General features: G+C 36.1%; 117 protein-coding genes, 2 tRNA genes, 12 pseudogenes and 1 riboswitch (2 of these 132 only partly in view). Of the genes and pseudogenes, 63 read left to right on the forward strand and 68 right to left on the reverse strand.

Annotated features, from left to right (window positions below; genetic code table 11):
- The 10 genes from lepA to pgsA all read right to left on the reverse strand — a co-directional run.
- Positions 1-924, reverse strand: the 5' portion of a protein-coding gene (gene lepA / locus AAGD84_RS03970; protein ID WP_265037975.1) for a translation elongation factor 4. 873 nt of this gene lie to the left of the window's left edge; only the first 924 of its 1,797 coding nucleotides appear in the window; it begins with the start codon at positions 922-924; its stop codon lies off the left edge, out of view.
- Positions 925-999: 75 nt separating this feature from the next.
- On the reverse strand, positions 1,000-2,403 hold the full coding sequence (locus AAGD84_RS03975; RefSeq protein WP_015588958.1) for a malonyl-CoA decarboxylase: 1,404 nt from the start codon (positions 2,401-2,403) through the stop codon (positions 1,000-1,002).
- 1,189 nt (positions 2,404-3,592) lie between these two features.
- Positions 3,593-4,285, reverse strand: a complete 693-nt coding sequence (locus AAGD84_RS03980; RefSeq protein WP_010962623.1) for a thiamine diphosphokinase — start codon at positions 4,283-4,285, stop codon at positions 3,593-3,595.
- The gene (locus tag AAGD84_RS03985) at positions 4,266-4,541 is read right to left on the reverse strand and encodes a SemiSWEET family sugar transporter (protein WP_006280002.1); all 276 of its coding nucleotides are present in this window, start codon (positions 4,539-4,541) and stop codon (positions 4,266-4,268) included. Before AAGD84_RS03985 ends, AAGD84_RS03980 begins: the two co-directional genes overlap by 20 nt.
- Positions 4,530-4,632: riboswitch (TPP riboswitch) on the reverse strand. It overlaps the preceding gene by 12 nt.
- A gap of 76 nt (positions 4,633-4,708) precedes the next feature.
- Positions 4,709-5,554, reverse strand: a complete 846-nt coding sequence (locus AAGD84_RS03990) for an SPFH domain-containing protein (protein ID WP_341818165.1) — start codon at positions 5,552-5,554, stop codon at positions 4,709-4,711.
- 7 nt (positions 5,555-5,561) lie between these two features.
- On the reverse strand, positions 5,562-6,458 hold the full coding sequence (locus AAGD84_RS03995) for a M23 family metallopeptidase (protein ID WP_265037976.1): 897 nt from the start codon (positions 6,456-6,458) through the stop codon (positions 5,562-5,564).
- 3 nt (positions 6,459-6,461) lie between these two features.
- The gene (locus tag AAGD84_RS04000; RefSeq protein WP_341817833.1) at positions 6,462-7,202 is read right to left on the reverse strand and encodes a YebC/PmpR family DNA-binding transcriptional regulator; all 741 of its coding nucleotides are present in this window, start codon (positions 7,200-7,202) and stop codon (positions 6,462-6,464) included.
- A gap of 59 nt (positions 7,203-7,261) precedes the next feature.
- Positions 7,262-7,969, reverse strand: a complete 708-nt coding sequence (locus AAGD84_RS04005; RefSeq protein WP_264723456.1) for an outer membrane protein assembly factor BamD — start codon at positions 7,967-7,969, stop codon at positions 7,262-7,264.
- Positions 7,970-8,029: 60 nt separating this feature from the next.
- Positions 8,030-8,971: a hypothetical protein gene (locus tag AAGD84_RS04010; protein ID WP_265037977.1), complete on the reverse strand. Its 942-nt coding sequence runs from the start codon at positions 8,969-8,971 to the stop codon at positions 8,030-8,032.
- Between the two features lie 111 nt (positions 8,972-9,082).
- A complete protein-coding gene (gene pgsA / locus AAGD84_RS04015) occupies positions 9,083-9,625 on the reverse strand; it encodes a CDP-diacylglycerol--glycerol-3-phosphate 3-phosphatidyltransferase (protein WP_264723385.1) in 543 nt (180 codons plus the stop codon).
- Between the two features lie 134 nt (positions 9,626-9,759).
- Between pgsA and AAGD84_RS04020 the strand changes: the two genes are divergently transcribed.
- Positions 9,760-11,082 (forward strand): malic enzyme-like NAD(P)-binding protein, encoded by a 1,323-nt coding sequence (locus tag AAGD84_RS04020; protein ID WP_264723455.1) that lies wholly within the window; start codon positions 9,760-9,762, stop codon positions 11,080-11,082.
- A gap of 14 nt (positions 11,083-11,096) precedes the next feature.
- On the opposite strand, the gene AAGD84_RS04025 is transcribed toward AAGD84_RS04020, so the two are convergent.
- Entirely contained in the window at positions 11,097-12,008 is a 912-nt protein-coding gene (locus AAGD84_RS04025; RefSeq protein ID WP_341817834.1) for a P44/Msp2 family outer membrane protein, read from the reverse strand.
- Between the two features lie 126 nt (positions 12,009-12,134).
- Between AAGD84_RS04025 and AAGD84_RS04030 the strand changes: the two genes are divergently transcribed.
- The 6 genes and pseudogenes from AAGD84_RS04030 to AAGD84_RS04055 form a co-directional block, all read left to right on the forward strand.
- On the forward strand, positions 12,135-12,353 hold the full coding sequence (locus AAGD84_RS04030; protein WP_006280012.1) for a BolA/IbaG family iron-sulfur metabolism protein: 219 nt from the start codon (positions 12,135-12,137) through the stop codon (positions 12,351-12,353).
- Between the two features lie 15 nt (positions 12,354-12,368).
- The gene (grxD, locus tag AAGD84_RS04035) at positions 12,369-12,692 is read left to right on the forward strand and encodes a Grx4 family monothiol glutaredoxin (RefSeq protein ID WP_006280013.1); all 324 of its coding nucleotides are present in this window, start codon (positions 12,369-12,371) and stop codon (positions 12,690-12,692) included.
- Positions 12,693-12,854: 162 nt separating this feature from the next.
- Positions 12,855-13,367 carry a hypothetical protein gene (locus AAGD84_RS04040; protein WP_245611107.1) on the forward strand — a complete coding sequence of 171 codons (513 nt, stop codon included), beginning with the start codon at positions 12,855-12,857 and terminating at the stop codon, positions 13,365-13,367.
- Positions 13,352-14,653, forward strand: a complete 1,302-nt coding sequence (gene ltrA, locus AAGD84_RS04045; RefSeq protein ID WP_338476458.1) for a group II intron reverse transcriptase/maturase — start codon at positions 13,352-13,354, stop codon at positions 14,651-14,653. Before AAGD84_RS04040 ends, ltrA (AAGD84_RS04045) begins: the two co-directional genes overlap by 16 nt.
- Positions 14,654-14,664: 11 nt before the next feature.
- Positions 14,665-14,838 (forward strand): hypothetical protein, encoded by a 174-nt coding sequence (locus AAGD84_RS04050; protein WP_264722855.1) that lies wholly within the window; start codon positions 14,665-14,667, stop codon positions 14,836-14,838.
- Between the two features lie 64 nt (positions 14,839-14,902).
- Positions 14,903-15,286: pseudogene (locus AAGD84_RS04055) on the forward strand (DUF6444 domain-containing protein); the annotation flags it as partial.
- 28 nt (positions 15,287-15,314) lie between these two features.
- Here AAGD84_RS04055 and AAGD84_RS04060 read toward each other — a convergent pair.
- Positions 15,315-16,173, reverse strand: a pseudogene (locus AAGD84_RS04060) (IS630 family transposase).
- A gap of 65 nt (positions 16,174-16,238) precedes the next feature.
- On the opposite strand from AAGD84_RS04060, the pseudogene AAGD84_RS04065 reads away from it, so the two are divergent.
- Both AAGD84_RS04065 and AAGD84_RS04070 read left to right on the forward strand, forming a co-directional pair.
- Positions 16,239-16,466 (forward strand): annotated as a pseudogene (locus AAGD84_RS04065) (IS66 family transposase); the annotation flags it as partial.
- 54 nt (positions 16,467-16,520) lie between these two features.
- Positions 16,521-17,212: pseudogene (locus AAGD84_RS04070) on the forward strand (transposase DNA-binding-containing protein); the annotation flags it as partial.
- Here the strand turns inward: AAGD84_RS04070 and AAGD84_RS04075 are convergent.
- Genes AAGD84_RS04075 through AAGD84_RS04085 form a run of 3 tightly spaced genes read right to left on the reverse strand, consistent with a single transcriptional unit; the run spans position 17,204 to position 19,136 of the window.
- On the reverse strand, positions 17,204-17,326 hold the full coding sequence (locus AAGD84_RS04075) for a hypothetical protein (RefSeq protein ID WP_341817836.1): 123 nt from the start codon (positions 17,324-17,326) through the stop codon (positions 17,204-17,206). The pseudogene AAGD84_RS04070 and the gene AAGD84_RS04075 sit on opposite strands and share 9 nt — an antisense overlap.
- A gap of 11 nt (positions 17,327-17,337) precedes the next feature.
- A complete protein-coding gene (gene ltrA, locus AAGD84_RS04080; protein ID WP_338476458.1) occupies positions 17,338-18,639 on the reverse strand; it encodes a group II intron reverse transcriptase/maturase in 1,302 nt (433 codons plus the stop codon).
- Positions 18,624-19,136 carry a hypothetical protein gene (locus AAGD84_RS04085; RefSeq protein WP_245611107.1) on the reverse strand — a complete coding sequence of 171 codons (513 nt, stop codon included), beginning with the start codon at positions 19,134-19,136 and terminating at the stop codon, positions 18,624-18,626. Before AAGD84_RS04085 ends, ltrA (AAGD84_RS04080) begins: the two co-directional genes overlap by 16 nt.
- Before the next feature lie 9 nt (positions 19,137-19,145).
- Between AAGD84_RS04085 and AAGD84_RS04090 the strand changes: the two are divergent.
- Positions 19,146-19,821, forward strand: a pseudogene (locus AAGD84_RS04090) (IS4 family transposase); the annotation flags it as partial.
- A gap of 7 nt (positions 19,822-19,828) precedes the next feature.
- Here the strand turns inward: AAGD84_RS04090 and AAGD84_RS04095 are convergent.
- Positions 19,829-20,414, reverse strand: a pseudogene (locus AAGD84_RS04095) (DUF6444 domain-containing protein); the annotation flags it as partial.
- An 87-nt stretch (positions 20,415-20,501) separates the two neighbouring features.
- Here AAGD84_RS04095 and AAGD84_RS04100 point away from each other — a divergent pair.
- Positions 20,502-20,633 (forward strand): annotated as a pseudogene (locus AAGD84_RS04100) (transposase); the annotation flags it as partial.
- Here AAGD84_RS04100 and fumC read toward each other — a convergent pair.
- A complete protein-coding gene (gene fumC / locus AAGD84_RS04105) occupies positions 20,624-22,018 on the reverse strand; it encodes a class II fumarate hydratase (RefSeq protein WP_265037835.1) in 1,395 nt (464 codons plus the stop codon). The pseudogene AAGD84_RS04100 and the gene fumC sit on opposite strands and share 10 nt — an antisense overlap.
- Positions 22,019-22,145: 127 nt before the next feature.
- Here fumC and AAGD84_RS04110 point away from each other — a divergent pair, with 127 nt between their 5' ends.
- Positions 22,146-22,286 carry a hypothetical protein gene (locus AAGD84_RS04110; protein ID WP_153296801.1) on the forward strand — a complete coding sequence of 47 codons (141 nt, stop codon included), beginning with the start codon at positions 22,146-22,148 and terminating at the stop codon, positions 22,284-22,286.
- Positions 22,287-22,493: 207 nt separating this feature from the next.
- Here AAGD84_RS04110 and cgtA read toward each other — a convergent pair whose 3' ends face one another.
- From cgtA to murC, 3 genes are read right to left on the reverse strand one after another with little or no spacing between them, the layout of a single operon-like run.
- The gene (gene cgtA, locus AAGD84_RS04115) at positions 22,494-23,516 is read right to left on the reverse strand and encodes an Obg family GTPase CgtA (protein ID WP_174515741.1); all 1,023 of its coding nucleotides are present in this window, start codon (positions 23,514-23,516) and stop codon (positions 22,494-22,496) included.
- On the reverse strand, positions 23,504-24,778 hold the full coding sequence (gene eno / locus AAGD84_RS04120; RefSeq protein WP_341817837.1) for a phosphopyruvate hydratase: 1,275 nt from the start codon (positions 24,776-24,778) through the stop codon (positions 23,504-23,506). The genes cgtA and eno overlap by 13 nt, the downstream gene beginning before the upstream one ends.
- Before the next feature lie 4 nt (positions 24,779-24,782).
- A complete protein-coding gene (gene murC / locus AAGD84_RS04125; protein WP_264723398.1) occupies positions 24,783-26,279 on the reverse strand; it encodes a UDP-N-acetylmuramate--L-alanine ligase in 1,497 nt (498 codons plus the stop codon).
- 26 nt (positions 26,280-26,305) lie between these two features.
- Here murC and AAGD84_RS04130 point away from each other — a divergent pair, with 26 nt between their 5' ends.
- The 3 genes from AAGD84_RS04130 to AAGD84_RS04140 all read left to right on the forward strand — a co-directional run bounded on the left by AAGD84_RS04130 (position 26,306) and on the right by AAGD84_RS04140 (position 30,836).
- Positions 26,306-26,980: a septal ring lytic transglycosylase RlpA family protein gene (locus tag AAGD84_RS04130; RefSeq protein ID WP_319803565.1), complete on the forward strand. Its 675-nt coding sequence runs from the start codon at positions 26,306-26,308 to the stop codon at positions 26,978-26,980.
- A gap of 869 nt (positions 26,981-27,849) precedes the next feature.
- Complete coding sequence (locus AAGD84_RS04135; protein WP_264723400.1) at positions 27,850-29,214, forward strand: ankyrin repeat domain-containing protein; 1,365 nt, start codon at positions 27,850-27,852, stop codon at positions 29,212-29,214.
- A 134-nt stretch (positions 29,215-29,348) separates the two neighbouring features.
- Complete coding sequence (locus AAGD84_RS04140; protein ID WP_341817839.1) at positions 29,349-30,836, forward strand: secretion system protein; 1,488 nt, start codon at positions 29,349-29,351, stop codon at positions 30,834-30,836.
- Between the two features lie 7 nt (positions 30,837-30,843).
- Here the strand turns inward: AAGD84_RS04140 and AAGD84_RS04145 are convergent, their stop codons facing one another.
- Entirely contained in the window at positions 30,844-31,755 is a 912-nt protein-coding gene (locus tag AAGD84_RS04145) for an outer membrane protein (protein WP_264723401.1), read from the reverse strand.
- A gap of 66 nt (positions 31,756-31,821) precedes the next feature.
- Complete coding sequence (mtaB, locus tag AAGD84_RS04150; protein WP_010082135.1) at positions 31,822-33,048, reverse strand: tRNA (N(6)-L-threonylcarbamoyladenosine(37)-C(2))-methylthiotransferase MtaB; 1,227 nt, start codon at positions 33,046-33,048, stop codon at positions 31,822-31,824.
- 396 nt (positions 33,049-33,444) lie between these two features.
- Here mtaB and gatA point away from each other — a divergent pair, with 396 nt between their 5' ends.
- On the forward strand, positions 33,445-34,914 hold the full coding sequence (gatA, locus tag AAGD84_RS04155; RefSeq protein ID WP_264723307.1) for an Asp-tRNA(Asn)/Glu-tRNA(Gln) amidotransferase subunit GatA: 1,470 nt from the start codon (positions 33,445-33,447) through the stop codon (positions 34,912-34,914).
- A gap of 180 nt (positions 34,915-35,094) precedes the next feature.
- Here gatA and AAGD84_RS04160 read toward each other — a convergent pair whose 3' ends face one another.
- On the reverse strand, positions 35,095-35,688 hold the full coding sequence (locus AAGD84_RS04160; RefSeq protein WP_264723306.1) for a hypothetical protein: 594 nt from the start codon (positions 35,686-35,688) through the stop codon (positions 35,095-35,097).
- Positions 35,689-35,773: 85 nt separating this feature from the next.
- Here AAGD84_RS04160 and AAGD84_RS04165 point away from each other — a divergent pair, with 85 nt between their 5' ends.
- The 4 genes from AAGD84_RS04165 (at position 35,774) to AAGD84_RS07530 (ending at position 36,832) form a co-directional block, all read left to right on the forward strand.
- A complete protein-coding gene (locus tag AAGD84_RS04165) occupies positions 35,774-36,058 on the forward strand; it encodes a transposase (protein WP_341817840.1) in 285 nt (94 codons plus the stop codon).
- A gap of 147 nt (positions 36,059-36,205) precedes the next feature.
- Complete coding sequence (locus tag AAGD84_RS04170) at positions 36,206-36,514, forward strand: IS3 family transposase (RefSeq protein WP_238514268.1); 309 nt, start codon at positions 36,206-36,208, stop codon at positions 36,512-36,514.
- The gene (locus tag AAGD84_RS04175; protein WP_156768648.1) at positions 36,514-36,678 is read left to right on the forward strand and encodes a DDE-type integrase/transposase/recombinase; all 165 of its coding nucleotides are present in this window, start codon (positions 36,514-36,516) and stop codon (positions 36,676-36,678) included. Before AAGD84_RS04170 ends, AAGD84_RS04175 begins: the two co-directional genes overlap by 1 nt.
- Positions 36,668-36,832: an IS3 family transposase gene (locus tag AAGD84_RS07530; protein WP_080717620.1), complete on the forward strand. Its 165-nt coding sequence runs from the start codon at positions 36,668-36,670 to the stop codon at positions 36,830-36,832. The genes AAGD84_RS04175 and AAGD84_RS07530 overlap by 11 nt, the downstream gene beginning before the upstream one ends.
- 67 nt (positions 36,833-36,899) lie before the next feature.
- On the opposite strand, the pseudogene AAGD84_RS04180 reads toward AAGD84_RS07530, so the two are convergent.
- The 3 genes and pseudogenes from AAGD84_RS04180 to AAGD84_RS04190 all read right to left on the reverse strand — a co-directional run.
- Positions 36,900-37,107 (reverse strand): annotated as a pseudogene (locus AAGD84_RS04180) (IS4 family transposase); the annotation flags it as partial.
- A 221-nt stretch (positions 37,108-37,328) separates the two neighbouring features.
- Positions 37,329-38,192 carry a gamma-glutamyl-gamma-aminobutyrate hydrolase family protein gene (locus AAGD84_RS04185; RefSeq protein WP_082246099.1) on the reverse strand — a complete coding sequence of 288 codons (864 nt, stop codon included), beginning with the start codon at positions 38,190-38,192 and terminating at the stop codon, positions 37,329-37,331.
- Between the two features lie 218 nt (positions 38,193-38,410).
- Positions 38,411-38,483, reverse strand: a tRNA-Phe gene (locus tag AAGD84_RS04190).
- 79 nt (positions 38,484-38,562) lie between these two features.
- On the opposite strand from AAGD84_RS04190, the gene coaD reads away from it, so the two are divergent.
- Complete coding sequence (gene coaD / locus AAGD84_RS04195; RefSeq protein ID WP_006279325.1) at positions 38,563-39,069, forward strand: pantetheine-phosphate adenylyltransferase; 507 nt, start codon at positions 38,563-38,565, stop codon at positions 39,067-39,069.
- Positions 39,070-39,137: 68 nt separating this feature from the next.
- A complete protein-coding gene (locus AAGD84_RS04200; RefSeq protein WP_006279326.1) occupies positions 39,138-39,329 on the forward strand; it encodes a zinc-finger domain-containing protein in 192 nt (63 codons plus the stop codon).
- A gap of 16 nt (positions 39,330-39,345) precedes the next feature.
- On the opposite strand, the gene AAGD84_RS04205 is transcribed toward AAGD84_RS04200, so the two are convergent.
- The 7 genes from AAGD84_RS04205 to rpsB are packed head-to-tail and all read right to left on the reverse strand — an operon-like array spanning position 39,346 to position 43,941.
- Positions 39,346-39,972 carry a phosphatidate cytidylyltransferase gene (locus AAGD84_RS04205; protein WP_077188153.1) on the reverse strand — a complete coding sequence of 209 codons (627 nt, stop codon included), beginning with the start codon at positions 39,970-39,972 and terminating at the stop codon, positions 39,346-39,348.
- Positions 39,962-40,657, reverse strand: coding sequence for a polyprenyl diphosphate synthase (gene uppS, locus AAGD84_RS04210; protein ID WP_006279327.1), 696 nt, complete (start codon positions 40,655-40,657; stop codon positions 39,962-39,964). Before uppS ends, AAGD84_RS04205 begins: the two co-directional genes overlap by 11 nt.
- 6 nt (positions 40,658-40,663) lie before the next feature.
- On the reverse strand, positions 40,664-40,927 hold the full coding sequence (locus AAGD84_RS07535; protein ID WP_010962657.1) for a hypothetical protein: 264 nt from the start codon (positions 40,925-40,927) through the stop codon (positions 40,664-40,666).
- 5 nt (positions 40,928-40,932) lie between these two features.
- Positions 40,933-41,490, reverse strand: a complete 558-nt coding sequence (frr, locus tag AAGD84_RS04220; RefSeq protein ID WP_341817841.1) for a ribosome recycling factor — start codon at positions 41,488-41,490, stop codon at positions 40,933-40,935.
- 7 nt (positions 41,491-41,497) lie between these two features.
- Complete coding sequence (pyrH, locus tag AAGD84_RS04225) at positions 41,498-42,235, reverse strand: UMP kinase (RefSeq protein ID WP_405196809.1); 738 nt, start codon at positions 42,233-42,235, stop codon at positions 41,498-41,500.
- Positions 42,236-42,251: 16 nt separating this feature from the next.
- The gene (gene tsf / locus AAGD84_RS04230) at positions 42,252-43,112 is read right to left on the reverse strand and encodes a translation elongation factor Ts (RefSeq protein ID WP_341817842.1); all 861 of its coding nucleotides are present in this window, start codon (positions 43,110-43,112) and stop codon (positions 42,252-42,254) included.
- Complete coding sequence (rpsB, locus tag AAGD84_RS04235) at positions 43,093-43,941, reverse strand: 30S ribosomal protein S2 (protein ID WP_010962661.1); 849 nt, start codon at positions 43,939-43,941, stop codon at positions 43,093-43,095. Before rpsB ends, tsf begins: the two co-directional genes overlap by 20 nt.
- 191 nt (positions 43,942-44,132) lie before the next feature.
- Between rpsB and AAGD84_RS04240 the strand changes: the two genes are divergently transcribed.
- From AAGD84_RS04240 to AAGD84_RS04255, 4 genes are all read left to right on the forward strand, one after another.
- A tRNA-Asp gene (locus AAGD84_RS04240) sits at positions 44,133-44,209 on the forward strand.
- 137 nt (positions 44,210-44,346) lie between these two features.
- Positions 44,347-44,718: a preprotein translocase subunit YajC gene (gene yajC / locus AAGD84_RS04245; RefSeq protein WP_015589055.1), complete on the forward strand. Its 372-nt coding sequence runs from the start codon at positions 44,347-44,349 to the stop codon at positions 44,716-44,718.
- An 80-nt stretch (positions 44,719-44,798) separates the two neighbouring features.
- Positions 44,799-46,619 carry a glutamine--fructose-6-phosphate transaminase (isomerizing) gene (gene glmS, locus AAGD84_RS04250; protein ID WP_264723449.1) on the forward strand — a complete coding sequence of 607 codons (1,821 nt, stop codon included), beginning with the start codon at positions 44,799-44,801 and terminating at the stop codon, positions 46,617-46,619.
- Between the two features lie 266 nt (positions 46,620-46,885).
- Positions 46,886-47,818 (forward strand): Rpn family recombination-promoting nuclease/putative transposase, encoded by a 933-nt coding sequence (locus tag AAGD84_RS04255; protein ID WP_015589057.1) that lies wholly within the window; start codon positions 46,886-46,888, stop codon positions 47,816-47,818.
- 114 nt (positions 47,819-47,932) lie between these two features.
- Here the strand turns inward: AAGD84_RS04255 and AAGD84_RS04260 are convergent, their stop codons facing one another.
- The 3 genes from AAGD84_RS04260 to hemC form a co-directional block, all read right to left on the reverse strand.
- Positions 47,933-48,124, reverse strand: coding sequence for a hypothetical protein (locus tag AAGD84_RS04260; RefSeq protein ID WP_070356842.1), 192 nt, complete (start codon positions 48,122-48,124; stop codon positions 47,933-47,935).
- A gap of 96 nt (positions 48,125-48,220) precedes the next feature.
- Complete coding sequence (murB, locus tag AAGD84_RS04265) at positions 48,221-49,108, reverse strand: UDP-N-acetylmuramate dehydrogenase (RefSeq protein WP_253303484.1); 888 nt, start codon at positions 49,106-49,108, stop codon at positions 48,221-48,223.
- Positions 49,099-49,977, reverse strand: a complete 879-nt coding sequence (gene hemC / locus AAGD84_RS04270; RefSeq protein WP_264723448.1) for a hydroxymethylbilane synthase — start codon at positions 49,975-49,977, stop codon at positions 49,099-49,101. Before hemC ends, murB begins: the two co-directional genes overlap by 10 nt.
- An 884-nt stretch (positions 49,978-50,861) precedes the next feature.
- Here hemC and odhB point away from each other — a divergent pair.
- Positions 50,862-52,034 carry a 2-oxoglutarate dehydrogenase complex dihydrolipoyllysine-residue succinyltransferase gene (odhB, locus tag AAGD84_RS04275; RefSeq protein WP_265037777.1) on the forward strand — a complete coding sequence of 391 codons (1,173 nt, stop codon included), beginning with the start codon at positions 50,862-50,864 and terminating at the stop codon, positions 52,032-52,034.
- A 75-nt stretch (positions 52,035-52,109) separates the two neighbouring features.
- Here odhB and AAGD84_RS04280 read toward each other — a convergent pair whose 3' ends face one another.
- On the reverse strand, positions 52,110-52,754 hold the full coding sequence (locus AAGD84_RS04280; protein WP_341817843.1) for a tetratricopeptide repeat protein: 645 nt from the start codon (positions 52,752-52,754) through the stop codon (positions 52,110-52,112).
- Positions 52,741-53,022, reverse strand: a complete 282-nt coding sequence (locus AAGD84_RS04285) for a tetratricopeptide repeat protein (protein WP_341817844.1) — start codon at positions 53,020-53,022, stop codon at positions 52,741-52,743. The genes AAGD84_RS04280 and AAGD84_RS04285 overlap by 14 nt, the downstream gene beginning before the upstream one ends.
- Here AAGD84_RS04285 and AAGD84_RS04290 point away from each other — a divergent pair.
- From AAGD84_RS04290 to AAGD84_RS04300, 3 genes are read left to right on the forward strand one after another with little or no spacing between them, the layout of a single operon-like run.
- Positions 52,999-53,523: a hypothetical protein gene (locus tag AAGD84_RS04290; RefSeq protein WP_341817846.1), complete on the forward strand. Its 525-nt coding sequence runs from the start codon at positions 52,999-53,001 to the stop codon at positions 53,521-53,523. The genes AAGD84_RS04285 and AAGD84_RS04290 overlap by 24 nt on opposite strands.
- Positions 53,508-54,809 (forward strand): group II intron reverse transcriptase/maturase, encoded by a 1,302-nt coding sequence (gene ltrA / locus AAGD84_RS04295; protein ID WP_341817847.1) that lies wholly within the window; start codon positions 53,508-53,510, stop codon positions 54,807-54,809. Before AAGD84_RS04290 ends, ltrA (AAGD84_RS04295) begins: the two co-directional genes overlap by 16 nt.
- Positions 54,810-54,820: 11 nt before the next feature.
- Positions 54,821-54,985 carry a hypothetical protein gene (locus tag AAGD84_RS04300; protein WP_265038441.1) on the forward strand — a complete coding sequence of 55 codons (165 nt, stop codon included), beginning with the start codon at positions 54,821-54,823 and terminating at the stop codon, positions 54,983-54,985.
- Positions 54,986-55,018: 33 nt separating this feature from the next.
- Here AAGD84_RS04300 and pyrF read toward each other — a convergent pair whose 3' ends face one another.
- The 3 genes from pyrF to AAGD84_RS04315 form a co-directional block, all read right to left on the reverse strand.
- Positions 55,019-55,693, reverse strand: a complete 675-nt coding sequence (pyrF, locus tag AAGD84_RS04305; protein ID WP_006280567.1) for an orotidine-5'-phosphate decarboxylase — start codon at positions 55,691-55,693, stop codon at positions 55,019-55,021.
- 30 nt (positions 55,694-55,723) lie between these two features.
- On the reverse strand, positions 55,724-57,199 hold the full coding sequence (locus AAGD84_RS04310; RefSeq protein ID WP_410541706.1) for an AAA family ATPase: 1,476 nt from the start codon (positions 57,197-57,199) through the stop codon (positions 55,724-55,726).
- Between the two features lie 72 nt (positions 57,200-57,271).
- The gene (locus AAGD84_RS04315) at positions 57,272-59,932 is read right to left on the reverse strand and encodes a valine--tRNA ligase (protein WP_341817849.1); all 2,661 of its coding nucleotides are present in this window, start codon (positions 59,930-59,932) and stop codon (positions 57,272-57,274) included.
- Between the two features lie 259 nt (positions 59,933-60,191).
- Between AAGD84_RS04315 and AAGD84_RS04320 the strand changes: the two genes are divergently transcribed.
- The gene (locus AAGD84_RS04320) at positions 60,192-61,067 is read left to right on the forward strand and encodes a hypothetical protein (protein WP_341817851.1); all 876 of its coding nucleotides are present in this window, start codon (positions 60,192-60,194) and stop codon (positions 61,065-61,067) included.
- A gap of 101 nt (positions 61,068-61,168) precedes the next feature.
- Here AAGD84_RS04320 and AAGD84_RS04325 read toward each other — a convergent pair whose 3' ends face one another.
- Positions 61,169-61,684, reverse strand: coding sequence for a gamma carbonic anhydrase family protein (locus tag AAGD84_RS04325; RefSeq protein WP_264723319.1), 516 nt, complete (start codon positions 61,682-61,684; stop codon positions 61,169-61,171).
- A 144-nt stretch (positions 61,685-61,828) separates the two neighbouring features.
- Between AAGD84_RS04325 and secG the strand changes: the two genes are divergently transcribed.
- Genes secG through AAGD84_RS04340 form a run of 3 tightly spaced genes read left to right on the forward strand, consistent with a single transcriptional unit; the run spans position 61,829 to position 64,186 of the window.
- Positions 61,829-62,149: a preprotein translocase subunit SecG gene (gene secG / locus AAGD84_RS04330; RefSeq protein ID WP_264723320.1), complete on the forward strand. Its 321-nt coding sequence runs from the start codon at positions 61,829-61,831 to the stop codon at positions 62,147-62,149.
- Positions 62,149-63,753 (forward strand): CTP synthase, encoded by a 1,605-nt coding sequence (locus AAGD84_RS04335; RefSeq protein WP_264723321.1) that lies wholly within the window; start codon positions 62,149-62,151, stop codon positions 63,751-63,753. Before secG ends, AAGD84_RS04335 begins: the two co-directional genes overlap by 1 nt.
- Positions 63,754-63,778: 25 nt before the next feature.
- Positions 63,779-64,186 carry a nucleoside deaminase gene (locus tag AAGD84_RS04340; protein ID WP_264719318.1) on the forward strand — a complete coding sequence of 136 codons (408 nt, stop codon included), beginning with the start codon at positions 63,779-63,781 and terminating at the stop codon, positions 64,184-64,186.
- Positions 64,187-64,257: 71 nt separating this feature from the next.
- Here the strand turns inward: AAGD84_RS04340 and AAGD84_RS04345 are convergent, their stop codons facing one another.
- Both AAGD84_RS04345 and AAGD84_RS04350 read right to left on the reverse strand, forming a co-directional pair.
- Positions 64,258-64,998, reverse strand: a complete 741-nt coding sequence (locus AAGD84_RS04345; RefSeq protein ID WP_341817853.1) for a hypothetical protein — start codon at positions 64,996-64,998, stop codon at positions 64,258-64,260.
- Between the two features lie 62 nt (positions 64,999-65,060).
- Entirely contained in the window at positions 65,061-65,924 is an 864-nt protein-coding gene (locus tag AAGD84_RS04350; RefSeq protein ID WP_341817854.1) for a hypothetical protein, read from the reverse strand.
- Between AAGD84_RS04350 and AAGD84_RS04355 the strand changes: the two genes are divergently transcribed.
- The 3 genes from AAGD84_RS04355 to AAGD84_RS04365 are packed head-to-tail and all read left to right on the forward strand — an operon-like array spanning position 65,913 to position 67,857.
- Positions 65,913-66,425 carry a hypothetical protein gene (locus AAGD84_RS04355; protein ID WP_245611107.1) on the forward strand — a complete coding sequence of 171 codons (513 nt, stop codon included), beginning with the start codon at positions 65,913-65,915 and terminating at the stop codon, positions 66,423-66,425. The two genes, AAGD84_RS04350 and AAGD84_RS04355, sit on opposite strands and share 12 nt — an antisense overlap.
- Positions 66,410-67,711 (forward strand): group II intron reverse transcriptase/maturase, encoded by a 1,302-nt coding sequence (gene ltrA / locus AAGD84_RS04360; protein ID WP_341817847.1) that lies wholly within the window; start codon positions 66,410-66,412, stop codon positions 67,709-67,711. Before AAGD84_RS04355 ends, ltrA (AAGD84_RS04360) begins: the two co-directional genes overlap by 16 nt.
- Before the next feature lie 11 nt (positions 67,712-67,722).
- On the forward strand, positions 67,723-67,857 hold the full coding sequence (locus AAGD84_RS04365) for a hypothetical protein (protein ID WP_265037924.1): 135 nt from the start codon (positions 67,723-67,725) through the stop codon (positions 67,855-67,857).
- On the opposite strand, the gene AAGD84_RS04370 is transcribed toward AAGD84_RS04365, so the two are convergent.
- Complete coding sequence (locus AAGD84_RS04370) at positions 67,828-71,133, reverse strand: tetratricopeptide repeat protein (protein ID WP_341817855.1); 3,306 nt, start codon at positions 71,131-71,133, stop codon at positions 67,828-67,830. The two genes, AAGD84_RS04365 and AAGD84_RS04370, sit on opposite strands and share 30 nt — an antisense overlap.
- A 249-nt stretch (positions 71,134-71,382) precedes the next feature.
- On the opposite strand from AAGD84_RS04370, the gene secA reads away from it, so the two are divergent.
- Positions 71,383-74,043 (forward strand): preprotein translocase subunit SecA, encoded by a 2,661-nt coding sequence (gene secA, locus AAGD84_RS04375; protein WP_006280033.1) that lies wholly within the window; start codon positions 71,383-71,385, stop codon positions 74,041-74,043.
- A gap of 3 nt (positions 74,044-74,046) precedes the next feature.
- Here secA and AAGD84_RS04380 read toward each other — a convergent pair whose 3' ends face one another.
- Both AAGD84_RS04380 and fsa read right to left on the reverse strand, forming a co-directional pair.
- On the reverse strand, positions 74,047-74,976 hold the full coding sequence (locus AAGD84_RS04380) for an ankyrin repeat domain-containing protein (protein ID WP_341817856.1): 930 nt from the start codon (positions 74,974-74,976) through the stop codon (positions 74,047-74,049).
- A 336-nt stretch (positions 74,977-75,312) separates the two neighbouring features.
- Positions 75,313-75,954 carry a fructose-6-phosphate aldolase gene (gene fsa, locus AAGD84_RS04385; RefSeq protein WP_341817857.1) on the reverse strand — a complete coding sequence of 214 codons (642 nt, stop codon included), beginning with the start codon at positions 75,952-75,954 and terminating at the stop codon, positions 75,313-75,315.
- Between the two features lie 651 nt (positions 75,955-76,605).
- On the opposite strand from fsa, the gene AAGD84_RS04390 reads away from it, so the two are divergent.
- From AAGD84_RS04390 to AAGD84_RS07540, 4 genes are all read left to right on the forward strand, one after another.
- On the forward strand, positions 76,606-76,908 hold the full coding sequence (locus AAGD84_RS04390) for a transposase (RefSeq protein WP_151807816.1): 303 nt from the start codon (positions 76,606-76,608) through the stop codon (positions 76,906-76,908).
- A 122-nt stretch (positions 76,909-77,030) separates the two neighbouring features.
- A complete protein-coding gene (locus AAGD84_RS04395) occupies positions 77,031-77,327 on the forward strand; it encodes an IS3 family transposase (RefSeq protein WP_094189604.1) in 297 nt (98 codons plus the stop codon).
- A 3-nt stretch (positions 77,328-77,330) separates the two neighbouring features.
- Positions 77,331-77,495, forward strand: coding sequence for a hypothetical protein (locus tag AAGD84_RS04400; protein ID WP_153296803.1), 165 nt, complete (start codon positions 77,331-77,333; stop codon positions 77,493-77,495).
- A complete protein-coding gene (locus tag AAGD84_RS07540; RefSeq protein ID WP_151807939.1) occupies positions 77,485-77,649 on the forward strand; it encodes an IS3 family transposase in 165 nt (54 codons plus the stop codon). Before AAGD84_RS04400 ends, AAGD84_RS07540 begins: the two co-directional genes overlap by 11 nt.
- A 163-nt stretch (positions 77,650-77,812) precedes the next feature.
- Here AAGD84_RS07540 and AAGD84_RS04405 read toward each other — a convergent pair.
- From AAGD84_RS04405 to AAGD84_RS04430, 6 genes and pseudogenes are all read right to left on the reverse strand, one after another.
- Positions 77,813-78,671: pseudogene (locus AAGD84_RS04405) on the reverse strand (IS630 family transposase).
- A 452-nt stretch (positions 78,672-79,123) separates the two neighbouring features.
- On the reverse strand, positions 79,124-80,002 hold the full coding sequence (folD, locus tag AAGD84_RS04410; RefSeq protein WP_264723294.1) for a bifunctional methylenetetrahydrofolate dehydrogenase/methenyltetrahydrofolate cyclohydrolase FolD: 879 nt from the start codon (positions 80,000-80,002) through the stop codon (positions 79,124-79,126).
- Positions 79,986-80,561, reverse strand: a complete 576-nt coding sequence (locus tag AAGD84_RS04415; protein WP_341817858.1) for a UbiX family flavin prenyltransferase — start codon at positions 80,559-80,561, stop codon at positions 79,986-79,988. The genes folD and AAGD84_RS04415 overlap by 17 nt, the downstream gene beginning before the upstream one ends.
- Positions 80,554-80,820, reverse strand: a complete 267-nt coding sequence (locus tag AAGD84_RS04420) for a DUF2312 domain-containing protein (protein ID WP_010082293.1) — start codon at positions 80,818-80,820, stop codon at positions 80,554-80,556. The genes AAGD84_RS04415 and AAGD84_RS04420 overlap by 8 nt, the downstream gene beginning before the upstream one ends.
- Positions 80,821-80,833: 13 nt before the next feature.
- A complete protein-coding gene (locus tag AAGD84_RS04425) occupies positions 80,834-82,117 on the reverse strand; it encodes an HlyC/CorC family transporter (protein WP_007549013.1) in 1,284 nt (427 codons plus the stop codon).
- An 88-nt stretch (positions 82,118-82,205) separates the two neighbouring features.
- Positions 82,206-83,384 (reverse strand): aspartate aminotransferase family protein, encoded by a 1,179-nt coding sequence (locus tag AAGD84_RS04430; RefSeq protein ID WP_264723293.1) that lies wholly within the window; start codon positions 83,382-83,384, stop codon positions 82,206-82,208.
- A 275-nt stretch (positions 83,385-83,659) separates the two neighbouring features.
- On the opposite strand from AAGD84_RS04430, the gene AAGD84_RS04435 reads away from it, so the two are divergent.
- Positions 83,660-84,832 (forward strand): NADH-quinone oxidoreductase subunit D, encoded by a 1,173-nt coding sequence (locus AAGD84_RS04435; RefSeq protein WP_010962676.1) that lies wholly within the window; start codon positions 83,660-83,662, stop codon positions 84,830-84,832.
- A 743-nt stretch (positions 84,833-85,575) separates the two neighbouring features.
- Positions 85,576-86,435, forward strand: a protein-coding gene (locus tag AAGD84_RS04440; protein ID WP_264705388.1) for an IS630 family transposase whose coding sequence is annotated in 2 segments (ribosomal slippage) — positions 85,576-85,900 and positions 85,900-86,435 — 861 coding nt in all. Because the reading frame shifts where the segments join, the coding sequence is not laid out codon by codon here.
- Positions 86,436-86,544: 109 nt separating this feature from the next.
- Here the strand turns inward: AAGD84_RS04440 and AAGD84_RS04445 are convergent.
- From AAGD84_RS04445 to rmuC, 3 genes and pseudogenes are all read right to left on the reverse strand, one after another.
- A pseudogene (locus AAGD84_RS04445) lies at positions 86,545-86,739 on the reverse strand (IS256 family transposase); the annotation flags it as partial.
- Between the two features lie 80 nt (positions 86,740-86,819).
- Positions 86,820-88,145, reverse strand: coding sequence for an IS4 family transposase (locus AAGD84_RS04450; protein ID WP_341817859.1), 1,326 nt, complete (start codon positions 88,143-88,145; stop codon positions 86,820-86,822).
- 118 nt (positions 88,146-88,263) lie between these two features.
- Positions 88,264-89,595 (reverse strand): DNA recombination protein RmuC, encoded by a 1,332-nt coding sequence (gene rmuC / locus AAGD84_RS04455; protein ID WP_341817860.1) that lies wholly within the window; start codon positions 89,593-89,595, stop codon positions 88,264-88,266.
- A 366-nt stretch (positions 89,596-89,961) separates the two neighbouring features.
- Here rmuC and AAGD84_RS04460 point away from each other — a divergent pair, with 366 nt between their 5' ends.
- Genes AAGD84_RS04460 through AAGD84_RS04470 form a run of 3 tightly spaced genes read left to right on the forward strand, consistent with a single transcriptional unit; the run spans position 89,962 to position 91,960 of the window.
- The gene (locus tag AAGD84_RS04460; RefSeq protein ID WP_245611107.1) at positions 89,962-90,474 is read left to right on the forward strand and encodes a hypothetical protein; all 513 of its coding nucleotides are present in this window, start codon (positions 89,962-89,964) and stop codon (positions 90,472-90,474) included.
- Positions 90,459-91,760 (forward strand): group II intron reverse transcriptase/maturase, encoded by a 1,302-nt coding sequence (gene ltrA / locus AAGD84_RS04465; protein ID WP_338476458.1) that lies wholly within the window; start codon positions 90,459-90,461, stop codon positions 91,758-91,760. Before AAGD84_RS04460 ends, ltrA (AAGD84_RS04465) begins: the two co-directional genes overlap by 16 nt.
- An 11-nt stretch (positions 91,761-91,771) precedes the next feature.
- Positions 91,772-91,960: a hypothetical protein gene (locus tag AAGD84_RS04470; RefSeq protein WP_264723358.1), complete on the forward strand. Its 189-nt coding sequence runs from the start codon at positions 91,772-91,774 to the stop codon at positions 91,958-91,960.
- A gap of 238 nt (positions 91,961-92,198) precedes the next feature.
- Here AAGD84_RS04470 and AAGD84_RS04475 read toward each other — a convergent pair whose 3' ends face one another.
- The 4 genes from AAGD84_RS04475 to AAGD84_RS04490 all read right to left on the reverse strand — a co-directional run bounded on the left by AAGD84_RS04475 (position 92,199) and on the right by AAGD84_RS04490 (position 93,809).
- On the reverse strand, positions 92,199-92,345 hold the full coding sequence (locus AAGD84_RS04475) for an IS3 family transposase (RefSeq protein ID WP_080717648.1): 147 nt from the start codon (positions 92,343-92,345) through the stop codon (positions 92,199-92,201).
- 59 nt (positions 92,346-92,404) lie between these two features.
- On the reverse strand, positions 92,405-92,539 hold the full coding sequence (locus tag AAGD84_RS04480; RefSeq protein WP_341817861.1) for a hypothetical protein: 135 nt from the start codon (positions 92,537-92,539) through the stop codon (positions 92,405-92,407).
- The gene (locus AAGD84_RS04485) at positions 92,536-92,670 is read right to left on the reverse strand and encodes an IS3 family transposase (protein ID WP_007548354.1); all 135 of its coding nucleotides are present in this window, start codon (positions 92,668-92,670) and stop codon (positions 92,536-92,538) included. Before AAGD84_RS04485 ends, AAGD84_RS04480 begins: the two co-directional genes overlap by 4 nt.
- A gap of 209 nt (positions 92,671-92,879) precedes the next feature.
- Positions 92,880-93,809 carry an AEC family transporter gene (locus AAGD84_RS04490; RefSeq protein WP_213863126.1) on the reverse strand — a complete coding sequence of 310 codons (930 nt, stop codon included), beginning with the start codon at positions 93,807-93,809 and terminating at the stop codon, positions 92,880-92,882.
- A gap of 463 nt (positions 93,810-94,272) precedes the next feature.
- Between AAGD84_RS04490 and AAGD84_RS04495 the strand changes: the two genes are divergently transcribed.
- Complete coding sequence (locus AAGD84_RS04495) at positions 94,273-95,436, forward strand: multidrug effflux MFS transporter (protein ID WP_010962461.1); 1,164 nt, start codon at positions 94,273-94,275, stop codon at positions 95,434-95,436.
- Between the two features lie 27 nt (positions 95,437-95,463).
- On the opposite strand, the gene prfA is transcribed toward AAGD84_RS04495, so the two are convergent.
- A complete protein-coding gene (prfA, locus tag AAGD84_RS04500; protein ID WP_007548640.1) occupies positions 95,464-96,543 on the reverse strand; it encodes a peptide chain release factor 1 in 1,080 nt (359 codons plus the stop codon).
- A 98-nt stretch (positions 96,544-96,641) separates the two neighbouring features.
- Between prfA and yihA the strand changes: the two genes are divergently transcribed.
- The 4 genes from yihA to AAGD84_RS04525 all read left to right on the forward strand — a co-directional run bounded on the left by yihA (position 96,642) and on the right by AAGD84_RS04525 (position 99,701).
- A complete protein-coding gene (gene yihA / locus AAGD84_RS04505) occupies positions 96,642-97,235 on the forward strand; it encodes a ribosome biogenesis GTP-binding protein YihA/YsxC (RefSeq protein ID WP_151807719.1) in 594 nt (197 codons plus the stop codon).
- 4 nt (positions 97,236-97,239) lie between these two features.
- Entirely contained in the window at positions 97,240-98,151 is a 912-nt protein-coding gene (gene argB / locus AAGD84_RS04510; protein WP_264723356.1) for an acetylglutamate kinase, read from the forward strand.
- A 392-nt stretch (positions 98,152-98,543) separates the two neighbouring features.
- Positions 98,544-99,005, forward strand: coding sequence for a dUTP diphosphatase (dut, locus tag AAGD84_RS04520; RefSeq protein ID WP_006279458.1), 462 nt, complete (start codon positions 98,544-98,546; stop codon positions 99,003-99,005).
- A 78-nt stretch (positions 99,006-99,083) separates the two neighbouring features.
- Complete coding sequence (locus tag AAGD84_RS04525) at positions 99,084-99,701, forward strand: hypothetical protein (RefSeq protein WP_341817862.1); 618 nt, start codon at positions 99,084-99,086, stop codon at positions 99,699-99,701.
- Between the two features lie 389 nt (positions 99,702-100,090).
- Here the strand turns inward: AAGD84_RS04525 and AAGD84_RS04530 are convergent.
- Positions 100,091-100,297: pseudogene (locus AAGD84_RS04530) on the reverse strand (transposase); the annotation flags it as partial.
- 90 nt (positions 100,298-100,387) lie between these two features.
- On the opposite strand from AAGD84_RS04530, the gene AAGD84_RS04535 reads away from it, so the two are divergent.
- Together AAGD84_RS04535 and AAGD84_RS04540 are read left to right on the forward strand one after the other, a co-directional pair.
- Entirely contained in the window at positions 100,388-101,713 is a 1,326-nt protein-coding gene (locus AAGD84_RS04535) for an IS4 family transposase (protein WP_341817859.1), read from the forward strand.
- 80 nt (positions 101,714-101,793) lie between these two features.
- Positions 101,794-102,051: pseudogene (locus AAGD84_RS04540) on the forward strand (IS256 family transposase); the annotation flags it as partial.
- A gap of 54 nt (positions 102,052-102,105) precedes the next feature.
- Here the strand turns inward: AAGD84_RS04540 and recJ are convergent.
- Both recJ and AAGD84_RS04550 read right to left on the reverse strand, forming a co-directional pair.
- Positions 102,106-103,845, reverse strand: a complete 1,740-nt coding sequence (gene recJ, locus AAGD84_RS04545; protein WP_341817864.1) for a single-stranded-DNA-specific exonuclease RecJ — start codon at positions 103,843-103,845, stop codon at positions 102,106-102,108.
- A 60-nt stretch (positions 103,846-103,905) separates the two neighbouring features.
- On the reverse strand, positions 103,906-104,139 hold the full coding sequence (locus AAGD84_RS04550) for a hypothetical protein (RefSeq protein ID WP_010962507.1): 234 nt from the start codon (positions 104,137-104,139) through the stop codon (positions 103,906-103,908).
- Between the two features lie 576 nt (positions 104,140-104,715).
- Between AAGD84_RS04550 and AAGD84_RS04555 the strand changes: the two genes are divergently transcribed.
- Genes AAGD84_RS04555 through AAGD84_RS04565 form a run of 3 tightly spaced genes read left to right on the forward strand, consistent with a single transcriptional unit; the run spans position 104,716 to position 105,656 of the window.
- Positions 104,716-105,045, forward strand: coding sequence for a transposase (locus tag AAGD84_RS04555; RefSeq protein WP_007548762.1), 330 nt, complete (start codon positions 104,716-104,718; stop codon positions 105,043-105,045).
- Positions 105,029-105,229 carry a hypothetical protein gene (locus tag AAGD84_RS04560; protein WP_010082383.1) on the forward strand — a complete coding sequence of 67 codons (201 nt, stop codon included), beginning with the start codon at positions 105,029-105,031 and terminating at the stop codon, positions 105,227-105,229. The genes AAGD84_RS04555 and AAGD84_RS04560 overlap by 17 nt, the downstream gene beginning before the upstream one ends.
- A gap of 19 nt (positions 105,230-105,248) precedes the next feature.
- Positions 105,249-105,656: a transposase gene (locus AAGD84_RS04565; RefSeq protein ID WP_341814752.1), complete on the forward strand. Its 408-nt coding sequence runs from the start codon at positions 105,249-105,251 to the stop codon at positions 105,654-105,656.
- Positions 105,657-106,302: 646 nt separating this feature from the next.
- Here the strand turns inward: AAGD84_RS04565 and AAGD84_RS04570 are convergent.
- Both AAGD84_RS04570 and AAGD84_RS04575 read right to left on the reverse strand, forming a co-directional pair.
- Complete coding sequence (locus AAGD84_RS04570) at positions 106,303-107,562, reverse strand: cbb3-type cytochrome c oxidase subunit I (protein ID WP_264339574.1); 1,260 nt, start codon at positions 107,560-107,562, stop codon at positions 106,303-106,305.
- Between the two features lie 34 nt (positions 107,563-107,596).
- The gene (locus tag AAGD84_RS04575) at positions 107,597-108,892 is read right to left on the reverse strand and encodes a Na+/H+ antiporter NhaC family protein (protein ID WP_341817865.1); all 1,296 of its coding nucleotides are present in this window, start codon (positions 108,890-108,892) and stop codon (positions 107,597-107,599) included.
- 119 nt (positions 108,893-109,011) lie between these two features.
- Between AAGD84_RS04575 and AAGD84_RS04580 the strand changes: the two genes are divergently transcribed.
- Genes AAGD84_RS04580 through AAGD84_RS04595 form a run of 4 tightly spaced genes read left to right on the forward strand, consistent with a single transcriptional unit; the run spans position 109,012 to position 111,858 of the window.
- Positions 109,012-109,524, forward strand: a complete 513-nt coding sequence (locus tag AAGD84_RS04580) for a hypothetical protein (RefSeq protein WP_245611107.1) — start codon at positions 109,012-109,014, stop codon at positions 109,522-109,524.
- Positions 109,509-110,810 carry a group II intron reverse transcriptase/maturase gene (ltrA, locus tag AAGD84_RS04585; protein WP_338476458.1) on the forward strand — a complete coding sequence of 434 codons (1,302 nt, stop codon included), beginning with the start codon at positions 109,509-109,511 and terminating at the stop codon, positions 110,808-110,810. The genes AAGD84_RS04580 and ltrA (AAGD84_RS04585) overlap by 16 nt, the downstream gene beginning before the upstream one ends.
- An 11-nt stretch (positions 110,811-110,821) precedes the next feature.
- Positions 110,822-110,995 (forward strand): hypothetical protein, encoded by a 174-nt coding sequence (locus tag AAGD84_RS04590; RefSeq protein ID WP_264723325.1) that lies wholly within the window; start codon positions 110,822-110,824, stop codon positions 110,993-110,995.
- Positions 110,992-111,858, forward strand: a complete 867-nt coding sequence (locus AAGD84_RS04595; RefSeq protein ID WP_341818166.1) for an IS5 family transposase — start codon at positions 110,992-110,994, stop codon at positions 111,856-111,858. The genes AAGD84_RS04590 and AAGD84_RS04595 overlap by 4 nt, the downstream gene beginning before the upstream one ends.
- On the opposite strand, the gene AAGD84_RS04600 is transcribed toward AAGD84_RS04595, so the two are convergent.
- Positions 111,851-112,027 carry a hypothetical protein gene (locus AAGD84_RS04600; protein ID WP_341811107.1) on the reverse strand — a complete coding sequence of 59 codons (177 nt, stop codon included), beginning with the start codon at positions 112,025-112,027 and terminating at the stop codon, positions 111,851-111,853. The two genes, AAGD84_RS04595 and AAGD84_RS04600, sit on opposite strands and share 8 nt — an antisense overlap.
- Positions 112,024-112,452 carry a protoporphyrinogen oxidase HemJ gene (gene hemJ, locus AAGD84_RS04605; RefSeq protein WP_010082641.1) on the reverse strand — a complete coding sequence of 143 codons (429 nt, stop codon included), beginning with the start codon at positions 112,450-112,452 and terminating at the stop codon, positions 112,024-112,026. The genes AAGD84_RS04600 and hemJ overlap by 4 nt, the downstream gene beginning before the upstream one ends.
- 55 nt (positions 112,453-112,507) lie before the next feature.
- Between hemJ and pdhA the strand changes: the two genes are divergently transcribed.
- A complete protein-coding gene (gene pdhA / locus AAGD84_RS04610; RefSeq protein WP_006279887.1) occupies positions 112,508-113,488 on the forward strand; it encodes a pyruvate dehydrogenase (acetyl-transferring) E1 component subunit alpha in 981 nt (326 codons plus the stop codon).
- Positions 113,489-113,896: 408 nt separating this feature from the next.
- A protein-coding gene (locus AAGD84_RS04615) for an RluA family pseudouridine synthase (RefSeq protein WP_341817866.1) crosses the window boundary here: on the forward strand, positions 113,897-114,557 show its 5' portion. It continues 263 nt past the right edge of the window; the window shows 661 of its 924 coding nt (coding positions 1-661); it begins with the start codon at positions 113,897-113,899; its stop codon lies off the right edge, out of view.

Consider the following 114,557-nt stretch of genomic DNA (forward strand, 5'->3'; position numbering starts at 1 on the left):
TTTAAAATCATCCGTTTTGTGAGGGAAAATGCTACAAAATACCACAGGATGCACTTCTTTAAATCCAGGAAGTGCTTCACTACAAGGTCTCTTTTCCTCAGTGATAGTGTCCCCTACCTTGCAGTCTGCCACTTCCTTCATTGAAGCAGTTATAAAACCAACTTCACCCGCTGAAAGTTCACCCGTCATCACTTTTTTAGGGGTGAAAATACCAATATTGTCCACTTGATATGTAGCATTATTAGACATCATAACAATTCTCATGCCTTTTTTTAGCACTCCATTTTTAACTCGCACTAAAATTACTACTCCTAAGTAAGTGTCATACCAACTATCAACCAAAATTGCTTGCAATGGAGCATTTACATCACCTTGAGGAGCTGGAAGTTTTGCTACTATTGCTTCCAGTACATCTTTTATTCCAAGTCCAGTTTTTGCTGATATTAAAACTGACTCACTTGCATCAATACCGATTATTTCCTCAACCTGGAGTTTTACCCCTTCTGGATCTGCAGCAGGAAGATCAACTTTATTGAGCACAACTATTATTTCATGGTTGTTGTCAATAGCTTTATATACATTTGCAAGGGTTTGTGCTTCAACGCCCTGGCTACTATCTACCACTAAAAGTGAACCTTCGCACGCTGCTAAGCTTCGACTTACCTCGTAAGAAAAGTCAACGTGACCTGGGGTGTCCATGAGATTTAGGCAATATTGATTACCGTCGTTTGCCGTATAATTGAGTTTTACCGTCTGTGCCTTAATTGTAATCCCACGTTCGCGTTCTATATCCATTGAATCGAGTATTTGATTGGTCATTTCTCTTGCTTCAAGGCCGTTACATTCCTCTATTAAACGGTCAGCAAGCGTTGACTTACCGTGGTCTATATGCGCTATTATTGCAAAATTTCTTATGTTGTTCATTTATGGCTATTTTACTTAAGTAGAACCATTTTACATTTTAAGTGTTGTGAGGGCAATCCTTTATTAAGAGACTATTTACTCCTTCAACATAGACGACACTTTTTTCGAGCAGGAAATCACTTTATTAACCATATAGTTTTCATGATTATTATCTATTTTAGGCAACTCATATAGATAATTTACCATCATCCCGGCTGACTGACTAATACCCTTTTCAGAAGTATCCGCCATCCAGTTTAATTGTTTTATTGATGCGCCATTGCTTAAATGAAAATGCGCCACCGGGTCATAAGTATTTCCATTACTATTATTCACTTTTAGTAAATAATATGCACATAGTTTAAGCATGTATTGTTTAGTTTCATTTGTACATTCAACATTAGTTTTTAATTGCTCTGCACTTTCTAAAATTTCTGCACTAGATTGTTTTATATTTAGTTTGCCCAATAAAGTGACATCTTGGTTTAGATTGTTTTTTAGCCATTTCGTAAAGCCAGGTATTGGAGAAAGAGTTGCATATGTTTTTATACTTTTAAACTCCTGTGATAGCTTTTCTACAACCCTTTTGATCAAAAAATTACCAAGGCTGATTCCAGATAACCCTGCTTGAGTGTTTGATATTGAATAGAATATAGCAGTGCTTGCATTACTCGGATCATTTGAAGGTACTGACTCATCTAAAAGGTGTTGAATGCTATCTGCAATCTTATCCACCAATGCAACCTCTACAAAAATTAGAGGTTCGTTTGGTATCTTGTAATGAAAAAAAGCAAAACAGAGACGATCAGAATCTAGTCTGTTTTTTAGGTCGCCCCAAGAGGAAATTTTATGCACAGCTTCATATTTTATAAGTTTTTCTAGCAATGATGCAGGTGAATCCCAAGTGATTTGACGAAGATCGAGTAGATCAACATCAACCCAAGTATAGAGTATATTTTTTAATTCGCTCTCTAGTGGATTCAAGCTTCTATATTGGTTCTTTAGCTTAAGCACATCAGAACGCATATCAACAATAAACTTAAGGCCTTCTGGTAAAGAAATAAATTGCTTCAATATTTTAGAACGTGGTGATTCAAGAATTTTTATTAAATCCTGTTCAAATTTATAGTTTAACTCGGGATCTTGGTTTTTCTTATACTCTCTAATTTTCTCATCTATTTCCGCTTTATTCGGATTAAATTTTTCTGCCAGGGTTTGTAGAAATTTTATTTTACCTTTCTCTGATAAGCTTAAGTACAAGTTACCAAGAGATACAGCATTTTTACGTGCTGAAACCTCCCCTCCCTTTGGATTTAAGCACTCGTTCATCTTCAAGACTAAACTATCGATATCGCGACTGTTGCTTAAATCAGGACTGATGTTACCAATCCACGATCTTACAGCATCTGCCACTCCACCTAGTATTTTAAAAAAGCTTCTTACCGCCTTTTTGTCTTCAACTTTCACTATATCAGTTTTTACCAATGATTCTTTTGTCATAGATTCCCTTTATTATACATGGCTAATGCAAGTCAGGGTCATACCGCTGCGATATCTCTAGATCCCGCTAACAAGTAGCGGGATGACGAATTTGTCGTTTGTCAAATCGTCGGTAAACCCAAGTTATTTTAGCTACATATAGCTTAAGTTAAAGGAAAATTTTAGCTACATAGCAGGCACTATTACTAGATTATTAATAATTCAGTAATACAATAGACTTCTTGCACTACCTCCCAAGCCACAACTGTCATTCAGTAGAAACGAAAAAACTTGCTTGACAAACTCCGCCAGCCCACTTATCATGAAACTGAAGCTATTGTATTTGCTTTCGCCAATCTGCAGATTAAAAGGTAAGGATTACTTAATGTATCGGCGTCTTATGTTCAATTTTTTGCAGTATATAGATACTGTATGTCTTTACAAAACTTCATCTACATCTAGATTTTTATCTAAATAAGCTGAACGCGCTTATAAAGCGTTACAAGACATCAAAAAATGCCAATACTCGACAGAGATAGTAAAAGACTAGCTAACTCGGGGATTCTTTGTCTTTTTTTCTGCTTAGTAAATTTCTTAAACATTTGCAGCGTAGGTTAGTTGCAATTAAAAGCGGCTGAATCTCGCTTGTCAAGCGTTTAAAACATAAAAAACGCCAATATTTTAAAGCGGATAATAACCTCAGGGCTTCTTTTGCCTTTTTTTTCATTTAGTAAATTTCTTAATGTTTGTGGCTAAAAGAGTCCAAGAGAGGTGTCATGCCAGTGCTCCTTTTTTTGTCATCCAAGTAGCTGACACTGGGATCCAGCCTTTCACGCAATCCCATCAAGAACGTTGTATTTTACATAACACTTTTATGCTTACCAACTTAATAAAATTCCTGGATCCCAGTGTCTGGGCACTGGGATGACAGGCTAGCCTGACAACCGTCATTCCTGTAAAGATCAAGTATCCCACTACGTGTTAGCGGATGAGATACCGCCGCGGCGGTATGACGGTCTGCGGCGGTATGACGGTTAAGCAATTCGTCATCCCGCTGCTTGTTAGCGGCTAAGAGATACCGCGGCGGTATGACGTAGGACTGCTGTCATTCAAGTAGCTGAAACTGGAATGACACGTCATAAAGGAACCAGTGTCAGCTACTTGGATGATACCTTTTTTCTACTTAGTTTGGGTTATGCAAGAAGTCTATTTACTTCTTAACTTGACGCACATGATGTCTTGCAGCATCATCTACTGTCTCTAAATAAATCATTGCTAGACATATACCACTGTGTACTTCTACGGATACCTTATTGCCTAAACTTCGATTAAAGCAAGAATTTTTTCCCGGAAAAGCAAGATTACTAAGGTGCAGTTCCCATTTTAATCCTTTGGTTGATATTTGAGCTCTCGGTATACCAAGTAAAGATATTTTAGTATTTTTTGGCAAAGAAAAAAAATGGGTAATACCTTTTTGTAAAGTGTAACCTACCATGGGAGGTGAAGGTGTGTAAAAGATACTGCCCGTACTTAGAAAAATGTTAATATTCTGTAGTATGTGATCAATTGCTCCTCCAGTAATACCCGTTACTATTGATGGCAATAACTTTACTGTTTTTAAGTGAGCCATTGCTTTAGAAAAGTCGCAATAATCTTGATCAGGTAGATATATCGTATTCAAATTAGCACGTAAATCCAGATTTACGCTATCCAAATCTCCTACTACAAGATCAGGTTTTACGCCAATTGATAGAAGCTTGTTTGCTCCTCCATCTACAGCAATAATAGGTATATCTCGTTTAAAAAACGATGAGCTCGGTATTTTTCCATTTAGCACTACAATAGAACGATATTGTTGTTGTGTACTGCAGTGCAGCACATGATCATGGTGCAGGTTTTGCATCGTAGTAACATTTTTGAATAATTGATATTATGCTAATCACTAATCCAGCAATATTGCTAAGCACCACAAAAATTGAGCTCTGGTAAAGACCATAGCCAATCCAAGACAATGAACAAATAAGATAGTTTACTAACATTAACATCGATACATCACGAGTAACTTTAGTGATATATGCTTTATATACTTGAGGTGATAATCCAATTAGAGATGCAATTAACGCAATGAAGCCGAAGCATTCTTCAATATTTATATACATACATTTTCCTACGCTTGCTTTAACAATATCAGGTTCAAAGGGTTGTACTTTATGTACTCTCAGCTTTTCTAGAGCACCCCTAATGCGTGTAATTTATAACATCATTTAGTCTATTAATCAAGAAATTAATAGTGACTTGCATTTATGAAACCCAATCGGCTTCTATGCTAATTATTATCTAAACTAATCGTCGGTTGTGCATCTTGCTCAGAGATTAGGGAAACCAACAAATTATTTATCAATTGAACCTTTTGCTTGCCATCTAATTGTAAGCTTTTGTTTTTTTCAAAATGAGCTATTACTTCCTCGACAATTCCTATTGCATTTTGCACTATATGCCTTCTTGCCGAAGTGATAGCATGTGCTTGTTGACGCCTTAACATTGCTTGTGCAATCTCGGACGAATACGCCAAATGCGATATTCTTGCTTCTGTAATCTCAATTCCTGCAATATCTAATCTTTGTTGTAACATTGACTGCAATTCACTCGAAATTTTATCAGAATTTTTACGTAAAGACTCCTCATCGCTTTCGCTATCATACGGATAATTGCTTGCTAATTCTCTTATTACTGAGTCACTTTGTACAAAAACAAATTCGTGATAGTTGTTAACATTATAATACGCCTTTGCAGGACTGCTCACTCTCCAAACAATTACTGCAGAAATCTCTATTGGACTTCCATTTGCATCATTAACTTTTATTTTTTCTGTGTTAATATTCTGAAATTTTAGGGAAACTATATATTTGCTTGAAAAGGGAAGCGTTACACATATTCCAGACTTAAAATAAGTTCCAATATAATGACCAAAAAATTCTATCACTCTTGCTTCATTAGGGTCATTAATAAAAAATCCTTGAAGAAAAGTCAAAATTGAAACGGCAGCAACTCCAAGTGCAATTGTGCTGTCATATGCCAAAAAAAGCAGCGATAAAATTAATCCTAGCACTATTAGTACAGGAAAAGCCCGAATTTGACTCAAATTTCTATCGTTTATCGTATTCTTATCCATACTGTCTTTAAACTTCTTTTTCACTTGAACCCTCTCTGTTGATCGTTTTATTTATCTTATTTACAAATAGTTTAAACTCTCTTAATTCATGATCAGGCAATTTTACTTCAGTTTTATGCGCTATCGTAAGCGGATCGATGTGTTTGCTGTTATATATAACTTCGTAATGTAAATGGGGTCCTGTTGCAACACCAGTGCTACCAACATAAGCGATGACCTGCCCCTGCTTTACTTTAGAGCCTAACTTTATATCGCCACTAAATCTACTTATATGCGCGTAACAGGTTGAATATTCATTTTTGTGTTTTATTTTGATGTAATTTCCATAGCCACCATTCTTTCCTATATATTCTACCACACCCTCTGCAGCAGCGTATATGGGAGTGCCAAGTTTAGCTGCATAATCCACTCCTTTGTGAAAAGCAATTTTACCGCGAACAGGATGCTTTCTATTGCCAAATTTTGAGGATATGCGATAATCTCCATTTAAAGGATTTGCAAAAATTTCGCCATTTTTTAAGCTTATTCCTTCATTATTAAAATACCTTTCTTTGCCGTCTTGCGATTTATAATGATATAAACTAATAGCTTTCTTGTTTATTGTCAGTGAAGCATATAAAATTTTTTCTTCAGTCTTCTGATTATTAGGCAATCTCTCAAAAAGAACCTCCAATTTACTCTCTGGCACAATGTCTTTTTTAAAATCAACACCAAAATCTTTATATATGTTGATCAATTTCACCACTGTATTTGGCGCCAACCCTTGCTCAATTCCCGTGGCAAAAAAAGAAGATTTTATGGTGCTGGATATTAAAAAAGTCTCTTTACTGTTATCTGGAGTCTTAAGGGCGTGTATATTAAATATTGGTAAAATATAAAACAGTATAAATATAATCAGCTTCATCATTTAAACAGCATCAACAAAAGTAAAATTACCTTCCACATACTGTACATCGTCGTTATCTTCTAGTTCTTCAACCAATGCAGATAATTTATCAATTAACTCTTTATCGCTAATTTCAATCAGATCTTTTGGCTGCCATGAAAGACGAGCAAGTTCTGGTTCTCCGAATTTTGCATAAAAGGCATCGCGTACTTTACCAAAATCTTTTATTTCACAAGTTATAACGTGTAATCCTTTTTTGTCATTTTCCTCAACATTCAATACTTCTAATTCGATTCCATGACTGAATAAATCATCAAAATTCACACCCTCTGCTTTATAGACAATTAAACCTACATGATCAAAAAGGTAACTAACACTTCCTGTTTCTCCCAAGTTTCCACTCTTGCGAGAAAATATATAACGTACCTCAGAAGCAGTACGGTTGCGGTTATTAGTCAAGGCATGGACAATGAGTGCAGTACCAGAAGGCCCATGACCTTCATATTGGATTTCTTCGTAATTTTCTCCAGCAACGTTACCAGTTGCATTTTTTATTGCTGTTTCTATTTTATCTTTTGGTAGATTTTCCTTGCGTGCAGCAAATATAGCAAAGCGAAGGCGCGGGTTGAGTTCGGGATCGGGTAGCCCTTGCTTTGCAGCAACTGCTATTTCTCTGATCAGCTTCGTAAATTTTTGAGAGCGCTTTGCATCCTGAGCGCCTTTCCGATGTTTTATATTTGAAAATTGTGAATGACCAGCCATATTCAAATAGTTAAAAACCTAATTATATATCAAAGCATAGAAAAAGCTAAAGCAAATTTTCAAGCCTCTGGCTTGGCATCTTGCAGGTTTTCTGCTAATAACATACTTTCATACTGCTCAGCTTCTAAGTCAAGGCCAAGAGCTGAATGGGCTGCTATTAAATGGTTAATAGACTTAGAAAAATATTTAGAATCCTTATAGCTTGCCATATTCTGGAAACGCTTAATTGCTGCTAAATATTCACCACGCCTCAGGTAAAATTTACCGATAGAATACTCTTTTGTTGATATATGCTCTGTGATTAGGTTTGCTTTTTCCTTTATCTCGCCTACATATTCGCTGCCTGGAAAGAGATTAATGTACTCAGTGGCTAGCTCTAAAGTTTTATATGCAGTTTGCTGTCCAAGTTGCACTTTATTAATTTGCATGTAATAAGATAATACTCTTAAGTAGTATACATATGGTAAATCTTCACCATTTGAATAAACATATATATAATCATCCATATCACTTGCAGCACTGCTATAGTTACCCATATTATAGTGAGAAACCCCAGATAATAATTTCGCTTTCATTGCCCAATAAGAAAAAGGATACAAATCCTCTATCTTATGAAATGCCCTAATAGCTTGTTTATATTTTTTCTGGTCAAAAAGTTCAACTGCTTCTTCATATAGTTCAGTTTCAGTTTTTTCAAGATCATCCGCATACGATTGTGTAAAGGAGCAAATTAGGAAAATAAAGCACGTGATTAAAGTCTTATACATAAGATTTTTTTCGATCAAAATAAAGTATAGACCTAAATATTACTTAAATAAATAAATTTCTTAGGCAACAGCCGGTCCTTCTTCTTTATAACTACGGTCAGAACTACCTGCATTTCTTGATTCACCTCGTCCTTCCACTTTTGGATCTTTCAGCGTCTTACTGTAGGAATGTATAGTTAAGACCTGTACAGCCATAAAAATTGCAATACCTATCAAGCCTAAAGTAGGTCCAACAGCAGGATTTAAGGACGATGCTAATGCCATTAACATTATCCTTCTTATTAAAAATATAGAAGAACCAGCAAGCGCCAATCCGGCTACAGACATATTGCTAGTTTTCTTGCTAGATTTCTCATCAAGATCAGACTTTTCTGTTTCCTTTTTCTTATTTTTTTCATGCTTATCAATATAAGAAACAATAGTTGCAAGAAAAGCAATTGCATTGGCAAGAAATAAAATTGCATCCTCTGCTGCTTCAAGTGAAGATGTTTCACCCATTATCATACCTACAATAACCAGTGCAGTTGTTATAGCCTCAATATAGATCAAACACTGACCTATATCAGAAATATTGTGCTCTTTTTCCTTTACTTCCTTTCCATTTTCAATATTCTTCAACTCTCGTTCTTTTTGTGCTATTTTCCTATTATTGTAAATTAAATATAGTGTACAAATAAGAGATAGGACCATGAAAGGTAATATAGTGTGACTTAGCGCGCCACTTATCACGCCAAGTAATACCTGATCGCTACATATTTTTTCCAGTTCAATAGCCATAAATAATGCAAATGGAACCATTGTTACCAATGATGCACATTTTCTATATAGCTCTCTTTTTTTTAGTGCTAATAGTTCTTGTTCTAGCCTTTCTCTTTTGACTTCTTTATCAACTGTTGGCCAAAAATCCCAAAAAAACTCTTCTAATGGTTCAAAATCTCTTTTTTTCTTATTCTTTCCTGGAACCTTTTTAGTAGAAGAAAATTTGCCACTAGGTATTTTCATAATATTAACCTAATTAGTTGTAAGTTAATACAATTATACACCTTTTTGCTTTCTGAGTCAATATCACTAAGATATTAACTACTCTTGTCTATTAACTATTTCCTAGGAGATTTAACCAATCTGTTTGATGCCAGCTAGGATATAATTATAGCCTGACCACACAGTTATAATAGCTGCAACCCATAAACAAATCGCACCTGTATATTGAATCATATAATAATCGTTCATTATTAGCGCTACTACAGCAACCATCTGTAGAAATGTTTTAATTTTTCCAGCTTTGCTTACAGGTAGACTAACATTTGTAGCTATCAGAAACTCCCGTAAACCCGAAACTAATATCTCCCGACAGATGATGATAATCGACGGTACTATTGTAAAATCATTTATCTTATGCTTATAAACTAGCATAATTATCGTTGAAACCACTATTAATTTGTCAGCAATTGGATCAAATAGCTTGCCAAACTTTGATTGGACTTTCCACGCACGCGCCAGGTAACCATCAAAAAAATCCGTAATGCATGCAAATATAAAGATTGATATTGTTATCAGGCCTGCATATTTATTTTCTATATAAAAACTTAATATTATTGCTGGTATTGCAAGTGCACGAGAAATCGTAAGCAAATTAGGCAAGTTCTTCTTAAGCATGTAATACCATTTTACGTAGTAGGTAAACTTATACAGAAGTACAACAGAGTTCACAAGCTAATAGTTTACAATTGAACATTTATAAAAACTCCATATACTTAAAAAATACAAGCTTAAAATATAAGGATGTAATGATGAACGATGATTTAGATAGTACCACAAAACAAGAAGCACTTAAGTATCACAGTAGAGGTGGTAACCCTGGTAAAATTTCAATTATGCCAACAAAACCTTTATCTACCCAGTATGATTTGTCACTTGCTTATTCCCCTGGCGTTGCAGCTCCGTGTCTTGAAATAGCTAAAAATCCTGAGGTTGTTTATGATTATACGGCAAAAAGCAACTGTGTTGCTGTCATTTCAAATGGCACTGCAGTGCTTGGACTTGGTAATATCGGTCCTCTTGCTTCAAAACCGGTCATGGAAGGCAAAGCTGTTTTATTTAAGCGTTTTGCTGATATTGATGCAGTTGATATAGAAGTTGATACAGAAAATATAGAAGATTTTATCAATGCAGTAAGGTATCTTGGGCCAAGTTGGGGAGGAATAAATTTAGAAGATATAAGATCTCCTGATTGTTTTATAATAGAGAAACGCCTGAATGAACTGATGGATATTCCAGTGTTCCATGATGACCAGCATGGAACTGCGGTGGTTGTTGCAGCTGGCATAGAAAATGCTCTTGATATTGTCGGAAAGAAATTAGAGGACGTTAAGATCATTATGAATGGTGCTGGAGCAGCCGGTGTTGCATGTTTAGAAATACTAAAGTCCATGGGTGCTAAAAATATAGTGCTGTGTGATAAGCAAGGAGTAATATACAAAGGTAGAAACGAAGACATGAATGAGTGGAAGGAAAAGTATGCAATTGATACTTCCGAACGTTCTCTACTTGATACAATAAAAGGCGCTGATGTATTCATCGGACTATCTGCAAAAGATGTGTTAAATGAAGAGATGTTAAAGAGTATGGGCAAAGACCCGATTATTTTCGCTCTCGCCAACCCTGATCCAGAAGTAAGGCCTGAGTTTGCAAAATCTGTGAGGCCAGATGCAATAATCGCAACTGGTAGATCAGATTACAATAACCAAGTTAATAATGTCATGGGGTTTCCTTATATATTTAGAGGAGCACTTGATGTGCGTGCAACAACAATAAATGATGAAATGAAAATTGCAGCTGCAGATGCAATAGCAAAGCTTGCCCGTGAGCCAGTACCAGGTGAGATATCTGCAGTCTATGGCGGTCGTAAAATGGGCTATGGACGTGAATATATAATACCTACTCCATTTGACCCAAGATTAATTTCTATAGTAGCTCCTGCTGTTGCAAAAGCCGCAGTTGATTCAGGTGTTGCAAGAAAGGCAATACAAGATTGGAGTAAATATGAAAATCAATTAAAATCTCGTCTTTCTAATGTTCTCAGCACGCTGAATTTACTATCTTCACATATGTAATTTATTGGATAAAGTTAAAAGTGATAAACCAATCCAAACTCTAAGCCATATAAGCCAAACCTATTGGTAATGGTTGCAGTTGTTGATTCAACACGTGCAGTTTCATCAACTTTACTTCCTCCACCGGCAGGAATATATCCTTCACCAGCTAGTATCTTTATTCCTGGTACAATATCTTTAAATTGGTTATCAAGGATACCAAAATAGCGTAAACCAGCAAATGCTTGAGTTTGTGCTGTAAGTTGGTGATTGATACCAAGTTTTGCTTGGTAAGCCAAGGCATATCTGGTTTTTCCTAGAAATTTAACCCTAGTTACACCTGCACCAATACCAACATATGGGGTGAATGGCATTTTTGCTATATTAAAATCACGATATACATTGACCATTCCAGCTAAGTTATTAAAACCTTCATTTTTCATCTTAAATGCAGCTCTGAACTCTGCTTCAACACTACAATTTTCTTGAATGTGAATATCAACCTTTCCACTTCTCCAAGGTGAATTGCATTCCGCTCCAGTAGACGCATCATTGTGACGACGAAGTTCAATATATCTTGCTTTTTTCTTATCTGAATAATCTTCATCATATAAGTTAGTCTGAGAATATAAGCCTTCAAACTCAACTCTCATATTTTTGAATAAATACCCTATTGCAGCACTACCGGCAAACCCTGGAACATATTTAGGACTGTATCCAGCTTCAATTCGCTCCTTCTTATTAAAACTAAAAACCCCCTCTGTTATATTGTCACCTGCATCTTCTTTTCCTTCTAGAGAACCTATTGCATTGAAGAATGCTCCAAAATAGTTAGCTTTGATGTAAACATTCTCTAAGTTATTTATTTTATCATCGTAAGATAAGCACCTAAATGAAAAAGTTAGCAAAACCAATAGATATGTGAATTTAAATCTTTCGCCCACCACAAAGCCTCCCTGCATAACTTGTCATTCCATTATTATAGTATGCTTCTATTTTTTATGATAGCAACTTTTTATTGCGCTCAATCGTTTTAGATTTATAATGAAAGTATTGTAATTTAAAGCAAATCAATGACTATTGCAATTCACGAATTAGAGAGGATCATCAAACAATCGTTCCCCGACGCTGATATAAAGATTCATGATCTTGCTGGAGATGATGACCATTATCATTTAAAAATAAACTCCAAGTGTTTTCTTGGAAAGACAAAAATAGAACAGCATAAAATGGTATATAAAGCTCTGGAAGGTCAGTCTATACACGCCTTGCAACTGGAAACTAATACTTAAAAATAAGGTGAATTTATGAGCAATTTTGAACAAATAAAAAAAGATATAACAGAAAATGATGTGGTATTGTATATGAAAGGCACTTCTGATTTTCCTCAATGCGGATTCTCTGGACTCGTCGTGTCAATCCTAAAAAAATTGAACGTGAAGTTTAAGTATATTAACGTGTTGGAGAATGATGAAATACGTGAATCTATAAAAAAATTTTCTGATTGGCCAACAATTCCACAATTATATATAAAGGAAGAGTTTATTGGTGGTTGCGACATCACTCGCGAGATGTACGAAAAAGGCGAACTGCAAAGTTTATTGAAGGAAAAAAAAATTATTGCGGAATAAGTACCAAGAAACCAGTGCCCAGACGCTGGATAACGTAGTATAGCTATGAAAAAGGATCTTATGTCTTAAACCGTATCCGTTCAGCGGAGTGGTAGAATAAGGTAGACAAAGCAAGATAATAAAGATAATCATAGAGCAAAAGTGAGGGTGCGATCCGATGTCATGGTGCGCCAAGAAGTGCTTGGAGAACAGTTGGTGAAAATCCAACACAAACAAAGTCTAGCCAACAGTTTGGAACAGACCACTATGTTGCATGAGGTAACGAGTGTAATAGAGCTAGTGGGATGGACAATGCAGGGCACAACGGAAGTGAAGGAGTGGAGTCCCGAAATACCTGAAGACATAGAGGTCGACATGTTCATGGCCATGGAAGACAGCATGAAGGATAACGTAAAGGCAAGTTATCACTCACTCTATCGGGATCTGAGACCGTGCCATGTATTGAAATGGACTTCAAGTGAACTTGGGAGATCCCATGCATTCCTATTAAGGTACGTTGGAACAAGTCAACAAAGGCAAGAACTAGCGGAAGATGCAGGGGAAGTCGGACTGATTGATAGTACTCAGAATGTGGGAAAGCCACGTACAAGGGGAAGCGATCAGCAATATAGTAACTGGAATAGGGATTGCTATGCCAATACAACGGAGGTAGGAATAACATGCGATATAAACTAAACCAGATAGCAGTAAGAGCAAAGCAAGATAAGCGACTAAAATTCACATCGTTAGTCCATCTGATAAATACAGAGAATCTTGCGAGATGTTATAAAGAACTGAAGCGTAACAAGGCTTGTGGAGTAGACCAGATAACAGTGGAATCATACGGAGAAAATCTGAATGAGAAACTCGAAGTGCTAGTAGAAAGTATGAAGAGGAAGCAATATCAACCACAACCAGTAAAGAGGGTATATATACCGAAAGCTGGAAGTAAAGAGAAACGCGGACTCGGAATACCATCGACCGAGGATAAATTAGTGCAGATTATGCTGAAGAAGATATTAGAAAATATTTACGAGGCAAACTTTCTGGACAGCTCATATGGATTTCGACCAGGAAGAAACTGTCATCAAGCGGTAAATGCACTAGATAAAGCAGTTATGTACAAGCCAATAAACTACATTGTAGAAGTGGATATCAAGAAGTTCTACGATAATATACAGCATAAATGGCTAATGAGGTGTCTAAGGGAACGAATAACTGACCCAAATTTGCTGTGGTTAGTAAAGCGGTTTCTCAAGGCAGGGATAGTCGAAGCTGGAAATTATGAAGCAACAAAACAAGGTACACCACAAGGCGGTATAGTAAGTCCTGTATTAGCAAATATATACTTACATTATGTGTTGGATTTATGGATAGAAAAGAAATTTAAACCAAGATCCAGAGGATATATACAAGTAATAAGGTTTTGCGATGATTTTGTGGTTTGTTGCGAAAGTAAGGTAGACGCGGAAGAATTTCTGGAATTACTGAAACAAAGGCTAAATAAATTTGGGTTGGAAGTATCTGAAAACAAAACCAGAGTAGTAAAGTTTGGCAAGAGGGAGTGGCAACGAGCGATAAGAGAGAAACGAAGGACGGAAAGTTTCAATTTTCTGGGGTTTACGCACTATGGTGCAAAAAGTCGTCGTGGTAGATTAATGATGGGACATAAAACCTCTAAGTTAAATCTAGCCAGAAAACTAAAAGAAATCAAGGAGTGGTTGAAAATAGTCCGCGGAAGTATTCGACTTAAAGATTGGTGGCAAGTACTGAAGGCTAAATTAACAGGACACTATAACTACTTTGGTATTAGCGGAAATTATTGGTGTTTGAAACAATTTTACACATCAGTAAGAAAGCTAGCATTTAAATGGATAAATCGGCGTAGTCAGAAAAAGAGTATGACCTGGGAACAGTTTGTACACTACGTAGAAGTAAATCCATTACCAAAGCCAAAAATACATTTTTCTTTATATGCATAAGAGGGACGACTGTGAAAACTAATATTGATGAGCCGTGTGCGGGAAATCTGCAAGCACGGTTCTTTAGGGGGAGTTGTAGTAATAAAACTCAAACGAGAGGAGTAAAGCTACAGCTTCTACCGAACATTATTTACATAGGAGTGTGTATGACAAACACCAAGTTAGAGAGAAGCCGGATGTGGTGAAAGTCACAAGTCCGGTTTCGAAGTCGAGTGGGGAGAGGTGACTTTCCTCACTTAGATAACTAATGTGGTAAACCTTTTAGAACTTTGCAAAAATTTGCAGCAAAAAATAGAAAAACTGAAAGCAGAGATAGAAAACTTAAAAGCAGAAAATAAAGCTTTAAAGATAGAGAACGCTGAATTAAAGGAAAGGCTCGGTTTAAATTCAAAAAACTCATCCCTGCCCAGCTCAAAAGAGCTATACAAAATAAAAAAGGACAAGCCAAAAAGCGAAAGGAATGTTGGCGATCAGGTTGGGCATAAAGGAAATTTTCATGCCACAATGGAAGCGGATAAAGTAGTAAAAATAGAGTTGCCTAATATTTGCGAATGCGGAGGAGAGCTTGTAATATGCGAAAAACCTTATGTTCACCAAAAAGTTGATCTTCCGGAAATTAGGCCTTATGTAGTATAGCATTTCTCATAATAGTCCGAACAGGTCATAGGAAGGCAGAATCAACAGCACGACGAAAGGATTCGAATAGAGGAATTTTTTCCTGGCTCTGTTTTTTATAGCAAACCAATGATGCTCAATTTTGTTGAAATCTGGAGAATAAGGCGGCAGATACAAAATTTCTGCACCAACCCCTTTAGCAAGCTCGATAATCTTATCAGACTTATGAAAAGTAGCATTGTCAAGAATGACAGTCTGTCCAGGTTCCAAGATCGGTGTCAAAAATTGCTCAAACCATCCATTAAAAACATCCATATTACAGTGGCCTTCAAAGGTTAACGGAACAACTATCTTTCTTCCACTTAAGGCTGCAACCATACTGATTCGTTGAGTTTTCTTTCCAGATTTTAAGGCATAAAACCGCTGTCCTTTCTGGCAATATCCGTAGGGGTAGTCTTCGGTGTTATCAATGCCAGACTCATCTATATACACTAAGTTTTTAGGTTCTTTTGTCGCTATAATTTTCAAAAATTCAGCACGTTTTTCTTCGTTTCTTTCCTTGTATCCATATGTCTTTTTTTGCGCGTAAATCCAATTTTTTTAAGGGCTCGATAGATCGTTTGGATACTAACGTTGTTCCAAAGTTTAGCCATTTCCGATAGAGTCTTTCCTCCGTGTTCTCTGGCAAATTTGGCAAAGGTATCCCAGTCGGTAATTTTGTGATTGTAACCCCCATTTCCAAGTTTTTTTGATTGAAAGTCTCCTGTTTCTTTTCTTCTTTGCTGCCACTCCCATAAAGTAGTTCGTCCAATCTTAAATCTTGCTGCCACTGTTTCTCTGCTTTCTCCTTCGTCTAGCGCTTCCATTGCTTTTTTTCTTAAATCATAACTATATGCTGCTGGCATTCAACCTCCTTATCATCATCTACCCTTATCCTATCACATCCGGACTTTTATGGAAAGAGCTATAATTGGAACATGGTCGTTGTTGGAGATGCAGAAAAAGAAAAAGTAGCAAGTTACCAGAAGGTGTTACGCCAGATACATTTGGTCCAAGGGTTAAGTCTATAATTGCAGCACTCAGCGGATTTTACAAAAACTCAAAGCGTGAAGTGGCTAGTATCATAAATGACATTTTTAATTTGAACATAAGTGTTGGCAGCATATCAAATCTTACTATTACCCACAAATATAAATGTACTTATAAATAAAGTATTACAATATTAGAGTTTGCAAATATTGAGGGTATAAAAATGGCAAACGAGAGTAATGAATGGGCTAAAAATGAATTTGGAGATGCTGTACTTGGAGATAAAAGATTAACTGACCGATTAGTAAAGATTGCTGATAGTTTGATAAGTTTACCTGAAAGCTCAATTAATGAGGCATGCGGAAGTTGGTCAGAAGCAAAAGCAGCATAACGTTTTTTTCAAAATGAGAACGTAAAAGAAGTCGATATTCTAGCTTCACACATTGATAAAACAGTTGAGAGAACAAAAGCTCATAAAAGAATTCTTGTGATTCAAGATACAACTTATATTTCATACTCAAGCCATAAGCGGATTGGGAACTATTGCTGGAAAAGGAGCAGTAATGCATACAGCCCTTGCTGTTAGTACGGAAGCTGGGAATACTGGATCAAAAGATTTACTCGAGGCAACTCATTTCTGAAGAAGAAAAAAGACTAAAGAGCCATCGTAACAACGTTCATATTGAGGATAAAGAAAGTATGAAATGGCTAGAAAGTTTAAAGAAAACAAATAATATTATAGATCTGGCCCAAACCGAAGCTATAACTGTATGTGACAGAGAAGCAGATATGCATGATTTTTTTGAACTTGCACATAATCTTAACTCAGCAATTTTAGTAAGAGCTCGCCACAACAGAAATGTAAATAAAAAATTCATGCATACCAGGAACAAGCAAAAATTATGGTCATTTATCGTTCGGTAGAAGCTGTAGCTTTACTCCTCTCGTTTGAGTTTTATTACTACAACTCCCCCTAAAGAACCGTGCTTGCAGATTTCCCGCACACGGCTCATCAATATTAGTTTTCACAGTCGTCCCTCTTATGCATATAAAGAAAAATGTATTTTTGGCTTTGGTAATGGATTTACTTCTACGTAGTGTACAAACTGTTCCCAGGTCATACTCTTTTTCTGACTACGCCGATTTATCCATTTAAATGCTAGCTTTCTTACTGATGTGTAAAATTGTTTCAAACACCAATAATTTCCGCTAATACCAAAGTAGTTATAGTGTCCTGTTAATTTAGCCTTCAGTACTTGCCACCAATCTTTAAGTCGAATACTTCCGCGGACTATTTTCAACCACTCCTTGATTTCTTTTAGTTTTCTGGCTAGATTTAACTTAGAGGTTTTATGTCCCATCATTAATCTACCACGACGACTTTTTGCACCATAGTGCGTAAACCCCAGAAAATTGAAACTTTCCGTCCTTCGTTTCTCTCTTATCGCTCGTTGCCACTCCCTCTTGCCAAACTTTACTACTCTGGTTTTGTTTTCAGATACTTCCAACCCAAATTTATTTAGCCTTTGTTTCAGTAATTCCAGAAATTCTTCCGCGTCTACCTTACTTTCGCAACAAACCACAAAATCATCGCAAAACCTTATTACTTGTATATATCCTCTGGATCTTGGTTTAAATTTCTTTTCTATCCATAAATCCAACACATAATGTAAGTATATATTTGCTAATACAGGACTTACTATACCGCCTTGTGGTGTACCTTGTTTTGTTGCTTCATAATTTCCAGCTTCGACTATCCCTGCCTTGAGAAACCGCTTTACTAACCACAGCAAATTTGGGTCAGTTATTCGTTCCCTTAGACACCTCATTAGCCATTTATGCTGTATATTATCGTAGAACTTCTTGATATCCACTTCTACAATGTAGTTTATTGGCTTGTACATAACTGCTTTATCTAGTGCATTTACCGCTTGATGACAGTTTCTTCCTGGTCGAAATCCATATGAGCTGTCCAGAAAGTTTGCCTCGTAAATATTTTCTAATATCTTCTTCAGCATAATCTGTACTAATTTATCCTCGGTCGATGGTATTCCGAGTCCGCGTTTCTCTTTACTTCCAGCTTTCGGTATATATACCCTCTTTACTGGTTGTGGTTGATATTGCTTCCTCTTCATACTTTCTACTAGCACTTCGAGTTTCTCATTCAGATTTTCTCCGTATGATTCCACTGTTATCTGGTCTACTCCACAAGCCTTGTTACGCTTCAGTTCTTTATAACATCTCGCAAGATTCTCTGTATTTATCAGATGGACTAACGATGTGAATTTTAGTCGCTTATCTTGCTTTGCTCTTACTGCTATCTGGTTTAGTTTATATCGCATGTTATTCCTACCTCCGTTGTATTGGCATAGCAATCCCTATTCCAGTTACTATATTGCTGATCGCTTCCCCTTGTACGTGGCTTTCCCACATTCTGAGTACTATCAATCAGTCCGACTTCCCCTGCATCTTCCGCTAGTTCTTGCCTTTGTTGACTTGTTCCAACGTACCTTAATAGGAATGCATGGGATCTCCCAAGTTCACTTGAAGTCCATTTCAATACATGGCACGGTCTCAGATCCCGATAGAGTGAGTGATAACTTGCCTTTACGTTATCCTTCATGCTGTCTTCCATGGCCATGAACATGTCGACCTCTATGTCTTCAGGTATTTCGGGACTCCACTCCTTCACTTCCGTTGTGCCCTGCATTGTCCATCCCACTAGCTCTATTACACTCGTTACCTCATGCAACATAGTGGTCTGTTCCAAACTGTTGGCTAGACTTTGTTTGTGTTGGATTTTCACCAACTGTTCTCCAAGCACTTCTTGGCGCACCAAGGCCTCCCTTGCGCTGGAAAAGTAGAAGTTGAAATCCCTGCTAGAGATAACAAGCAAAAAAGGACAGCGTTTTTAGAAATTAGATTCGGAAAATTTATCACATGAAGGCCATATAAAATGTAAAGAAGGTCACATAAAATATAAACCGACAGAGTCTACAACTTCACGCAATTCATGTTGTTGAAAAAAACTCTCCTCCCGAAGCAAGTCCTCTAGAGTGGATGCTTTTTTCCGGTCAGTACTTTTGAAGAAGCTGTTGAAAAAGTTAGTTGGTATTGTTTGAGATGGAAAATATAGATATTGCATAAGATTTTAAAATCTGGTCTCAAAGTTGAGGAATGTAGACTTGGAACAGCAGAAAGATTAATGAGGTATTTAACAGTCATGAGCATTATTGCTTGGAGAATTTTCTTTATTACATCAATTGCAAGAACTAACCCAACATTACCATGTACTGCCTTATTAGCTGAGGAAGAATGGAAAGTTTTATATGTTAAAATACACAGGAAACCATGTCCAAATATAGCCCCTACTATAAAAGAAGCCGTTTCGTGAACTTGGAGGCCATTTAGCAAGAAAAAATGACCCAAAACCAGGACCAATTACTCTTTGGAAAGGATATAAACGTCTCTTTGATTTAGCAGAAGGATGGCGACTTGCTCACGAACCTCATATTTGTGGGTAATAGTAAGATTTGATATGCTGCCAACACTTATGTTCAAATTAAAAATGTCATTTATGATACTAGCCACTTCACGCTTTGAGTTTTTGTAAAATCCGCTGAGTGCTGCAATTATAGACTTAACCCTTGGACCAAATGTATCTGGCGTAACACCTTCTGGTAACTTGCTACTTTTTCTTTTTCTGCATCTCCAACAACGACCATGTTCCAATTACTACATAAGGCCTAATTTCCGGAAGATCAACTTTTTGGTGAACATAAGGTTTTTCGCATATTACAAGCTCTCCTCCGCATTCGCAAATATTAGGCAACTCTATTTTTACTACTTTATCCGCTTCCATTGTGGCATGAAAATTTCCTTTATGCCCAACCTGATCGCCAACATTCCTTTCGCTTTTTGGCTTGTCCTTTTTTATTTTGTATAGCTCTTTTGAGCTGGGCAGGGATGAGTTTTTTGAATTTAAACCGAGCCTTTCCTTTAATTCAGCGTTCTCTATCTTTAAAGCTTTATTTTCTGCTTTTAAGTTTTCTATCTCTGCTTTCAGTTTTTCTATTTTTTGCTGTAAATTTTTGCAAAGTTCTAAAAGGTTTACCACATTACCTCACTTTTGCTCTATGATTATCTTTATTATCTTGCTTTGTCTACCTTATTCTACCACTCCGCTGAACGGATACAAAAAATTGGTAAAGAGGAAGGGAAAATTGAAGTTACAAAAACAATGCTAGCTAATAATGTTGATGTTAACACTATTGTCAAGTTTACTGGCCTTTCTATTAGTGAGATTGAAGAATTAAGTGTGAGCGGTTACAAATAATTTACCATTTCTTCTGGTTTCACTATCCTTTCAAACTCTTCCTCAGTGAGCAGTTGAAGTTTTGCTGCTGCTTCTTTTAGAGTGATATTTTCTTTATAAGCAAGCTTCGCTATTTTTGCTGCATTGTCGTACCCTATATGCGTATTTAATATAGTGACCAACATCAACGACTGATTCAGTAAATCTTTTATCCTCTCTTCATTTGCTTTAATACCAATTACACATTTTTCTGTAAAATTTAAACTTGCGTCAGCTAAAAGTCTTATAGACTGCAAAACATTGTAAATTATCACTGGCTTAAACACATTCAATTCAAAATGACCGTTTGAACCACTAATGGTTACAGCAACATGATTTCCCATAACTTGAGTGCATACCATAGTCACCGCTTCACACTGAGTTGGATTCACTTTACCTGGCATAATTGAAGAACCAGGCTCATTTTCCGGTAACATTATTTCCCCAATTCCGCATCTTGGACCAGAACCAAGCAACCTTATATCATTTGCAATTTTCATTAAACTGACTGCTACTGTATTGAGTGTTCCACTGAGCTCAACTAAAGCATCATTTGCTGCTAGCGCTTCAAATTTATTGCCTGCTGAAGTAAATGGAAGGTTAGTAATTCCTGCAACTTGCTTTGCAAAATCTTCAGCAAAACCCTTTTTAGTATTGAGTCCCGTGCCAACCGCAGTGCCACCTTGTGCAAGCTCATATATATCACTTAAAGTTGATTTTACTCTCTCTATCCCCTTTTTAATCTGGACTGCATAGCCAGAGAACTCCTGTCCTAGTGTTAGGGGCGTTGCATCTTGCAGATGAGTACGTCCTACTTTTATTATATCTTTAAATTCCTGAACCTTATTATCCAGCACCTTATGCAATTTTTCAAGATTTGGAATAAGCAAGCGGTTTATCTGGTCTGCTGCTGCTATATGCATTGCTGTTGGAAAGGTGTCATTTGACGACTGACCATAATTCACATGATCATTTGGATGTATCGGAGATTTACTACCCAAATTACCACCTAAAATCTCTATTGCGCGATTGCTGATCACTTCATTCATATTCATATTAGTCTGCGTTCCGGATCCGGTTTGCCAAACAACAAGCGGAAATTCATTATTAAATTTGCCATCTATTACTTCCTTTGCGGCTGCGCAGATTGCGTCCCCTACCTTATTATCTATGCTACCCTGCTTCATGTTAACATGTGCTGCTGCAAGTTTTACTATTGCTAATGCTTTAATCAGAGGCTCTGGCATTTTTTCTGTGCCAATCTTAAAATTTTCTAAAGAACGCTGAGTCTGCGCTCCCCAGTAATGTTCACTTGGTACTTTTACTTCCCCTAAGCTGTCTGATTCTATTCTCGTCTTTCTATCCATATTTTCCTCCTGGTGTTATGCAAACTGGTTCACTACATAATTTTTTCATGCCTACTTCTTGGTTAATTAAATCATACTAGATCCAAGTAGTCAAGTGTACGAACATTGCAATTTTCAGGTAACTTGCATGGTAGATGTACAACTGTACGAACATTGTCTAGCAGGAGGGTGTCATCCCAGCGCCCCTATGATGTCATCCCAGTGCTTGACACTTGGATCCAGAAATTTTATTAAGTTGGTAAGCATAAAAGTAGCCGTTTTATGTTAAAATACAACGTTTTGATGATTATGAAAAGGCTGGATCCCAGTGTCTGGGCACTGGGATGACACCATCTGCCACGCAAATTGCCTGCAAATTGCAATGTTCGTACAGTTGTGTGGTAGATGCAAGTAGCTGACACTGGGATTTGTTGTGTTTAACAAAAACAAATGTTCGTACAAATATATTCTAGTTATATGATAAAATAAATGAAATTCACATCTTAAAAGGATCATATACATCGATTTCCTTAGAATTACTCTTTTTCAATTTTTCACTTAATAATCTTAAAATAGGCTGTAAATCACCATTAATTGATAAGCACAGCACTTCTTTATTGAGATAATTAGCTAGGTGATTCTTCTTTTCCAGAATTTCTGCTTCCCTCAATAAGTCGCATTTGTTTAATACTACAATCTCTTCTTTTTCAACAAGATCACTATTGTAAAGTTCCAATTCATTATGGATACAACTATAAGCCGAAACAACGTCATCGTGAGTTACATCGATTAAATGAAGTAAAATTTGACACCTTTCTATGTGCTTTAAAAATTTATGCCCGAGCCCAACTCCAAGGTGAGCATCAGTAATTATTCCAGGAATATCTGCTATTACAACTTCGCTATCATCCACTTTTACCATGCCTAAATGAGGTCTTACGGTGGTAAATGGATAATCGCCTACTTTTGTATCGGAATTTGAGCAGCGAGTCAAAAATTTTGATTTACCTGCGTTTGGCATGCCAATAATTCCAACATCTGATAAAACTTTTAGTTTTAATAATACATGTTTTTCTTCGCCAGGCTGACCGTAAGTAAAATGTCTTGGTGCCTTATTAGTAGAAGATTTAAAATTAGTATTTCCAAGTCCACCTTTTCCACCCTGTGCTACTTGAAATTCCATACCAGGCTTGTCAAGGTCTACTATTATCTCTTCACTTTCTTCATCAATTATTTGTGCACCGACTGGAACTTTAAGTATAACGTCTTTCCCTGCTGTGCCAGATCTATCCCTGCCTGCACCATTTTTTCCACTATCTGCTTTAATGTGTCTTCTATAACGAAAATGAAGCAAAGTGTTGAGATTAGCGTCGCTGATGAAAACTATGTTTCCACCCTTTCCTCCATTACCACCATTTGGACCACCAAATTCAACGAACTTTTCTCGACGAAAACTTGCACAGCCATCACCACCGTCACCAGCTTTTAAACACAATTTTACTTCGTCTATAAAACCCATGCTAACCCACGATAATATTTAGCATCCTTTCCTAATGCGCTTTCTATTCTGATTAGCTCGTTATACTTCGCGAGTCTATCAGAACGCGATAGCGACCCGGTTTTTATTTGCCCGCAATTTGATGCAACTGCTATGTGGGATATTGTTGTGTCTTCTGTTTCACCTGAGCGATGAGAAATAACAACTTTATAGCCATTTGATTTTGCCATTTCAATAGCAGCAAAAGTTTCTGTTAACGTCCCTATTTGATTTGGCTTGATCAGTACAGCATTTGCCATTTTTTCCTCTATTCCTTTGCATATCAGTTCACAATTTGTAACAAACAAATCATCCCCAACCAATTGAATTTTACTCCCCAATTTTGCAGTAAGTAATTTCCAACCTTCATAGTCGTCTTCACTCATTGCATCTTCTATAGAAATTATTGGATATCTTTCCACAAGATTACAATAATATTCAGTCAACTCTTCTGAAGTAAGATCTCTGTGTTCAAATTTGTAAATTCCATCTTCATAAAAAGTAGATGAAGCAACATCAAGGCCTAGTGCAAAATCACTTTGCGCTGAATAACCTGCTGATTCTATAGCGTATATGATCAAATCAAGTGCTTCTTCAGTACTTTCAATATTTGGTGCAAAACCACCTTCATCCCCTACATTTGTGCTATAACCTTTTTTCTTAAGAATGCTACGTAAGTTGTGGAATACCTCCGCAGATATTCTAATCGCTTCGCTGAAAGTCTCAGCACCGACCGGAAGAATCATGAATTCTTGGAAATCGAGCTTATTGTCTGCATGTACTCCACCATTAATTATGTTAATGAGTGGAACCGGCATAACACTCGTCTGCTTTCCTCCCAAATATCTATATAGCGGCATTTTGAAACTGTTTGCTGCTGCTTTTGCAACTGCAAGAGACACACCCAAAGTTGCATTTGCTCCAAGTTTTGATTTGTTTTTTGTTCCATCCAGTTCAATTAATGCTTTATCAATTGCATTTTGGTCCGCTGCATTCATTCCAATGATTTCATCTGCTATTATCCCATTTACAGCTTGAACAGCTTTCAGCACTCCCTTACCACAATACCTTTTCTCATCTTGGTCCCTGAGTTCCAAGGCTTCTAATTTACCGGTTGAAGCTCCAGAAGGTACAGATGCCCTGCCTATTGCACCATCACAGAGCTCAATTTCTACCTCAATAGTGGGGTAACCCCTGCTATCTAAAATTTCTCTTGCAAATACGTTATTGATTATCTTATTCATTACATTAAACCTTAACTTCCGCAATAAGTGCTGCAGTTTCCTTTGCCAATTTAGCTATATTACTACCAGCACCAATAAATAATACTATATCACTTGGACTTGTCGAATCACTAATAAAATGTGAAATGAGCAAAGCATCATTCATAATTTTTGTGTTATTAAATCCATTACTGATTAAAGCTTTTTGTATATCATCAATCCCACAACCAGGAATAGGCTTGTCTTCTGGGGGATGAACAGGAGTGAGGATGACATAATCAAACATCATGAAAATTCGTATGAATTCATCAAAAAAATTACGAATGCGGGCAAAACGAAGTGGTTCGATAATTCCTATTACTTTTCCTTTAGTAATCGAACGTGCAGCCGTTAAAGTTGCATATATTTCATTTGGATGATGGGCATAATCCTCAATTAACTTAACACCTTTAATATCGGCAATCAAAGAGAATCTTCTTGCTACTCCTTGAAATTCCAAAAGGCCTTTTTTAATATCTGCATCGCTAATTCCGAGCTTTATCGCAACTGATATTGCAGCTAGGGCGTTGCTTACTTTGTGAATTCCAATTGCATTTGATAGTACTATGTTTTTTAAAGGGCTGGATCCCAGTGTCACGCACTGGGATGACATCTCTGTACACTTTCCTTTTGTCATTCCAGCACGTAATGCTGGAATCCAGTTGTTCAACACATCAAATTCTATGCTGTTAGCATGCTGTTTAATGTTGCTGGCTCTTATGCTACCATTCTCAAACCCAAACGTTATAGAATTACCCGCATCATAATCGATGTCTACAGAATCAGGTAAAACTGCAGAACCTGCATTATTCACGAATTGGGAAAATGCATTTTTGATATTATCAAATGTGCCGTAATAATCTATGTGGTCATTGTTGATACTTGTTATGACAGCAATCTTTGCAGGGATTTTTAGCATAGTTCCATCAGACTCATCAGCCTCGATCAGAAAAGTGTCACTCCCTCCAAGTTTGAAGTTGCTCTTATAGGAATTTAATATCCCTCCTACAGTTACAGTCGCATCAATGCCAGAATGATCAAAAATGGAAGCAATCATAGCGGTTGTTGTTGTCTTTCCGCTTGAACCTGAAACCGCTATCACATATTTATCTCTTAAAAGTTCAGCAAGCATGTCTGATCTATGCAAAACGATTTTATTGTTATTTTTTGCCGCAATTAACTCCACATTATCAGATTCTATCGCAGAAGAATATACAACTATTTGAGCTTGGCTTATATTATCAGCATTGTGACCAATGTAAACTTCTATACCCAGCTTTTGTAATCTATCTACATTGTTGTTTGACTGCGCATCACTGCCTTGAACTTTGTAATTGGAATTGTGAAGAATTTCAGCAATGGCACTCATTCCGATTCCACCTATACCAATAATATGTATTATTCCTTCTTGAGTTTTGTTAATATTTAGCAGTAGATGTTTACTCATTACTAAATTTATTATAGTATAATTTAAAATCCTCATAGTATCGAACCCTCTTACCGAATACAATGATAAAAAACCTAACCTTTCTATGCCTAATATTTGTTTTGATAAGTAGCTGCAGTGTTAGCAACAGGTTTAACTGCACTGCAGGTCATTATAAAATTGGCAGCAGCTACACAATAAATGGTATAACTTATTATCCAAAAAACTGTAAACACTATGAAGAGATAGGGATAGCATCGTGGTATGGAATAGAAGATCATGGCACACTTACAGCAAATGGTGAAGCGTTTAACCGTCACTTGATCTCTGCAGCGCATAAGACTTTGCCCTTACCCTGCTTTGTTCTTGTCACTAATTTAGAAAATGGAAGAAAGCTTGTTACAAGGGTTAACGATAGAGGGCCTTTTATTGAAGGCAGAATAATAGACTTATCAGAAAAAGCAGCTCAAGTCTTAGGATTTCATAAATCTGGGCTTGCAAAAGTAAAAGTTCAATACCTAAGAAAGATGTCAGAACAATTGATACAAAATACTCCTCATTACAGAAAGCAATATGAAAAAGAAATGCAGAAACGTCATCCGAAACAAGACAGTGCAGAAAGTAAGGGATATGTTGCATTTTTTAAAAGTGCTCAGGCTGCTAAATCAGCTGCATCAAAGCTTCGCAATCAAGGAATAAAAAATGTTAGATTGCTTTTTAAGAACGATCAATATTGCGTGAAAGTGAGTTATAGGTAGTGGTGAGTGCAGAATTTGAAAGATTTGGTTAATGTAAGGAACGCTGGCTAACTATTGTAAGTTAAAAATGTGATATAAAAAAGATATCAACAATTTATAGCTATACCACCGCGATATCTCTTAGCCGCTAACACGTAGCGGAATGACGAGCTTATCGTCACGCCACCGCTAACCGTCATACCGCGATTTATTCGCGGTATCTCAGCCGCTAACAAGTAGCGAAATGACAGCAATCCTACGTCATGCCGCCGCTAACCGTCATACCGCGATTCATTCGCGGTATCTCAGCCGCTAACAAGTAGCGGGATGACGAGCTTATCGTCATGCCACCGCGAACCGTCATGCCGCGATTCATTCGCGGTATCTCAGCCGCTAACAAGTAGCGGGATACTTGACCTTTACAGGAATGACAGTTGTCGTTTAGCTATAAACATTAAGAAATTTACCAAATGAAAAAAAAGGCAAAGAAACCCTAGGGTAGCTAGTATTCAAATTCTCCCTTGTCTATTTGACGTCTTTTACTGTCTTAAACACTTTATAAACGCGTTTCGGCTTGTATAGGTAGAAACCTAAAAGTTTTATAAAGACATGAGGTGCACATAGTGCAAAAAATTAAGCATGATTTACGCCAAATACATTAAGTTTTTTGTCATTAATCCACTGCAGAGATTGCGAAGATAAATAAATAGCTTCAGTTTCATGATAAGAGGGCTGGCGGAGTTTGTCAAGTAAGTTTTTCGTTTCATCCAATGCGCTGCCAAAAGTTTGTTATGCAAGAATGCACTAGCCATTTCTCACAGATTCATTTAAACTTAATCAAGTAGGAGTATTATTAACGCGAAAAGAGTTTAATTAGAGATTTAAGTGATATGGCGCGTGAGGAAGATATAAACCAATTAGTAGAAAATGGATTTGATATTAACTCAAAAGATGCAAGTGGAATCACTCTCTTGCATAAGTTCACAAAAGAAGGCGATTTAGTTGGAGTAAAGTCATTACTAGAGCACGAAGCTGATTTCAATGTCGTAGACAACGAAAATAGAAACCCTCTGCATTACGCCATTATGCATGGACACAAGAAAGTTGCTAAACTTTTTGTTAACCAACTGACAATTAATTCCAAGGATAAAAATGGATTCACTCCACTGCACCTTGCTGCACTACAAGATGACACGGAATTAATAGATTTTTTGATAACAAAAGGCGCAAAAATTAATGAAAAAGATGTCAAAGAGGGCTATACTCCTCTTCATATAGCTTCACTATACGGTTCTAAAAAAAGTGTTCAAATTTTAATTGATAGCGGAGCAAATCTTGAATGTGAAGATAACAATTTTCGTACTCCTTTGTTTTTAACCATTTATCAATGCACCGCACATTATGACAGCAGAGCAGAAATTATAGAATATCTGATAAAGAAAGGTGCAAATATAGAAGCCAAAGATGCAGAAAATAACACTACACTTTTCCTAGCAGCGTATAACAACAAAATGCAAATAGTAAAGCTTATTGCAAAAAAACAGCAAGCAAGTAACGATAAAATTAAACTTAAAGAGTTTTTTTGCACAAAAAATAACCATGGTTTTGATGCATTAGATTGCGCTATTGAGCATAATAATAGAAAAATGGTAACATTTCTTGTATCAAAAGGAATAGATGCAAATGATCAAGATTTTAATGGCAACGCCAGGCTGCATAAAGCTAGCCATAATGGTAACACTAAAACAGTTAAGCTCTTATTGAGGCTTAAGGTAAACATTAATGCTGTTACTAAATGTAACAGAACTCCCTTGCTACTCGCAGTTAAAAAAGGCCATACACAAATTGTGAAAATGTTATTGGAAGTTAGAGCCAATATGAACATTTGTGAGCAACAAGGTTTTGCACCTCTACATCTTGCTGTTCAAAAGGATTATTTTGATATAGCTCAGTTGTTAACAGAAAAAGGTGCAGACCTTAACATTAAGTGCAATAACGGTCATACCGCAATAGATATGTTCATTAGCAAGGCTCATAGCAAAAAAAACATCGAAGAAAATTACAAAAAATTTTGTAGATTTTTGATGCTTTACCTGAAAGAGCTACATAGTAAACACAAAGCCTGTTGTATACTTTCAACCCTAGCTCTAAGCTTAACAATTATAGGCTTACCATTTATTTTCAAGCCTATTATTAAATACAGAGAAAGAAGTAAAATATATAAAAAAATTAGGGCTATGCTGGTCTACATTTAAGTACAAGAAGAGTATACAAAAAATACATAGCCAAAGCTAATACACGACAATTATCTGCTCGATGAAAATGAGATTAAATACATTTTTAATATTTTTATAGAAATCTATTAGTATAGATTTTGTATGCTGTTCTAATGGCTATTTTTAAATGCTTAATACTCCTCTTCATTATTTCTTGCACACATCTACCTACCAAGCAATATCCTATTAACATAGACAATTATAAGCACGATTATCCGTTGCAACAATATAACACCTCTTTGGAGATTAATGAACCGGCAATACCAGAAATTATGCCTTTACCAATAGAGTTTCCCGATCTCACAATCAGTAATCAGCTTATTTCTATTAATGTTAGTGAAGAAGTATCAGTAAAGGATTTGCTGATTGAGATAGGAAAACTTTCTGACGTTAACTTGGATATGGACCCAAAAATATCAGGTAATATTATTTTAAAGCTAAAAGATAAGGATATAAACGAAGTAATTCAGAGTATAGCAAATAGCGCCAAACTGCGTTACTCAACAAGTAATGGTGTAATTAGAATTGAGCAGGACTTGCCATACGCACAAAATTATTACGTAGACTTCATCAATATTCAACATTCTGCTCAAAGCAGTTTCGTTATTAATAACAATATTACTAACAGTGATGGAAGTAACGTTGATAGGGACTATAACAATGTTATGAAGTCTCAATACAGTAGTGACTTATGGAATTCATTAGAAAAAGGCTTAAATGCAATAATGGATGTTAACGGGGTGGATGATGGCGAATTCCTTTCATCCAACAGAGAAGCTGGTGTTATTATTTTGAATGCTAGAAAAGATGTCCACAAAGCTGTTGAAGAATATATTAATAAGGTTAAGAAGTTAGCGTCTTCTCAAGTAATGATAGAGGCAAAAATAGTTGAAGTTGTGCTAGATGACAAATACCTTTCTGGTATGAACTTAAATGACTTACAAGATGGAACTAAGTCTATAATAAATCAAGATAACTCCATTATTAACCTAGCAATGAACTTTGGTGCGAATGATCTAGGAGATTTAGTAAAAAATTTAGACAAATTTGGCACTTCAACTGTAATTTCAAGCCCCAGAGTACATGCTATAAATAATCAGCAAGCAATGATTTCATTTACTAAAAACCATATTTATTTTACCTCCGATATACAAAAAGATACTAGAAACTCTAATCAGACCTTAATTACCAAGATGAATAGCATCCCAATAGGTGTTGTGCTAATAATCCACCCAAGCATTAACATTGATACTAGTGAAATATTCATGGATATACATCCAACTTTATCAAGAATTAACGGCTACACTAAAGATCCAGATATAGAGTACGTCGCACAGCAGAGTAAAATGAAATTAAATAGCGACATTCCAATTGTTGAAATCAGAGAAATGAACTCTATGTTAAAAATTAAGAGCGGTGAAATTATGGTAATCGGCGGGCTTATAGAACATAGAGAAGATAAGCAAAGCTTATTGCATCAGAAATCAAAAAGGCTAGCGAATAATATTAGAACAGTAGAAACTGTCATTTTTTTAAAAGCAACAATCGTACCAACATTTGGTTTGTTAGATAGAAAAGATAAGAATTTATATATATATTAAATTATCACTAAAAATTAAATATCAAACCAACTTCAATATTGTGAGTAGATATGTCATCTGCAACAGGTATCGGAACGCTAAAGTAACGATAGCCGAGAAAGGTTTTGATTTTTGGGATTATTGAATAATCAACACCAAGTTTTATTTGATAAGCAAACCAAGGAACATTCAGTGGCATTGAATTTTGGGGTGACCCATTAATCCTTTTTAATCTAAAAACTGTTGGTCCTATACCAAGACCGATGTACGGAGCAAATTGTGTATCCTGAACGCTGGGATTATAATAGAAGTTTAACAAAAACGCAAATATACTTGCTGATTTATCAAATACCGGAGGAGAATTACTATCTTCAATATTGGCTATAGAATACGCGGCTTCAAAATCAATTTTACCATTTTCTCCAGCATAGTAACCTAAAGACATGCTGCTAAACCACTGGAAATCAATTTTACCATCAAATTGCTGTATACTTTTAATTTCATCTGCCACTATATTTTTTATTATAAAACCATAATGACTTTCAACTAAAGTTAGGACTCTCTCCCCTATTGCCTTTATACCCTTTACAAATATTTCTGAATTATCATGGTATACCTTACCACCGTTAGCGCTAACATAAAAATCAAGTTTTTTTGATTTTTCTTTTGTAGGCTCAGCTTGATCTGCAATACGTGACCACATATTTTTCTGATCAGCTACTTGGAAAACAGAAGGTGGACTACTTTCAAGTTCTTGATATTTTATTGGTATTTCTTTTGCAGTAACCTCCTCAGAACGTATCACACTTTTATTATTGTCTGTTTCTAATTTTAAGGGTTGTACTTGCTCAATGTGTGTATCATTACTAATATAAGTAATAAAAAAATAGACACATGAAATGAAAATCAAAAATAAAGTAATAGATATTCTAGTTATCATAAATGAATTCACAATTATCATTTACAGTATAATTACTATATCGTATATTTCTTCAATGTACAAAAATTAAGAAAAAATATTTCCAATTAGATAATTATTTTCCACTCCTTTAACATTAACTTTCACAATACTCTTGGCTTGAGCTTTTGATTCAAGCTTTATTAATGCAAAATTTTCTGCTCTACCGACATTATTTTGCTCAACCAGAACACTTTGCTTAGTGTTGATCAAGGATTGACAAAAACTGCTCATAATTTCTTTATTTACTTCTCTTAAATTTTTTACTCGTTCTTTACGCACATTCTCTGGTACTTGTGGCATTCGTGCAGCAGGTGTATTTTTCCGCTCTGAATATGGAAAAGCATGTAGGTAAACTATATTTGTTTTTTTCAGTAAATCAACTGTATCCTGAAACATTTCATCAGTTTCTGTTGGAAATCCAGCAATAATATCAGCGCCAAATGCTATATTAGGCCTCAAGCTCTTCATTTTATGACAAAATTCTATCACTTGTTCTCTGTTGTGACGACGCTTCATTCTCTTTAGTATTAAATTATTACCAGATTGTAGACTCAAATGTAAATGAGGCATAAGTCTTGACTCATTAGCTATTAAATCCATTAATTCGTCGTCAACTTCAGCAACATCGATAGAGGAAAGTCTTAGCCTCTTCAACTCTGGTATATCCTTTAAAACTCTCCTAATCATTGAACCAAGTGATGGCTTACCCAACAAATCTGTACCAAAGTCAGTAATATCAACCCCTGTAAACACTACTTCTTGATATCCATTTTCTACAAAGATCCTGATTTGCTCTATAATACTGTTTATTGGCACAGATCGATTATTCCCTCTTGCCTCAGTAATTGAACAAAATGTGCAGCTATGATTACAACCATTTTGAATTTCAATAAATGCCCTTGACTTATCTTCAAATCCATTAATTAGAACAGGTTCTACTTGGTTATCACTGACCAAGATTTTATCGTCATTTAGTAAGTAATTTTCAGCTTTTAGCTTATCTTGATTACCGAGCACTTTACTTACACCAGGAATGCTACTGTAAACTTCTGGATCCAACTGAACAGCACAACCAACTACGATAATTTCTTTATTTGGATCATTTTTGTAAATCTTACGTATCTTTTGCTTTACCTGACGTTCTGCTTCGTTTGTCACTGCACAGCTATGCACCACAACAACATTTTCTCTCTTTGCTTTTTTTAATGCTTCTTTGATTAACTCGCTCTCGTAAAAATTTAGACGACAACCAAATGTTATCACTTCATTCATGTTAGTATTTTTTGCTTTAATAGACCTAAATTATATCAAATATCCAAGCAAAGTCTCTTGCATGACTATTTTTTTGTAAATAAATGCTATGCAAGCAGCAGACACTTGTATCTGGGATCTCAACGATTTTCACTCAGACACAGTATCACTCCTTTGCTTATTATAGTCTTTTGACCTTTTTAAGATACAATCCGGATTGGATACTGAGTTGGTGAGTATAAAAGTATAGCTTCTACGTCATACCGCTGCGGTATCTCTTAGCCGCTAACAAGTAGCGGGATGACGATTGTCGGTGAATCTAAGTTACCTTAGCTACATTTCTAGCTGTAACTATAAATGTATGGATTTTTTATCGTGCCATGTTATAATTAACGTCTTGCTAAAAATTAAATATTGATGAATGAACTAAGAAAGTTAAGTATTACACAAATGCATGACGGGCTCAAAAAAAAGAGTTTTTCTGCCGTTGAACTCGTAGAGGCGCACATCAGTGCGGTTGAAAATGAGAAATTAAATGCATTTATAACAAAAACCCCAGAGATAGCAATGAAAGCTGCTAAAGCTGCAGATGAACATTTCTCTAGGCAAAAGGATGATTTAATCTCGCCGCTCATGGGTGTACCAGTTGGCATCAAAGATCTATTCTGTACAAAAGGAATAAAAACAACAGCATGCTCAAAAATGCTGGAAAATTTCGTTCCGACTTACGAATCTACGGTGTCTGACTTGCTTTTAAAAAGTGGAGCAGCCATGCTCGGTAAGCTTAATATGGATGAATTTGCTATGGGTTCTGCGAACACAAATAGCTATTTTGGCCCTGTTGAAAATGTGTGGATTAGAAAAAGCGATGGGGAAAAAGTTGTTCCTGGTGGATCATCTGGTGGATCTGCAGCATCGGTTGCTGAATTTTTATGCGCTGGAGCGTTAGGGAGCGACACCGGTGGATCTGTACGCCAACCAGCAGCTTATTGTGGAGTAGTTGGAATAAAGCCAACTTATGGAAGATGCTCGCGTTTTGGTATGATTGCATTTGCGAGTTCTCTGGATCAAGCAGGAGTCATTACTCGTTCTGTCTCTGATTCAGCATTAATGCTGGAAGCAATTTGTGGCTATGATACAAAAGATTCAATATCGAGCGAAAAGCCAGTGCCTAAATTTTCTAGCTTTATAAATGGTGATGTCAAGGGTAAGTGTATTGGTATACCAAAAGAATATAGGATGGATGGAATTTCAGAGGAAATAGTTCATAATTGGGAAAGAGTTGCTTCCTATTTAAAAGAAAATGGCGCTGAAGTTGTTGACATTACTCTGCCACATACTAAATATGCAATACCAGTCTATTATTTAATCTGTTCTGCTGAAACTTCATCCAATCTTGCTCGTTACGATGGTGTGCGTTATGGATTAAGGGTTGATGCTGATACCCTTGAAGAAATGTATTCACTAACAAGAGCAGAAGGTTTTGGTAAAGAGGTGAAAAGAAGAATTTTAATTGGCGCTTATGCGCTTTCTTCAGGTCATTATAATGAATATTACGAAAAAGCGCAGTGCATTAGGGCATTAATCAGAAATGATTTTATAAAAGCGTTTGAAAAAATAGATTACATACTTGTGCCATCTGCTCCAACAGAAGCTTTTGGCTTAAATGAAAAGCCAGATCCGCTAATTATGTGCATCAATGATGTGTTTACTGTGCCGGCAAGTCTGGCAGGATTGCCTGCTATTTCTGTTCCTGTTGGGCTCTCCAATGAGGGTTTACCACTTGCCTTGCAAGTGATTGGAAATTATTATGATGAAGCTGGAATATTAAATGTGGCAAGTGTGATAGAGCAAAATTGCGGCAGAATAATTAGACCTCTTGCATAATCTATTTTTTGATAGTAATTTTTGCATTAAAATTTGCTTACGCTCCTCAACGTACTCTATGGTTCCATTTTTAGATGAATAGCAAAAACAGGGTATATTAATCTGTTTACAAAATTTTCGTGTAACAGTTCACACTTAATTAAACAGACTGAATTCTGTAATTTTGGGATGTTGAAAAATTTACCTCACGTTGTCATTCCAGCGCATAACGCTGAAATCCAGATTTATAGAAACGAAAAAACTTGCTTGACACATTTTGCCAACCCCCTTATTATGATGTGTAGTACAATGATACAAATTAAGAATTCCCCCATCCTGTGCTGGTTCTTCGATCTGAAATCCTACTTCTACCTGATCACAACTAATGTTAATTTGTCCTATTAATGCTTTAATAATGCCGCGCTTAGTTTGCCAATCTAGCTGTTCCAGGTTCGATTTTACACTAGAATAAAAATTCTTTATGCTATTTATAATAAGACTTATTCCTTTTTCTACTGCCTTCTGATCAACTACCTTTTTTTTCTCTTCTTCTATCCCTTGTAAGCGTTCTTTCATTTTTCTCATTGTCTGTTTAAATTCTTCCTCGCTTATATATCCTTTCTCTCCTGCATTTTCTTGACTATAATAATCTTCCATTAATTTTTCGATACCTTCTTTTATTTGATTTTCTCTTCTTGCAAACTTTTTCTCTGATGATTCATCATTTTTATTTTCTAATACTCTACGTTGGTATTCCTTTTTTATCATCTCTGGGTTTTTTAGTACATCTTTCACCTTTTCCCATACTGACCTTACCCAGAAAAAGTGGAGAGAAAGAAAGGAGTTTTTTCGGGTAAAATAAAATTTTGGAGGATTAGAAATGGCAAGAGAATATACGGCAGAATTCAAATTGGAAGCTGTTAAGCTGGCAAATGAACAAAGAAAGGTAGGTCAACCAGTTGCAAAAGTAGCAAGAGATCTAGGAATAAGGGATAGTGTATTAGAAAAATGGATGAAGAAATATAACGAAAAAAAGTCAGCGGCAAATGCATTTCCAGATGTAGCACCTTATGACAAAGAGAGATTTGATTTACAGAAAGAGTTAGCAAAAGTAACAAGAGAAAGAGACATTTTAAAAAAAGCCCTGGCCAGTCAAAAAGAGTAAAATATTTTTTCATAAAAGAGCATAGTAAACACTATAAAGTGCAGGAATTATGTAGGGTTTTCTGCTAGTGGCTACTATAAGTGGACTACAAGGAAAATAAGCAGTAGAGAATCAGCAAATAAAGAGTTATTAGCAGATATTCAAAAAATATATCAAGCTTCTAAATGTAGATATGGAGCTCCTAAAATTCATGCTGAATTAAAGGCTTTGGGTAAAAGTTGCAACTTAAAAACAGTGCAAAGTATTATGCAGAAAAATGGTATTCAGGCTATATTGAGAAGAAAATTTAAAATTAAGAAACAACAAACGGACAGTAGAGTCGTAGCTCCCAATATATTAGACCAAAACTTTATTGTCGATCAACCAAATAAAGTATGGGATTACTTATATAAAAACCAAAGAAGGATGGCTATATTTGGCAACAATAATCGATCTATATTCACGCATGGTAGTTAATGAGCAGTTCAATAAATAAACAATTGGTTATGGACTCTTTATTAATGGCCGTTAACAAGCGTAAACCTGCCAAAAATCTACTATTACATAGTGATCAAGGTTCACAATATACTTCGCAAGGTTATCAATATCTCTTATCCATAAAAAACATAGATGAGTTATAAAGGTTGTTGTTACGACAATTCTGTTGTGGAAAGCTTCTTCAGTTCTCTAAAAAGGGAGTTACCAATAGACACCTCTCGGCACTCTAAACAGCATATCAAAACTGCTATATTTGAATATATAGAAATTTTTTATAACAAACAACGTCACTATTAACTATTGCATTCCTGAGCATTTTGATTCATCATTCTCTTTGTGAAAAACATTCCAAACTTTCTCTCCACTTTTTCTGGGTAAGGTCACATGTCAATGGCTCCATAAGTTCACATTCTATTCCCAAACTTTTTTTAACTAACTTTAAAATCATAGAAAATACTGTCGAAAAAGGAAGTTTTCTTGTTCGTGTAAAACTCAACACAATGGATTTTCTGAAAAGTTTTCGAGTATATTGCATTTTTAATTTGTAAGATAAGATCTTTTCCTTTTTGCATGCCTCACCTAAAAAAGACACATTTTAAACTTTTTTGTTGCAATAAAATAGAAACAAAAGTGCTGTCCCTTGCACTCTTTGGATAATTTAATGATAAAAAATTTGGAGAGAAATTTTATACACTATCGCTGATATTTTTCCTTAAGTTGACGCCATTGCCTGAACGGATACATGACAAATCTATCGTTTATCAAATCGTCGGTAAGCCTAAAGCTATAGCCATTAAGCACGATAAAGAAAATCATTCATAATCGCTATAGCAACTAGTGTAGACACTTGACGTTCCTTGTGATTTGATAAATAGAGGTTTTTATCTGACTTCACAACAAGGGCTTCTGGATGACTTTGAAAGTGAACATTACCATGCTTATCTTCAATAGCCTCTATTACCCCCTCACTGGAAAATGCTGCAACTTTATATCCAAGTGACTCCAATTTTCTTCTATTTTCTGGTGTATTACTTACTGCTCCTGAATGAGCATCTGGAAAATATGTTGAAAACCAGCCATTTTCATTAGGTATTAGGAATTTGGCTACTACTTCTGCTAAACGACTATTTGGAACGATCTTTATCTGCTGGAGAGGTACATCCTCTTTCTGTGGATTAGGTGCTGATTTTAAATGAGATCTTCGTTTCTCTTCATCACTCACAACACTCACTACTTCAATTCCCTTTGCATTCATTATGCCTTCACATATGCCAAGCAAATGAATTACAGGGTTATCATCCACTATTTTTACAATTGCTTCAGTAACAAGCTGGCGACAAGGAGTGGGTGCTGAGTGTAAATTATCCGGAATAAATATTCTATTTATTTTGTGCTCTTTAACAAACTTTGCAACTTCAACTTTTATTCGGTCTAATGTTAGCTTCTTTGCCAATGTTTCATCTTGTTTTGCAAAGATAAGCGACTTTTCTTGGATTTCTTTTAAGTTAATTATTTTATTGTAGTCAATGAGTACGGTTTTAACTCCAAAGTTATTAAACATCTCGTAGATATTTTGAGATAGCCCAAGCTCATGTGCTTCTTCCGTTTTCAACAAACCAACAACTATGTCATTATTTACTGTATTTTCTGCCGTCAAGACAGTTGACGCTGGTTCTTCTTTTCTGGTTACATGTTGAGATGCCGGTTTTTCACTAACGCCAGCATAAGTAATATTGCTTAATAATAGAACTATAATTAATAAGATATTAAATAGTTTATTATAATATTTATATACTATGACTTGCCTCCCTAATATTTATATTACGATATAGAGTATTTTATAACAAAAAGGCAAGTTTGCCAAGAAAGAGAAGGTGGCCTGAGCAGGAATCGAACCAGCGACACAAGGATTTTCAGTCCTTTGCTCTACCAACTGAGCTATCAGGCCAACTGTATACTTTTATTTTTAGATAAAAAATGTTATTATGTCTATCAAAAGTTTTTAAAGTAGTTTATAAAAATAAAGGATGAACATTAATGACAAAATAGGAATCTACCCTGGCACATTTGACCCTATAACTTTTGGGCATCTTGACATAATCAAAAGAGCGTGTAAACTAGTCGATAAATTAATAATAGGAGTTGCAGAAAACGTTAATAAGCATACTGCCTTTGACACAAAGCTACGCACAAGCATGGCTGAAAATGAAATCAAAGGGCTAGGAATTGATGCAGATGTTATATCTTTTAATGGGTTGCTAGTGAAGTTTGCCAAAGAGCAGAATGCTTCTGTTATTATTAGGGGATTAAGAGCAGTATCGGATTTTGATTACGAGTTTCAAATGAGCTGGGTAAATTATAAACTTCTTCCTGAAATCGAAACCATATTTCTTCCTGCTTCTGAAGATACTCAATTTATCTCATCAAGCTTTGTAAAGGAAATAGCAAGATTAGGAGAAGATGTTAGCAAATTTGTATCAAAAGGTGTTCAAAACGAATTGATTAACCTGAATAGGATAAAAAATGGAGAATAGTGCTTGTTGTTTTTTATTTCTGAATGGGTATATTCAATATATAAAATGTTATAAGCTAAAGGAGCAGCATGTCAAAAGTGAGGGTTAATAATAGAAAAGTTTGTTGTCATGGTGATGAGAATGATGAGGGTTCCGGCCATCCATTAATATATTTAGATATGGGAGAAGAAGAGGAAATAGCCTGCCCTTATTGTGAAAAGACGTTTGTCCATGACTGCACTGTAGAAGCGGTTGGGGAGCTGACTAGGGATGAACTCTAATGGCACTTCTGCAGACTTAGCTTATGTAAATAGCAATAAGAGGGGCAGTAAAAATGAAACTGTCCATACGGTCGAGCACTCCCCCATGGCCAGGTATCATATTTCCACTATCTTTAACACCGTAAGCTCTTTTAACAAGCGACTCAGTGAAATCGCCAAGTTGCGCTAGAATAGCAATTGCAAGGCCAATGATTGGAGAATAAAAAATTGAAAATAGACCAAAAAATATTGATCCAAAAATTGTGCACACTACTCCAGCTAAAATCGCACCAAGAAGTCCTGCCCAAGTTTTTCCAGGGCTAAGAATTGGGCAAATTTTAGCTCCACCAAAATTCTTACCAAATAGGTAGGCAGTAACGTCAATTCCCCAAATGGTTAAGACGAACCATACTAATGCGTATTTTCCTTGTGGTAGATTATATAAATATATTAATGAGGCGCTTGGTAGTGCAATCAATAATAATGCAAAAACGTATAAAATTTTATTTCCTTGGGTTAGATTATACCATTCAAAAGAAGATAAAACTGCTATTGAAAAAATCAATAGGTAAAACGATAAATCACTGAAATATGTAGCAAAGGAAAATATGAATAATATTACTATTGAGGACAACATTCTAATTATAAAATTATTATCTACCATATTTTTTCTCTCTTTTTGTATAATCTTCTAATGCTTTACTCAAATCTTGACAAGAAAAATCAGGCCATAAAGTATCACAAAAATACAATTCAGCATAAGCTGCTTGCCATAATAAAAAGTTGCTTAACCTTTTTTCGCCACCAGTGCGAATTAATAAATCCAATTTTGGCAAATCTTTAGTATATAGAAATTTTTCAAATTCCTCTTCTGATACATAAGCAATATTTTCTTTTATAATATTGCTTATAGCTTGTGTAATTTCTTGCTTTGCTCCGTAACTGACTGCCACAGTGAGTAATAAACCATCGTTCTTATGTGTCATTTCTTCTGCTTTTTTAATTTGATCCAATATTTTACTGGGTAACAGACTTAAATTGCCAATAAAATTCAACTTAATGTTACAATTGTAAATGAAATTGACTTTATCTTCATTAGTTAAAACGGAGTAAAATAAATCAAATAGACAGTCAGTTTCGTTTTTAGGTCTAAGCCAATTCTCCATAGAGAATGCATACAAAGTTAAGTAGGGTATAGTTAAGTCCGTACAATACTTGGCAATATCGTATGCAACTTCACTGCCCTTTTTATAACCATCAATTTTTACTCTTCCTTGATTGTTTGCCCATCTACCATTACCATCCATAATAATTGCTAAATGTTTCGGTAAAGATTCTTGATTCAACATTTAAATTTAACCTAATTTTGACTTGAGTGAAATTTTTTGGATTTCAATGGACACCTGGAAGGTGTCAGCTACTTGCATGACAGGAAGAGAGTTACTGTAGTGACACCAATAGTTGATACTTGAATGCAAAATTGGTGTCATCCCAGTGCTCCGACACTGGGATCCAGGAAATTTGATTTCAAACAAGTGCATCAGATAGTTGTATAGTAAAGACTGGATTCCAGTGTCAAACACTGGAATGACATCATTTGCTATGTAAGCTTTCTCCATATCATTTAGTGATTCAGTATATCCTTTTCTTTGATGGACAATTCACCATCAATCTTTTTTATATTATCATCAGTAATATTTTGTATTTCCTTCTTAGCACCATGAAAATCATCTTCTGAGATTTCTTTATTTTCCTTCATTTTTTCTGTTTCTTCCATAATATCTCTACGTATATTTCTAATGGCAATCCGTGCATTTTCAGCAAACTGATGCAATAATTTCACTAATTTTTCACGGGTTTCTTGTGTCAAGTCCGGAAGAGCTATACGTATGGTATTGCCCTCAACAACAGGATTTAAATTCAAGTTGGCATTTAATATAGCATTTTTCACTTCACCGACAACATTAATATCCCAAATTTTAATTGATAGAGTTTTGTTATCTATAACCGAAACACCTGCAACCTGATTTAACTTTTGATGTCCACCATAGATATTTACAACTATACCATCAAGCAACGATGCGCTAGCTCTACCAGTGCGTACGCCTTTAATATCATCATGAAAGGACTGAATAGTTTTTAGCATTCTTTCTTTTGTTTTAACTTTTATTTCATTTAACATAAATTACCTAATGTTTACAATCTGAAACTATAGTATAAGTACCTTGACCCTTAATAATATTGACTATTTTTTCTCCCTTCAAAGAAAAAACTATAATTGGAATAGAATTCTCACGAGCAAGTGAAATTGCTGATGCATCCATAACTTTTAAATCACGAGTCAATAAATCCGTGTAAGAAAGCCTATCATACATTACAGCATCCTCATTTTTTTTCGGATCAGCGGAGTATACACCATTTACTTGCGTACCCTTTAGAATAACATCACAATTCATTTCAACAGCACGTAAGGCTGCAGCTGTATCTGTAGTAAAAAATGGGTTGCCTGTGCCTGCTGCAAAAATTACCACTCTACCTTTTTCTAAATGACGAATAGCTTTCCTTCTGATGTAAGGTTCGCATACAGTGGCCATGGGTATTGCAGATAATACCCTAGAAGCTACTAAATTTTTTTCTAAAAAGTTTTGTAAAATTAAAGCATTGATTATAGTTGCAAGCATTCCAATATAATCACTGCTTGCTCTTTCACAACCACTTAAAGACGCAGATGTGCCACGAAAGATATTACCACCACCAACAACAATACATACCTGAACTCCAAGATTACAAACTTCAACTATGCCTTTAGATAACTCACCTATAGTCTCCATATCGTGACCAAATTGCTTTGATCCCATCAAAGCCTCACCAGAGATTTTAAATAACACCCTGGAATATTTTATTTCGCTTTTTTCATTTGTTGAAATAAACATTTTTTGCTATTTAATCTGCATCACCCAAAACAAGTAACTTGTAATTAGAGAGTTTAACAGCACTCAACTCGCTTGATTTTATAAAATCAGAAATCTTCATCTTATCATCCTTTATAAATTTTTGCTCCAGTAAAACAACTTCTTCATAGTACTTAGCCATTCGTCCATCTACTATTTTTTTTGCTACTTCTTCAGGTTTATTTAAGCTCCTCACTTGCTCTTCAATTATAGAACGTTCGTTGTTCAACTTCATTTGATCTAAATCATCTATAGACAAGGCTTCAGGCTTCATAGCAACTACATGCATAGCTATTTGTTTCCCAATCTCTTGTAGCTTCGCCTTATAACCAGATGATTGCAATGCAATTAAAGCACCAATCTTACCTAAGCCATGCGCATCACCATGTACGTAGCCAGCAATAACTCCATCCTTAGCTTCTAAGTAACAAAGCTTGCTTAACTCTAGCTTCTCACCAAGAACTGACGTACCATTCATAATAGCTTCCTGCACTGTGCCAATGCTTTCATACTTGGCATTTTTTAACTCATCAACGCTAGTACAGCGTTCTTGATGAGCAATTGATGCTAAATTTAAAACTAACTCTATAAATTTCTCATTCCTTGCGACAAAATCGGTTTCGCAATTGAGTTCAATCAATACACCACAATTTTCAGTCAAACACATAGCAACGAGCCCATCTGAAGCTACTCTATCAGATTTTTTGTCAGCTTTAGCAAGACCTATTGTACGTAACTTATCAACGGCTTTCTTAATGTCACCATCACATTCTTCTAATGCTTTTTTACAGTCACTTAAGCCAAGCCCTGTTCTATCACGTAATTCTCTTATATCATCTGGATTCATCTTCATTTGTTACTACCTCCCTTTCTTCTTCTTTGTAAACTTTACTACGTCTCCTTTTAGTTTGCACAATACCATCTTCTTTTTCTTGAATAAACTCATCACCCCTTATATCATCAATCTTAACTCCAGATTTTGCTAGACTAGACTCTATTCCAGCTAATATAGAGTCGGTAGCTAATTTACAATAGAGCTCTATTGATTTTCTTGAGTCATCATTTCCAGGTATTAGATAAGTAATACCATCTGGATCAGAATTAGTATCAAGTATTGCAACTATTGGAATTCCTAACTTCTTAGCCTCCTTAACCGCTATATGCTCTTTATTAGTATCAATGATGAATAAGATATCAGGAATTGCTCCCATTTCTCTAATACCGCCAAGCGCCTTATCAAGCTTTTGCTTTTTCTTTTCAATGTTTCCCAATTCTTTCTTTGTTAAAATGCTATCCTCGTCATTTAATATTTTCTCATATTGCATCAAGGTTTTTATCGAAGAAGAAACAGTGCCCCAATTAGTAAGCATACCACCAAGCCAACGATGATTCACATAATATTGACCACAACGAATCGCTTCACTTGCAATAATATCAAAAGCTTGAAACTTTGTACCAACAAATAGAATGCGACCACCTTGAAATGCAACGTCATATAAAGCCTTCATGGCCACCTGTAGCAATGGTAGTGTTTTTCGCAAATCAATTATATGTATACGATTTTCTTGATGCACTCCATATATGTATGGAGCCATTTTTGCGTTCCAGCGACTAATTTTGTGACCAAAATGTACACCAGATTCAGCTAAATCACGCACAGTGACTTTAGGCAAATTTGTCATATATCATTCCTCCAAATAGTTTATCTTCCATGGCATAACCCTAATGGGACTACTTGTACAAGCCATGTGTGAAATTAAATTATTTACATAGTAATAGAAAAGACAGCAAAGCGCAAACAAAAAATATTGACAAAGGGCAACATGTTTATTAGCTTTAAAGTTGAAGCCCGAAAACGCTAAAAAGAAATTAGGGGGGTGTAGCTCAGTTGGTTAGAGCGCATGCCTGTCACGCATGAGGTCGTGAGTTCAAGTCTCATCACTCCCGCCATATTAGTTTTAGCATAACTTAGAATTCGCAGTATTATTGCCGGTATTGAGAAACGCCTTCACCAAACTTGACATGGCATGGTATTGTAATTAATACTTAAATAGGTTTGTTTTTATCATTAACAATTAGGATTAAATATGCTCATTTCTGAAGTTTTTGCAGCAGATGCAACTAGCAATACATCAAGTATCGGCGCATCTTTTGCTAGTTTTACTCCATTGATTTTAATATTTGTGGTATTTTATTTTCTCATTATTCGCCCGCAACAAAAAAAACTAAAAGAACATAGAAAGATGATAGATCAAATAAAACGTGGTGATACAGTCATTACTTCTGGTGGAATAATAGGTGAAGTTAATAAAGTTGATGAGGCAAATGCACAATTTATAATAGAAATAGCACCAAAAGTTGAGATAAAAGTTCTAAAGTCCGCTATATCTGAGGTTTTAAGCAAAGAAACTCAAAAAGTAGCAGCTAAACCAATTAAAAAGGTAAAATCGAAAGAATGATAAAAAGAATATAAATCAACCAGTAATAAAGGCAAAAATGCTTAACATGTTTAGAAAAAAGTTTGTTTGGTGATCCATTTGTGTGCGGAATATTTGGTGTAGTAAGTAGCGGTGATTCAGTAATACCAACCTTACTAACTGGGTTACAAAAATTGGAATATAGGGGATATGATTCCTCAGGTATAGCAATCATAAATAACGAAGGTAAGATAGAAGTCAAAAAATCAGAAGGTAAAGTCGAAAGGTTATGTGAAGTTGTTGATGACAGCAAGATGTCTCACAGTACAGTTGGTATAGCACATACTCGCTGGGCTACACATGGAGTCCCAGGCCTTAAAAATGCTCACCCCATTCGTACAAATAACGTTGTTGTTGCTCATAACGGCATAATTGAGAATTACAATCTGCTAAAAAAGGGCCTAGAAGAAAGGGGCATGTCATTCCATACTGACACTGACACAGAGATCATACCAAACATGCTAACCTTATATCTTGATGAAGGATTGTCGCCAGTTGATTCTCTATTTAAGTGTTTAAACAACCTACACGGCTCATTTGCCTTGGTCTTATTATTTGCAGAATATCCAGACGCCTTATTTGTTGCGAAGAGAAATTTGCCTTTAGCAATAGGCTATAACTGTAACACAGTGTTTGCTGCATCTGACTCTAATGCTTTAAGTGCATTTGTGGAAAAAATATCGCATTTGGAAGATGATGACATTGCAGTGATAAAATCTAGTGGAGTTAGTATATACAACAATGGTACACAAGTTAAACGCAGTATAGAAAATAGTAGTCCAAGTGATTTTCTAATTAGCAAAAATGGTTACCCTAGCTTCATGTTAAAAGAGATTTTTGAGCAACCGCGTGCATTAAACAAAACAATAAATCAATTTTACAAGCAATATAAAGAGGTAATATTTGCTAACAAAAAATTGTTTTCTGAGCTGAGTTACATTACTATAGTTGGATGCGGGTCATCTTATTTTGCTGGGCTAATAGCAAAGTATTGGCTGGAAAATGTCGCTCAAGTTCGAGTATATCTAGAAATCTCATCAGAATTTAGGTATAGCAACGTCAAGCTGGAAGAAGGCAGCATTGGGTTATTTATCTCTCAATCTGGCGAAACTGCAGATACCATAGAAGCGCTGCGTTATGCGAAATCACAGAAGCAAACAATCATAAGTATAACTAATACATTTAGCAGCAGCATTGAAAAGATCTCAGATATTGTGTTACATACTCTTGCTGGGCAAGAAATTGGTGTTGCTTCAACAAAAACCTTTTCTGCGCAACTTGCAACTTTAGCATGCTTTGCCGTGGAGCTTGGAAAAATAAAAGGTATACTGGGTGGAGAGAGAATAAAACAGCTAAGCAACGCTATTAACTCTATTCCCAAGTATGTTGAGCATGTTTTAAATGTGATGAAAATACAACATATATCAGGCAGCATATTAGAACACAATAACGTTATTTTAATTGGCAGAGGAAGTTCATACGGAGTTGCAATGGAAGGTGCATTGAAGATAAAAGAGCTTTCATACATCAATACAATTGGTATTGCAGCGGGAGAAATGAAGCACGGTTCTATTGCTTTAATAGACTCTACTGTGCTTGTTATAGCAATTATCCCTTATGATGATTTATTCTTTAAAACGCTATCTAATATACAAGAGATTATTGCAAGAAAAGGCAAAGTAATTGCCTTCAGTGATAAACAAGGAGCGCCATTCCTAAGGGGAGTTTGCGCAGATGTGGTGCAACTTCCAGACACTGATAATTTTATCTCTCCAATCATCTACAGTGTTGCTATGCAATTCCTTGCTTACTTTACTGCAGCAAAAAAAGGGTTAGATGCAGATTGTCCAAGAAATTTAGCTAAGTCTGTCACGGTTGAGTAGTCCATTTAAAGTTAAAGCTAAACTTCTAATTAAGGTAACCAGACTGCATTCTGTGATTTTTAGCAAAACACGATACACAATCGTCATTCCGCTACTAATTAGCGGAATCTATGCCGAGATACCGCGAATGAATCGCGGTATGACGGTTAAGTAATTCGTCATTCCGCTACCTGTTAGCGCCGCGGCGGCATAGCTATCTTCAAAAATATGGTTGAATAATTGTTAATAATAGTGTATAATTATTAATATTTTTAAGCACTTTGGCTATGGCTTTATCTAAGTTTCTCGACCCTAAGCTGGATTTGACCTTCAAAAAAATATTTGGCACTGAAAAAAATAAGAATATTCTCATACATTTTTTGAATGATATTTTAGGGTTTACTGAGATAAATACTATACAAGAAGTGGAATTCCTCAGTACTATAATGGATCCTGAAATTGCATCTGATAAACAAAGTATAGTTGATGTTCTTTGCAGGGATTCTAGTGGGGCCAGGTATGTGATTGAAATGCAGCTTACTCGCGATAAAGGCTTCGAAAAACGAGCTCAATTATATGCTGCTAAGGCTTACTCAAGGCAAGCTGATAAATCTGGTAAGTACATTGATTTAAAGAAGGTTTTCTTTATTGCTATCTCTAATTGTAATTTATTTCCTGATAAGCTTGATTATATATCCAGCCACACTATAAGAGATGAGAAAACCAATGAGCATGACTTAAAAGATTTTCAATTTGTATTTATTGAACTACCTAAATTTCCTAAGAATAAGGAAGAACAGCTAGAAAGCATAGTGGATCGTTGGTTATTTTTCTTCAAATATGCAGATGAAACTACGGAAGAAGACTTAAGGAAAATAGCAGAAAAAGCACCAATAATAAAGTTAGCCTACGATGAATTAGACAGGTTTAGCTGGAATGAAAAAGATTTAGTAGCTTATGAAGAAAGAATAATGGATCTACGGAAAGAAGAAGCCATTCTTGAATACAGACTTGACCTTGCTACTGAAAAAGGCATCCAAATTGGCGAAGAAAGAGGCATCAAAATCGGTAAAGAGGAAGGGAAAATTGAAGGAAAAATCGAAGGAAAAATCGAAGTCGCAAAAGCAATGCTGGCTAACAATGTTGATGTCAACACTATTGTCAAATTTACTGGCCTTTCTATTAGTGAGATTGAAGAATTAAGTGTGAACGGTTACTAATTAAGAACTTTAATTATCAATCATAAATCACTGAATTTCGCTAGTAAATTTGTTGCCATTGTCCATATTGCACAATTGTATATAAGATATAGTATAACAATAGTGTCCGTTCAGCTAATACCAATTCCCACTGCACAATAAACGGATAGATAACAATGGAAAAAAAGCCATACTATTGCCTTTCTTTCTCACTCCACAATTAAATAACTCTACAATATCGCTTATTTGATTCACTAATAATGAGAATTGGTATAACTTTGCTATTTTTCTCTCTAGATTCTTGCAAAGTTCTACAAGATTAACCACATTACCTCACGGTTTCTCTATGATTATTTTTTTAGATTACTTGTTTACCTTATTTGCCGTTCTCCTGAACGAATATACATAAGCTATAAAAACTATCTAATAGCTACCCAAAACCCTTATTTCCCACTCAAGTTCAACATTAAATTTATCCTTTACTGCATCTTTTACTTTGTTGCCAAGGTTTTCCAAGTCAGATGCAGTTGCATTATCGTAATTGAGCAAGAAGTTACAATGTTTCTTAGAGATTCTAGCTCCACCAATATTTAACCCTAGGCAGCCAGATTTATCAATTAACTCCCATGCTCGGTAGTTTTTTGGATTTTTGAATATGCACCCAGCAGTTTTTCCTCTTATTGGCTGGCTTTTATTTTTCCTCTCAATAACTTCCTTTAACCTTTGCAGTATAAGCTCATACTCTGAGTTTACTCCTTTAAACTCAGCTTCAACAAAAATCCAATTTCCTTTTAGGCTATGTCCACGGTAAAAATACCCCATTTCTTCGCTGGAGAACTCATATAGGTTTCCATCCTCTAGATTCACTGCTTTTATGGATTGTACAACACTTGCGATATCACTACCATATGCACCTGCATTCATTTCTATTCCGCCACCAACTGTTCCTGGAATTCCAACTAGAAACTCCAACCCACTAATCTGCTGATTTCCCGCAAAGTGAGCAAGGTTGCTGAGCAGCACAGCTCCCCCAGCTACAATAGAGTTGTTACCCTTACTTTTAATATATGCAAACTCCTTACCTAATTTTACTGTTATTCCTCGAATGCCACTATCTCGCACTATTATGTTGGATGTTGCACCAATAACGCTAACTGGCAGTTCAGTATTTTTAATCAAGTATGTTAAATCTTCAATATCACATGGTTTAAATAATACATCAGCTCGTCCACCAACATTTAACCACGTCGCTTTAGACATTAAGACATCATAACGATAGATTCCACGTACTTTAGGTAAGCTTATAAGCATTTTGATTTCAACTCTAATCCTGCATCCATACCCATTTTCTCCGCATCTTCTATAAATGAAGTGCGCTCAGTGAAGTATATATTTTTTCCACTTGCTAACATACAACGAAGGTGTAGCATATTTTCGCTCACATATTCAGCCAAAGCTGCAAGTGGTGTAAAACATGAACCATTCACTGTCTTCATAAAACTGCGCTCTGATTTCACTCCTATAAAAGACATATTATTATTAATTTTCTCTAAAAGATCGATAATTTTTACATCATTCCTTCTACATTGAATACAAACCGCCCCCTGCCCCACTGCACTTAACATAACTTTTGGTGGCAATACCTCTGTAATCAAGTGATGTTTTTCTAATCTTATGAGTCCTGCTTCAGCTAGAATTATTCCATCAAAACTTTGATTTTGCAATCTGGTTGTTACATTTCCACGTAGCGATATTATATTTAGATCTGGTCTAACATTTAACAACTGAACTTTTCTTCTTATTGAAGAAGTGGCAATAGTAGCCTGCTGTGGCAAAGACTCAAGGCTATTGTGTTTATGAGAAATAAACGCATCGCATGAACTTAGCCTTTCTAAAACACAAGAAATTGTTAAACCCCCTGAGAAAAACGCAGGCACATCCTTTAGCGAGTGAACTGCCATGTCTATATTATTTTCGAGCAATTCAGTCTCAATTTCTTTAATGAATAATCCTTTACCTCCTATTTCAGCAAGATTTGCGTTTGCATACTTATCTCCAGAAGTTTTTATTTTAATAATTTCAATAGATAAGTTAGGAAAAGAATCCAGCAACTTTTGTTTTGCTTCCAAAGCCTGGGCAACTGCAAGCTTGCTTCCTCTGGTGCCTATTTTGACTAGCATGTGTACGATTGTTTGTCTGATGTCATTCAAGTAGCTAACTACTTGGATCCAGTTTATATAAACCTTTGCATTTATTGTACTTTAACTTAAAACCAAAAGCAACTTTGACTTTACAAAATAATAACCTTTTATATGCATAAATAAGCTTACTGGATTCTAGTACTTGCATGACAAGGTATAAACCTTATCGTCATACCACCGCGAACCGTCATACCGTCACGGTATCTCTAGATCCCGCTAACAAGCAGCGGGATGACGGTTGTCGTTTAGCTATAAATATTAAAAAATTTACCAAGCGAAAAAAAAGGCAAAAGAAGCCCCGTGGTGGTTGGCTATTTACTATGTACTAAAATATCGGCGTTTTTTTTATTCTAAAACGCTTGATTAAGAGCGATTTAGCTGCTTTTAACTTGCAACTAACCTACACCGCAAGTGTTTAAGAAATTTACTAAGCAGGAAAAAAGGCAAAGAAACCCCGTAGTAGCTAGCATTCAAATTCTCCCTTGTCAATTTGACGTTTTTTGCTGTCTTAAACGCTTTGTAAGCGCGTTTCGGCTTATATAGGTAAAAACCTAAAAATTTTTAAAGACATGCGATGCACGTAGTGCGAAAAATTAAACATGAGACGCCAAATACCCTAAGTTTTTTGTCATTAACCTGCACAGATTGCGAAGATAAATAAATAGCTTCAGTACCATGATAGGGGGGCTGACAAAGCTTGTCAAGGAATTTTTATGGCCTAGCGTCACGTGCTGGAATGACATTTGGGAATATGTTATCCGTTTGTCACTTCTAAATGATAAGAGCCTCAATGAATTTATTAGTTTATTACATGTCTCTTTTCATGTATAAATCTATAGAAAGTTTTATACGGAAGTTGTTTTATGAGCAAAATTATAGAAATCAGAGCACCAAAAACTCTTGGTGGTGAATCAGTTACAGAAGGTATAGTAAAAATAAAGAAGGGTATTGGAGAAGCAGTAAAAGTAGATGACTTGATCTTTGAAATTGAAACTGACAAAACAGCACTCGAATTAACTGCAGAAGCTTCAGGGCAAATAACTGAATTTCTTATAAAAGAAGATGATGTAATAAGTCCTGATCAATTGTTAGCGAAGCTTTCCATGGGAGAAGTAAAAGAGGAAGCGAGAAAAGAAGATAAAAGCGAAAGTGCTGCTAAAAAAGATGCTCCATCAGCTCGTAAAATTATGGAAGAAAATGCAATCAGTGCAGAAAGCGTCAAAGGAACTGGCATGGGAGGCAGAATAACAAAAGCAGATGTGATAGGCCATATGAACAAAGCTGAACAACCTGCAATAAAACAATATGAATTGCCAAAAAGTGTAGTAAATGGAGAGCAAAGAGAGGAACGAGTAAAAATGAGCAAAATAAGGCAAGTAATTGCCGCTCGTTTGAAAGCATCGCAAAATACTGCTGCAATACTGACCACGTTCAATGAAATTGACATGAAGAATGTCATGGATCTAAGAGCAAAATATAAGGACGCCTTTGAAAAAAAATATGGAATAAAACTTGGTTTTATGTCGTTTTTTATAAAGGCAGCGGTGCAAGCATTGAAAGAAATTGCTGAAATTAACGCTGAAATCTCAGGCGATGAAATCATATATAAACATTACTATGACGTAGGTGTTGCTGTTGGCACCGATAAAGGTCTTGTTGTACCAGTTATTCGGGGTGCCGATCAGATGTCATTTGCAGAAATTGAGTTGACTTTAGTTGCTCTTGGCAAAAAAGCTCGTGAGGGTAAATTACAAGTATCAGAAATGGAAGGTGCAACATTTACCATCTCAAACGGTGGAGTATACGGTTCACTTCTTTCCACTCCGATAATAAACCCTCCGCAATCTGGAATACTTGGAATGCATTCAATACAAAACAGGCCAGTTGCTGTTGGTAATGCAGTAGAAATCAGACCTATGATGTACATTGCTCTCTCTTACGACCACAGAATAGTTGACGGCAAAGGAGCAGTAACTTTCCTTGTTAAGGTAAAAAATTACATAGAAGATCCAAACAGATTAGTTTTGGAAGTGTAGCTCAAATGAGTTGTTGTTAGTCTAGTATTGCTCAAAACCTAAACTTTGTCTAATTCTGCCAGCAGTTTAGCAACTTCAGAAATGATTAGGACTCTGATGTTCCTTAAAGATAGATACAGCCCGTGCAAACGACTCCTGTTGTTTCTTGTGGTCACCTAAGGTACCATAAACTTCACATAAGTCTGCCAGTAGTTTGGCAACTTCCGGATGATCAGGGCCGTAATGTTCTTCAAAAATAGGAAAGGCCTGTTCAAGCAGCTCCTTTTTTTCCTTATGGTCACCTAAATCCCCATGAGTGCCACCGTGGCTTACCAGTAGCTTAGCAACTTGAATATGACCAGAACCATAGTGTTTCTCAAAAACAGGTGAAACCCGCTCAAACAACTCTTTAGCTTTCTGAGGATTACCTAAATCCCTGTAAACATTACCTAGATTTGCTAGTGTTCTAGCAACTTCAAAATGATCAGGCCCATAATGCTTCTTTTGAATCGCTAGAGCCCTTTCAAGCAGCTCTTTAGCTTTATGAGGGTTACATAAATCCTTGTAAGCGTTACCGAGACTCACCAGTACTCTAGCAACTTTAAAGTGATCAGGGCCATAATGTTTCTCAAAAATAGGTAAAGCTCGCTCAAGAAACTTTTGTGCCTTCTGGGGTTCGCCTAAAGCCCCATAAGCGTTGCCTAGAATTTCCCATAGTTCAACAACTTCAGAAGTAATCATGGCTATGATGTTTCTCAAGGATAAATGAAGCCTGTTCAAGCAACTCTTTTGCTTTCTTGTGATCACCTAAAGCCCCATAAGTGTTACCGAGGTTTGTCATTGCAATGGCGACTTGAAAATGATCAAGCCCATAGTGTTTCTCTTGAATTGCTAAAGCCCGTTCAAACAACTCCTTTTTTTTCTTATGATTACCTAAATCCCCATAAGTAATACCTAGGTTTGTCAGCGTTCTAGCAACTTCGAAATGGTCAGGGCCAAGGTGCGCCAAGAAGTGCTTGGAGAACAGTTGGTGAAAATCCAACACAAACAAAGTCTAGCCAACAGTTTGGAACAGACCACTATGTTGCATGAGGTAACGAGTGTAATAGAGCTAGTGGGATGGACAATGCAGGGCACAACGGAAGTGAAGGAGTGGAGTCCCGAAATACCTGAAGACATAGAGGTCGACATGTTCATGGCCATGGAAGACAGCATGAAGGATAACGTAAAGGCAAGTTATCACTCACTCTATCGGGATCTGAGACCGTGCCATGTATTGAAATGGACTTCAAGTGAACTTGGGAGATCCCATGCATTCCTATTAAGGTACGTTGGAACAAGTCAACAAAGGCAAGAACTAGCGGAAGATGCAGGGGAAGTCGGACTGATTGATAGTACTCAGAATGTGGGAAAGCCACGTACAAGGGGAAGCGATCAGCAATATAGTAACTGGAATAGGGATTGCTATGCCAATACAACGGAGGTAGGAATAACATGCGATATAAACTAAACCAGATAGCAGTAAGAGCAAAGCAAGATAAGCGACTAAAATTCACATCGTTAGTCCATCTGATAAATACAGAGAATCTTGCGAGATGTTATAAAGAACTGAAGCGTAACAAGGCTTGTGGAGTAGACCAGATAACAGTGGAATCATACGGAGAAAATCTGAATGAGAAACTCGAAGTGCTAGTAGAAAGTATGAAGAGGAAGCAATATCAACCACAACCAGTAAAGAGGGTATATATACCGAAAGCTGGAAGTAAAGAGAAACGCGGACTCGGAATACCATCGACCGAGGATAAATTAGTACAGATTATGCTGAAGAAGATATTAGAAAATATTTACGAGGCAAACTTTCTGGACAGCTCATATGGATTTCGACCAGGAAGAAACTGTCATCAAGCGGTAAATGCACTAGATAAAGCAGTTATGTACAAGCCAATAAACTACATTGTAGAAGTGGATATCAAGAAGTTCTACGATAATATACAGCATAAATGGCTAATGAGGTGTCTAAGGGAACGAATAACTGACCCAAATTTGCTGTGGTTAGTAAAGCGGTTTCTCAAGGCAGGGATAGTCGAAGCTGGAAATTATGAAGCAACAAAACAAGGTACACCACAAGGCGGTATAGTAAGTCCTGTATTAGCAAATATATACTTACATTATGTGTTGGATTTATGGATAGAAAAGAAATTTAAACCAAGATCCAGAGGATATATACAAGTAATAAGGTTTTGCGATGATTTTGTGGTTTGTTGCGAAAGTAAGGTAGACGCGGAAGAATTTCTGGAATTACTGAAACAAAGGCTAAATAAATTTGGGTTGGAAGTATCTGAAAACAAGACCGGAGTAGTAAAGTTTGGCAAGAGGGAGTGGCAACGAGCGATAAGAGAGAAACGAAGGACGGAAAGTTTCAATTTTCTGGGGTTTACGCACTATGGTGCAAAAAGTCGTCGTGGTAGATTAATGATGGGACATAAAACCTCTAAGTTAAATCTAGCCAGAAAACTAAAAGAAATCAAGGAGTGGTTGAAAATAGTCCGCGGAAGTATTCGACTTAAAGATTGGTGGCAAGTACTGAAGGCTAAATTAACAGGACACTATAACTACTTTGGTATTAGCGGAAATTATTGGTGTTTGAAACAATTTTACACATCAGTAAGAAAGCTAGCATTTAAATGGATAAATCGGCGTAGTCAGAAAAAGAGTATGACCTGGGAACAGTTTGTACACTACGTAGAAGTAAATCCATTACCAAAGCCAAAAATACATTTTTCTTTATATGCATAAGAGGGACGACTGTGAAAACTAATATTGATGAGCCGTGTGCGGGAAATCTGCAAGCACGGTTCTTTAGGGGGAGTTGTAGTAATAAAACTCAAACGAGAGGAGTAAAGCTACAGCTTCTACCGAACATTACTTCGCGTATTATTCTATTGATATTACTCATGCTTATTCCTAATTAATATGTTAGTATTTTTATAAATTAAGTTATTATATTAAAATTCTTTCATGGATTTCAATATTAGCTCCGCACTACTTGTAGTTTTTGTAATGGGTCTGCCAATGACGATATAATCAGCTCCTGAATTTATTGCTTCTTTTGGTGTTGCTGTTCTTTTTTGGTCGTCATGACCTGGATCTATACGAATTCCTGGAGTAATAATTTTAAAGTCTTCACCGCATTCTCGGCGCACTTCTTGAGCTTCTAGTGCAGAACAGACTACTCCATGGAGTCCAATCTTTTTTGCAAGCTTTGCAAGCAAAATTACCTGTGATTTTGCCTCTCTTGCTACTCCAAGCTCGTTTAAATCCTCATTGCTCATACTAGTTAGCACTGTCACTCCAATCAGCTTTATTTTTGTGCCTTGCACTACACTTAGCGCTTCTTCAAGCATTTTTGTTCCACCGCTGATGTGCAGAGTTAACATTTCAATGTTCAGAACTTTTATTACTTCAACTGTTTTGGCTACAGTGTTTGGAATGTCATGCAATTTCAGATCTAAAAAAATTGGTACATTGCATTTTGCAACTTCTTGCACTCCAGAAAGACCTTGAGCAGCAAAAAATTCTAATCCCAGCTTTACCATGCCAACTTTACCACGCAGAGCATTAGCTAGAGAAATAGCCTTATTTAAGTCTTGTGTATCCAGTGCGCATATTATTGGGTTCATTATCTTGCATGATTTATCTTATAATAAGACTCATTGTTGTGTTTTGCAAATACTTTCACTCTGATTGAACTGACTGCGTTCATAAGATTCTGTCAATAGTGAATTTGGCAACTTGGTCGGGGTGGATGAGCGACTGACAAATAATGATTCATATCCAAGATCTTCCAGCGAAGAAGAAGGCGTTTCGTCTGGCAAAAGCCGTGCAATTTCTCCTTGTAACGCAGACTTTAATATTTGAATCGTATCTAATATTGCTTTTCCATCATTATTTCTTATTGGTTCTTCTATATTGTCTGTTACGCATCTTATCAACAGTTGCGCAAAATTCACTTGTTTTTCTTTCTCTTTCAAAAAATCTTCTATTTGACTGTCTCGTTCTAAAAGTGAATTTCTTAAACTTTTTACTTCATTATTACAATCTTTTCTTATCCCATCTAACTCAAAAGATTGATTTTTAATTAAACCATTTGCTTCATCTAACTCTTCTATACGATTAGTTGCAGCAATCACCGTCACACCTTTTCTAAATTCAAATCCATCCAATTCAGCTAATAAATTATTTAAAGATTCTACATTATTATCACTGCGTATTTTGCCAATGCTATCAATTTCATCTATAAAAATTATACAAGGAGTGTTTTTTTTTGCTTTCTCAAAAACCTTATTTATATTTGACACATTAAGCAAATCAGATCCAGAAACACTTATAAATGCAGATTTGAATCTAGTTTCACTTGCAATCGCCTTAGCAGTCATAGTCTTACCAGTTCCTGGTGGACCATACAAAATGTATCCTTCTCCTTTTTCTAGAGCATTTGGTTCACAAATCCTTATCAACTTTTGTTTTATATCGTTTTGAAGTATAACATCATCAAATGTTATCTTTCCTCTTTCTTCATCTTTTCCATAAAACTTCATCCGCAGCTCTTCTTTTACTTCAACTTTCTTTATGAGACTACCAAGCCTTTCTTCTAATTCCTCTTTTGTTATGAGACTACCAATTAGCTTTTCCATTTCATCGCTAAGCTTCTTACTTAGCTCTTCCATTTCACCTTTTGTTGTAGCATTATTAGCTTGCTTTGAAATTTCATCTAATTTTGCCGTGAAACTACTAATTAGCTCTTCCACTTCATCTTTTTTTGCAGCACTACCAATTAGCTTTACAATTTCATTGTATTGACTACTAAGCCTCTTATTTAGCTCTTTGATTTGAGGCTCTAAGCTTTGTATTATATTTTCTTGCTCTTTAGCTAATCCATTTTTTTCATTAGGTTCTGCTTTTTGTGCATCAAGCTTTTTATTCTGGCTGATCATTTTACATGAAAGTACAAGCACCAGAACAGAAAGTATAGACAAACTCAAAGCAACAGGAAGAGCTACATTAAAAGCTGCAACTGAAGACAAGAACTTAACATAAGGGGCAACAGCAAGTGTCCCAGACGCAAGCAATACCAAAGTAGCAAGAGCACCAGCTATAAGATATGGTGCATTGGTTTTACTATACAAATCCCTCATTATTCCCTCATACTAATAATGATTACAATAGCATGGATATTAAAGGAAGTAAAGCTATAAAAATCAGTATAAGTCTATATTCACTATGTATTTTCCGTCTTCAGTTTCAAGCTCAGACTGCATCCACTCTATCGTTTCCGCATTGCAAACTGCCTGCAAATCATTCTGTGCGGATTGATTCAATTTATCCTCTTGTACGCTCGCTTTTATCACCAATTTTTTTATCAAATGCTTAACTGATACATTATTATCTGCCTTTATCTTTCTGATAATGTTTAATATCTGAATAACATTATCTCCCATTTCCTCTGAATATTTATCGTAGATAAGTTCTTCTTTGCTCGGCCAATTACTTTGATTGTGTACAGAATTATAACTATAAAACTGGTGGTATATCTCTTCTGTAATGTAAGGCAAGAAAGGTGCAAATAACCGCAAAATAATATTCAGTACATACGCCAAGCTTTGTTTTGCACTTAAACTGCTTCCGTACGCACGTTTTTTTACTAACTCCAAGTAACTATCACAAAAATCCTTCCAAAAAAATTCCTCTATTACGCCCAAAGCTTCGCAGTATTCAAATTGTAATAGGTTGTTCGTTGCTCTTTCTATAACTTTGTATAACTTAGACAATATCCACTTATCCATTGTCTCGTGAGCAGAATTTATGCTCATCACTTGATGCTTTTCCATGAACATGGAAACGAACTTGCTAGCGTTCCAAAGTTTTGTAACGAGGCGCTTGCCAATTTTGAATGTATTTTCAGAGTAGACTGTATCAACTCCAAGCCTTGAGTTCGCTGCCCAATAGCGCACTACATCAGCTCCATAAGTTTCAAGTATTACATGAGGAGTGATGATGTTACCCTTTGATTTACTCATCTTTTTCTTATCATCTGCTAAACACCAACCGCTGATCATAATGTTTTTCCAAGGTAAAGAATTTGCATGATAATGTGCCTTTAAAATAGTATAAAAAGCCCAAGTTCTGATTATCTCATGGCTCTGGCTGCGCAGATCTGCAGGAAATATCGTATCATAGCGATGATTTGGTAAACTAAACTCACTGTTTACTGCCAGTGCACTCAGTTGAGGAGTAATTGAACTTGTGGCCCAGGTATCCATTACATCTTGATCTGGGATAACCTCTTCTTTGCTATACCCTTTTGGCAAATCTTTGAGTGGATCTATAGGTAGGTCCTTTATCTCAGCTAGAATAATTTTACCTTCTTCTCCCTTACGTTTGGAATACCATGCTGGAAATGGCACACCAAAATAGCGCTGCCTTGAAATGCACCAGTCCCAATTTAGCCCTTCTATCCACACTTCCATACGTTTACGCATATTGCTTGGGTGCCAATTGCATTCTTTTACTTTATCTAATACTTGAGTTTTTTGCTCTAAGGTCTTGATAAACCATTGATAAGTAGGTAATATCTCAAGTGGTGCACCAGATCTTTCTGCGCACTTAACAGAATGAGAAATGCTAGTGCTTTCTATCAAAAGTCCTTTTTTAGTTAGGATTTCGATCATCCTCTTTCTTGCTGCTGTAACTTTCAATCCATTTATTTCATTTAGTATATCGTCTGTCATCCGAGTAGCTGACACTGGGATCCATTCTTCTTTCTGATCACACCCACCTTCCTTTGTCATCTGAGTAGCCCTTTCTCCTGTCATCCCAGTAGCCCCTATGGTGTCATCCCAGTGCCCAGACACTGGGATCCATTCTTCTTTTTTCTGACCATACGCTGACATGATATCTTCCTCTGTCATCGCTGGCATTGGCTCTTTTTCCTGGATTCCAGTGTCAAGCACTGGAATGACATCATCTAGGTCCATCCTTCCATCCTGATCGATGATAATTTTCATCGGTAGATTATGCTTTTGCTGCCAATATATGTCGAGTTCATCACCGAATGTACAACACATAACAAGCCCGGTGCCTTTATCTATTTTAACCTTATCATCTGCTATTATTGGAACTTTCTCCTCTGTTATTGGCACTACCGCTGTTTTTCCGATCAGATGAGTGTAGCGCGTATCCTCTGGATGACAAAAAACTGCAACGCATGCTGGAAGTAGTTCAGGTCGCGTAGTTGCAATATTGATCTGCTCATTTTCTTGAGTAGAGAAAACTATCGTGTTTAAGGATGACTCAAAAACTTTATCTTCTATTTCTGCTTGCGCAATTGCTGTTTTATCAACCGGGTCCCAAAGGATGGGCTGCATTTTTCTATATGCATACCCTTTATTATATAGATCAATAAACGACATCTGTGAAAGCGTCACAGTTTCCTTGCTGATCGTGTGATATTCCAAATCCCAGTCATAACTAATGCCAACTGATTTAAATAATTCCTTGAATTCTTGCTTTGATTTCTCAATAACCTCATGGCACATCTCTATAAATTTTTCTCTGCCAACTTCTTTTGCACGGGTTTTATAGGTTTGTTCAACCAATCTTTCGGTGGGAAGCCCGTTATCATCAAACCCAATCGGATAGAAAACATCTTTTCCCAGCATGCGTTGAAACCTTGCAATAAAGTCCGTGTGGCAATAGCTAAATATATGGCCAATATGCAATTTACCCGATATTGTCGGTGGAGGTGTGTCTATAGTGAAAGTGTTATCCTTTTCACCATTCCATTTATAAACTTTACTGCCTTCCCATAATATGTTGCATTTGTCTTCAACTTCTTTAAAGCCGTATTTTTCTTTTAACATAAATATTTCTCAATTTTAAACCTTAAGCTAGCAACGTTATACCGCCGCGGTATCTCTAGATCCCGCTAACAAGCAGCGGAATGACGATGGTCGGTAAACCTAAATTACTTTAGCTATAGCACAATTAAGTAAATACGGCAATTTTACGCCAAAATTTTTTGTTTACGAACATAAATTTTCTATGCTATGATAAAAATATTACTTGACCTTAGGTTCTAAGGGTATTATGTAATGTTAATTATATATATTGAGGTTAAATATGCATAATTCAAATCAAAATCTTTCACCTGGAGCAACTTCACCAACTGATATAACATCTGATCAAGAAGGAACTATAAATAAAAACTCTATTGAATCAGGAACAGAGCAGTCGTTTCAAGGTTCTTCAGTTGGTAATCAAGATTCTTTAAATGATTATGTTGATGCGAGTAGCACGCCTGTGTCTGAAGGGATTAATGATACAATGCAGGTTGCCGGTGATAATGAGGTTACGTCGGGCAATAAAGGTAATCGAAGTGTTGTTTCTAGTGATAGCACGACATTAAGTGAAGGTTCTGTTAATGAGCAAGAAGGTGTTACTAAGTCAAAAAAAGGAAAAGGATCAACAAGTGAAAGACGACAACGGAGTAAGCAGCAGTTAAAAGAGAAAGACGAGGAAATAATAGCATTAAAAGCTCAACAAAATACACAAGAAGTTGCGGACTTACAGCAACAGTTACAAGCTAAAGACGAGGAAATAACAGCATTAAAAGCTCAACAAAATACACAAGAAGTTACAGACTTAAAGCAACAATTAGCAGATAAAGAGAAAGAAATAGCACAACTAAAACAACAACAGCCAAATGCTGAAGTTGACAAACTGAAGGCAGACTTAACAGCTAAAGAGAAAGAAGTTGACAAGCTAAAGAAGGAAAATAAAGAATTAGAAGCTGAAAACAAAAAAATTCAACAACTAAAACAAGGCAATGGAGCACGGTACACTGCTACTGTTGGTATGGGTCTTGCTGCTGGACTGATAGCATTTACTGCACTTGAACGTACAGTTAAGTTAGAGATGTTAGTAATGATTGGTATAGCAGTAGCATCTGCACTCGTAGCCGGTGGTATTACATATGCAGTATTACCTAGTACTTAAGTAGATGGGGCAAAAGCACAAGAAGTAAATGAGAATGGGAAAAAGAAGTAACAAGGGTTAAGCCGAAATGTACGTGTCAAGTAAAACACTTGACGCGAACTTCAGTTTTTGTATTCTTTTATTAGCATAATATAATTTTGTGCTGATTGTGCAATATGTTTAATTTCTTCATTCGACATTTTTTTGAAGAATTTTGCTGGTCTACCAGCCCATATTTCACCACTTTTTATCACTTTTCCGTGTGTTACCAGTGAGCCAGCAGCTACCATAGCTTCAGGCTCCACAACTGCATGGTCCATCACGGTAGAGCCCATACCAATAAACGCCTTATCATGCACCGTGCATGCGTGCAACACACAAAAATGTCCCACTGTTACCATGCTGCCAATAATTGTGTCACCACCTGGGTTTCTATCCACATGAATTACCGTTCCATCTTGAATATTTGTTCCATTACCTATTTTTATTGATCCAACGTCCCCTCTGACCACACAATTAAACCAGATGCTTGCATCTCTTCCTATTTCAACCTTGCCTATGATATGCGAACCACCTGCGATGAAAGCACTTTCGTCTATTTTTGGTTCATAATCTTTGTATTTTAAAATGTGATACATATTAAGCCCAAAGTCTTATGCATATGTTAATCAAAATAAGGTAGGCAGTAAATACATACTTAGATTTCAAACTACTTGGGTGACAGATGTTCTTGACTTACGTGCTTTGTACTGCTAAGATTTTTATTTTCAGCCCTATCTATAATGTCAGTAGCGGTATTAAGTATATTTCAAATAATATTGGTTGTTGTGTTAGTAATTTTAGTGCTCTTGCAGCCACCTGGGAGTAGTTCGTTAAGTGGTTTTAGTAATACACAACAGGGGGTCAACTCGATGATTCCAGTGAAATCTTCTGAAAACCCGCTCAGCAGAGTAACGGCTATTGTTGCTGGATTGTTTATTATAAATACATTGCTATTGTCAGGATTATGTTCAAAAGACGTACATAAAAAATCGATCGCAGAAAAAATTATATTAGAAAAAAAGCAAGAAAGTGAATCTACTTCTGTTCCATTTGAAAATTAATGAAGGAAGCTAAATTTATCTTTGTCACAGGTGGAGTTGTGTCATCGCTTGGTAAAGGCTTAGTTGCTTCAAGCGTTGGTGCGCTTCTTCAAGCTCACGGTTTTAAGATCCGTATCAGAAAACTTGACCCGTATCTCAACATTGATCCTGGGACAATGAACCCAACTCAGCACGGAGAGGTATTTGTTACCGAAGATGGTGCTGAAACTGATTTGGATCTTGGGCATTATGAGCGTTTTACTGGAATTAAAGCAACAAAAGATGACAATATAACAACTGGTAAGATATATCATGAGTTATTGAAGAAAGAGAGGCGTGGTGATTATCTGGGCAAAACTGTGCAAGTCATTCCTCATGTGACAGATTTGATCAAATCGTTCATTTTTAATGGTACGGAAGGTTTAGATTTTGTAATATGTGAAATAGGCGGAACTGTAGGTGACATTGAAAGCCAACCATTTTTGGAGGCTATACGTCAAGTTAACTACACATTAGGAAAACAAAGAGTTATCCTTATTCACTTAACTTTAATACCATATCTTACTGCAGCGCAAGAATTAAAGACAAAACCAACGCAGCATTCAGTTCGAGAGTTAAATTCCGCGGGGTTACAACCAGATATTATATTATGCCGCAGTGAGAAAGAAATTTTCGATAATCAAAGAGAGAAAATAGCTAAGCTTTGCAATGTTTCTTTATCCAATGTGATACCTGCTCCTGATGTGAGTCATATATATGAGTTACCGGTGTTGTATAGCCAATGTGGGCTTGATACGCAAATTTTGGAGCACTTTCATTTAAGTAAGCCAAAACCAAGCTTGACTGAATGGGATCAAATAGTGCATTCCATAAGGCACCCAACACAGGAAGTTACTGTATCTATAGTGGGAAAATACACCGAATTCCCTGATGCGTATAAATCACTAGTTGAAGCATTAAATCATGGTGCGATTAGTAATAAAGTCAAAGTAAGGATAAATTGGGTTAACTCAAGAGAGAAGGAAGAAAAACCTATAAATGAAAAACTTATAGGAGAGAAATTACAGAATTCTCATGCAATCCTTGTTCCAGGGGGGTTTGGTGATGACGGAGTAGAGGGTAAAATATTAGCAATAAATTATGCCCGTACAAATAATATCCCATTTTTCGGAATTTGCCTTGGTATGCAGCTTGCAATTATTGAATTTGCTCGTAATGTTGTTAAGCTTGAAGATGTACACTCTGAAGAATTTCGTAACTGTAAACATCCAATCGTTAAGTTAGCTGGCGATCAAGATGACGATCTTGGTGGAACCATGAGACTTGGGGCATACAAATGTAATATAAATGCAAACTCTAAAATGATGGATGCATATAGTAACACTACTATTTCAGAAAGACACAGGCATAGATACATAATCAATTCAGATTATAAAGATGATTTGGAAAAAAATGGGCTGCTATGCAGTGGCATATCAGAAGATGGAACGTGCATAGAGGCAGTGGAGGTAGAGAGTCATCCGTGGTTTATTGGTGTGCAGTTTCATCCAGAATTTCAATCAAAGCCGTTTTCTCCTCATCCTCTTTTCGTGTCGTTCGTTAAAGCAGCAATTGATAAGAAATAAGTGCCTAGTGTTTAAGTATCAATATATGGAGCTTGCCATAGAGCAAGCCAAACTCGCTCAAAAAAATGATGAGGTGCCCATAGGTGCTGTAATAGTGAGTGGAGACAATATCATTTCTTCTGCACACAATATATCCAGCGATCCAACTGCACATGCAGAGATGTTAGCGATCAGACAAGCATTTTCAACTTCCACGCTTTGTGATGCTGATATGTACGTAACATTAGAACCATGTCCGATGTGTGCTCAAGCTATTTCCTTTGCCAGAATTAAACGATTGTACTTTGGAGCTTATAATCCAAAAGGTGGAGGAATTGAAAATGGTGCTAAGATATTTCAATTTTGCAGCCATATACCTGAAGTTTATGGTGGGATATTAGAAACAGAATGCTCTTTTTTGTTAAAGGATTTTTTTGAGAAATTGAGAACATAGTTTAAGTCTATCAATTGTCATTTGCTTGCTTATCTCTGAAACTATCTTCACTTTTTTCCATATAGCCGCCTCTAGTCTAACTGTGCAGATCGATTTGCTGCCACGTGCGTAATAAGTACAACATTAGAGTTGCTAGATAAATTATTATTAGTACCAGCTTCAGCGGCCAAATAACGACCATCTTCAGTACATGTGAGTATATAATTTAATAGTGTTGCGGCTGCTTCCCTATCATTCAGTTTTGGGTCCAAACAATAATCTATCAATTTACTAATTGACTGTTTATTTGTAACTCGACCCTCAAACTCCCTGAGAGATCCTACTCTCTCTCCTAAGTTTATAACGAATTGCTGCGTTTCTTCAGGTGTAAGTTTACCTACTCTGTAATCTAACTCATTTGCGGTTCTTGCACGTTCTACTTCTTCGTGTCCATAGCAGCCTAATAGGTTACTTATTGCCTGTACCATACCATTTAGACTATTTGCAAGTTCTACTCCTAATATCCTATACAATGACTCTTGTACCGATGTCGTATAAACTTCATCAATCACTTCTTTCAGGCAGACCAGAGTATAGATTATAAATTTTCTTTCTTCTCTTGATTCTGATAGGCTCTTTAAAATATCAGTAAGAGTTGGTACTATAACATTCCGCACAACTTCTTGATTTCTTATTAAGTTTGGTACTGTATTTTTTAATACCTTAGCCCACTGCTTATCTTCAGGCAATTTTCTTTCACTTATGGCAGTTAAAATTGTACTTCCAAGAGTTGGATCAGTTATTGCCTGAAAAATAGCATATGATACTTCCAATGATAAATGGTAAACAAGCGATAATAGATGTAAATTGGAAATAGGAATGCTGGAGCGTATCTTTAGAACATCTTTAGAACATCTTTAACAGCAGCATAGAATTTCTTTAAAGTACTAGAATCTCTAGCACCTTGAAGTTCTTCAAAATTACTTAACTTATTAATGAAATTTTCTTGTATATTTTGAAATCTTGCTTCAATTAATTCCTTTTTGGATGTCATTTTTTTAGCTACACTTTCAGTCTTTTCCTTTACTTCCAGGTATAGTGCACCTGCTTCTGCTCCTCTTTCTGCTATAGTTGATAACCCGCTAAACAAATCATTAGCTGCTTCTTCTAGACTTATGTTAAATACAGCATTATTAACAATTACCTCGTGTTTGCGTTCCCCTTTTACTTTTTTATATAATACAAACAGAGACATAGATGCTATTGCAGTCAAAAAGAAGGTCACAGCTACTATTACTAACACTAGCGGAGACATTTTAATTAGAGTAAACGTGGCTGCAGCTCCCATACCAAGCGAAAACATCGCTACACATCCAACCGCTACTTGGAAATACAACTTACAGTTTTTCTTATTATTTGAAATGTTTGCGTTATTTGGAATGTCTGCTCTGTTTCGTAAAAGAAACCCGATACCTTCTATATCTCGATTCTGAAGAGCTTGTATCAGTAAAGATGACCCATTATGCGAAACATTTGCTCCTAGATCTATACAAGATTGAGCACTATCAAATAATTTATTGTTGAAAAAATACTCCAATAGTGTTTCACCAGAAGGCAATTTGAAATTTTTTACTAACTGCATGTTTTCACTCTGATCACCTCTTTCTATATATAGCTTGAATAAATAAACAGCTTCCCTAGGAGCTATTCTTGCGTGAAAAGCATATTCAAATGCTGTAAGGTTATCATGGTGCGCCAAGAAGTGCTTGGAGAACAGTTGGTGAAAATCCAACACAAACAAAGTCTAGCCAACAGTTTGGAACAGACCACTATGTTGCATGAGGTAACGAGTGTAATAGAGCTAGTGGGATGGACAATGCAGGGCACAACGGAAGTGAAGGAGTGGAGTCCCGAAATACCTGAAGACATAGAGGTCGACATGTTCATGGCCATGGAAGACAGCATGAAGGATAACGTAAAGGCAAGTTATCACTCACTCTATCGGGATCTGAGACCGTGCCATGTATTGAAATGGACTTCAAGTGAACTTGGGAGATCCCATGCATTCCTATTAAGGTACGTTGGAACAAGTCAACAAAGGCAAGAACTAGCGGAAGATGCAGGGGAAGTCGGACTGATTGATAGTACTCAGAATGTGGGAAAGCCACGTACAAGGGGAAGCGATCAGCAATATAGTAACTGGAATAGGGATTGCTATGCCAATACAACGGAGGTAGGAATAACATGCGATATAAACTAAACCAGATAGCAGTAAGAGCAAAGCAAGATAAGCGACTAAAATTCACATCGTTAGTCCATCTGATAAATACAGAGAATCTTGCGAGATGTTATAAAGAACTGAAGCGTAACAAGGCTTGTGGAGTAGACCAGATAACAGTGGAATCATACGGAGAAAATCTGAATGAGAAACTCGAAGTGCTAGTAGAAAGTATGAAGAGGAAGCAATATCAACCACAACCAGTAAAGAGGGTATATATACCGAAAGCTGGAAGTAAAGAGAAACGCGGACTCGGAATACCATCGACCGAGGATAAATTAGTACAGATTATGCTGAAGAAGATATTAGAAAATATTTACGAGGCAAACTTTCTGGACAGCTCATATGGATTTCGACCAGGAAGAAACTGTCATCAAGCGGTAAATGCACTAGATAAAGCAGTTATGTACAAGCCAATAAACTACATTGTAGAAGTGGATATCAAGAAGTTCTACGATAATATACAGCATAAATGGCTAATGAGGTGTCTAAGGGAACGAATAACTGACCCAAATTTGCTGTGGTTAGTAAAGCGGTTTCTCAAGGCAGGGATAGTCGAAGCTGGAAATTATGAAGCAACAAAACAAGGTACACCACAAGGCGGTATAGTAAGTCCTGTATTAGCAAATATATACTTACATTATGTGTTGGATTTATGGATAGAAAAGAAATTTAAACCAAGATCCAGAGGATATATACAAGTAATAAGGTTTTGCGATGATTTTGTGGTTTGTTGCGAAAGTAAGGTAGACGCGGAAGAATTTCTGGAATTACTGAAACAAAGGCTAAATAAATTTGGGTTGGAAGTATCTGAAAACAAGACCGGAGTAGTAAAGTTTGGCAAGAGGGAGTGGCAACGAGCGATAAGAGAGAAACGAAGGACGGAAAGTTTCAATTTTCTGGGGTTTACGCACTATGGTGCAAAAAGTCGTCGTGGTAGATTAATGATGGGACATAAAACCTCTAAGTTAAATCTAGCCAGAAAACTAAAAGAAATCAAGGAGTGGTTGAAAATAGTCCGCGGAAGTATTCGACTTAAAGATTGGTGGCAAGTACTGAAGGCTAAATTAACAGGACACTATAACTACTTTGGTATTAGCGGAAATTATTGGTGTTTGAAACAATTTTACACATCAGTAAGAAAGCTAGCATTTAAATGGATAAATCGGCGTAGTCAGAAAAAGAGTATGACCTGGGAACAGTTTGTACACTACGTAGAAGTAAATCCATTACCAAAGCCAAAAATACATTTTTCTTTATATGCATAAGAGGGACGACTGTGAAAACTAATATTGATGAGCCGTGTGCGGGAAATCTGCAAGCACGGTTCTTTAGGGGGAGTTGTAGTAATAAAACTCAAACGAGAGGAGTAAAGCTACAGCTTCTACCGAACACGTTTCTCAAAAATAAGTAAAGCCCGTTCAAGCAACTCTTTTGCTTTCTGAGGGTTACCTAAATCCCCATAAGCGTTGCCTAGGTTTTCTAGTATTATAGCAAATGTAAAATGATCGGAGCCGTAATGTTTCTCAAAAATAGGTAAAGCCTGTTCAAGCAACTCTTTTGTTTTCTGAGGATTACCTAAAGCATAATAAGTAATACCGAGGTTTATCAGCGTCCTGGCAACTTCAAAATGATCAGACCCATAATGTTTCTCTTGAATTGTAAAAGCTTGTCCAAGTAACTTTTTTGCCTCCTGAGAATCACCTAGAGCCCTATAAGTGGCACCTAGGTTTGTCAATAATTTAGCAACTTCAAAATGATCAGACCCATAATATTTTTCAAAAACAGGCAAAGCCCGTTCAAGCAACTCTTTTGCTTTCTGAGGGTTGCCTAAAGCATAATAAGCGATACCGAGGTTCGTCAGTGTTTTAGCAGTTTCAAAATGATCAAAGCCATAATGTTTCTCTTGAATTGCTAAGGCTCGTTCAAGTAACTCTTTTGCTTTCTGAGGGCCACCCAAAGCACAATAAGTGATACCGAGGTTTGTCAGTGCTCTAGCAACTTCGAAATGGTCAAAGCCATAATGTTTCTCTTGAATTGCTAAGGCTTGTTCAAGCAGTTCTTTTGCCTTCTTATAATTGCCTAAAGTACTACAAGCAATACCGAGGTTTCCTAATATTATAGCAAATGTAAAGTGATCAGAGCCATAATATTCCTTAAAGGTAGGTAAAGCCTGTTCAAGCAACTCTTTTGCTTTTTGAGGGTTACCTAAAGCCCTATAAGCGGTACCGAGACTTACTAGTGCTCTAGCAACTTCAAAATGATCAGAGCCATAATATTTCTTAAGGATGGGCAGAGCATGTTCGAGCAATTCCTTTTGTTTCTGAGGATTACCCAAAGCACCACAAGAATTGCCGAGGTCTTCTAGTATTATGGCAACTGTAAAATGATCAGAGCCATAATGTTTCTTAAGGATAGGTAAAGCCCGTTCAAGCAATTCCTTTTGTCCTCTAGGATTACCTAAATCAGAGTGTCCATTATCCATCCACATTAACAAATCTACAAGATAATCCTTCTCTATTGTTTGTTTTTTTAAAGGATTTTCTTTTAGCCAGTTATCTATATGTGATAAAAATGCTTCTAAATGTGGTAATAATTGTCGTTTCTTAGCACAGTCTTCTAATTTATCACTGCCATAAGGAAAGCTTTCTCTCAGTAATTCAAAAGTCTTTTCCACAACTTTTTCTTTATCTTGTTTTTCCAACTCTATTCTCGTTACTTGCTGTACTAACCTGTGAATATTGACTGAGCTTTGCTCTTCTCCTGAGCTGATCATTGAATATTGCTTAAGTAGTTGGATAGCATCACCTAACTTTTCTTCATTGCGTTCTACCCCTAAAAACATTTTTGCAGGAATGTTGTCAGAGGCAATATAGGCAATGATATCCAAAATTTCTTTGGCTTGCTGACCATACTCCGTGTTGTCTTTGATTTTATCAATAGTAATTCTCCAGGTTATAAAAGTTGTCTTGGTGTAGCTATTGTCGCTGTCTTTAGGAAACTTAAAATCAAGTAATTTTTCTGCTTCCTCTTTATACCTCTTTAAATAATCACTAATTTCAAACTTCAAGCCTACATTCTTTAATGCTACATCCCTTTCCTTTATGTATGCAACTGCCTGCTGCAGGGCTAAAGGAAAATGCTGTAATGTTTCTGCTAAATTCTTTATTTCATTTTCTTGTGATCCATCCTTTATATCCAGTGCTTTTCTAATGAAGTCTACTGACTCTGGTTCGGTAAATGTACCCAATTTTAATGGTTCTATATCTCCCCATTTTTGATTACGAGAGGTAATCAAAACACTAGGTTTATTATCATCAGATGATAAAAAGTGAGACGGTAAAAATTGACTAATACCAGCATCTTGACCTTCACTTCTATATTCTTCTGCGTTATCAAAAACAAAGAGACTTTTTCTCTTTGCAAAAAAAGCGTATATATCTCTTACAATAGATTCAATATCCCTATCTTCTGTAGGAACGCCTAAAAGACCTTTAGCTAATCTGAGAAAGGACTGCACCATAGTTTCATAGGTTTCGGCATTTATCCATATAATATTGTTATCATAATCTTTATTGTGCTTTTCAATATATTTTCTGACTAACTCATTCTTACCGATTCCTCCCAAACCACTGATAGAAGCTAGATGCGATATTACTGTGGCTACACCTTGACTTTTTTGTATTAATTTGTGTAGTTCTCGTAATTCTTCTGTCCTTCCAGTGAACGATCCTACTGGATTTCTCACCTCAAATCGAAAGCCTCCTAAGATTTCTTCTTTCATCTTGCGAAAGAATTCTCTTCCGTCTTCATGTGTAAGAAAACGTCTCCCTTTTTCTTTCAACCAATCTAGCATTTTTTCTTGGAAGCGAGCGTAAACATTCTGTCTATCAATATCATTAAATTGCTCGCCTAGCTCACTTTTGATAATATCCGCTAGTTTTATTTCATTGGGCTGATTTACTGCAAATACTAACTTATCAAAAAATTCTTTTATATTGTCTTCCAACCTACCTTCATTCATCATTCGTCCAAATTCACGTTGCCACGTCTGATTTCTTTCCAATTTCCTTTTTGAGTTCTGATCTGGCTTGTTTTGGAGTTTTTTTATCTCCTCTTCTAATTCTTCCATCGCTTCTTCTACAGCACTTTCAAATGCTGGTTGCACTACTGAAATCATGTTATTGTGAATATAAGAGAACTTATATCTAGTGCCACCATCTTTAAAAAAGACATCACTAGTGTCGATTACTTCAACTAAAATTTCTATTTCCTCGTTTGGTCCTAAAGTTTTTACCCTCAACTTCTTCACTGTGTTTCGTGCTGTGCTTTGATCCAGATCAAAATCGATATTAGTACAGATAATAAAATCTTTCAGGTTACCATCTGCAAAATCTTGATTATTTTTGATCTTTAGGTAAGAAACAAAATACTTTGCTAATCCAAACTCACCACTTTTATCTTTTGTAAGTAAGTTCCCTACTCCAATTTTCTTGTTATCTTCATCTTGTGTGTGTTTAGCCTGCAAAAAACGGTATACTTTCTTACTACCTTGGGTACATTCAAATACTAAATCATCGAATTTTCTGGCCTCTTCTATTTCTGTACCTAAGCGAAAAGAGTGCTGATAGAGCACTCCTCGATGCAAAAATAGCATCAATACCTTTAGCTGGTAGATATTACCGTGCATAACTAGTTACCTCATACAGGCTGCTATAAATTTGTTTGATCTAGAATTAAAGATTACCAAACACCTAAAATAATGCAATAGAGTCTTTATGTGTTGATAGAAAGGCCTTCGAGGGTAGGAATTGCCTGGCAAACTCTTAATTCTTGATTTAAAAAAGACTTTCCAAAGACTCCCCAAATCTAATATGTAATTGCTGTAGGCTGCATTTAGTAATATAATCTCATATTAAATAAGACTTTACTTAAGTTTATGCTAGATTCTCCGCTAATTTTGACAGCCATTCTTATATTTTTCATTTTTACGTTGTCATTCTTTTTTATAAGAAAGATATTTGGGTCAACAAATAAGAAGATAATAAAATCCTTTAGGAAAATTGTTCAGCAAATAAATGCATTAGAAACAGAAATGCAGAGCTTATCTGATGAGGAGCTTGCTGGTAAAACTGAAGAATTCAATCGAGAATTGAAAAATGGGAAAACGTTAAATGATCTTCTCGTACCTGCATTTGCAGTTGTGCGTGAAGCCTCTCGAAGATTTCTTAACATGAGGCACTTTGATGTTCAACTGATTGGTGGAATGGTGCTCCACAATGGCATGATATCAGAAATGAAAACAGGAGAGGGAAAGACACTCGTTGCAACTTTAGCAGCATATCTAAATTCCTTAGAAGGGAAAGGCGTACATGTCGTAACTGTTAACGACTATCTTGCAAAACGAGACACAGAGTGGATGAGCAAATTATATAATTCTCTTGGGGTTTCTGTTGCGTTTATTACGAATAACTTGACAGACGAAGAGAGGAAAGAGGCTTACAGTGCAGATATCGTGTATTCCACAAATAACGAGCTTGCCTTTGATTACCTGCGAGACAATATGAAATTTTCTCAAGAAGACATGGTTCAGAGAGGCTTTCACTACGGAATAGTTGATGAAGTGGACTCAATACTCATTGATGAAGCTCGCACTCCGCTTATTATTTCTGGCCCGGTTGAGGAAAACAATCAGATATATAAGCATATCAATAAAATAGTAACCAAATTAGTTGACTCCGATTATGAAGTAGATGAAAAAGGTAGAACGGTATTCTTGACTGAAGATGGTATTTCACGAGTGGAGGAACTACTAAGGTCATACAATCTCATTCCTGAAAATTCCTCGCTCTATGATACTGACAGCATGATAATGACTCATTATATAGACCAAGCATTACGTGCATATAAGCTGTTTACTGCTGATAAAGATTATATAGTAAAGGATGGCAAGGTAGTGATTATTGATGAATTTACTGGGCGTATGATGGAGGGCAGGAGATATTCCGATGGTCTTCATCAGGCACTTGAAGCGAAGGAGAATCTTGAAATTCAGCATGAAAACCAAACTTTAGCATCGGTCACATTTCAGAATTACTTTCGTATGTACAATAAACTTTCCGGAATGACGGGAACAGCAGCAACAGAGGCAGAAGAGTTTCGTGATATATACAGATTAAATGTAGTAAAAATTCCAACCAATGTACCTGTAAAAAGAGTTGATATTGATGATGAAATTTACGGTACAGAAAAGGAAAAATTTAATGCTGTGTTGAAGTTTATAGAAGAATGCTACAAACGCCTTCAACCGGTCCTTGTTGGCACGGTGAGCATCGAAAACTCTGAGAAGCTTTCTGCGCTTTTGCAAAGCCATTCTCTTAAGCATTCAGTATTAAATGCTCGTTATCATGAACAAGAGGCGTACATAATAGCGCAAGCTGGAGTGCCAGGTAGTATCACTATAGCAACTAACATGGCAGGACGTGGAACTGATATTCAGCTTGGTGGAAATGCTGAAATGATTGCAAAGGTGGAGCTAAAGAAGATAAAAAATGCTGATGAAAGAGAAAAAAAATACCAAGAAATAGTTGAAAGAGTAAAAAAAGATAAGGAAATTGCTATAAAAGCTGGTGGTTTATGTGTGGTTGGAACCGAAAGACATGAAAGCAGGAGAATAGATGATCAATTACGCGGCCGTTCTGGTCGTCAGGGGGATCCTGGACTTTCTAAGTTCTTTTTATCGCTCGAAGATGACCTAATGAGAATATTTGGCTCTGATAGAATGAGAAGTTTTTTACAAAAAGTAGGGCTAAAGAATAACGAAGCTATTCATCATCCATGGATCAATAAGGCACTCGAGAAAGCACAAAAGAAAGTTGAAGCTAGAAACTATGACGTGCGGAAATCTCTACTTAAGTTTGATGACGTAATCAACAACCAACGTAAAGTTATTTTTAAGCAGAGAAACAATATCTTAGGCAACGAAATTAATGATTTACTTGAAGTATATAGCGAAGTAAATGAGAGCGTAATAGAAGGTATAGTCCAAAGTGGCTATTATGAGGATTATATTGAAGATATAGTCAAAGAATTCCATACAAGGTATGGAATAACGCTTGATAAAGAAGATTTAGCAAAGTTTTTAAACAAACAAGAAGCTTTGGATTATATAAATGATAAGATACAAGAATTTTTTACTGAGAAAGAAAAATATTTCAACAGTCAGCACACTACAGATTTGTGGAATACGATCGTGAAGCAAATGATGATAATGACACTTGATCATTTATGGAGGGAACACCTTTCAGTTCTAGAGAGCCTAAGACAAAGCATAAGCCTACGTGCCATGGGGCAGAAAGATCCACTGAATGAATTTAAACGCGAAGCTTTCTTGATGTTTGAGTCAATGCTTGAAAAATGGAAGGAACTCACCATTCACCGCCTAGCGCACTTTAAGTTGGCAGATAACCAAGAGATAGGCAATAGGTTACATTCTGCTAGAAATAGCAGACTTCCCAAAGTCTCAAGAAACGACAAGTGCCCTTGTAATTCTGGAAAGAAGTACAAACACTGCCACGGCGCGGTTACTGTGGTGAATTAATAATTATGGTTGTACAGTTTGTTTATTTCCATCAACATTACTGCAGCTAACCTCACTTAGCTTACTGTTTAATGAATGCTCTGATGACTTATATGCAACCCCATAGGAAATTCCACCAACGATCAGTGCAGATGCCACAGTAATTCCAACTATTGCTAGTGCAGGTAATGCAGTAGCATAAATGAGTGCTAATGGAGCAACAATGGCAGCTAATATACCTACAGTAATTCCTGCTGTTATAGCTTTAGGTCTATGAATAAATGATGGATCTGCACCATAATTTAGCAGAAGTTTCGCTACTTTTGGATGTTGATAATTTAGTCTTGGATGTTCACCATGAGTGTAATAAACAGCATAATATAAAGGAGTTCTTCCGTCTTTATCTTGTGCATTAACGTCTGCTCCCTCTTCTAGCAAAACTTCTACTACTTGTGTGTATCCATTCTCAGCAGCATAATGTAAAGGACTTCTTCCATATCTGTCCACTACATTAACATCTGCCTCTTTTTTTATAAGATGTTTTACTACTTCTATATGACCACTATAAGCAGCATAATGCAAAGGAGTCCCTTTATCTTCATTTTGTGCATTAACGTCTGCTCCTTCTTCTAGCAAAACTTCTACTACTTGTGCATGCCCATGCTGAGCAGAATAATGTAAGGAGGTTTTTTCCCATTCATCTTGTACATTAACATTAGCTCCGTTTTTTGTTAAGTATCTTACTACTTTTTCATAGCCATTTTCAGCTGCTATAAGTAATAAATTGCACTTGAGCACTATAAACGTGTAATTTATATCAAATTCGTTTTTTTTCCACTCATCATATATAAGTTGATTTTCCTGCTGCAGCTTATCTTTAATTCTATCAATTAAATTTTCCTTACTCAGATCTGGACTACTGTTGACTTCTTGTAGTATTAACCTTAATGTCATTTCCTTCTCCAAGATATAAAATTTTATTATGGCATATGGAGTGGATTATGTCAATGAAAAACTAAGAAACTGGTTCTTCTTTTTTTCTATAGCTTTAGGTTTACCTACAATTTGAAAAACAACAAATTCGTCATTCCGCTACTCGTTAGCGCCGCGGCGGTATGATGTAGGGAAACCTTTCTTGGGTTAGCTATAAAGTTAAAATTCGACCAGGGCAGCCGCAATAAGGTAGCAAACGCCATCATGTCTTTAGGAGAGTTTGCTAATGAAGGCTCTTAAGTTGACGCCATTGCCTGAACGGATACGCCAATTTTTATGTTCATTTGTAACCGTCTATTATTTTACACCCCAGTCTTTTTCAAATATTGCTAGCCCTTGGTCAGTAAGTGGGTGATTAATTAATTGTCTAAGTACTTTTGCTGGCACAGTAATTGAATCAGCACCAAGCCTTGCAGCTTCTATTACATGCGCTGGGCTTCTCACTGATGCAACAAGAACTTTAGTATCAAAACCGTAATTAGAATATATAGTACATATATCTTCTATTAGCGATAAGCCATCATAGCTTATATCATCAAGGCGACCAACAAAGGGGGAAATAAAACAAGCACCGACCTTAGCGGCAAGCAGTGCTTGTCCAGGAGAAAAACATAATGTGATGTTAACAGGTATTTTATGCTCTGTCCATAACTTTTTACAAGAAATTAATCCTTCATGTGTAAGAGGTAATTTGATCATAACATTATCAGCAATTTTTGCTAAATTCAGACCTTCTGTGATCATCTCTTCATGGCTATCTGCAACAACTTCAACACTAACAGGCCCTTTTATAATAGAGCATATTTCACGCACTAAATCCTCGTATTTATCTTTACGCCCGGACTTTGCTATTAAAGAAGGATTAGTTGTTATGCCGTCAATGAACTCCTTTAGTCCTTTAATTTCATTTAAATCAACGCTATCAAGAAAAATTTCCATATTAATCTCCTATAAAAAAAATACCCTTGCAAAATCTTGTCATCCTACCGCTTGACTTACAACCGTATGAACTTCCTGCGTTGTAAACATCAAACAGCCGATAACACAACTGTACAAATATTGAGACATAAGAGTAATTTGTACCAAGAAAAAAGATGTCATCCCAGTGCCCAGACCCCTTAGACAATGTACCATCTTTTGATTTTGTCCATTCTGGGCGGGGTTTTCAAGTTCTTTGATCTTAAATACTACATCTACTTTATCAAGATCAATGTTGACTTCTTTTACTAATGTTCTAATAAGACTACGTTTGGCTTGCCAATCTAGGTCCGATTTAACACTAGAATAAAAGCCCTTTATGCTATTTGTAATAAGATTCATTTTCTGCCGTATTCCCTTTTACCTTTTTCTTCTCTCCTTCAATCTCTTTTAAACGTTACTTCATTTTTTTTATTGCCTGCTTAAAGTCTTCCTTACTTATAGTTAGTGCATACTTTGTTGCCGTAAAAACTTCTTGTACCCAAACAATTGTAATAAGTATACACAATCTTTGTCAACTATTTTCGGCACTGGTATATTGACCTTACCCAGAAAAAGTGGAGAGAAAGAAAGGAGTTTTTTCGGGTAAAATAAAATTTTGGAGGATTAGAAATGGTAAGAGAATATACGGCAGAATTCAAATTGGAAGCTGTTAAGCTGGCAAATGAACAAAGAAAGGTAGGTCAACCAGTTGCAAAAGTAGCAAGAGATCTAGGAATAAGGGATAGTGTATTAGGAAAATGGATGAAGAAATATAACGAAAAAAAGTCAGCGGCAAATGCATTTCCAGGTAGAGGTAACATGGCTCCTTACGACAAAGAGAGGTTTGATTTACAAAGCAAGAGTAACAAGGGAAAGAGACATTTAAAAAAAAGCCCTGGCCAGTCAAAAAGAGTAAAATATTTTTTTATATAGTAACTGCTATAAAGTACAGGAATTATGTAGGATTTTCTGCTAGTGGCTACTATAAGTGGACCACAAGAAAAATAAGCAGTAGAGAATCAGCAAATAAAGAGCTACTCGAAGCTATTCAAAAAATATATCAAGTTTCTAAATGTAGATATGGAGCTCCTAAAATTCATGCTGAATTGAAGGCTTTGGGTAAAAGTTGCAATTTGAAAACGGTGCAAAGTATTATGCAGAAAAATGACATCAGGGCTATACTGAGAAGAAAGTTTAAAATTAAAAAACAACAAACAGATAATAGAGCTGTAGCTCCCAATATACTAGATCAAAACTTTATTGTTGATCAACCAAATAAAGTATGGGATTACTTACATCAAAACCAAGGAGGGATGGCTATATTTGGCAGCAATAATTCTCACGTATGGTAGTTAATGAGTAGTGCAATAAATAAACAATTGGTTATGAACTCTTTATTAATGGCCATTAATAGGCGTAAACCTGTTAAAAATCTACTATTACATAGTGATCAAGGTTCACAATATACTTTGCAAGGTTATCAATATCTCTTATCCATAAAAAACATAGATGAATCATAAAGGTTGTTGTTACGACAATTCTGTTGTGGAAAGCTTCTTCAGTTCTCTAAAAAGGGAGTTACCAATAGACACCTCTCGGCACTCTAAACAGCATATCAAAACTGCTATATTTGAATATATAGAAATTTTTTATAACAAACAACGTCACTATTAACTATTGCATTCCAGAACAATTTGATGCATCATTCTTTTTGTGAAAAACATTCCAAACTTTCTCTCCACTTTTTCTGGGTAAGGTCAGATACTATAAACTATAAAAAAATTTCTCCGATAGTTCATATAGCAAGTATAGCATTTCTCATAATAGTCCGAACAGGTCATAGGAAGGCAGAATCAACAGCACGACGAAAGGATTCGAATAGAGGAATTTTTTCCTGGCTCTGTTTTTTATAGCAAACCAATGATGCTCAATTTTGTTGAAATCTGGAGAATAAGGCGGCAGATACAAAATTTCTGCACCAACCCCTTTAGCAAGCTCGATAATCTTATCAGACTTATGAAAAGTAGCATTGTCAAGAATGACAGTCTGTCCAGGTTCCAAGATCGGTGTCAAAAATTGCTCAAACCATCCATTAAAAACATCCATATTACAGTGGCCTTCAAAGGTTAACGGAACAACTATCTTTCTTCCACTTAAGGCTGCAACCATACTGATTCGTTGAGTTTTCTTTCCAGATTTTAAGGCATAAAACCGCTGTCCTTTCTGGCAATATCCGTAGGGGTAGTCTTCGGTGTTATCAATGCCAGACTCATCTATATACACTAAGTTTTTAGGTTCTTTTGTCGCTATAATTTTCAAAAATTCAGCACGTTTTTCTTCGTTTCTTTCCTTGTATCCATATGTCTTTTTTTGCGCGTAAATCCAATTTTTTTAAGGGCTCGATAGATCGTTTGGATACTAACGTTGTTCCAAAGTTTAGCCATTTCCGATAGAGTCTTTCCTCCGTGTTCTCTGGCAAATTTGGCAAAGGTATCCCAGTCGGTAATTTTGTGATTGTAACCCCCATTTCCAAGTTTTTTTGATTGAAAGTCTCCTGTTTCTTTTCTTCTTTGCTGCCACTCCCATAAAGTAGTTCGTCCAATCTTAAATCTTGCTGCCACTGTTTCTCTGCTTTCTCCTTCGTCTAGCGCTTCCATTGCTTTTTTTCTTAAATCATAACTATATGCTGCTGGCATTCAACCTCCTTATCATCATCTACCCTTATCCTATCACATCCGGACTTTTATGGAAAGAGCTATAAATTCACAAAATGAAGACTATTATTTTTATTACAGGTGTATCTACGGTTGGAAAATCAAGTTTGGCTCATATATTAGGTTCAAAGCTTTTTATGCCTAGAAACTTTGCAATTCCACTAACTATAGCTAACCCAAGAAAGGTTTCCCTACGTCATACCGCCGCGGTATCTCAGCATAGATTCCGCTAACGAGTAGCGGAATGACGAATTTGTTGTTTTTCAAATTGTAGGTAAACCTAAGCCACTTTAGCTATACTTGTAGAGAAAAAAGAATAGATGATGATCATAAATATTTAATAAATTTGACTACTGAGGAATTTCAAAAATCTCAATTTTTTATTAATTGTGATATGGTACATTCTATCTTCATATAGCTTTCCTCTTCATACCTCAACTAATGAAATTAGAAGCATCAACTCCCTTCTGCAAGCAAGCAGCAATAACAGTGTTCATCATTAGAAATGCAATTGTCATTGGGCCAACGCCCCCGGGTACTGGGGTCATAGCTTTGGCTTTCCCCTTTATTCCCTCGAAGTCAACATCACCTACGAGCTCTCCTACGTTAACGCTATTTATGCCAACATCGATCACTATTGCACCTTTCTTTATCCAGTCTGCTTGAACAAAATTTGGCTTTCCGACTGCTGCAACTACTATATCCGCTTTAGAGCAATATTCAGCTAAATCCCTGCTTTGTGAATGCAAGATGGTAACAGTGCAGTTTTCTTGCAATAGCAGGTGAAACATTGGTTTACCCACGATATTTGACCTACCAATCACCACTGCGTTTTTACCGGAAAGGTTCTCTTCAATTGATTTAATTAAATGCAAAGAACCTTTAGGAGTGCAAGGTATAAGGCAGTTTTTTTCACCTTTAACTAATTTGCCAACGTTCTCATCATGGAAGCCATCTACATCTTTTTCAATACTCACTGCATTAATTACTCTGCTTGCACTAATGTGATTTGGTAAAGGCAATTGCACTAAAATGCCATGCACAGATGGATCTTCATTTAATTCATTGATTTTTTCAATTAATTCATCTTCTGAAATATTATCAGGCAAAACAATGGTCTCAGAACTTATGCCTATTGATTCTGCTTTTTTCTGTTTGTTGCGAACATAAACCTGACTTGCTGGATTGCTACCCATGAGAATTACTTTCAGGCAAGGAAAAATGTTATACTCTCTCTTTAAAATATCAATTTTTTGTGATAGCCTCTCACATAGGTCGTTTGCTATTTTTTTACCATCAATAATAATTGTCACTTCCTTGCCACTCCTTAAAGTCGGGTAATTTGATATCAAATAAATCCAATACTTTGCCAACAGAATGATTAATAATATCATCCAACGATTTCGGTTTAATATAAAAAGCAGGCACTGGTGGAGCAATAATTGCTCCCATCTCCGTTAATTTTAACATATTTTGTAAATGCCCAAGATGCAGTGGTGACTCTCGCACCATAAGAACTAACTTTCTTCTTTCTTTTAGCGTTACATCTGCAGCCCTTGTCAATAGATTGGAAGTAACACCTGATGCGATTTCAGACATTGTCTTCATAGAGCATGGTGCTACAATCATCCCTGAGGTTTTAAATGAGCCGCTTGCTATTTTTTCTCCAATCTTTTCTTCAGAATAGTAAAAATCTGCAAGTGATGTAATATCTTCAAGTTTTTCTTTAGTCTCGTGAGCTAAAGTTATTTTCCCAGCACGACTTATCACTAAATGAGTTTCATAATCGACGTCTTTCAACGCTTCTAAAATACGCACACCGTAAATAGAACCAGATGCTCCACTTATTCCAATTACAATTCTGCTATTCACTTAACTCTTCTTCGTAGCTCATTCCCAATGCACGTTTATAGGTATCAAGCAATATTTCTTGTTCCTCTCTGTCATCATCATCCATCTTCCTCAGCCTAATAATTTGTTTCATCACTTTTATATCCCAACCTTCATCTGCGGCTTTTGCATATACATCACGAATGTGATCTTGCACATCCCTCTTTTCTTGTTCAAGTTTTTCGATTCTCTCTATGTAACCCTTCAACTCTTCAGCCGTTATTTTTACTGTATCTTCCATGAAACTCCACTAATTAATTGCTGCCACTAATATTACCAGTTTTTACTTGCACTTCAACAACAGTAATAATATTTTTATCTTTTTTTAAAATCTTAAAGCGAAAACCATACATGGAAAACTCCTCGCCTTCGTCAGGAATGCGCTCTATTTCATTCACAATCATACCTGCTAGAGTTGTAGCTTCTTCATCAGGGAGATTCCAGTATAACTGCCTGTTAATGTCCCTAATAGTAGATTTTCCTTCTATGTGATACATATTATCAGATATTTTCTTTATAAAATTCTCCGTAATCAAATCATGTTCATCCGAAATTTCTCCAACTATTTCTTCCAGTATATCCTCAAGAGTTACAATTCCCTGCAGTGCTCCATACTCATCAATAACAAATGCAAGGTGTTTCCTGTTCTTACGGAAGTTGTGAAGTTGCACGCTGAGCGGTGTACTTTCTGGTATGAACCAAGGCCTTGACATAACTTGGGTAATGTCAACTTCTTCCGCTTTATTATTCTTTTCACGCAAAGCATTTATTAGAGCTTTCACGTGAATTACACCTACAATGTTATCTGGTTCCTTCTGCCATAAAGGTACTCTACTGTGACTGCTGGTTAAAATCTCTCTTATTAACTCTTCTTTATTCCGATCTATATCAAGAGAAAATAGGTTTCTTCTATGGGTCATAATTTGTGATATCTCTGTCTCAGCCAAATCAAGTATGCTGCTTAGCATATCTAAATCCTGTTGCAACATAGTTCCTTCACTGCGGTGAAGAGTAATCATATTACGCATTGCATCCGCTGCAGATATCACTTCCTTATCTTTATGCAGCCCACATAATTTTAGGATGAGGTTAACAATAAATTGAATACCTAGTGTCAATGGAGAAAAAATCTTTACAAAAAACAATACAAAATAAGCAGAAAATGATGCAAATTTTTCAGGATTTTGAATAGCATAAGTTTTTGGTAGAACTTCGCAGAACAATAAAATACAAAATGTCATTATAATTGTTGATAGGAGAATGCCCTCATTTCCAAAAAGATTGATAAATATTGCTGTAAATAAAGCAGAGCAAGTAATATTAATAATTGTATTGCCGAGCAATACCGTTCCTATTGTCAATTCTTTCCTATTTAATAAGCGATCTATTACCCTGGCTTTTTTGTTACCGTCTAGCTTTAGCTTATTAACTCGAGAACGGCTAATTGAGGTTAAGCCTATTTCTGCTCCTGAGAACAAAAACGATAAAACTAACAAAACAAAAATTGCTGATGATACTAAGACCAATAACCAATCCATTAAAGTACGATGTTATTGTGATAAAAAATAAAATTAATTTTACATGTTATGAGAGGCATTTGCAAGCCTGAATTTATATTGCCGAATTTTATATACCTTTAATCTTAAAAAACAAATCATAAAGCATATTACACGCTGCGTTCACATGCTCATCCTCAATGATAAGTGGTGGGGTTATCCTTACTACTTTGTTGTTTAAAACCCTAGTTATTATTAAACCTTTATCAAGAGATCGACTGATAATTTTATCAGCTACAGGAGTTGCTAGTTCTATTCCCATTAGTAACCCTTCTCCACGAACTTCTGAAATCATCTCAGGAAATTCTTTAGCTAAAGATAACAGCTTTTCTTTTAAGGATTTACTAATTCTTTTAACATGATCAAAAAAGCCTTCTTTTAGCATTATATCGAGTACTGCATTACCAACAGTCATGGCAAGTGGATTGCCACCATAGGTTGATCCATGAGTTCCTGGAGTAATTGCTTCTGCTATGTAATCTTTTACTAAACATGCAGCTAGAGGAAAACCGTTACCCATAGCTTTTGCACAGGTTAGCATATCAGGTTCAATGCCGACATTTTGATAATAAAATAAAGAACCGATGCGTCCATATCCGCATTGCACTTCATCAAAGCACAAAATTATCCCTTGAGCTTTTGTTATTTCCCTTACTTTTTGAAGATATTTTACGTCTAGTGGATATACTCCACCTTCGCTTTGTATGGGCTCTAAAAACACAGCAGATGTTTCATTATTGATTTTTTCTTCTAATGCTTTAATGTCATTTCTTGGAACTTTATCAAAACCAGAAAGGAGCGGAGCAAAACCTTCGCGTGATTTTTCATTGCCTCCAGCAGAAATTGCAGCAATACTGCGGCCATGAAAGCCTCCTTCAATTGTAACAATACGATTACGTTTTGCTTGCCCTTTTGAATAAAAGTAACGACGAATAAACTTAATTGCAGCTTCTGTTGCTTCAAGCCCACTTGAGCAGAAAAAAACTTTATCTGCAAAAGTAAGGGTTGTTAAACGGTCAGCAAGCCTTTCTTGCTCGGGAATAGTAAAAATGTTAGAGCAGTGCCATAGTGAGCTCAATTGCTCTTTCAGCTTATCTGTAATGTATGGATGACAATGCCCTAAAGAAGTTGTAGAAATACCTGCAGCAAAATCTAAATATTTTTTACCATCTTTATCAAAAAGATATGCCCCTTCTCCCCTGACTATAGGAGTGTCAAGTCTATTATACGCATTAACAACATGATCCATTTTATAAGTATTGTGGTATTATCTATACTATACCTGAAATGAATCCATTAACACAAAGCTTTTCCTTTAACCTCTTATGCTACTTCAACTAAAAATTTGGCTAATGCAAACCTTTTTTGTCATTCTATAGCTAAAGTGACTTGGTTTTACCAACACTTATTAGCCATTGTAAAAGTTTTTGTTTCTATTGAATGATAGTTGTAGCCTATGCAAGAAGTTTATTGACTTTGAGCGCACTTTAGCCTATACAATTTTAATATCTTAAACTACTGGACATGCCCGATCTAAAGACAATGATGTTAAATTTTGGACCTCAGCACCCAGCTGCACATGGAGTGTTGCGTCTTGTTTTAGAGATGGATGGTGAAGTGATCGAGAGGGCAGATCCCCATATTGGGCTTTTGCACCGCGGTACTGAAAAATTAATAGAACATAAAACGTATCTTCAAGCTTTGCCTTATTTTGATCGCCTTGATTACGTATCACCAATGTCACAAGAGCATGCATATTCACTTTGTGTGGAGAAATTGTTGCAATGTGAAGTGCCAATTAGGGCAAAGTATTTACGTGTCTTGTTTTGTGAACTGACGAGAATACTAAATCATTTACTGAACGTTTCTTCTCAAGCACTTGATGTTGGAGCAATGACCCCTCTTTTATGGCTCTTTGAAGAAAGAGAAAAAATACTGGAATTTTACGAAAGAGCTTCAGGTGCAAGGTTTCACGCAGCTTACATCAGGCCAGGTGGAATTGCAGCAGATGTTCCAGAAGATTTGATTGAGGATATTGCAAAGTTTATAGAGCAATTTCCAAAATATATAGACGATGTTGATGAACTTTTAACAGAAAATAGGATATGGAAGCAACGCACTGTAGGAATTAGTGAAATATCAATTAAACAGGCACTTGATTGGGGCTTTAGTGGCCCAATGTTGCGCGCTGCTGGGCTTGCTTGGGATTTGCGAAAAAGCCAGCCATATGAGATATATGATCAACTAGATTTTGATATACCGATCGGCCAAAATGGCGACTGTTATGACCGTTATCTAGTTAGAATGGCAGAGATTAGGCAATCTATCAGTTTGGTGAAGCAGTGCATAGAGAAAATGCCTGAAGGGCAAATAAAAACTGAAGATAGAAAAATTTCTCCACCGTCAAGAGCAGAGATGAAAAAATCTATGGAAGCTCTGATTCACCATTTTAAGCTCTATTCAGAAGGATATCACGTACCAGAAGGTGAGGCTTACGCAGTTGTTGAGGCACCAAAAGGTGAGTTTGGAGTGTATATAGTTTCAGATGGTACCAATAGACCTTATAGGTGCCGAATAAGAGCACCTGGCTTTGCGCATTTACAAGCCTTAGACTTTATGGCAAAAGGACACATGCTTGCTGACGTTGCAGCAATTATTGGCTCACTCGATATAGTTTTTGGTGAGATTGATAGGTAATCATTGGTACCCGTTCAGGCAATGGCGTCATGCAAGTAGCTGACACATAACTGTACGAACATTTGTTTGCAAAGGCAGTATGTTAAGTGTTATAGCCGATTTTGCCTCAAACACAAAGGCAGTGCCTTGACTACTTGGATCCAGAAAAATTGATTGTGTACTATACAACATTTTTGATCAAAAGCGTAACCGTTCACTGTTAGACTGCATTCTGTGATTTTTAGCAAAACATGATCTTTCATTTGAGCTTCCTTCAATTTAAAATAAATACAGAAAATTGCTGCCTATAGCTAAACTGACTTAGATTTACCAACAATCGTCATCCCGCTACTTGTTAGCGGCTAAGAGATACCGCGGCGGCATAGCTATCTTCAAAAATATGGTTGAATAATTGTGTGTATAATTATTAATATTTTTAAGCACTTTGGCTATGGCTTTATCTAAGTTTCTCGACCCTAAGCTGGATTTAACCTTCAAAAAAATATGTAGGGTCAAGAACTGGCGCGCCTACTTTAGGGTTTGGTGGCTGATCCATTGTTTTCACAATAGGCCTCAATCCAAATTCCCATGTTAACGTTTCCAGCTCCCGCCTCGTCAAACGCAGCATCCGCACTACGCTTTCCTAGCAGATTCTTTACCAAAGTTTATAACATATTGTGCTGGTGATGCTTTCGGTTTGTATAGCTCTTTCCATAAAAGTCCGGATGTGATAGGATAAGGGTAGATGATGATAAGGAGGTTGAATGCCAGCAGCATATAGTTATGATTTAAGAAAAAAAGCAATGGAAGCGCTAGACGAAGGAGAAAGCAGAGAAACAGTGGCAGCAAGATTTAAGATTGGACGAACTACTTTATGGGAGTGGCAGCAAAGAAGAAAAGAAACAGGAGACTTTCAATCAAAAAAACTTGGAAATGGGGGTTACAATCACAAAATTACCGACTGGGATACCTTTGCCAAATTTGCCAGAGAACACGGAGGAAAGACTCTATCGGAAATGGCTAAACTTTGGAACAACGTTAGTATCCAAACGATCTATCGAGCCCTTAAAAAAATTGGATTTACGCGCAAAAAAAGACATATGGATACAAGGAAAGAAACGAAGAAAAACGTGCTGAATTTTTGAAAATTATAGCGACAAAAGAACCTAAAAACTTAGTGTATATAGATGAGTCTGGCATTGATAACACCGAAGACTACCCCTACGGATATTGCCAGAAAGGACAGCGGTTTTATGCCTTAAAATCTGGAAAGAAAACTCAACGAATCAGTATGGTTGCAGCCTTAAGTGGAAGAAAGATAGTTGTTCCGTTAACCTTTGAAGGCCACTGTAATATGGATGTTTTTAATGGATGGTTTGAGCAATTTTTGACACCGATCTTGGAACCTGGACAGACTGTCATTCTTGACAATGCTACTTTTCATAAGTCTGATAAGATTATCGAGCTTGCTAAAGGGGTTGGTGCAGAAATTTTGTATCTGCCGCCTTATTCTCCAGATTTCAACAAAATTGAGCATCATTGGTTTGCTATAAAAAACAGAGCCAGGAAAAACATTCCTCTATTCGAATCCTTTCGTCGTGCTGTTGATTCTGCCTTCCTATGACCTGTTCGGACTATTATGAGAAATGCTATAATACCTTATTCTGTAATCTGAATATAGACCCAGCGTTTTGTATATCCATTCGCTACTCCACTTCTTCCAACCAAACCCTCTCTTCACTTTCAGCTAATAAGTGATTTTCTATTTCACCTTCCAAACTTGCCTCCAGCAGCTTTTTTATAAATGGTGTAAATGCTCCATCCCTTCCTGTTAATGGTCTGCCTTCCCTTATTGATGACAGTATATTTGCTTCCAGTTCTTTGTAATCTACCAAACCGGTAGTTCTGTTTACTACTTTCTGACTCATTGTCAAACCTCCATTTTTTTTATATCAATTTATTACTTTTTTTTTGGTTTGACACACTTTTTTGAACCATACGCGTCAAGTTAAGAGATTGTGAGCAAATTTAGAGAGGTTAAAGTGGATACTCTAGCCCTTCTACGTTTGTCTTTTAATGAAAATCGCGACCAAGTTATAGTGAGTTTTTTAAGAAATACTTTTAAACTATTAATCTTGGTTAATACTAAAAATAACTCTCTAACCCGTCTTTTTAGCTCAATAAATGCCTTTGTTAAGCTAAGTTCTGTATTCTTTTTCACTTCTGTGCAACCAACTATGCCGTGAAATATAAGAATTGCGCACAATTTAGCATATAGTTCACATAATACTCTGCATGGCTTTCCTTTTAGCTTATCAAGTCTGATATGGCTTTTATACAATTTAAATAATAACTCAATTTGCCACCTTACTCTGTAAATCGTTAATACTTGCTCAGCACTAATTTTATTTTCTGGAACATTAGTTATAAATATTGACCAGTTCAACAATTTTTGATTTCTTTTAGAGGATGTATATCCCTGCGATCTTGCTAATCTATTAGCTTTCCTTCTTCTGGCTATAGACTGTTCTTCAGTTAGTTTCTGACATATAATTCTTACTCTAATTTTTGCTTCTTTTCCTAACAATACCTCGTTTTCTAAAAATAACTTATCCTCTAAACATTCTAATAACTCCATTTTTTGATTTGTTTCTACATCATATACGTTGGTATCGGATTTATAACGACTTATGAAATAAGCTCCTATTTCATTGATTTGTTTAAAAGAACTTGGCACAAAATAACCGAGATCAGATATTAGCAAATCATTGCTTGATATATTACTTAAATGTTTCCTATATCCCTGGTCTGATCTTATTCCCTCCGTTAAATTAAGTTGGTCTATTATCTGATTCATGTAATCGAAAACTAATTGTAACTTTATTCCAGACTTAGTATTGCTTTCATAGCCACTGTAGCTAGTACCATAACCTTTATACATCTCTTCCATACTGTTAGGTAGAGTAATATAGCTACTGTCCAATAATTTAACACTATTAAATTGCTGTAAGATTTTGCAATCAACTTGCAAGATATTTTTAAAGAGAACCACAGATTCATTATACATCCTTTTCATAAATTCCACTGCTTCTTCAGTAAATCTAAAATCCAAACCTTGTTTTGTTATATCTATCGAGTCCTCGTTTAGTAATTGACACATTGTTTCTACGCTACAATTATCAACTCCTATATTACCCAAGACCATGGCTTTTACGAATGATGAACCTTTTAGCTTTCTCTTTCTTTTTATAAACCTTGTTGTAATTGAGATTTTCTCTGCTTTTTCATTAAAAAATTCTTTGAGCTTTTTTGATAAGCAAGTTATTTTATTCATTGGTTCTCTCACTAAAAGTATATCTGGGAGAACTTATACCTTATTATTCTATCTCTTTCATACCTTTATTTCCTTAACTTGACGCGTATGCTTTTTTGAACATTCCCTGTTAAGATGCCTAATCTACTTTCAGCTCCTCAGTTTGTAAACTGCGTGGTAAAGACTCTAATTCCTTTGCAGCACTTAAACTTTTATTTTTTGCATGTATACCAAGCTTATTGAATTCTCGAGCAGCAGGAAACACCCTTGCTTCAAGAGAGCCAGCAGTTTTATTATAATGATCAACAGCACTTTTTAAGCTCCTGCGCAAATTATCAAAGTTTTCACCCATTGTGCAAATGCGCTCATATAAAATATGACCTAGTTCACTGATTTTCTTTGCGTTTTCAGCTATCATCTCTTGCTTCCATCCATACGCTATTGCTCTCAGCAACGCAATTAGAGTGATCGGTGTTGCAATGATCACTTTTTTTTCCACTCCAATCTCTATCAAAGCAGGCTCATATTCCAGTGCTGCGCTAAAAACTCCCTCCCCTGTTAAGAAAAGCACCACAAGTTCTGGCGTATTTTCAAATTGATTCCAATACTCTTTTTTACCCAAGTCATTTACGTGTTTTTTTATTGCCAGGGAATGGTTCTTTAATTTCTCCTTTTGTATTTGCAAATCATTTTGTGATATAGCATCCATGTAAGAATCAAGCGGCACTTTAGCATCTATTATTATTTGCTTTCCAGATGGCATTTTGATTATTAAATCAGGACGCAATAAATTATCCTCGTTTTTATCAATCACTGACGGCTGAGTAAAAAAATCGCAATACTCAATCATTCCTGCCATTTCTACCACTCTTTTGAGTTGCATTTCACCCCATTTGCCCCTAATGTGAGGTTTCCTCAGGGCATTAGCAAGGTTGGAAGTTTGGTTCATCAGCGCTCCAATTTGCTCCTTTAAACCTTCATAGGCCCCTACCCTCTCCTTTTCTAGCTCACGTATTTCATTATCGAATTTTTCTAATTTTTCTTTTATTGGAGTTACAACTTCGTTGATCGTTGCTTGTCTTTTTTTGAAATCGCTTTCCGTTTCTTTTAATTTACTATCGATTACTTCCTTTGCTAAGTTCAGAAAATTATTGTTATTTGTTTGCAAAGCATCAAGAGAGAGCGCTTTAAAAGTGTTTGTTAATCTCTCCTCTGCTTTTGTTAGTAATTCTATTTCCTTTTTCTTTTCCTCACGTTCTTTTTGCAGAGTTACTTCAAGTTCTGCTCTTTTGACCCTTAAATCAACTATTTCTTCATTCTTCGTAAGCAAAGTTTGCTTTGTTTCTTGAAGTTCTTGCTCTAATTTACATAAATTACCCTCAAGGTTTGCTTTCTTTTCGCTCAGTTTTTTTACGATAATGTAGAAAAATAGTAATAGAGAGACAACCAGAGCTATAGAATTGAAAAGCATCAGAATAAAAAAGCTGTATTTACAATTCTATATGATTTTTGTGTGTATAAGAAAGAAAAAAGGAGCACCTAAAGAGGTGACCTTACCCAGAAAAAGCAGAGAGAAAGTTAAGACGTTTTTATCATGAGAATAAATTGTGCAGGAATGCAATAGTTAATAGTAGAATGTCTACGTTATTTGTTATAAAAGATTTCTATGTATTCAAATATGGCAGTTCTGGTTTGTTGAGCGAGAAGTATCAATAAGCAGCTCCCTTTTAAGTGAACTTTTCTGCAACAGAGTTATCGTAACAACAGCCCTTATGGCTCATGCTGGAAATGATGTTTTTTGTATTCAATAGAAATTGGTAATTTTGAGAGGTATACTGTGGTGCGCCAAGAAGTGCTTGGAGAACAGTTGGTGAAAATCCAACACAAACAAAGTCTAGCCAACAGTTTGGAACAGACCACTATGTTGCATGAGGTAACGAGTGTAATAGAGCTAGTGGGATGGACAATGCAGGGCACAACGGAAGTGAAGGAGTGGAGTCCCGAAATACCTGAAGACATAGAGGTCGACATGTTCATGGCCATGGAAGACAGCATGAAGGATAACGTAAAGGCAAGTTATCACTCACTCTATCGGGATCTGAGACCGTGCCATGTATTGAAATGGACTTCAAGTGAACTTGGGAGATCCCATGCATTCCTATTAAGGTACGTTGGAACAAGTCAACAAAGGCAAGAACTAGCGGAAGATGCAGGGGAAGTCGGACTGATTGATAGTACTCAGAATGTGGGAAAGCCACGTACAAGGGGAAGCGATCAGCAATATAGTAACTGGAATAGGGATTGCTATGCCAATACAACGGAGGTAGGAATAACATGCGATATAAACTAAACCAGATAGCAGTAAGAGCAAAGCAAGATAAGCGACTAAAATTCACATCGTTAGTCCATCTGATAAATACAGAGAATCTTGCGAGATGTTATAAAGAACTGAAGCGTAACAAGGCTTGTGGAGTAGACCAGATAACAGTGGAATCATACGGAGAAAATCTGAATGAGAAACTCGAAGTGCTAGTAGAAAGTATGAAGAGGAAGCAATATCAACCACAACCAGTAAAGAGGGTATATATACCGAAAGCTGGAAGTAAAGAGAAACGCGGACTCGGAATACCATCGACCGAGGATAAATTAGTACAGATTATGCTGAAGAAGATATTAGAAAATATTTACGAGGCAAACTTTCTGGACAGCTCATATGGATTTCGACCAGGAAGAAACTGTCATCAAGCGGTAAATGCACTAGATAAAGCAGTTATGTACAAGCCAATAAACTACATTGTAGAAGTGGATATCAAGAAGTTCTACGATAATATACAGCATAAATGGCTAATGAGGTGTCTAAGGGAACGAATAACTGACCCAAATTTGCTGTGGTTAGTAAAGCGGTTTCTCAAGGCAGGGATAGTCGAAGCTGGAAATTATGAAGCAACAAAACAAGGTACACCACAAGGCGGTATAGTAAGTCCTGTATTAGCAAATATATACTTACATTATGTGTTGGATTTATGGATAGAAAAGAAATTTAAACCAAGATCCAGAGGATATATACAAGTAATAAGGTTTTGCGATGATTTTGTGGTTTGTTGCGAAAGTAAGGTAGACGCGGAAGAATTTCTGGAATTACTGAAACAAAGGCTAAATAAATTTGGGTTGGAAGTATCTGAAAACAAGACCAGAGTAGTAAAGTTTGGCAAGAGGGAGTGGCAACGAGCGATAAGAGAGAAACGAAGGACGGAAAGTTTCAATTTTCTGGGGTTTACGCACTATGGTGCAAAAAGTCGTCGTGGTAGATTAATGATGGGACATAAAACCTCTAAGTTAAATCTAGCCAGAAAACTAAAAGAAATCAAGGAGTGGTTGAAAATAGTCCGCGGAAGTATTCGACTTAAAGATTGGTGGCAAGTACTGAAGGCTAAATTAACAGGACACTATAACTACTTTGGTATTAGCGGAAATTATTGGTGTTTGAAACAATTTTACACATCAGTAAGAAAGCTAGCATTTAAATGGATAAATCGGCGTAGTCAGAAAAAGAGTATGACCTGGGAACAGTTTGTACACTACGTAGAAGTAAATCCATTACCAAAGCCAAAAATACATTTTTCTTTATATGCATAAGAGGGACGACTGTGAAAACTAATATTGATGAGCCGTGTGCGGGAAATCTGCAAGCACGGTTCTTTAGGGGGAGTTGTAGTAATAAAACTCAAACGAGAGGAGTAAAGCTACAGCTTCTACCGAACACCCTTGATCGCTATGTAACAGCAGATTTTTATCGGGTTTGCGTTTATCAACGGCCATCAATAAAGAATCTATAACTAATTATCATGTTACTCATTAACCACCATGCGTGAATATAGGTCAATTATTGCCGCCAACAACCTTCTTTAGTTTTTATGTAGGTAATCCCAAACTTTATTTGGCTGATCAGTAGTAAAATTTTGATCCAATGTGTTCGGAGCCACAACTCGGTTGCTTATTTGCTGTTTTTTATTTTTGAACCTTCGTCTAAGCTTGGTTTTAATGCCATTTTCTTGCATAACACTTTGTACTGTTTTAATTTTTGCCTAAAGCTTTTAATTCAGCGTGAATTTTAGGGGCTCCATATCTGCATTTAGAAGCTTGATGTATTTTTTGAATATCTGCTAGAAGCCCTTCTTTTGCTAATTCTTTACTGCTTTTTTCCTTAGCAACCCATACCACCAGTACAAAACCCTACATAGTTCCTGTGTTTTATAGCAATTTCTATATAAAAGAATACTTTACTCTTTTTCTTTGCCCAGGGCTTTTTTTAAAATGTCTCTTTCTCTTGTTAGTTCTTTTTTTAGATCAAATCTTTCTTTGTCATAAGGAGCCTTTGCCTGGAAATGCTTATGCTCCAGACATTTTTCCATCATATTTTCTTACTTAACATACTGCCATCTATACCTAGATCTTTTGCTATTTTTGTACTTGCTTGACCTGTTTCTTTAACCAGCTTAACAGCTTCTAATTTGAATTCTGCTGTATATTCTCTTCTATTTGTCATATTTTGAAAAAACGTTTTATTTTACTCCAAAAACGTTTTAACTTTCTCTCTACTTTTTCTGGGTAAGGTCAATTTACCGCCGCGGCGCTAACTAGTAGCGGGATTACGGGTTACCAAATTGTAGAAGTTGCTTTAGCTATAAATTCAAGTTTTATCAATGTCTTGTGTTGTTACCCAAATAATGGTTGTGCAAGCGCTTAATTTTTTGATCAAAAAGGAACAAGTTTAGTAAAAAATAATGATATTATTAGTGGAACATAAAACAGTCCCACTGCAGTACTGATTAGAAGCAACAGAGTAGCTTTATCTGGTTGATAATTCAAAATATTAGCAAGTATTATACTGGACCCAGAAACTGGAATAATAGCCAGCAACATCAGTGCTTTATATATGCTCTCATCGTATATACCTATAACATGCTTGTCTAAAAGGACAATTCCTAAAACAAACAGTGGCCAGAATACGTACTTTGCTGTAATAGTGATCAAAGCAAGCTTCCAATCTACTTTAAAGCTTGCAATATTCGCAATGCTCACTCCAAGTAGCACCATTCCTAATGTGACAAATGTACTTCTAATGTTCATCATAACATCTGTTAAAAAAGTAGGTATTTGTATATCGTATATACTTAAAAAGAAGCCCAGAACCATCGCATAAAGCGAAGGAAGTTTGAACAACTTTAATATGCATTCTTTTGCGGTATAAATACCATTTGCAGCTATGTAAAATCCTAAGCTGTTTTCAAATAGCGCCATTCCTATATAACAAACAACATATACAGATACTGAATCTTCATCAAATAAAGCCATGGCAATCGGCAGGCCAAAATAACCCATACTTGTGCTACCCGAGCTAAATGCTAATATGTTTCTCGTGTTATCCTTAAATAAAAAAGAAGAAAGATAATACACTGATAAGGACATAGTGCTACCTATAAACCATATCAAAATCGGCAGAGAAATTACTTTTAAATTAACTTCTGTATGAGAAACTCCATATAAAATCACTATTGGATTAGCTATATAAAAGAGTATTTGAGATATAGTGTTTCTATCAATTTTAAGACATTTTCCTGCTAAATAACCAATAAATATCGTAATATAAATAGGTAATATTTTTAGGAAAAGAGTAAAGAACATACTAGCCTATTGTGATACTTTTGACTGATAAAGTAATATTAGATCTTAAGGTATTGTAAAAGTAAACAAAATTTATTTTCCAATTTATCCAGCTCATAGTTAATTAAATTAGTGCCAAAATTTGTTTTTACATAGGACTTAAGAATGACATTTGTATGATAAAATTATGTTAAATTTCTGTAAAGCTTCTTGCATATTTTTGAATAATGACATATTTACTAAAAATTAAACTGCTTGTAGTAATTTAGACGGACTGTTGAAAAAGTAAGAGGAAATAAGTAAAGTTAGGACAGAGAGTAAGAGCTTTAACATAGTTGTCATATTTTTCTTTAATTAACCCTAGTGTCCAATTTATCCACCATTCCTTCACATGAGGTGTTTCTAACCATTTTAATAACAGTAAAAAATGTTTTCTTTCAACGCTTTAAATGTGATATTTTTATTCATTAATTAAAAATCTCAAATGTTACTACCATTTCTGTTAATCCTGTCTCTCATTGCCAAGTTCATTGAAATTGACATTTCCGTACCTAGTTTTCCTGATATGGTGCACTATTTTAACGTACCGGAAGGCATAATTCAATTAACTATTGCTTATAATTTCCTAGGCTTTTGCATAGGAGGGTTGTTTTTTGGTCCATTGTCTGAATGCTATGGCAGAAGGAGAATTATGATCATAGGTAACACTTTGTTATTAATCGGCGCTGTTGGTTGTGTTTTTGCACCGTCGATTTTTTGGCTTTTAATCTCTCGCTTTGTTCAGGGCATTGGTGTTAGCACATCTGTAGTTGTGTTTGCAATCGTTGCAGACAGCTACAAAGGCGACGAAGCGGTGAAATTTATTGGAATCATGAATTCTGTTCTTACAGTTGTCATGGCAATTGCGCCAGTGTTAGGCAGTTTCATCAATGAAATTGTAGGATGGCGTGGTAATTATGCAACTGTTGCAATACTTTGTTTGATCTCTTGGGTTTTGCTGCTTTTAGCGTTACCAGAAACAAAAAAGAACCGCGATATTTTCAGTTTGAAAAAAACGATGAAAGATTACAGAAAACTACTATCTAATCCGAGGTTTGTTACGTTGTCTTTGATGTCAAGCCTCTTTTCTGCTGCGTATATGTCATTCATTACTTGTGGACCTTTTCTGTATATGAAGACTTTTGGTTTATCTAGCACTATTTATGCACTACATCAAGGTGCAATAGTTGGGTGCTTCTCACTCATCAGTCTATTTGCTGGCAAAATCTTGCAGAAACTTGGAGCAATAAAGTGTGTAATTTCTGGTACGAGCGTGGGTGCTATTGGGTCTCTATTGCTTGTAATATTCAGTATAATTGTACCCCACTCTTTCTACTTAGTAACACTGTCTATGATTATTTTTTCTATCGGTTGTGCAATTTTCCAGCCAGTGATTTTTAATGCATCAATAAATGTTTTCCCTGAAATTAAAGGCACAGCTTCTTCTGCAGTCTCGTTCATTAGAGCTTTTATCATGGCTATTTTTATCGGCTTAACAAGCTACATTTACAATGGTCAAACAATTAGTGTAGCTGTTCTTGTTTTATCCGCGATAGTACTAGAACTTGTTTTTACTGTCTATCTATTGCGTTTAAAAGATCCTATGTAATTAATAAAGATATTCCATTATAGGCTGCTAACTTTCCCCGGCCAATCTTTCTGCTTCATTACGTGAGATTAGTGCCTCAATAAATTCATCTAGTTCACCTTCTTTTATGATCTGCTCTAGCCGATGTGAAGTTAGATTAATTCTGTGGTCTGTTATTCTTGATTGTGGAAAATTATATGTTCTTATGCGCTCGGAACGATCCCCAGAGCCAATCTGACTTTTCCTCATTGTTGACCTTTCCATTTCTTTTTTTTGTCTTTCAATTTCGTATAGCCTTGCCCTCAATACTTTGAGCGCTTTAGCTTTATTTTTGTGCTGCGATTTTTCATCTTGCTGTATCACAACTATCCCTGTTGGCAAGTGGGTGACCCTTACTGCGCTGTCAGTTGTATTCACTGATTGCCCTCCAGGACCACTGGATCTATAAACATCTATTCGTAAGTCTTTTTCTTCTATTTTAAAGTCAACTTCTTCTACTTCAGGTAATATCGCAACAGTAGCGGCAGAGGTATGCAACCTTCCTGAGGATTCAGTTTCTGGCACTCTCTGTACTCTGTGCACCCCTGATTCAAATTTCAACCTTGCAAAAACTTCTGTTCCATTAATGAGTGCAGAAGCTTCCTTATAGCCACCTATACCTGTATTAGAAATGCTTATTGGCTCGAACTTCCAATTTCTTCTTTCTGCATATTTTTGATACATACGAAATAACATTGCTGCAAATAATGCTGCTTCTTCTCCGCCTGTACCTGCTCTAATTTCTAATATTGCATTTCTTGAGTCATCTTCATCTTTGGGCAATAATGCTAACTTTAATTTTGCTTTTATTTTTGGTAATAATACCTTGTGCTTTTCGAAAAATTCTTCTTTTGCTAACTCTTTTATATCACCTTCGCTGTTTTCATCTTTCATTATTTCTTCTAAGTCTGAAATTTCCTCTTTCAGCGTGTTATATTCATCAATTATCTTGATTATTGGCCTGAGCTCAGAGTATTCCTTTGAAAGGGTAATGAATTCTTTTTGACTTAAATTGGTAGGATTTTCCAAATTCCTCTCTATATCATTAAATTTTTTCTTTAAGTCTTGTAAATTATTTTCCATATCCATATAGCACAGATCTAGCTAAGTAATATATACTGAAATAAAAAATTTCTTATATCAAGCAATAACACTATAATATACCTACTACCTTCTAGTTGAATATAATGGCAAAACAGATAACATCAAACTGCAATTTCATATTTGGAGCTTCGGACATAAAATCATTACCAAATGAGTCGGCTCCAGAGATTGCGTTTGCTGGTAGATCAAATGTAGGAAAATCCAGTCTGATTAACTTACTGATAAACAGCAAAAAAGCTGCCAGAGTTTCCTCTAAACCTGGATGCACTAGACAAATAAATTTTTACTCTATGTACAATGATAAGTTCAGGCTTGTTGACCTACCAGGGTATGGTTATTCTCATGCAGGTAAGGAGGAAATTATACAATATTTAAACTTAATTGAGTATTATCTAATTCAAAGAAGAAATCTAAGAAGAGTGTTTGTGTTGATAGATAGCAAGGTAGGATTAAAAGAAATAGACAAAGACTTCATTTATTGGTTAATATATAATAACATTAACTTTAACGTTGTGCTAACAAAAATAGATAAAGTAAGTCAAAAAAGCTTAGGTGCTGTTATAGAAGATATTCAAAGATGGATTAATAATGAGAATGTGTCAATTCATCAAATGAGCATCCGTGTTAAGCATAAAATAACCAAGGTAAGAGATGAGTTTTTCAAGTTTACAAGATAAAAAAATGAAGAGTAGTGAATTCTTAAAGGGTGAGGTATCATTTGAACAAAAAGCAGAAATATTATTTGAAGTGCTATCTAATATACCTAGCTTTGTAGGCGAGACTTTTGTCATTAAATGCGGTGGTACAATAATCTTAGATGAAACACTATTTAACACTTTTGTGCATAATGTTGTCTTGTTGAAGCAGCTTGGTATAAATCCGGTAATAATTCATGACGGAGAATATGAAATTAACTCGGTGTTAAAAGTGCTGGGTATGGACAGTAAATTTGTGAATGGTATCAGACTTACAGACAGAGACACTATGAAAATCATTGAAATGGCACTGTGTGGCTCAGTTAATAAAAAAATTGTTCAGCATATAAATTCTGCTGGTGGTTCAGCTATTGGATTATGTGGAAAAGATGGTCACTTAATTAAAGCCGAAAAAATAACCGCTACGCTTAGAGAAGATAGATCAAATAATATCGAAAAGATATTAGACATGGGGTTCATCGGTAGACCAACTGAAATCAATCCTGATATATTATTTTTTATTGAAGAATCAGATTTTATACCAGTTATTGCACCAATTGGTCATGGAAAAGATGGGGAAACATATCATATTGATGCCGATAGCACTGCAAGCGCAATCGCAATCGCAGTTTCTGCATCTAAAATGATAATCTTGAGTGACACAGATGAAGAAATAGATAAAATTGGTGGCAGGAAGATATCTGTTAAAAATTTAAATGCATCGATTGATTGTGGGAAAATTAAAGGGGAAAAATTTATTGAAAGGCTTATGGCATACGTTAAAATGGCGGAGGAATGTGCTGGAGTTGTTCACATAGTTGATGGTAGAATACCTAACATTATGCTTGATTTATTTACTGAGAGTAATTCAAGCATATCGATTGTGAGTGATTTATAGCTATACTGCTTGCAACTACACGAATACCAAGAGGGTGTCATTCAAGTAGCTGACACTGGAATGACAGCAATCTACGTCATACCGCGATTCATTCGCGGTATCTCTAGATCCCGCTAACAAGTAGCGGGATGACGGTTGTCAGGGTGTCATCCCAGTGCCCAGACACTGGGATCCAGAAGACTTAATTTCAACCAAGTGGCTGCATAATAAGGACTAGATTCCAGACTGGAATGACATCATAGAGGCACTGGGATGACAAAAAAAGGAGCACTGAACTTGTCAAGGAATTTTATGGCCTAGCGTCACGCGCTGGAATGACATCATTTACATTTATCACTTTTGCAGATACAATTTACATGCTATAATTGAGTCTTCATAGATGGTAAATTGGAGTGCAAAGAAGTAAAATTAAAGTAGAAATAAAAAGATTATCACACGGAGAAGACTTGTCTCTTCCATGTTATGCAACTACGCAGAGTGCTGGCATGGATCTTTATGCTGCATTGAATGATTCTGCTGTTTTAAATCCACTTGAAAGATTACTTGTTCCAACTGGAATTGTGATTGCAATACCAAACGGTTTTGAGGGGCAAATCCGCCCACGTTCTGGTCTTGCTGCAAAACATGGAATCACTGTCTTAAATTCTCCGGGCACTATAGACTCTGATTATCGAGGTGAAGTTAAAATTTGTCTAATTAATCTAAGTAATCAGCCATACGAAATAAAAAGAGGAGATAGAATCGCACAAATCCTTATTTCTCCTGTATCTCAGGTAATTTGGGATGACAGAGAAGAATTCTGCGCAGAAGAAACCGGTCGCAATGCAGGGGGCTTTGGCTCAAGCGGCAGGTAGCTTACGAAAAAGCTTGACTATGACAGTTCTTTTATACACAATTTAAGCATATTAATATTTTATTAAATGAAGTCGTTTATGCTAACTTTCAAAAATCATTGTGGCCAGCTCCACAAAGCAAACACTGTATTTGTTGCATTTACTGCTATATACGTTATAGGTGGATTAGCAATACTTTCAACACCGCTTTGGAGGCCTTCAACTTGCAAGCTAGCAGCTTTTGCAGCTACACCACTTGGAATGGGCGTTTTAGCATTTGTTGCTGCTGCGCTGACTTATTTAGCAATATATGCTATCAGCAAAAATAACGAAATATCTGAGTTGAAAGCTCTGAAGGTTATTAACGATGGGTTGCTAGTAACAGAAGACGCATTTAGGGAAATTGCAAGGAATAACCAAGTTAAAGATGAAGAAGGTAAGGTAGAAAAGGATAAATATTATATAGACTTCAGCTTAGAAGGCAAGAACTACCGTATTATTGTTGATATTAATCAGTTTACCAATAAGCTAGGCAATACTTCACTCTTCGAGATAGATTCACTAGAAGTGAAAAACAAAGAAGGTAAGTTCGAGACAGTAGATAAAACAGAATGGAATAAAACATTAGGTTTAGAAAAAGAGGGTGCTAAAGAGGTTAACACTTATTTAGGCTCGCTTATTGTTGAACAAGTTGCTTCTCAACAACAGACAGTATAGCCAAGTGAAATAAAAGAGGTAGATTAAGTCTGCCTCTTTGTTTTTTTTGATTTTTAGTGTTACGCGCATAACTGCATGGATGTTGCGATTCTCAAGGCAACGTATCTGTTTAGATGCATGGCTAATGCTGAAACAAAAATTCCAGTGTTCCCTTTCTTGTCATCCCAGTGCTTGACACATAACTGTACAAACATTCATTTTTGAAGGTAAATTGCACAACAGATAATGTCATTCCAGTGCTCCCTTTCTTGTCATCCAAGTAGCTGACACTGGGATCTGGTAGACAATGTTCATACAGCAGCTACTCGGATGACACCTTGTGCTTGCTGGCTATAATTGCTAAGGATTTTTATTTAATTTATAGCATTTCTCATAATAGTCCGAACAGGTCATAGGAAGGCAGAATCAACAGCACGACGAAAGGATTCGAATAGAGGAATGTTTTTCCTGGCTCTGTTTTTTATAGCAAACCAATGATGCTCAATTTTGTTGAAATCTGGAGAATAAGGCGGCAGATACAAAATTTCTGCACCAACCCCTTTAGCAAGCTCGATAATCTTATCAGACTTATGAAAAGTAGCATTGTCAAGAATGACCATACGCGTCAAGTTAAGGAAATAAAGGTATGAAAGAGATAGAATAATAAGGTATAAGTTCTCCCAGATATACTTTTAGTGAGAGAACCAATGAATAAAATAACTTGCTTATCAAAAAAGCTCAAAGAATTTTTTAATGAAAAAGCAGAGAAAATCTCAATTACAACAAGGTTTATAAAAAGAAAGAGAAAGCTAAAAGGTTCATCATTCGTAAAAGCCATGGTCTTGGGTAATATAGGAGTTGATAATTGTAGCGTAGAAACAATGTGTCAATTACTAAACGAGGACTCGATAGATATAACAAAACAAGGTTTGGATTTTAGATTTACTGAAGAAGCAGTGGAATTTATGAAAAGGATGTATAATGAATCTGTGGTTCTCTTTAAAAATATCTTGCAAGTTGATTGCAAAATCTTACAGCAATTTAATAGTGTTAAATTATTGGACAGTAGCTATATTACTCTACCTAACAGTATGGAAGAGATGTATAAAGGTTATGGTACTAGCTACAGTGGCTATGAAAGCAATACTAAGTCTGGAATAAAGTTACAATTAGTTTTCGATTACATGAATCAGATAATAGACCAACTTAATTTAACGGAGGGAATAAGATCAGACCAGGGATATAGGAAACATTTAAGTAATATATCAAGCAATGATTTGCTAATATCTGATCTCGGTTATTTTGTGCCAAGTTCTTTTAAACAAATCAATGAAATAGGAGCTTATTTCATAAGTCGTTATAAATCCGATACCAACGTATATGATGTAGAAACAAATCAAAAAATGGAGTTATTAGAATGTTTAGAGGATAAGTTATTTTTAGAAAACGAGGTATTGTTAGGAAAAGAAGCAAAAATTAGAGTAAGAATTATATGTCAGAAACTAACTGAAGAACAGTCTATAGCCAGAAGAAGGAAAGCTAATAGATTAGCAAGATCGCAGGGATATACATCCTCTAAAAGAAATCAAAAATTGTTGAACTGGTCAATATTTATAACTAATGTTCCAGAAAATAAAATTAGTGCTGAGCAAGTATTAACGATTTACAGAGTAAGGTGGCAAATTGAGTTATTATTTAAATTGTATAAAAGCCATATCAGACTTGATAAGCTAAAAGGAAAGCCATGCAGAGTATTATGTGAACTATATGCTAAATTGTGCGCAATTCTTATATTTCACGGCATAGTTGGTTGCACAGAAGTGAAAAAGAATACAGAACTTAGCTTAACAAAGGCATTTATTGAGCTAAAAAGACGGGTTAGAGAGTTATTTTTAGTATTAACCAAGATTAATAGTTTAAAAGTATTTCTTAAAAAACTCACTATAACTTGGTCGCGATTTTCATTAAAAGACAAACGTAGAAGGGCTAGAGTATCCACTTTAACCTCTCTAAATTTGCTCACAATCTCTTAACTTGACGCGTATGGTTCAAAAAAGTGTGTCAAACCAAAAAAAAAGTAATAAATTGATATAAAAAAAATGGAGGTTTGACAATGAGTCAGAAAGTAGTAAACAGAACTACCGGTTTGGTAGATTACAAAGAACTGGAAGCAAATATACTGTCATCAATAAGGGAAGGCAGACCATTAACAGGAAGGGATGGAGCATTTACACCATTTATAAAAAAGCTGCTGGAGGCAAGTTTGGAAGGTGAAATAGAAAATCACTTATTAGCTGAAAGTGAAGAGAATAATCGAAGAAATGGGAGAAATGGAAAGACTTTACGGACAAGTGCACACTCACTTCTTCTTGATTTTTTGGTTTATCTTGTCTACCTATTTTGTCACTCTGCTGAACAGATACACTCAACTGATGGTTAATACATCTTCTATCAAAAATTGTACAAATTCATTGCCATTCCAGTAATTCACAGAGATTTTACCCAAAACGGCTTTAACATTACCCTGCATGATAGCAGAGCCAAGGTGAGTATTTGCAGAGCGAAATGCAATAGCTCTCACCATAACATTATCATCAGCGATGAAACATTTTATATGGTCAACTCCTATAACTTCAGGCTTTCTTATCTTTGCTCCTTGGATAATAAACCTTGGTTCAGGATTCCCAACTCCAAATGGTCCCAAGCGTTGCAATTGATTCCATAAAGACAAATTTATTGCTTTAGCAGTTACTATACTATCAGCTTTTAAAGTTTTCTCATTTATAGAATTTGAAAATCTTTCAGTAAAAAAATCATGCAAATCATTTATTTTGTCTTCTTTAATTGAAAATCCTGCCGCCATACTATGGCCACCACCTTCAATAATCAAATTTATAAACTTTGCGGAAAGGACTGCAGCACCGATATCAACTCCCAAAATTGATCTACAGCTTGCTTTTCCTATTCCATTATTCAAAGATATCACTACTGTTGGCAAGTGAAACTGCTCCTTTAGCCTTGATGCAATTATACCAATTATTCCCTGGTGCCAGTTGCCGCTTATCATTATAAAATTCGCACCTGATTGGGTAGACTCTTCCGCTTGTGCTGTAGCTTCCAAGAGAGCCTCATTTTCTAACACTTTTCTTGCATTATTCAAATCTATTAATTTTAGCGCGATTGAATGTGCCTCTTCTTCATCATCGGTGGAAAGCAACCTTGCACCGAGCGATGCTTCTCCAATTCTTCCTCCAGCATTTATGCACGGTCCAATGCTAAACCCCAACCGCGAAACACTTGGTTTTTCAAGGATTCCCAAAGCATCAAATAAAACACGCAAGCCAACGTTTTTTCTTGTTGACATAACTTTTAATCCTTGTGAGACAAGTGCTCTATTGAGGCCTGTGATCTGCATAACATCACAGACAGTTCCCAGGGCAACCAAATCCAACAGATCAAATAAATCTGGTTCTTTTTTGTTGGTAAAAAATCCTTGCTCACGTAGGCTTTTATTAAGAGCAACAATTAGCAGAAATGACACTCCAACTGCTGCTAGGTTATTATAAGGAGAGCTCTCATCAAGGCGGTTTGGATTCACAACTGCTACGGCGCTTGGTAATTTTTCCGTACCAAGGTGATGGTCAACAACTATAATATCAAGACCAAAAGCCTTTGCATCTTCTATTGGTTGATATGCAAGCGTACCACAATCAACGGAAATACATAAATCAATTCCATTCTTTTTAAGTTGTAATAAAGCATCTGTGTTTAATCCATAACCCTCATCAACACGATCTGGAATGTAGATTATAGAGTGTATATCGATTGCTCTCAGGTACCTGTTAATCAATGCTGACGACGTTGCACCATCAACATCATAGTCACCAAATATTGCAAGGTTTTCATCATTTTTTATTGCCCGTATTATACGAGAAACAGCTTTATCCATATCAAGAAGGTGAAAGGGATCTGGTAATAGCGATCTGATTAGTGGATATAAGAAGTCGCTTGCATTTTCTATGTTAACACCACGAGTAACCAATATTCTTGCTAATATTTCTGGTAACTCAAATCTCTGTGTAAGAGTTAAGATTTGCCTTTGATCTGCTTCTTGCAACTTCCACAATGCATTTGTTATGCTGCGCTTTTCAATTTCAAGTAGCATATTCTTTCTTTGTAAATAAAACTACTTTACCAGAATTTTTAAGCTTGTTCTATAATTGTATTAGACTTCTGCATAACCTAAACTAAGTAGAAAAAAGGTATCATCTAAGTAGCTGACACTGGTCTCCATCCAAGAGGGCAGTAGCCCCTTCGGTGTCATTCCAGCGCGTGACCAGGTCTTTTTAGCTATCATAGGATGACAGAAGCAGACACTCCACTTTGTCGTTCCAGTGCCTCCTTTTTTTGTCATTCCAGTGCCTTGACTATTTGGATCCAGGAAAAAGAATGGTGTCATCCAAGTAGCCTCCCTCTCCTGTCATCCCAGTGCTCCTTTTTTTGTCATCCGAGTAGCTGACACTGGGATGGCTTTGTTGCATCGCTAGCTATGATGGATTAAAGATAAAAAAGATAGGGAATATCAGTAGCTTATTATTCTGGTATTTATAACAAGAACGGTCAATGAATACCTAAATTTGAGTAAAAGAAATTTCACTACCATTTACCAATCCGGCTAAAATTCAAGAATTTCAATGCTTTAGCTATTTTCAATAGAATTAAATTTATTAATATAAATAACAAATTACTATTCTTAAATTTGATCAGATTGATTGCAAAAAAACAAGATTTTCAATAGGTTGCTTATAATCCTAACTATAGTTAGCCTTTCATAAGTAGCGATGCAACAAAGCCCACTGGGATCCAGGAATTTTATTAAGTTGGTAAGCATAAAAGTGTTATGTAAAATACAACGTTCTTGATGGGATTGCGTGAAATGCTGGATCCCAGTGGGCTTTGTTGCATAGCAGCAGAAAAATTAGTGATTACTGACAAAATTCATTATAAATAGCGATTTAACTGTTGAAGAAAAAATATGCCACAAAAAATGAGGGTCAGTAACCATAGCGAATATAACAAATTTCTAGAAAAAAGAGGAAATATTTTTCATTATATCAACGAAGCCATAGAAAAGTGGTACGAGAATGGTCCAAAAATACCAGGTGGCAACAATATTTATAGCGATAAAGTTGTAATTTTGGTGCACATAATAACTTGTTTATTTAGAATAGGCCTGAGGCAAACAGTTGGGTTTATAGCAGGATACCTTGAGCAAATTGGGAAAAATTTGCAAGTTATCAGCTATTCACAATCATCAAGAAGGTTTAAGAAACTCAATATTAAGATCAATGATTGCAGAAAATAATATGGAAGATATCGAAATTGCTATAGACAGTACAGGAATTAGTATATACAACAACACTCCTGGTCATAGCAAAGAAAATAGCGAAGATAGAAAGTATCGCAGCTATGAACAGACAAGAAAATTGCATGTAATGTTGAATACAAACAGCAAAAAAGCCATAGCTGTAAAATACAGTAACGGCTGATCACTATGGAGTTTGTGATTTGCTAAAAGAAGTCGATTTTCAGTATGTCATAAAAGTACTATATGCAGATAGGGCATATGACAGAGAAAAGCTCTATAAGCTGTGTAATCAATATGGTATAAAAACGAAAATTCCTCCGAAAAACAACGCAGCAGAGCATCCAAAGTTAGACTATATGGCTGAGAGAAATTCTGCAGTCAAGCTCATAAAGTCATATGATGAAGATGGTATAAAGAAGTGGAAAAAAGAGATGAGTTATGGAAAAAGATCTTATATAGAAGGTTTTTTCTCGCGATTAAAAAAGACATTTGGATTTAGTTTTAAGAACAAATCTGAAATGAATCGTGAGAGGGAACTGCTACTCAAATGTTATTTGCTTAACAAATTTACTGAAATAGGCATGGCTAAATTTGAGATAGCTTCATAAATTTATTGTGCGTTACCTACTATCCGAAGAGCGATGCAACAAAGCCATCCCAGTGTCTGGGCACTGGGATGACAAAGGAGGACAGTGTCAGCTACTCGGATGACAAAAAAAGGAGCACTGGGATGACATCATCCTTTTTTTGGGGTTCCAGCGTCACGCGCTACCTTCCGTATAAATATTAAAAAATTTACCAAATGAAAAAAAAGGCAAAAGAAGCCCCGTGGTTGGCTAATTACTTACATTATACTTTCAAGTATGGCGTTTTTTTATTCTAAACGCTTAATAACCGCGATTTAGTTGCTTTTAAGCCGCAACTAATCTAAATTATAAACATTAAGAAATTTACTAAACAGAAAAAAAGGCAAAAGAAACCCTAGGGTAGCTAGTTATTCACTATCCATTTTTTAAATCGGCGTTTTTTGATGTTTTAAATGCTTTATAAGCGCATTTCAGCTTATATTAGGTAAAAACCTAGAAATTTTATAAAGACATAAGGTGCACATAGTGCAAAAAATTAAACATGGGACGCCAGATACGTGAGTTTTTTTGTCATTTAATCTGTACAGAGAAGATAAATAAATAGCTTCAGTTTCATGATAAGGGCGCTGGGGGAATTTGTCAAGGAAGTTTTTTTTGTTTCTATGGGTCAGTTGGTACGCGCTTTGCCTTTTAACAGATGTAAAAGCACAATTATTACGAACAACATTCCACCAACAACTGATATAGCGCCACCTATAATGAAGCACGTGCGTGCTAACATTGATGAAATACTTGGCAGATCTGCAACCTTCCTTAAAGCACCATACCCACCAAGCCAAACAAGGCCAGTAATATGGAGAAAATGCCCTACACTGTAGGCATAAATCTGTAATCTTACCATGGAGTTTTTTACCTCTTTAAAGTTTAATTTTGGTAACAGCCAATAAATGAAATTCATAAAAGCTATAGTGATCCCAACTACAGAACCATGGTAATGAGCGGGAATCGTGACATTACCTTCAATAGTCAACACTCCGAGCACATCTCCATAAGTGAACAACAAAAATGAATGTAATAAATAGTTGCTTTTATCATTAATAAAAGTTCTGATGTTGTAGCACACTAATATTATCAAAAAGCACGGCAAAACTGCTCCAGCAATCCTCATATGCCAAGTAAAAAACTGTATTAACTTGGCACTATCAACTGGATAAACAAAATATACAAACGGTGCGCCTACAGCTAAAATCGTGTTTATAAATAGTGGTAAAATAGTAATTTTATTGCTTGAAGCTAGACTAATATCATTGGAACTTAGCATTATTAAATAGACTAAAAACATTCCTTGAGTAAAAGCAAACTGCAATAAATGTCCGCCTCCCCAAAAGAGATATTCGTAAAATAAATTATTATCTGAGTGATATAGACCTGGAGGCATATTATTGTATGCTAAAACAAAGCAAAGAAATGACGATACAAGTATAATAACTAGCCCAATTTGCCCAACAGAGAGAAATGAAACCTCTTTTTTTGATGTGTATGCTAGCATTGTATTTACTAATATACTGGCAATAAATAAACTGAGTCCAAACAAAAATAATTTGTTTTGTAACACGGGAATATAATTACTTTTGATAACTTCAGTGTTTGGAACGAATGCGGATATAAACATGAGCAGCATCGAAAGGGTTGATAGAACCCATGAAAAGTTAAACCAACTATTGGTATTTTGTAGGTTTATGATAAAGAGCAGAGATATTATAGAGCACATCCACACTAAAATTGACAAGTTCACGTGTATTACCAGCGCATTATCAAAAATATATTGTGCAGAAGGAACAAGAGAGGAGATAAAAGGCAATCGTAGAAAAATAACAATTATTGACAGTAACCCAGAGCAAGCAAGAGCACATACTGCCAAGAACATCCATTTTCTACAGAGCGGAGCGTTGTCTTGTATATTAAGCACAATCTTTTTTCTCAATTTTGTTCAATACAATATATAACACTGCAATAATATCTAAAACATAGCAATAGTATACGTGTGGCACGACTGCCAAAGGTGAAACTCCAGCAATAGTGCTAGCCAAAAGCAATTGAGCGCCATACGGTATTAATCCTTGAAATACACAAGAAAATATGCCTAGCCATGCTGCACTATAGTGAGGCGGTATTTCATATTTCTTAGCAATATCTCTAGCAATTTCACCACTAAAAATTATAGCGATGGTGTTATTTGCAAGTAAAATATCAAATATGCTGACTATTTTTGCAATAAATAATTGCGCAGTTTTTTGTCCACCACGTTGTATCATAACCCAAGATGAAAGTTTATCTGCAAACTCCTTAGAATTTTTACCTACCAGTCCTGAAAGCCCGACAACCATCAATGACAGTAGCATAATTTCATGCATACTCATAAACCCCTTAGTGATGTTTTGGCTTAAAAACAATAAACCATAATTGTTGTTATTTATAAATCCAATGATTCCAGCAAAAGTTATGCTTAAAACCAATGCCGTAAATACATTTATTCCAAAGTTTGCAAGCAATATAAGTATTATGTAAGGAGTCACAAGCAATAAAGAATACTCCTTAACTGAAATAGCAGCACTATTGCTTGAGCTATAAAATAATATAATTATTGTGAATATAGAAGCAATTAGTGCCACTTTTGCATTCAGTTTTAATTTTTTCTTTATATCAGCCTTTTGAGACATCACAGATGCAATTGTAGTATCAGAGATAATAGATAAATTATCACCAAACATTGCTCCTCCTACAACGGTTGCCACTCCTAAGGAAGGAGAAATCCCAGCTTGTGTCAGTTCAACTGCAATAGGAGCAATTGTTGCAATGGTGCCCATTGATGTACCAATAGCAGTGGAGATGAAAGCTGCTACAAAAAATAATCCTATGAGTAAAAATTGTGTTGGTATAAATGAAAGAGCCAAATTAACTGTAGCATCAGCACTACCGATTGCTTTAGTTACTTCACTGAATGCACCTGCAAGTAAAAAAATGATGCACATAGTGATAATATTACGATCTCTTACCCCATCTAGAAAGGCATACATTTTTTCTTCAGTATTGCCCTTGTATAAAACCCAACCCAGAGCTATGGCAGGAACAATGGCTACCAGTGGAGATAACTGATAAAAAGCATTTGACACGCCAAGAATAGTAAAATATATACCACTTCCTACAAAAAGAAATGGGAACAGTAAAATAGGCAAAAAATTTGTAAGATAAAACATACCTCTACTCCAGCTCTGATAAACGCAAATCAACTATGATATGATTTATATTATTATAAACCACAGTTAGCACCTTGACCAAGGTTTTTCTAGAAAGCAATCTACCAGAAAAGGTTTCCATGGTGCGCCAAGAAGTGCTTGGAGAACAGTTGGTGAAAATCCAACACAAACAAAGTCTAGCCAACAGTTTGGAACAGACCACTATGTTGCATGAGGTAACGAGTGTAATAGAGCTAGTGGGATGGACAATGCAGGGCACAACGGAAGTGAAGGAGTGGAGTCCCGAAATACCTGAAGACATAGAGGTCGACATGTTCATGGCCATGGAAGACAGCATGAAGGATAACGTAAAGGCAAGTTATCACTCACTCTATCGGGATCTGAGACCGTGCCATGTATTGAAATGGACTTCAAGTGAACTTGGGAGATCCCATGCATTCCTATTAAGGTACGTTGGAACAAGTCAACAAAGGCAAGAACTAGCGGAAGATGCAGGGGAAGTCGGACTGATTGATAGTACTCAGAATGTGGGAAAGCCACGTACAAGGGGAAGCGATCAGCAATATAGTAACTGGAATAGGGATTGCTATGCCAATACAACGGAGGTAGGAATAACATGCGATATAAACTAAACCAGATAGCAGTAAGAGCAAAGCAAGATAAGCGACTAAAATTCACATCGTTAGTCCATCTGATAAATACAGAGAATCTTGCGAGATGTTATAAAGAACTGAAGCGTAACAAGGCTTGTGGAGTAGACCAGATAACAGTGGAATCATACGGAGAAAATCTGAATGAGAAACTCGAAGTGCTAGTAGAAAGTATGAAGAGGAAGCAATATCAACCACAACCAGTAAAGAGGGTATATATACCGAAAGCTGGAAGTAAAGAGAAACGCGGACTCGGAATACCATCGACCGAGGATAAATTAGTACAGATTATGCTGAAGAAGATATTAGAAAATATTTACGAGGCAAACTTTCTGGACAGCTCATATGGATTTCGACCAGGAAGAAACTGTCATCAAGCGGTAAATGCACTAGATAAAGCAGTTATGTACAAGCCAATAAACTACATTGTAGAAGTGGATATCAAGAAGTTCTACGATAATATACAGCATAAATGGCTAATGAGGTGTCTAAGGGAACGAATAACTGACCCAAATTTGCTGTGGTTAGTAAAGCGGTTTCTCAAGGCAGGGATAGTCGAAGCTGGAAATTATGAAGCAACAAAACAAGGTACACCACAAGGCGGTATAGTAAGTCCTGTATTAGCAAATATATACTTACATTATGTGTTGGATTTATGGATAGAAAAGAAATTTAAACCAAGATCCAGAGGATATATACAAGTAATAAGGTTTTGCGATGATTTTGTGGTTTGTTGCGAAAGTAAGGTAGACGCGGAAGAATTTCTGGAATTACTGAAACAAAGGCTAAATAAATTTGGGTTGGAAGTATCTGAAAACAAGACCAGAGTAGTAAAGTTTGGCAAGAGGGAGTGGCAACGAGCGATAAGAGAGAAACGAAGGACGGAAAGTTTCAATTTTCTGGGGTTTACGCACTATGGTGCAAAAAGTCGTCGTGGTAGATTAATGATGGGACATAAAACCTCTAAGTTAAATCTAGCCAGAAAACTAAAAGAAATCAAGGAGTGGTTGAAAATAGTCCGCGGAAGTATTCGACTTAAAGATTGGTGGCAAGTACTGAAGGCTAAATTAACAGGACACTATAACTACTTTGGTATTAGCGGAAATTATTGGTGTTTGAAACAATTTTACACATCAGTAAGAAAGCTAGCATTTAAATGGATAAATCGGCGTAGTCAGAAAAAGAGTATGACCTGGGAACAGTTTGTACACTACGTAGAAGTAAATCCATTACCAAAGCCAAAAATACATTTTTCTTTATATGCATAAGAGGGACGACTGTGAAAACTAATATTGATGAGCCGTGTGCGGGAAATCTGCAAGCACGGTTCTTTAGGGGGAGTTGTAGTAATAAAACTCAAACGAGAGGAGTAAAGCTACAGCTTCTACCGAACAATATAACAAATTTCTCCAAGAAAGAGGAAGCATTTTTTGTTATATCAATGACGCCATAGAAAATTGGTACGAGAATTGTCCAAAAATGCAGGGCGGCAACTATATTTATAGTGATAAAGTTGTGATTTTGGTGCATATAATCGTCAGTTTCTTTAGAATTGGTTTAAGACAAACAGTCGGGTTTATAAAAGGGTATTTGCAACAAATAGGAAGAGATTTGGCAGTTATCAGCTATTCACAAGCATCAAGAAGGTTTAAGAAACTTAATATTAAGATAAATGATTGCAGAATTGATAAAAATAATATGGAAGATATCGAAATTGCTATAGACAGTACAGGAATTAGTATATACAACAACACTCCTGGTCACAGCAAGGAAAATAGCACTGACAGAAAATATCGTGGCTATGAGCAAACGAGAAAATTGCACGTAATGTTGAATATAAACAACAAAAAAGCCATAGCTGTAAAATACAGTAACGGTGTCTACTCTGATCACTATGGAGCTTGTGATTTGCTAAAAGAAGTTGATTTTCAGCATGCCATAAAAGCACTATATGCAGATAGAGCATGTGATAGGCACAAGTTTTATAAGTTGTGTAACGAATATGATATAAAGACAAAAATTCCACCAATAAACAATGCGGCAGAACATCCAGAAATAGATTATATGTCTGACAGGAATGCTGCTATTAGGTTAATAAAATTATACTGTGAAGATGGCATGAAAGAATGGAAAAAAGAAGTAAATTATGGGAAAAGATCTTATATTGAAGGGTTTTTCTCAAGATTAAAGCAAATATTCGGATTTAGTTTTAGGAATAAATCTGAGATAAATCGAGAAAAAGAACTGCTAATCAAATGCTATTTGCTTAATAAATTCACTGATATTGGTATGGCTAAATTTGAGATAGTTACATGAATTTACCATAAATCACCATCTCATAAAGTGTGATGCAACAAAGCCATCCCAGTGTCAAGCACTGGGATGACAAGAAAGGGAGCACTGGAATTTTTATTTCAGTATTGTACATTAGCCATGCATCTGAACAGATACGAGCTTTCTGCTTTTTTTGGGTAAGGTCAGTCAAAAAGGTTTTACAACAACCATAATAACTATAACTATTATCAATACTGTAACTGCTTCATTTAAAACGCGAAAATAAATATGTGACTTCTTATTCGAACCCATTGCAAAATTTTTCCTATATTTTGCAAGTAGCATATGAATAATTAACATCAAAAGTATTGCAAATGCTTTTACATGAAACCATCCTTCACGATATGCTTCCCTAATAACCATTAGTGTAATTCCAAGACCAAGTGAGAAAAGCATTGCAGGGTTTATGATATATCTAAGTAGCCTCTTTTCCATTGTTTGAAGCAAGCTATCATTTTCCGATCCCGGTTTTACAGTTGCATGGTAGACATAAAGCCTGGGTAAATAAAGCATACCTGCCATCCACATGATAACAGAGATAACGTGAAAAGCCTCAAGCCAGTGGTAATAGTTCATTAGCAAAAATTTAAAATTCCTGGTATTGTGTTAGTTTAATGAAAAAGAAATCGATATGAAAGCAGAAAATTTCACTAAAGAACAGATAATTGGATTCTACAGGAAAATGCTACTCATACGCAGATTTGAGGAAAAAGCAGGACAATTATATGGGATGGGATTAATAGGCGGGTTCTGTCACCTATCAATAGGACAAGAAGCAGTTGCAGTTGGAACTCAAGCTGCATCAAAATTAGGTGACGCTTTTATCACAAGTTATAGAGACCATGGCTTAATGCTCGCATGTGATTCTGATCCAAATGTTGTAATGGCAGAGCTTACCGGCAAAGAAACAGGATGCTCGAAAGGTAAAGGTGGTTCGATGCACGTATTTGACGTTGAAAAAAAATTCTTCGGCGGGCATGGAATAGTGGGAGCACAAGTTCCAATTGGCACAGGAATAGCATTTGCTAATAAATATAAGAAAAAAGATAATGTGGTATTTACATATTTTGGCGACGGTGCTGCAAATCAAGGACAAGTATATGAATCGTTTAATATGGCATCTTTGTGGGAGTTGCCTGTGGTTTACATCATAGAAAATAATGAATACGCAATGGGAACCTCCGTGCAAAGGTCAACTTTAGTAACAGAGTTATATAAAAGAGGAGAAAGTTTTGGTATTCCTGGAAAACAAGTTGATGGAATGGATTTTTTCTCTGTTTATGAGGCTACAAGCGAAGCAGCGGAACACACACGCAGCGGAAAAGGGCCTATCCTGCTTGAAATGAAGACATATCGATATCGCGGTCACTCAATGTCAGATCCTGCTACTTATCGCTTAAAAGAAGAAGTTGAAGATATGAAGCAAAATCATGACCCTATAAGCACTTTAAAGAAATACATGACAGATAATAAAATGGCTTCAGAAGAAGAGTGCAAAGTAATTGATAAGGAAATACGTGATTTAGTAAAAAAGTCGGAAGATTTTGCCAAAAATAGTAAAGAACCAAGCGTTGATGAGCTGTATACTGATGTTTATAAATTTGTTAGCTAATTTTTTTATCCAGAACTGTACAAACATTGTATAGTAAACGATGTCATCCAAATAGCTCCTTCTCCCGTCATCCAAGTGCCCTCCTTTTTTTGTCATCCCAGTGCTCTGACTACTTGGATCCAGCTGAGTTGGTGAGTATAAAAGTATAGCTAACGCAAGCTCTACGTCATGCCGCCGCGAACCGTCATACCGCGATTCATTCGCGGTATCTCTAGATCCCGCTAACAAGCAGCGGGATGACAGTTGTCAGGCTAGCTGTCATCTCAGTAGTCTCCTTCTCCTGTCATCCGAGTAGCTGACACTGGTTCCTTTATGACGGCAGTAGCCCCTTCGGTGTCATTCCAGTGCTTGACACTGGAATGACACCAATAATTGACATTTCACTAGATATTCATTATAAATAATGGAATGCTACAAAGTATAAAAACCATATTAATAGAAGACGATAACGTTAGGATGGATAGGTACATCAGAAGAATCTTTCCTGATCTAAAGCAATCTGTAATTGAAAAATCTTTAAGGAAAGGATTAATCAAAGTTGATGATTGCAAAGCAAAGTCCAGTGATAGAGTAAATTCTGGGCAAACTATAACGCTGAAGCACTTGAATTATATTGAAAACGCTAATTCTGATCGCAAATATAATGAAAAGTTAGTGAATCTACTAAGAGAGAACATATTATATGAAGACGAATATATACTAGCTATAAACAAACCCGCAGGGGTCATCGTTCAAGGTGGCGTAAAAGTAAAGATTAGCATGAGTGATTTGCTTGACCAAATAAGAGAGGGAGAAACATTTAAAATTGTCCATAGGCTAGATAGAGATACGAGTGGAGTGATAATATTCGCACGCAACGCTAATGTTGCCAGATACCTTATGGAAGAATTTAAAGGACGAAGAGTAAAAAAAACTTATTTAGCATTAACTTCTGGCATACCGAGCAAGGATAGTGGAACAATAGACTATCCATTGGTGAAAAAATATGTTTCAGGTCAAGAAAAAGTGGTCGTTGATGAAAATTCACCTCAGAATGCCACTACGCATTTTTCAATTATAGCAAAATCCA

Source organism: Wolbachia endosymbiont (group A) of Andrena fulva (genome assembly GCF_964026815.1).
GTDB classification, from domain to species: domain Bacteria; phylum Pseudomonadota; class Alphaproteobacteria; order Rickettsiales; family Anaplasmataceae; genus Wolbachia; species Wolbachia pipientis.

Excerpts from the sequence above, each read along its gene's own strand:
- AAGD84_RS03975 (WP_015588958.1), bottom strand. The coding sequence starts at position 2,403 with ATGACAAAAGAATCATTGGTAAAAACTGATATAGTGAAAGTTGAAGAC.
- AAGD84_RS03980 (WP_010962623.1), bottom strand. The coding sequence starts at position 4,285 with ATGCAAAACCTGCACCATGATCATGTGCTGCACTGCAGTACACAACAA.
- AAGD84_RS03985 (WP_006280002.1), bottom strand. The coding sequence starts at position 4,541 with ATGTATATAAATATTGAAGAATGCTTCGGCTTCATTGCGTTAATTGCA.
- AAGD84_RS03990 (WP_341818165.1), bottom strand. The coding sequence starts at position 5,554 with ATGGATAAGAATACGATAAACGATAGAAATTTGAGTCAAATTCGGGCT.
- AAGD84_RS03995 (WP_265037976.1), bottom strand. The coding sequence starts at position 6,458 with ATGAAGCTGATTATATTTATACTGTTTTATATTTTACCAATATTTAAT.
- AAGD84_RS04000 (WP_341817833.1), bottom strand. The coding sequence starts at position 7,202 with ATGGCTGGTCATTCACAATTTTCAAATATAAAACATCGGAAAGGCGCT.
- AAGD84_RS04005 (WP_264723456.1), bottom strand. The coding sequence starts at position 7,969 with ATGTATAAGACTTTAATCACGTGCTTTATTTTCCTAATTTGCTCCTTT.
- AAGD84_RS04010 (WP_265037977.1), bottom strand. The coding sequence starts at position 8,971 with ATGAAAATACCTAGTGGCAAATTTTCTTCTACTAAAAAGGTTCCAGGA.
- pgsA (WP_264723385.1), bottom strand. The coding sequence starts at position 9,625 with ATGCTTAAGAAGAACTTGCCTAATTTGCTTACGATTTCTCGTGCACTT.
- AAGD84_RS04020 (WP_264723455.1), top strand. The coding sequence starts at position 9,760 with ATGAACGATGATTTAGATAGTACCACAAAACAAGAAGCACTTAAGTAT.
- AAGD84_RS04030 (WP_006280012.1), top strand. The coding sequence starts at position 12,135 with ATGACTATTGCAATTCACGAATTAGAGAGGATCATCAAACAATCGTTC.
- grxD (WP_006280013.1), top strand. The coding sequence starts at position 12,369 with ATGAGCAATTTTGAACAAATAAAAAAAGATATAACAGAAAATGATGTG.
- AAGD84_RS04040 (WP_245611107.1), top strand. The coding sequence starts at position 12,855 with ATGGTGCGCCAAGAAGTGCTTGGAGAACAGTTGGTGAAAATCCAACAC.
- ltrA (WP_338476458.1), top strand. The coding sequence starts at position 13,352 with ATGCGATATAAACTAAACCAGATAGCAGTAAGAGCAAAGCAAGATAAG.
- ltrA (WP_338476458.1), bottom strand. The coding sequence starts at position 18,639 with ATGCGATATAAACTAAACCAGATAGCAGTAAGAGCAAAGCAAGATAAG.
- fumC (WP_265037835.1), bottom strand. The coding sequence starts at position 22,018 with ATGGATAGAAAGACGAGAATAGAATCAGACAGCTTAGGGGAAGTAAAA.
- AAGD84_RS04110 (WP_153296801.1), top strand. The coding sequence starts at position 22,146 with ATGGTAGATGTACAACTGTACGAACATTGTCTAGCAGGAGGGTGTCAT.
- cgtA (WP_174515741.1), bottom strand. The coding sequence starts at position 23,516 with ATGGGTTTTATAGACGAAGTAAAATTGTGTTTAAAAGCTGGTGACGGT.
- eno (WP_341817837.1), bottom strand. The coding sequence starts at position 24,778 with ATGAATAAGATAATCAATAACGTATTTGCAAGAGAAATTTTAGATAGC.
- murC (WP_264723398.1), bottom strand. The coding sequence starts at position 26,279 with ATGAGGATTTTAAATTATACTATAATAAATTTAGTAATGAGTAAACAT.
- AAGD84_RS04130 (WP_319803565.1), top strand. The coding sequence starts at position 26,306 with ATGATAAAAAACCTAACCTTTCTATGCCTAATATTTGTTTTGATAAGT.
- AAGD84_RS04135 (WP_264723400.1), top strand. The coding sequence starts at position 27,850 with ATGGCGCGTGAGGAAGATATAAACCAATTAGTAGAAAATGGATTTGAT.
- AAGD84_RS04140 (WP_341817839.1), top strand. The coding sequence starts at position 29,349 with ATGGCTATTTTTAAATGCTTAATACTCCTCTTCATTATTTCTTGCACA.
- AAGD84_RS04145 (WP_264723401.1), bottom strand. The coding sequence starts at position 31,755 with ATGATAACTAGAATATCTATTACTTTATTTTTGATTTTCATTTCATGT.
- mtaB (WP_010082135.1), bottom strand. The coding sequence starts at position 33,048 with ATGAATGAAGTGATAACATTTGGTTGTCGTCTAAATTTTTACGAGAGC.
- gatA (WP_264723307.1), top strand. The coding sequence starts at position 33,445 with ATGAATGAACTAAGAAAGTTAAGTATTACACAAATGCATGACGGGCTC.
- AAGD84_RS04165 (WP_341817840.1), top strand. The coding sequence starts at position 35,774 with ATGGCAAGAGAATATACGGCAGAATTCAAATTGGAAGCTGTTAAGCTG.
- AAGD84_RS04175 (WP_156768648.1), top strand. The coding sequence starts at position 36,514 with ATGAGCAGTTCAATAAATAAACAATTGGTTATGGACTCTTTATTAATG.
- AAGD84_RS07530 (WP_080717620.1), top strand. The coding sequence starts at position 36,668 with ATGAGTTATAAAGGTTGTTGTTACGACAATTCTGTTGTGGAAAGCTTC.
- coaD (WP_006279325.1), top strand. The coding sequence starts at position 38,563 with ATGAACATTAATGACAAAATAGGAATCTACCCTGGCACATTTGACCCT.
- AAGD84_RS04200 (WP_006279326.1), top strand. The coding sequence starts at position 39,138 with ATGTCAAAAGTGAGGGTTAATAATAGAAAAGTTTGTTGTCATGGTGAT.
- AAGD84_RS04205 (WP_077188153.1), bottom strand. The coding sequence starts at position 39,972 with ATGGTAGATAATAATTTTATAATTAGAATGTTGTCCTCAATAGTAATA.
- uppS (WP_006279327.1), bottom strand. The coding sequence starts at position 40,657 with ATGTTGAATCAAGAATCTTTACCGAAACATTTAGCAATTATTATGGAT.
- AAGD84_RS07535 (WP_010962657.1), bottom strand. The coding sequence starts at position 40,927 with ATGGAGAAAGCTTACATAGCAAATGATGTCATTCCAGTGTTTGACACT.
- frr (WP_341817841.1), bottom strand. The coding sequence starts at position 41,490 with ATGTTAAATGAAATAAAAGTTAAAACAAAAGAAAGAATGCTAAAAACT.
- tsf (WP_341817842.1), bottom strand. The coding sequence starts at position 43,112 with ATGAAGATGAATCCAGATGATATAAGAGAATTACGTGATAGAACAGGG.
- rpsB (WP_010962661.1), bottom strand. The coding sequence starts at position 43,941 with ATGACAAATTTGCCTAAAGTCACTGTGCGTGATTTAGCTGAATCTGGT.
- yajC (WP_015589055.1), top strand. The coding sequence starts at position 44,347 with ATGCTCATTTCTGAAGTTTTTGCAGCAGATGCAACTAGCAATACATCA.
- AAGD84_RS04255 (WP_015589057.1), top strand. The coding sequence starts at position 46,886 with ATGGCTTTATCTAAGTTTCTCGACCCTAAGCTGGATTTGACCTTCAAA.
- murB (WP_253303484.1), bottom strand. The coding sequence starts at position 49,108 with ATGCTTATAAGCTTACCTAAAGTACGTGGAATCTATCGTTATGATGTC.
- hemC (WP_264723448.1), bottom strand. The coding sequence starts at position 49,977 with ATGCTAGTCAAAATAGGCACCAGAGGAAGCAAGCTTGCAGTTGCCCAG.
- odhB (WP_265037777.1), top strand. The coding sequence starts at position 50,862 with ATGAGCAAAATTATAGAAATCAGAGCACCAAAAACTCTTGGTGGTGAA.
- AAGD84_RS04280 (WP_341817843.1), bottom strand. The coding sequence starts at position 52,754 with ATGATTACTTCTGAAGTTGTTGAACTATGGGAAATTCTAGGCAACGCT.
- AAGD84_RS04290 (WP_341817846.1), top strand. The coding sequence starts at position 52,999 with ATGGTCAGGGCCAAGGTGCGCCAAGAAGTGCTTGGAGAACAGTTGGTG.
- ltrA (WP_341817847.1), top strand. The coding sequence starts at position 53,508 with ATGCGATATAAACTAAACCAGATAGCAGTAAGAGCAAAGCAAGATAAG.
- pyrF (WP_006280567.1), bottom strand. The coding sequence starts at position 55,693 with ATGAACCCAATAATATGCGCACTGGATACACAAGACTTAAATAAGGCT.
- AAGD84_RS04315 (WP_341817849.1), bottom strand. The coding sequence starts at position 59,932 with ATGTTAAAAGAAAAATACGGCTTTAAAGAAGTTGAAGACAAATGCAAC.
- AAGD84_RS04320 (WP_341817851.1), top strand. The coding sequence starts at position 60,192 with ATGCATAATTCAAATCAAAATCTTTCACCTGGAGCAACTTCACCAACT.
- AAGD84_RS04325 (WP_264723319.1), bottom strand. The coding sequence starts at position 61,684 with ATGTATCACATTTTAAAATACAAAGATTATGAACCAAAAATAGACGAA.
- secG (WP_264723320.1), top strand. The coding sequence starts at position 61,829 with ATGTCAGTAGCGGTATTAAGTATATTTCAAATAATATTGGTTGTTGTG.
- AAGD84_RS04335 (WP_264723321.1), top strand. The coding sequence starts at position 62,149 with ATGAAGGAAGCTAAATTTATCTTTGTCACAGGTGGAGTTGTGTCATCG.
- AAGD84_RS04340 (WP_264719318.1), top strand. The coding sequence starts at position 63,779 with ATGGAGCTTGCCATAGAGCAAGCCAAACTCGCTCAAAAAAATGATGAG.
- AAGD84_RS04355 (WP_245611107.1), top strand. The coding sequence starts at position 65,913 with ATGGTGCGCCAAGAAGTGCTTGGAGAACAGTTGGTGAAAATCCAACAC.
- ltrA (WP_341817847.1), top strand. The coding sequence starts at position 66,410 with ATGCGATATAAACTAAACCAGATAGCAGTAAGAGCAAAGCAAGATAAG.
- AAGD84_RS04370 (WP_341817855.1), bottom strand. The coding sequence starts at position 71,133 with ATGCACGGTAATATCTACCAGCTAAAGGTATTGATGCTATTTTTGCAT.
- secA (WP_006280033.1), top strand. The coding sequence starts at position 71,383 with ATGCTAGATTCTCCGCTAATTTTGACAGCCATTCTTATATTTTTCATT.
- AAGD84_RS04380 (WP_341817856.1), bottom strand. The coding sequence starts at position 74,976 with ATGACATTAAGGTTAATACTACAAGAAGTCAACAGTAGTCCAGATCTG.
- fsa (WP_341817857.1), bottom strand. The coding sequence starts at position 75,954 with ATGGAAATTTTTCTTGATAGCGTTGATTTAAATGAAATTAAAGGACTA.
- AAGD84_RS04390 (WP_151807816.1), top strand. The coding sequence starts at position 76,606 with ATGGTAAGAGAATATACGGCAGAATTCAAATTGGAAGCTGTTAAGCTG.
- AAGD84_RS04400 (WP_153296803.1), top strand. The coding sequence starts at position 77,331 with ATGAGTAGTGCAATAAATAAACAATTGGTTATGAACTCTTTATTAATG.
- AAGD84_RS07540 (WP_151807939.1), top strand. The coding sequence starts at position 77,485 with ATGAATCATAAAGGTTGTTGTTACGACAATTCTGTTGTGGAAAGCTTC.
- AAGD84_RS04420 (WP_010082293.1), bottom strand. The coding sequence starts at position 80,820 with ATGGAAGATACAGTAAAAATAACGGCTGAAGAGTTGAAGGGTTACATA.
- AAGD84_RS04425 (WP_007549013.1), bottom strand. The coding sequence starts at position 82,117 with ATGGATTGGTTATTGGTCTTAGTATCATCAGCAATTTTTGTTTTGTTA.
- AAGD84_RS04430 (WP_264723293.1), bottom strand. The coding sequence starts at position 83,384 with ATGGATCATGTTGTTAATGCGTATAATAGACTTGACACTCCTATAGTC.
- AAGD84_RS04435 (WP_010962676.1), top strand. The coding sequence starts at position 83,660 with ATGCCCGATCTAAAGACAATGATGTTAAATTTTGGACCTCAGCACCCA.
- AAGD84_RS04450 (WP_341817859.1), bottom strand. The coding sequence starts at position 88,145 with ATGAATAAAATAACTTGCTTATCAAAAAAGCTCAAAGAATTTTTTAAT.
- rmuC (WP_341817860.1), bottom strand. The coding sequence starts at position 89,595 with ATGCTTTTCAATTCTATAGCTCTGGTTGTCTCTCTATTACTATTTTTC.
- ltrA (WP_338476458.1), top strand. The coding sequence starts at position 90,459 with ATGCGATATAAACTAAACCAGATAGCAGTAAGAGCAAAGCAAGATAAG.
- AAGD84_RS04480 (WP_341817861.1), bottom strand. The coding sequence starts at position 92,539 with ATGATGGAAAAATGTCTGGAGCATAAGCATTTCCAGGCAAAGGCTCCT.
- AAGD84_RS04485 (WP_007548354.1), bottom strand. The coding sequence starts at position 92,670 with ATGACAAATAGAAGAGAATATACAGCAGAATTCAAATTAGAAGCTGTT.
- AAGD84_RS04490 (WP_213863126.1), bottom strand. The coding sequence starts at position 93,809 with ATGTTCTTTACTCTTTTCCTAAAAATATTACCTATTTATATTACGATA.
- AAGD84_RS04495 (WP_010962461.1), top strand. The coding sequence starts at position 94,273 with ATGTTACTACCATTTCTGTTAATCCTGTCTCTCATTGCCAAGTTCATT.
- prfA (WP_007548640.1), bottom strand. The coding sequence starts at position 96,543 with ATGGATATGGAAAATAATTTACAAGACTTAAAGAAAAAATTTAATGAT.
- yihA (WP_151807719.1), top strand. The coding sequence starts at position 96,642 with ATGGCAAAACAGATAACATCAAACTGCAATTTCATATTTGGAGCTTCG.
- argB (WP_264723356.1), top strand. The coding sequence starts at position 97,240 with ATGAAGAGTAGTGAATTCTTAAAGGGTGAGGTATCATTTGAACAAAAA.
- AAGD84_RS04525 (WP_341817862.1), top strand. The coding sequence starts at position 99,084 with ATGCTAACTTTCAAAAATCATTGTGGCCAGCTCCACAAAGCAAACACT.
- AAGD84_RS04535 (WP_341817859.1), top strand. The coding sequence starts at position 100,388 with ATGAATAAAATAACTTGCTTATCAAAAAAGCTCAAAGAATTTTTTAAT.
- recJ (WP_341817864.1), bottom strand. The coding sequence starts at position 103,845 with ATGCTACTTGAAATTGAAAAGCGCAGCATAACAAATGCATTGTGGAAG.
- AAGD84_RS04550 (WP_010962507.1), bottom strand. The coding sequence starts at position 104,139 with ATGACACCATTCTTTTTCCTGGATCCAAATAGTCAAGGCACTGGAATG.
- AAGD84_RS04555 (WP_007548762.1), top strand. The coding sequence starts at position 104,716 with ATGCCACAAAAAATGAGGGTCAGTAACCATAGCGAATATAACAAATTT.
- AAGD84_RS04560 (WP_010082383.1), top strand. The coding sequence starts at position 105,029 with ATGATTGCAGAAAATAATATGGAAGATATCGAAATTGCTATAGACAGT.
- AAGD84_RS04570 (WP_264339574.1), bottom strand. The coding sequence starts at position 107,562 with ATGTTCTTGGCAGTATGTGCTCTTGCTTGCTCTGGGTTACTGTCAATA.
- AAGD84_RS04575 (WP_341817865.1), bottom strand. The coding sequence starts at position 108,892 with ATGTTTTATCTTACAAATTTTTTGCCTATTTTACTGTTCCCATTTCTT.
- AAGD84_RS04580 (WP_245611107.1), top strand. The coding sequence starts at position 109,012 with ATGGTGCGCCAAGAAGTGCTTGGAGAACAGTTGGTGAAAATCCAACAC.
- ltrA (WP_338476458.1), top strand. The coding sequence starts at position 109,509 with ATGCGATATAAACTAAACCAGATAGCAGTAAGAGCAAAGCAAGATAAG.
- hemJ (WP_010082641.1), bottom strand. The coding sequence starts at position 112,452 with ATGAACTATTACCACTGGCTTGAGGCTTTTCACGTTATCTCTGTTATC.
- pdhA (WP_006279887.1), top strand. The coding sequence starts at position 112,508 with ATGAAAGCAGAAAATTTCACTAAAGAACAGATAATTGGATTCTACAGG.